The organism is Serratia sp. SA088, from assembly GCF_049065515.1.
In the GTDB taxonomy this organism is placed as follows: domain Bacteria; phylum Pseudomonadota; class Gammaproteobacteria; order Enterobacterales; family Enterobacteriaceae; genus Serratia; species Serratia nematodiphila.
Genome location: NZ_JBAKGW010000014.1, coordinates 1 through 85,922 on the forward strand (window position 1 = coordinate 1; position 85,922 = coordinate 85,922).

The 85,922-nt window shown below is 51.7% G+C and carries 88 protein-coding genes and 2 pseudogenes; 36 read left to right on the top strand and 54 right to left on the bottom strand.

Going from position 1 to position 85,922, the window contains the following annotated elements; translation table 11 throughout:
- Positions 1–239: 239 nt before the first annotated feature.
- The 3 genes from ACOWVD_RS23970 to ACOWVD_RS23980 all read left to right on the top strand — a co-directional run bounded on the left by ACOWVD_RS23970 (position 240) and on the right by ACOWVD_RS23980 (position 2,186).
- Positions 240–695 (top strand): hypothetical protein, encoded by a 456-nt coding sequence (locus ACOWVD_RS23970; RefSeq protein WP_421105848.1) that lies wholly within the window; start codon positions 240–242, stop codon positions 693–695.
- A 58-nt stretch (positions 696–753) separates the two neighbouring features.
- Positions 754–903: a hypothetical protein gene (locus ACOWVD_RS23975; RefSeq protein WP_285142704.1), complete on the top strand. Its 150-nt coding sequence runs from the start codon at positions 754–756 to the stop codon at positions 901–903.
- A 461-nt stretch (positions 904–1,364) separates the two neighbouring features.
- Positions 1,365–2,186 carry a DUF932 domain-containing protein gene (locus ACOWVD_RS23980; RefSeq protein ID WP_421105849.1) on the top strand — a complete coding sequence of 274 codons (822 nt, stop codon included), beginning with the start codon at positions 1,365–1,367 and terminating at the stop codon, positions 2,184–2,186.
- Between the two features lie 421 nt (positions 2,187–2,607).
- Here ACOWVD_RS23980 and ACOWVD_RS23985 read toward each other — a convergent pair whose 3' ends face one another.
- A complete protein-coding gene (locus ACOWVD_RS23985; protein ID WP_421105850.1) occupies positions 2,608–2,922 on the bottom strand; it encodes a mobilization protein MobC in 315 nt (104 codons plus the stop codon).
- 272 nt (positions 2,923–3,194) lie between these two features.
- On the opposite strand from ACOWVD_RS23985, the gene mobA reads away from it, so the two are divergent.
- A complete protein-coding gene (mobA, locus tag ACOWVD_RS23990; protein WP_129993786.1) occupies positions 3,195–3,536 on the top strand; it encodes a plasmid mobilization protein MobA in 342 nt (113 codons plus the stop codon).
- Positions 3,533–5,461: a TraI/MobA(P) family conjugative relaxase gene (gene traI / locus ACOWVD_RS23995; protein WP_421105851.1), complete on the top strand. Its 1,929-nt coding sequence runs from the start codon at positions 3,533–3,535 to the stop codon at positions 5,459–5,461. Before mobA ends, traI begins: the two co-directional genes overlap by 4 nt.
- A 53-nt stretch (positions 5,462–5,514) precedes the next feature.
- Here the strand turns inward: traI and ACOWVD_RS24000 are convergent, their stop codons facing one another.
- The 36 genes from ACOWVD_RS24000 to ACOWVD_RS24175 form a co-directional block, all read right to left on the bottom strand.
- A complete protein-coding gene (locus tag ACOWVD_RS24000) occupies positions 5,515–5,832 on the bottom strand; it encodes a hypothetical protein (RefSeq protein ID WP_421105852.1) in 318 nt (105 codons plus the stop codon).
- A gap of 9 nt (positions 5,833–5,841) precedes the next feature.
- Positions 5,842–6,018 carry a phospholipase D-like domain-containing protein gene (locus ACOWVD_RS24005; RefSeq protein ID WP_421105853.1) on the bottom strand — a complete coding sequence of 59 codons (177 nt, stop codon included), beginning with the start codon at positions 6,016–6,018 and terminating at the stop codon, positions 5,842–5,844.
- Positions 6,019–6,195: 177 nt separating this feature from the next.
- Positions 6,196–8,376 carry an F-type conjugative transfer protein TrbC gene (gene trbC, locus ACOWVD_RS24010; protein WP_421105854.1) on the bottom strand — a complete coding sequence of 727 codons (2,181 nt, stop codon included), beginning with the start codon at positions 8,374–8,376 and terminating at the stop codon, positions 6,196–6,198.
- Between the two features lie 56 nt (positions 8,377–8,432).
- Complete coding sequence (locus ACOWVD_RS24015; protein WP_421105855.1) at positions 8,433–9,371, bottom strand: hypothetical protein; 939 nt, start codon at positions 9,369–9,371, stop codon at positions 8,433–8,435.
- Positions 9,372–9,395: 24 nt separating this feature from the next.
- A complete protein-coding gene (locus ACOWVD_RS24020; RefSeq protein WP_421105856.1) occupies positions 9,396–10,721 on the bottom strand; it encodes a conjugal transfer protein TrbA in 1,326 nt (441 codons plus the stop codon).
- Between the two features lie 145 nt (positions 10,722–10,866).
- A complete protein-coding gene (locus ACOWVD_RS24025) occupies positions 10,867–11,445 on the bottom strand; it encodes a hypothetical protein (RefSeq protein WP_421105857.1) in 579 nt (192 codons plus the stop codon).
- Complete coding sequence (locus ACOWVD_RS24030; protein ID WP_421105858.1) at positions 11,442–13,586, bottom strand: DotA/TraY family protein; 2,145 nt, start codon at positions 13,584–13,586, stop codon at positions 11,442–11,444. Before ACOWVD_RS24030 ends, ACOWVD_RS24025 begins: the two co-directional genes overlap by 4 nt.
- Before the next feature lie 46 nt (positions 13,587–13,632).
- Positions 13,633–14,202, bottom strand: coding sequence for a conjugal transfer protein TraX (gene traX / locus ACOWVD_RS24035; protein ID WP_421105859.1), 570 nt, complete (start codon positions 14,200–14,202; stop codon positions 13,633–13,635).
- Complete coding sequence (gene traW / locus ACOWVD_RS24040; RefSeq protein ID WP_421105860.1) at positions 14,195–15,415, bottom strand: conjugal transfer protein TraW; 1,221 nt, start codon at positions 15,413–15,415, stop codon at positions 14,195–14,197. The genes traX and traW overlap by 8 nt, the downstream gene beginning before the upstream one ends.
- A 130-nt stretch (positions 15,416–15,545) precedes the next feature.
- The gene (locus tag ACOWVD_RS24045; RefSeq protein WP_421105861.1) at positions 15,546–18,620 is read right to left on the bottom strand and encodes an ATP-binding protein; all 3,075 of its coding nucleotides are present in this window, start codon (positions 18,618–18,620) and stop codon (positions 15,546–15,548) included.
- Between the two features lie 2 nt (positions 18,621–18,622).
- The gene (locus ACOWVD_RS24050) at positions 18,623–19,228 is read right to left on the bottom strand and encodes a hypothetical protein (RefSeq protein WP_421105862.1); all 606 of its coding nucleotides are present in this window, start codon (positions 19,226–19,228) and stop codon (positions 18,623–18,625) included.
- A gap of 60 nt (positions 19,229–19,288) precedes the next feature.
- On the bottom strand, positions 19,289–19,693 hold the full coding sequence (locus ACOWVD_RS24055) for a DUF6750 family protein (protein WP_421105863.1): 405 nt from the start codon (positions 19,691–19,693) through the stop codon (positions 19,289–19,291).
- A 15-nt stretch (positions 19,694–19,708) separates the two neighbouring features.
- On the bottom strand, positions 19,709–20,239 hold the full coding sequence (gene traQ / locus ACOWVD_RS24060; RefSeq protein ID WP_128884978.1) for a conjugal transfer protein TraQ: 531 nt from the start codon (positions 20,237–20,239) through the stop codon (positions 19,709–19,711).
- An 8-nt stretch (positions 20,240–20,247) separates the two neighbouring features.
- Positions 20,248–21,012 carry a hypothetical protein gene (locus ACOWVD_RS24065; RefSeq protein ID WP_421105864.1) on the bottom strand — a complete coding sequence of 255 codons (765 nt, stop codon included), beginning with the start codon at positions 21,010–21,012 and terminating at the stop codon, positions 20,248–20,250.
- Positions 21,012–22,226, bottom strand: coding sequence for a conjugal transfer protein TraO (gene traO, locus ACOWVD_RS24070; protein ID WP_421105865.1), 1,215 nt, complete (start codon positions 22,224–22,226; stop codon positions 21,012–21,014). Before traO ends, ACOWVD_RS24065 begins: the two co-directional genes overlap by 1 nt.
- 4 nt (positions 22,227–22,230) lie before the next feature.
- The gene (locus ACOWVD_RS24075) at positions 22,231–23,220 is read right to left on the bottom strand and encodes a DotH/IcmK family type IV secretion protein (protein WP_421105866.1); all 990 of its coding nucleotides are present in this window, start codon (positions 23,218–23,220) and stop codon (positions 22,231–22,233) included.
- Between the two features lies 1 nt (position 23,221).
- On the bottom strand, positions 23,222–23,893 hold the full coding sequence (locus ACOWVD_RS24080) for a DotI/IcmL/TraM family protein (protein ID WP_421105867.1): 672 nt from the start codon (positions 23,891–23,893) through the stop codon (positions 23,222–23,224).
- An 89-nt stretch (positions 23,894–23,982) separates the two neighbouring features.
- Positions 23,983–24,462, bottom strand: a complete 480-nt coding sequence (locus ACOWVD_RS24085) for a hypothetical protein (protein WP_334274168.1) — start codon at positions 24,460–24,462, stop codon at positions 23,983–23,985.
- A gap of 8 nt (positions 24,463–24,470) precedes the next feature.
- Entirely contained in the window at positions 24,471–27,701 is a 3,231-nt protein-coding gene (locus tag ACOWVD_RS24090) for an LPD7 domain-containing protein (protein ID WP_421105868.1), read from the bottom strand.
- A 13-nt stretch (positions 27,702–27,714) separates the two neighbouring features.
- Positions 27,715–28,014: an IcmT/TraK family protein gene (gene icmT / locus ACOWVD_RS24095; RefSeq protein WP_128884984.1), complete on the bottom strand. Its 300-nt coding sequence runs from the start codon at positions 28,012–28,014 to the stop codon at positions 27,715–27,717.
- On the bottom strand, positions 28,011–29,171 hold the full coding sequence (traJ, locus tag ACOWVD_RS24100) for a plasmid transfer ATPase TraJ (RefSeq protein WP_421105869.1): 1,161 nt from the start codon (positions 29,169–29,171) through the stop codon (positions 28,011–28,013). The genes icmT and traJ overlap by 4 nt, the downstream gene beginning before the upstream one ends.
- Before the next feature lie 11 nt (positions 29,172–29,182).
- Positions 29,183–29,971 carry a type IV secretory system conjugative DNA transfer family protein gene (locus ACOWVD_RS24105; protein WP_421105870.1) on the bottom strand — a complete coding sequence of 263 codons (789 nt, stop codon included), beginning with the start codon at positions 29,969–29,971 and terminating at the stop codon, positions 29,183–29,185.
- A complete protein-coding gene (locus tag ACOWVD_RS24110; RefSeq protein ID WP_421105871.1) occupies positions 29,968–30,534 on the bottom strand; it encodes a DotD/TraH family lipoprotein in 567 nt (188 codons plus the stop codon). Before ACOWVD_RS24110 ends, ACOWVD_RS24105 begins: the two co-directional genes overlap by 4 nt.
- A 24-nt stretch (positions 30,535–30,558) precedes the next feature.
- Positions 30,559–31,656: an acyltransferase family protein gene (locus ACOWVD_RS24115; protein ID WP_421105872.1), complete on the bottom strand. Its 1,098-nt coding sequence runs from the start codon at positions 31,654–31,656 to the stop codon at positions 30,559–30,561.
- Between the two features lie 77 nt (positions 31,657–31,733).
- On the bottom strand, positions 31,734–33,086 hold the full coding sequence (gene pilV / locus ACOWVD_RS24120) for a shufflon system plasmid conjugative transfer pilus tip adhesin PilV (protein WP_421105873.1): 1,353 nt from the start codon (positions 33,084–33,086) through the stop codon (positions 31,734–31,736).
- Positions 33,083–33,751, bottom strand: a complete 669-nt coding sequence (locus ACOWVD_RS24125; protein ID WP_421105874.1) for a prepilin peptidase — start codon at positions 33,749–33,751, stop codon at positions 33,083–33,085. The genes pilV and ACOWVD_RS24125 overlap by 4 nt, the downstream gene beginning before the upstream one ends.
- The gene (locus ACOWVD_RS24130; protein WP_060442023.1) at positions 33,751–34,236 is read right to left on the bottom strand and encodes a lytic transglycosylase domain-containing protein; all 486 of its coding nucleotides are present in this window, start codon (positions 34,234–34,236) and stop codon (positions 33,751–33,753) included. The genes ACOWVD_RS24125 and ACOWVD_RS24130 overlap by 1 nt, the downstream gene beginning before the upstream one ends.
- Positions 34,237–34,290: 54 nt before the next feature.
- On the bottom strand, positions 34,291–34,881 hold the full coding sequence (locus tag ACOWVD_RS24135) for a type 4 pilus major pilin (RefSeq protein ID WP_421105875.1): 591 nt from the start codon (positions 34,879–34,881) through the stop codon (positions 34,291–34,293).
- 36 nt (positions 34,882–34,917) lie between these two features.
- Positions 34,918–36,033 carry a type II secretion system F family protein gene (locus tag ACOWVD_RS24140; protein ID WP_421105876.1) on the bottom strand — a complete coding sequence of 372 codons (1,116 nt, stop codon included), beginning with the start codon at positions 36,031–36,033 and terminating at the stop codon, positions 34,918–34,920.
- Positions 36,030–37,520 (bottom strand): GspE/PulE family protein, encoded by a 1,491-nt coding sequence (locus tag ACOWVD_RS24145; RefSeq protein ID WP_421105877.1) that lies wholly within the window; start codon positions 37,518–37,520, stop codon positions 36,030–36,032. The genes ACOWVD_RS24140 and ACOWVD_RS24145 overlap by 4 nt, the downstream gene beginning before the upstream one ends.
- Positions 37,521–37,525: 5 nt before the next feature.
- On the bottom strand, positions 37,526–38,098 hold the full coding sequence (pilP, locus tag ACOWVD_RS24150; protein ID WP_421105878.1) for a type IV pilus biogenesis protein PilP: 573 nt from the start codon (positions 38,096–38,098) through the stop codon (positions 37,526–37,528).
- Positions 38,085–39,383 (bottom strand): type 4b pilus protein PilO2, encoded by a 1,299-nt coding sequence (gene pilO2, locus ACOWVD_RS24155; protein ID WP_421105879.1) that lies wholly within the window; start codon positions 39,381–39,383, stop codon positions 38,085–38,087. Before pilO2 ends, pilP begins: the two co-directional genes overlap by 14 nt.
- 3 nt (positions 39,384–39,386) lie before the next feature.
- A complete protein-coding gene (locus ACOWVD_RS24160) occupies positions 39,387–41,018 on the bottom strand; it encodes a PilN family type IVB pilus formation outer membrane protein (RefSeq protein ID WP_421105880.1) in 1,632 nt (543 codons plus the stop codon).
- Between the two features lie 21 nt (positions 41,019–41,039).
- A complete protein-coding gene (gene pilM, locus ACOWVD_RS24165) occupies positions 41,040–41,504 on the bottom strand; it encodes a type IV pilus biogenesis protein PilM (protein WP_421105881.1) in 465 nt (154 codons plus the stop codon).
- Between the two features lie 113 nt (positions 41,505–41,617).
- Entirely contained in the window at positions 41,618–42,598 is a 981-nt protein-coding gene (locus ACOWVD_RS24170; RefSeq protein WP_421105882.1) for a toxin co-regulated pilus biosynthesis Q family protein, read from the bottom strand.
- A 363-nt stretch (positions 42,599–42,961) separates the two neighbouring features.
- Positions 42,962–43,441: a transcription termination/antitermination NusG family protein gene (locus ACOWVD_RS24175; protein WP_421105883.1), complete on the bottom strand. Its 480-nt coding sequence runs from the start codon at positions 43,439–43,441 to the stop codon at positions 42,962–42,964.
- A 1,015-nt stretch (positions 43,442–44,456) separates the two neighbouring features.
- On the opposite strand from ACOWVD_RS24175, the gene repA reads away from it, so the two are divergent.
- Complete coding sequence (gene repA, locus ACOWVD_RS24180) at positions 44,457–45,320, top strand: incFII family plasmid replication initiator RepA (RefSeq protein WP_334274184.1); 864 nt, start codon at positions 44,457–44,459, stop codon at positions 45,318–45,320.
- A gap of 886 nt (positions 45,321–46,206) precedes the next feature.
- Complete coding sequence (locus ACOWVD_RS24185) at positions 46,207–47,076, top strand: hypothetical protein (RefSeq protein ID WP_334274185.1); 870 nt, start codon at positions 46,207–46,209, stop codon at positions 47,074–47,076.
- A gap of 123 nt (positions 47,077–47,199) precedes the next feature.
- On the opposite strand, the gene ACOWVD_RS24190 is transcribed toward ACOWVD_RS24185, so the two are convergent.
- The 5 genes from ACOWVD_RS24190 to ACOWVD_RS24210 all read right to left on the bottom strand — a co-directional run bounded on the left by ACOWVD_RS24190 (position 47,200) and on the right by ACOWVD_RS24210 (position 51,226).
- Positions 47,200–47,910, bottom strand: coding sequence for a replication initiation protein (locus tag ACOWVD_RS24190; protein WP_334274186.1), 711 nt, complete (start codon positions 47,908–47,910; stop codon positions 47,200–47,202).
- Between the two features lie 148 nt (positions 47,911–48,058).
- Complete coding sequence (locus ACOWVD_RS24195) at positions 48,059–48,259, bottom strand: hypothetical protein (protein ID WP_421105884.1); 201 nt, start codon at positions 48,257–48,259, stop codon at positions 48,059–48,061.
- A 402-nt stretch (positions 48,260–48,661) separates the two neighbouring features.
- The gene (gene umuC, locus ACOWVD_RS24200; RefSeq protein ID WP_421105885.1) at positions 48,662–49,924 is read right to left on the bottom strand and encodes a translesion error-prone DNA polymerase V subunit UmuC; all 1,263 of its coding nucleotides are present in this window, start codon (positions 49,922–49,924) and stop codon (positions 48,662–48,664) included.
- A gap of 2 nt (positions 49,925–49,926) precedes the next feature.
- Positions 49,927–50,343, bottom strand: a complete 417-nt coding sequence (gene umuD, locus ACOWVD_RS24205; RefSeq protein ID WP_421105920.1) for a translesion error-prone DNA polymerase V autoproteolytic subunit — start codon at positions 50,341–50,343, stop codon at positions 49,927–49,929.
- Between the two features lie 196 nt (positions 50,344–50,539).
- Positions 50,540–51,226, bottom strand: a complete 687-nt coding sequence (locus ACOWVD_RS24210) for an SOS response-associated peptidase family protein (protein ID WP_334274188.1) — start codon at positions 51,224–51,226, stop codon at positions 50,540–50,542.
- A gap of 508 nt (positions 51,227–51,734) precedes the next feature.
- Here ACOWVD_RS24210 and ACOWVD_RS24215 point away from each other — a divergent pair.
- Positions 51,735–52,448, top strand: coding sequence for a colicin Z family toxin (locus ACOWVD_RS24215; RefSeq protein ID WP_421105886.1), 714 nt, complete (start codon positions 51,735–51,737; stop codon positions 52,446–52,448).
- A gap of 149 nt (positions 52,449–52,597) precedes the next feature.
- Here the strand turns inward: ACOWVD_RS24215 and ACOWVD_RS24220 are convergent, their stop codons facing one another.
- Together ACOWVD_RS24220 and ACOWVD_RS24225 are read right to left on the bottom strand one after the other, a co-directional pair.
- Positions 52,598–52,993 carry a hypothetical protein gene (locus tag ACOWVD_RS24220; protein WP_421105887.1) on the bottom strand — a complete coding sequence of 132 codons (396 nt, stop codon included), beginning with the start codon at positions 52,991–52,993 and terminating at the stop codon, positions 52,598–52,600.
- A gap of 124 nt (positions 52,994–53,117) precedes the next feature.
- Positions 53,118–53,717, bottom strand: coding sequence for a recombinase family protein (locus tag ACOWVD_RS24225; RefSeq protein WP_421105888.1), 600 nt, complete (start codon positions 53,715–53,717; stop codon positions 53,118–53,120).
- A gap of 160 nt (positions 53,718–53,877) precedes the next feature.
- On the opposite strand from ACOWVD_RS24225, the gene ACOWVD_RS24230 reads away from it, so the two are divergent.
- Positions 53,878–56,889 (top strand): Tn3 family transposase, encoded by a 3,012-nt coding sequence (locus tag ACOWVD_RS24230; protein WP_421105889.1) that lies wholly within the window; start codon positions 53,878–53,880, stop codon positions 56,887–56,889.
- Positions 56,890–57,138: 249 nt separating this feature from the next.
- On the opposite strand, the gene ACOWVD_RS24235 is transcribed toward ACOWVD_RS24230, so the two are convergent.
- The 3 genes from ACOWVD_RS24235 to ACOWVD_RS24245 all read right to left on the bottom strand — a co-directional run bounded on the left by ACOWVD_RS24235 (position 57,139) and on the right by ACOWVD_RS24245 (position 59,227).
- On the bottom strand, positions 57,139–57,390 hold the full coding sequence (locus ACOWVD_RS24235) for a hypothetical protein (RefSeq protein ID WP_421105922.1): 252 nt from the start codon (positions 57,388–57,390) through the stop codon (positions 57,139–57,141).
- 630 nt (positions 57,391–58,020) lie between these two features.
- Positions 58,021–58,503, bottom strand: a complete 483-nt coding sequence (locus ACOWVD_RS24240) for a hypothetical protein (RefSeq protein WP_421105890.1) — start codon at positions 58,501–58,503, stop codon at positions 58,021–58,023.
- A 1-nt stretch (position 58,504) separates the two neighbouring features.
- Positions 58,505–59,227 (bottom strand): winged helix-turn-helix domain-containing protein, encoded by a 723-nt coding sequence (locus ACOWVD_RS24245; protein WP_421105891.1) that lies wholly within the window; start codon positions 59,225–59,227, stop codon positions 58,505–58,507.
- Positions 59,228–59,666: 439 nt separating this feature from the next.
- Between ACOWVD_RS24245 and ACOWVD_RS24250 the strand changes: the two genes are divergently transcribed.
- The 21 genes from ACOWVD_RS24250 to ACOWVD_RS24350 all read left to right on the top strand — a co-directional run bounded on the left by ACOWVD_RS24250 (position 59,667) and on the right by ACOWVD_RS24350 (position 75,912).
- Positions 59,667–60,191 (top strand): fimbrial protein, encoded by a 525-nt coding sequence (locus ACOWVD_RS24250; protein WP_421105892.1) that lies wholly within the window; start codon positions 59,667–59,669, stop codon positions 60,189–60,191.
- 124 nt (positions 60,192–60,315) lie between these two features.
- Positions 60,316–60,819 (top strand): fimbrial protein, encoded by a 504-nt coding sequence (locus ACOWVD_RS24255; RefSeq protein WP_421105893.1) that lies wholly within the window; start codon positions 60,316–60,318, stop codon positions 60,817–60,819.
- A 44-nt stretch (positions 60,820–60,863) separates the two neighbouring features.
- Positions 60,864–63,401 (top strand): outer membrane usher protein, encoded by a 2,538-nt coding sequence (locus ACOWVD_RS24260; RefSeq protein ID WP_421105894.1) that lies wholly within the window; start codon positions 60,864–60,866, stop codon positions 63,399–63,401.
- A gap of 19 nt (positions 63,402–63,420) precedes the next feature.
- Complete coding sequence (locus ACOWVD_RS24265) at positions 63,421–64,170, top strand: fimbria/pilus periplasmic chaperone (protein WP_421105921.1); 750 nt, start codon at positions 63,421–63,423, stop codon at positions 64,168–64,170.
- Positions 64,171–64,244: 74 nt separating this feature from the next.
- On the top strand, positions 64,245–64,901 hold the full coding sequence (locus tag ACOWVD_RS24270) for a fimbrial protein (protein WP_421105895.1): 657 nt from the start codon (positions 64,245–64,247) through the stop codon (positions 64,899–64,901).
- A gap of 11 nt (positions 64,902–64,912) precedes the next feature.
- Positions 64,913–65,419 carry a fimbrial protein gene (locus ACOWVD_RS24275; protein WP_421105896.1) on the top strand — a complete coding sequence of 169 codons (507 nt, stop codon included), beginning with the start codon at positions 64,913–64,915 and terminating at the stop codon, positions 65,417–65,419.
- Positions 65,420–65,430: 11 nt separating this feature from the next.
- A complete protein-coding gene (locus tag ACOWVD_RS24280; protein ID WP_421105897.1) occupies positions 65,431–65,922 on the top strand; it encodes a fimbrial protein in 492 nt (163 codons plus the stop codon).
- Positions 65,923–65,931: 9 nt separating this feature from the next.
- Positions 65,932–66,465 (top strand): fimbrial protein, encoded by a 534-nt coding sequence (locus tag ACOWVD_RS24285; RefSeq protein WP_421105898.1) that lies wholly within the window; start codon positions 65,932–65,934, stop codon positions 66,463–66,465.
- Positions 66,466–67,337: 872 nt separating this feature from the next.
- Positions 67,338–67,946: a helix-turn-helix transcriptional regulator gene (locus ACOWVD_RS24290; RefSeq protein WP_421105899.1), complete on the top strand. Its 609-nt coding sequence runs from the start codon at positions 67,338–67,340 to the stop codon at positions 67,944–67,946.
- A gap of 101 nt (positions 67,947–68,047) precedes the next feature.
- A complete protein-coding gene (locus ACOWVD_RS24295; protein ID WP_421105900.1) occupies positions 68,048–68,401 on the top strand; it encodes a hypothetical protein in 354 nt (117 codons plus the stop codon).
- On the top strand, positions 68,398–69,825 hold the full coding sequence (locus tag ACOWVD_RS24300; RefSeq protein ID WP_421105901.1) for an FKBP-type peptidyl-prolyl cis-trans isomerase N-terminal domain-containing protein: 1,428 nt from the start codon (positions 68,398–68,400) through the stop codon (positions 69,823–69,825). The genes ACOWVD_RS24295 and ACOWVD_RS24300 overlap by 4 nt, the downstream gene beginning before the upstream one ends.
- Before the next feature lie 93 nt (positions 69,826–69,918).
- Positions 69,919–70,782 carry an alpha/beta hydrolase gene (locus tag ACOWVD_RS24305; protein WP_421105902.1) on the top strand — a complete coding sequence of 288 codons (864 nt, stop codon included), beginning with the start codon at positions 69,919–69,921 and terminating at the stop codon, positions 70,780–70,782.
- 102 nt (positions 70,783–70,884) lie between these two features.
- Positions 70,885–71,193 (top strand): cytochrome P450, encoded by a 309-nt coding sequence (locus ACOWVD_RS24310; protein ID WP_421116422.1) that lies wholly within the window; start codon positions 70,885–70,887, stop codon positions 71,191–71,193.
- Positions 71,190–71,486 carry a hypothetical protein gene (locus ACOWVD_RS24315; protein WP_421105904.1) on the top strand — a complete coding sequence of 99 codons (297 nt, stop codon included), beginning with the start codon at positions 71,190–71,192 and terminating at the stop codon, positions 71,484–71,486. Before ACOWVD_RS24310 ends, ACOWVD_RS24315 begins: the two co-directional genes overlap by 4 nt.
- Positions 71,487–71,683: 197 nt before the next feature.
- Positions 71,684–72,040: a DMT family transporter gene (locus tag ACOWVD_RS24320; protein WP_421105905.1), complete on the top strand. Its 357-nt coding sequence runs from the start codon at positions 71,684–71,686 to the stop codon at positions 72,038–72,040.
- Between the two features lie 2 nt (positions 72,041–72,042).
- Positions 72,043–72,360, top strand: coding sequence for a DMT family transporter (locus tag ACOWVD_RS24325; RefSeq protein WP_421105906.1), 318 nt, complete (start codon positions 72,043–72,045; stop codon positions 72,358–72,360).
- Between the two features lie 50 nt (positions 72,361–72,410).
- Positions 72,411–72,755, top strand: a complete 345-nt coding sequence (tatB, locus tag ACOWVD_RS24330; RefSeq protein WP_421105907.1) for a Sec-independent protein translocase protein TatB — start codon at positions 72,411–72,413, stop codon at positions 72,753–72,755.
- A gap of 229 nt (positions 72,756–72,984) precedes the next feature.
- Positions 72,985–73,695, top strand: a complete 711-nt coding sequence (locus ACOWVD_RS24335) for a hypothetical protein (protein WP_421105908.1) — start codon at positions 72,985–72,987, stop codon at positions 73,693–73,695.
- 400 nt (positions 73,696–74,095) lie between these two features.
- Positions 74,096–74,932: a hypothetical protein gene (locus ACOWVD_RS24340; RefSeq protein ID WP_421105909.1), complete on the top strand. Its 837-nt coding sequence runs from the start codon at positions 74,096–74,098 to the stop codon at positions 74,930–74,932.
- Positions 74,933–75,127: 195 nt separating this feature from the next.
- On the top strand, positions 75,128–75,583 hold the full coding sequence (locus ACOWVD_RS24345; RefSeq protein WP_421105910.1) for an STM2901 family protein: 456 nt from the start codon (positions 75,128–75,130) through the stop codon (positions 75,581–75,583).
- On the top strand, positions 75,577–75,912 hold the full coding sequence (locus ACOWVD_RS24350; RefSeq protein ID WP_421105911.1) for a DUF1493 family protein: 336 nt from the start codon (positions 75,577–75,579) through the stop codon (positions 75,910–75,912). The genes ACOWVD_RS24345 and ACOWVD_RS24350 overlap by 7 nt, the downstream gene beginning before the upstream one ends.
- Before the next feature lie 181 nt (positions 75,913–76,093).
- Here ACOWVD_RS24350 and ACOWVD_RS24355 read toward each other — a convergent pair.
- The 5 genes and pseudogenes from ACOWVD_RS24355 to ACOWVD_RS24375 form a co-directional block, all read right to left on the bottom strand.
- Positions 76,094–76,320 (bottom strand): annotated as a pseudogene (locus ACOWVD_RS24355) (hypothetical protein); the annotation flags it as partial.
- A gap of 184 nt (positions 76,321–76,504) precedes the next feature.
- Positions 76,505–77,437 carry an Rpn family recombination-promoting nuclease/putative transposase gene (locus tag ACOWVD_RS24360; protein WP_421105912.1) on the bottom strand — a complete coding sequence of 311 codons (933 nt, stop codon included), beginning with the start codon at positions 77,435–77,437 and terminating at the stop codon, positions 76,505–76,507.
- Between the two features lie 163 nt (positions 77,438–77,600).
- Positions 77,601–77,690, bottom strand: a pseudogene (locus ACOWVD_RS24365) (AAA family ATPase); the annotation flags it as partial.
- Between the two features lie 203 nt (positions 77,691–77,893).
- On the bottom strand, positions 77,894–78,178 hold the full coding sequence (locus ACOWVD_RS24370; RefSeq protein WP_421105913.1) for a hypothetical protein: 285 nt from the start codon (positions 78,176–78,178) through the stop codon (positions 77,894–77,896).
- 712 nt (positions 78,179–78,890) lie between these two features.
- A complete protein-coding gene (locus ACOWVD_RS24375; RefSeq protein WP_421105914.1) occupies positions 78,891–79,961 on the bottom strand; it encodes a hypothetical protein in 1,071 nt (356 codons plus the stop codon).
- 573 nt (positions 79,962–80,534) lie between these two features.
- Between ACOWVD_RS24375 and ACOWVD_RS24380 the strand changes: the two genes are divergently transcribed.
- The 5 genes from ACOWVD_RS24380 (at position 80,535) to ACOWVD_RS24400 (ending at position 83,517) form a co-directional block, all read left to right on the top strand.
- On the top strand, positions 80,535–80,864 hold the full coding sequence (locus tag ACOWVD_RS24380; RefSeq protein ID WP_421105915.1) for a hypothetical protein: 330 nt from the start codon (positions 80,535–80,537) through the stop codon (positions 80,862–80,864).
- Between the two features lie 70 nt (positions 80,865–80,934).
- Positions 80,935–81,819: a hypothetical protein gene (locus ACOWVD_RS24385; protein ID WP_421105916.1), complete on the top strand. Its 885-nt coding sequence runs from the start codon at positions 80,935–80,937 to the stop codon at positions 81,817–81,819.
- Positions 81,820–81,881: 62 nt separating this feature from the next.
- Positions 81,882–82,265 (top strand): hypothetical protein, encoded by a 384-nt coding sequence (locus tag ACOWVD_RS24390; RefSeq protein ID WP_421105917.1) that lies wholly within the window; start codon positions 81,882–81,884, stop codon positions 82,263–82,265.
- Positions 82,266–82,298: 33 nt separating this feature from the next.
- Positions 82,299–83,093 (top strand): tyrosine-type recombinase/integrase, encoded by a 795-nt coding sequence (locus ACOWVD_RS24395; RefSeq protein ID WP_421105918.1) that lies wholly within the window; start codon positions 82,299–82,301, stop codon positions 83,091–83,093.
- A gap of 169 nt (positions 83,094–83,262) precedes the next feature.
- Positions 83,263–83,517 carry a helix-turn-helix transcriptional regulator gene (locus ACOWVD_RS24400; protein ID WP_421105919.1) on the top strand — a complete coding sequence of 85 codons (255 nt, stop codon included), beginning with the start codon at positions 83,263–83,265 and terminating at the stop codon, positions 83,515–83,517.
- A gap of 56 nt (positions 83,518–83,573) precedes the next feature.
- Here ACOWVD_RS24400 and ACOWVD_RS24405 read toward each other — a convergent pair whose 3' ends face one another.
- Together ACOWVD_RS24405 and parA are read right to left on the bottom strand one after the other, a co-directional pair.
- Positions 83,574–83,777 carry a plasmid partition protein ParG gene (locus ACOWVD_RS24405; RefSeq protein WP_129993716.1) on the bottom strand — a complete coding sequence of 68 codons (204 nt, stop codon included), beginning with the start codon at positions 83,775–83,777 and terminating at the stop codon, positions 83,574–83,576.
- Positions 83,774–84,400 (bottom strand): ParA family partition ATPase, encoded by a 627-nt coding sequence (parA, locus tag ACOWVD_RS24410; protein ID WP_285143094.1) that lies wholly within the window; start codon positions 84,398–84,400, stop codon positions 83,774–83,776. Before parA ends, ACOWVD_RS24405 begins: the two co-directional genes overlap by 4 nt.
- Before the next feature lie 524 nt (positions 84,401–84,924).
- On the opposite strand from parA, the gene ACOWVD_RS24415 reads away from it, so the two are divergent.
- Positions 84,925–85,695, top strand: coding sequence for an N-6 DNA methylase (locus ACOWVD_RS24415; protein WP_306686673.1), 771 nt, complete (start codon positions 84,925–84,927; stop codon positions 85,693–85,695).
- Positions 85,696–85,922 lie beyond the last annotated feature (227 nt).

Consider the following 85,922-nt stretch of genomic DNA (forward strand, 5'->3'; position numbering starts at 1 on the left):
CGCCGCCGGCACAAGGGTACGCGTTGCCGGCGTCCTCACCCGTTCGCACTCCCTTCCTCCCTGCGGTCGTCAGGTCGCTTGCGCTGCGGCCTGCGGCGCCGCCCTTGTACCGTCAGCTGATACCCCGTCTCGGTCTTGTTGTCACGGCGTCAGGCTCCCCGCGCCGGCAAAAGCCAAAAGGGGAATACACCAGAAAGAAGCCGTTGCGGCTTCTGAGTTACTGACTAACGGGAGTGGTTATGTCAACGATCGAGCAACAGCAACAGCAAATGGTTTTTTATATTCCGGGAACAACGTGCCCACTGGATGTCGCAATCTGGCTGGAAGATCGCTTTGTCACGTCGTCAGGCAAAACGCTTGAACAGCTACAGCAGCGTAATCCTGCATGTATTCTGGTGTCGTATGAAGAAGCGAAGCGCGGTATGTATGAGGCCGCAAGTCTGCCTGTCCGTCGTATCAGCAAAGATGAGTACATGGACAAGTTGGAGATGTTGCCGCCGCTCGATTGGAAGTATTTTGATGGCCAAGAATCTTTCAAGATGATGGAAATGTATTGCGGGAATATTACCGATATTTTCGCCCAGCTTGGCAATAGCTATTTTGCGATGCGCGATCATGTTTCGTTACCACATGCTGAGATCATGCAGCGTGTGCGTACATTTATCGATGCCGAGTCTGCGGCCGTAGCAGCCTGAATAGTTTCCCTCGGTGTTAAGCAACACCGGGGGATCCTCGATAAGAAGGAAATCGACAATGATTATTGATGACTATATCGCGGCGATCGGTCGTAAAATTTTGGAACAATGGCAAGAAAATAAACCAGTAATTATTCCAGCTCTTAAAGGTTTTGAGTGGACACAGTTGCTCCGCTACTTAGAACTAAAGCGGGGCTATGCGTGTTGATACATGATATGAACTGAGCCACCCAATTGGGTGGCTTTTTATTCCGGCTGTCGCCAGTCAGCGGCGTCGAGCCGCAGACTGGCGAACAAAACGCTTGCAGCGGGCTGAGCCCGCGCCGCTTTTGCAGTTTCCATCAAGATGAAAACTGTAAGGCTATCAGGCTCCGCCTGATGTTACGTTTTGGTGTTTCCATATCCTCTTCGGTGCTTAGCGGCATGTCTTGTGCTGTGACAGACCTTGTGCCGGGGCACCTACATCGCAAGGGTTCGCTATCGCCGGCCATCCTCGCCCGTTCGCACTCACTCAACGCAGTTTCGTTCGCTTGCGCATGCGGCCTGCGGTGTCGCCCATGCGTTGCAGGTTTATACCCCGTCACGGTCATTGCGTCACAGCACAAGACGCGCCGCTCCGGCAAAACCGGAATAAATGGCAACACCGAAAACAGACTGAAGGGGATGAATATGAAGCGATTGTATAGTGGATTTCGCCAGGCAAATGTGATCCGTAAAACTCGACCATTAACAAATGATGAGTTATTCCGTCACGTACCAAGTGTCTTCTCTGAAGAAAAACATGCATCACGTAGCGAGCGTTATACCTACATACCAACGATTTATTTGTTGGATAGACTCCGCGAAGAAGGTTTCCATCCATTTTATGCTTGCCAAACAAAAGTTCGCGATGATGATAAACGTGGTCACACGCGGCACATGCTAAGGCTTCGTAGAAATGGTTTCGGTCAAAATGATGAAGTTCCTGAGATTATTTTACTCAATAGTCACGATGGGAGTAGCAGCTATCAAATGATTCCTGGCATATTTAGATTTGTTTGTAACAACGGTTTAGTGTGCGGCGACACGTTCGGGGAAGTCCGTGTTCCCCACAAAGGAGATGTTGTTGGAAGAGTGATAGATGGTGCTTATGAAGTGCTAAGTTTCTTTGAAAAAGTAACGGATTCTCGTGATGAAATGAAGGGGATTTTTCTTGATAAAGATGAACAACATGTTTTTGCTGAAGCTGCATTAGGTTACAAATATTTTGGAGATCACCAACCAATTACCGCAGAACAGGTTCTGAGTCCGCGACGTTGGCAAGATAAGAAAGATGATTTGTGGACGACGTTTCAACGGGTTCAAGAAAACATTATAAAAGGCGAAATACCTGGAATCAGTGCCAACGGAAAACGAAACAGAACACGGGCAGTCAATAGCATAACTGGTGATGTAAAGCTCAATAATGCCTTGTGGAAAATGGCTGAAACCATGAAGAATTTGAAATCTTAGGGGTAGGGTTATGGTGGTGATAGTGCCGCCAGATATTAATAAATATGAAAAGACAAATTGAATTTAAACGATGCCTTGTTTGCAGTACAGATCACTTGACGTATGAAGATAATTTGATTTTAAGTAAGGCCAAAAGTGAGAGCTGGGTTCTTGGTTATGACTACGGATTTGTTATTGATTTATGGAAAAGGCATCATTTTATATTGCATGCAAAACGATTCGGATTATCTAAATATTTCAGAAAGCTAGTTCTTAATCTTATAAAAAGTATGATATAGAAATGATACAATTAGATTGCGACGCTGATGTATTAGAGGGTGTTAAACTGCATAAATCTGATTACTGATGACTCGGTTTTAGCCGGTATCGGCATCGAACCGATACCGGCTAATCTAACGACATTGTGCTAAATAAAATTAAATCACATTTGTTGTTGTTCTGTCGTGTTTTTGTCTTTCAATTGACCCTTTTTTTTTCTTCCTGATTTAATAGAGGTTGTGTTTTTTATAATTTCATTTATTGCTCTTTCACTGACTACGATTTCACAGCTTTCGAGTGCTGACTTGATATCCTTTGCTGTGTACCCTTTTTGAGTAGCTAGCAATATTATCTGTTCCTTGAGTTCATCTAAAACTTCCTTACCACTTAACCTCTCTTTGCTCAAGTCTGGCAAGTCTGCCAGTGATACTTTTGCCAACTCAACTTGTTCTTGACTGTATTGGTTCTTCGTAGCCATTTCTCTTTCCTGTTCTAGTCATCAATCAACTTGTGTATCAATGATATACGTCAGTGTCATCATGACACAACAGGCAAATTTGTTCTCTCATGGTGTAATGACAATCCAGGCAAAGTAGGCCATAATACGTAAATCCGATCTCGAACACGGGACAGGATATGTTTTGTAGCACCGCCTGCACGCAGTCGGTTCTACAAAACGTCCTGGTCAGGGCAGAGCCCCGACACCCCACGAGACTGTAAACTGACGAGACTGATAGGGATAACATCACCATGAGCAAAAGCGAGCGCCGGAACAGAACAGCCCTGCTGCCCAGCATTCGTTGCTTCCCAGAGGAAAAGTCAGTGATCCAGGAAAAGGCGACCGCGGCCGGTTTAAGTATCGGGGCGTACATGCTTAAGTGTGGCCTCGGTCGCCGAATAGACGCTCGTTGTGACGTTGAGCTCATCAATGAACTACGCCGTTTAGGCGGCCTTCAAAAACACCTCTTCAACGAGGGGAAGGGGAATGTAAGTGATGCTTTCAGCAAGCAGTATTCGGATGTGCTTATTGCGATAAAGAAGGCCATCATCGCAATCGATATGGACATGACCAATGAAGGTGATAAGGCATGATCCCTATTGTTCCTGAGAAGCGAAGAGATGGGCGCTCCAGCTTCATACAGTTGGTCAGTTATCTGACGCTGCGCGATGAAGATAAGCCTGAATTACCTATCTCTCCTGAGAATCCCTATGTTCGTCCATCGCGTTCAAAAGCTGCAATTTTTGACCGCCTCGTAGGGTATCTTGATCGTAATGCCGGGGGGGACCAGCAGACCCTTTTAGCTATGTTTGCAGACGGTACGCAGCAGGTAAAATCAGGTGAAGTGGTGTGTGAAACGAACTGCTTCAGTCTGGAAACAGCATCGGCGGAGATGAACGCCGTGGCTATGCAAAACACTCGCTGCGTCGACCCGGTATATCACTGCATTCTTTCGTGGCGTGAAGAAGATACTCCGACCGATCAGCAAATTTTCGAGAGTGCACGTTTTTGCATTAATCAGCTGGGAATGGCTGAGCATCAGTACGTATTTGCTGTCCACCGGGACACCGACAACGTCCATTGCCATATCGCGGTTAATCGCATTCATCCCGAGTCCTATCGTGCGGCCAACATGTATAAAGATGTCGACACTCTTCACAAGGCCTGTCGTCATCTTGAGTTGAAGCATGGGTTTACGCCTGATAACGGGGCATGGAAAGTGAATGATCTGCAGCAGGTTGTTCGTAGCCAAAATGATTTCAAATCTATCCCACGTAAGGCTCGTCAGCTGGAGTATTATGCAGATTCAGAAAGCCTCTTTAGTTATGCCGTAGGTGAATGCCGTCAAGTTATCGGCGACATCATGGCAGATCCTGAACGCCTATCCTGGCAGAACCTCCATAATGAATTGAATCGTGCAGGTCTTGTGATGAAACAAAAGGGAGAAGGATTAGCCATCCACTCGATTCAGGACTCGAGCTTGCCACCTATTAAGGCTAGCAGCTTGCACCCTGATCTAACACGTTCCTGCTTGGAACCGTATTTGGGCGAGTTCACTTCCACGCTTGATGTTGATGCTGTGGCATCTCCTAAGCAACCAGAATACGTATATGACTCGCGTTTCCACGCACGCGACCTGATGGCTCGGGTTGAACGTCGCCAGGCCAGGGCTGAAGCAAGAGAAGATCTCAAAGCCCGTTATCAGGCGTATAAATCGGCATGGGTTCGACCAAAATTGGATGCTGATGAAATCAAAGCTAGGTATAAAAACATGTCCAAACGTTTTGCCTGGCGTAAGACTAAAGCGCGCGTTGAATTACGCGATCCGCTTCTGCGTAAACTGACATATCACATTATCGAAGTTGAGCGAATGAAGGCTATGGCCGCATTGCGATTGGCCATCAAGGAAGAACGACAGGCGTTCAAAGCTGCTCCGGAAAACCGACGTCTGTCATATAGAGGATGGGTTGAAAAACAGGCGTTGATGCACGATCAGGCCGCAATTGCTCAGTTGCGTGGATGGTCCTATAGGTTGAAACGATCATCCCTGACTTCGAGTGTTTCTTTGAACGGGATCCGTTTCGCGGTATCGGATGACAGCAAACCATTAGCCATAGACGGTTACCAGACCCGAATCATGCGAGACGGTGTTGTTCAGTATGTTCAGAATGGGGTTGTTCAATTGCAGGATCGCGGTGAGCGTATTGAGGTTGCCGATCCACATGTTGAGGATGGACAGCACATTATTACCGGGCTGGTGATAGCGCAAAGTAAATCGGGTGAGGAGATGGTACTGGAGGGCGATCGTCAATATGTCCAACAATCTTGCGAGCTTGTCTCTTGGTTTAATGAAGTGTCAGGAACCTCTCTGCCGTTAACAGAAACCAGTCAAAAAACACTTGCAGGGTATGGCTCATTGCCAACGGAAAATTCTCATGGAATAACTGATGCAAGTGTTAACGATCGGCATGAACTGGATGGTTATATCCAGCGGCCAACTGGTCCTCGTTCTCACTAATTTTTTTGAAAAAAAAACCGACTGCAGGCCTGATAACCTGAGTCGGCTTTTCATTAATGGAGGCGTGTGTATAACGTCTTCAGCATGGGTTGGTAGGCTTGCCAACCGTCGTCATCGTTCCCTTCAAGCTCTGTGAACATATCGATAAGGCGGTGAAAAACGTTATCATGCTTTTCCTCTGTAAGGATATCGGGAGCTGGAAAATGGTTGAGTAGCCTGGCAGCTTCGTCATACAACGTTTCGATGTGAGTTTGTGATTTTTTATCTTCTGTATTCTTTAATTTCTTCTCTGCCAGGACAATCAACAGGGTGGCGCATAGTCGGACCATCTCAATGTACCCGCGTTGATAGTCCATGGTGTCTTCACTCATTTTAGTGCCTCAATATCCTGGGATTAACGGTTGGCTTTCTTGCCAAAGTCGTTCGAATTCTTTCTGGTATACGGCGACCAGATTGGGTTGCTTGTGAATGACCAAAACGTTCTCAGCATTATCGCGATCGGCGGCAGTTGAATAGTTATAGCTTCCCAACTGCACAGAATTATCGTCGATCAACATCTGCTTAATTATGCATCATTGCGTATTGGCCATTGCTACGTAAAGAGATACCTTTGTTGGTAAGGTAAGTGGCAACGGTATATTTTGCGTTAGCTTTGGCTTCTACCACAATGCGGATGTTTACGCCTCGGAGTTTTGCTTCAACGAGGCACAACTATTGCGGCAGCCGTTTGGTATTTACGAATAAGGCTCCTTGCGATGGAGTTCGGACGTGGCGAGAGCTTTAGCTATGTCCTTTGACACTCTTATCGGCTTTGGTGCCGTTGGTTGTTGCTTCCAACGTCGCTTGTGTTGCTGTAAAGCCGCCCTGGCGGCTTCAAACAGTAAAATACCGCGTTGTGCTGGCGTATAACTGACGTCTGCCCGGTGATTAAGATCCAGAGATAGCGTCACTACGCTTTGCAATACAGGGTCCATCAGGCCGTTGCAGGTTGTTTGAGATGGTGGCGACTCCAGGCGTGTTAGGATGGTTTCGACCTCTTGTGCGGAGGGCGGCAGCTTTTTCTTGAGCGTGGGGTTCGCATCCAATAGTTCAGCTTCTGTTGGCATATCGAGGTTCACAAACCGGTTAATACGCATTGGCAGTGCTGAAGTCATCTTATCGTCATCTTGGATGTAGATGGCATTACTCGGGATCAACGCGCTTTTGAAAGAGATCATACCTTCGCCAGGGTTCATATCTTTCAAATCGCCCAAATCGAGCCGGTCCTTTTCCCTAATGACGTTACTGCCAGCATCCTCGAAATGTGGCGTGATCAGCCCGCCTTGCTGCTCTACGGCTCCTAATTCAGAATAGTACCCTTTACCGCCTGTAATCCGTGCAAGTTCGAAGGTATCCTTCTCGTCCTGCAACGTCATGAACCACTTTGTCAGCAGGTTGGCGTTTACGGTCATGTACTCGCCCTTGTGCTCGGCGATGAAGCGTTGAATGTCCTGTGCAGATACGATGAGCATATAGCCCAGACTGCGCATCTGGCTTGCCAGATTATCCATGCCAGGACCGAAATAGGCGCCCAGCTCGTCCATGGCGATCGGGAACGGGAAATTTCCTTTGTATTTTTTGACGATCAACACATCGTTAATCATGCCCTCAAGCTCAAACCCCAAATCCCTGGCCATGGTCATGCGTATCGCCGAAATGTAGAGTTTGCCAATATTGGCAGCTTCGCCTTTAGATAACTCCAACGCAGGAATGGTGGTGCAGAGGATGCGGTCGTTATGCAGAACGTCCTCAATATCGACGTCGCCGGCGTCAGTAGAGAAAATATGGCCGTAGAGATCGTTAAACATGGTCAGCATGCGGTTGAATTGCTGAATGAGATAGCCATGCTGGTCGTAAACGCCTTGTTCCCACTCAGAGGGGCGGCTGATAAGTTCGATTCTAAAGCCTGCCAGCGTGTTGAAGTAGTTTTCCAGCGGGTTATAAGCCTCCTGATGCCAACCATCTCTTTTAGCTTCCAGATAGAGCTCCGCCAATTTTCTCAGGGGCAGGTATTCCTGAATGACCCGTTGGGAGATCCGCCGCTTTTCGCGTTTGCACTTGTAGTAAACCGCATAGACCAGCGCGGCTAGCATTGATTTGGCCTTGTCTTGCCAGCCTTGATCGCCGCTGCCGGCAGGCGGCAACATGGATTCCATCAACTGAATGATGAACGTGGTATTAGCAGTGCCGAACAAATTTATGGTGTTCGAAGGCTGGCGCTTTTTGTCATTCAGTAGCAGCTGCAGCAGCTTATCGGAACCGCCAGTCATGAAGTTGAGGACGTAGAAATCATCCTCACGCCCAAATCGGCGTGCGAGTGACCACATGGCGAATGCCAAGGTATTCTGTCCCTTACCATCAGAATAACAAATCCCCCGGCCCCAACAGATGGCATTGAGGAAGACTGATAACAGCGCTTCCGTTTTCCCGGAACCTGTAGTTGCCAATAGCAACATGTGCCTCAGTGCATCATCGAGCGTCAACCACAACTCGCGTGCAAGGGCTTTGCCTCTGGCAAAACCCAGGCACATTACACCTGCCGCGCGCTGGTACTTACGGGTTCGCACCACATAACGGAAAAATCCGCCGATACCGTTCCGATATTTTGGCATTTCACGTTCTGTGGTCAGATCCATGCCACCTATATCAGTAGGTAAACGGAGCGGCATGCGAAATGGCTGATCGCCGAATAGCATCAACTGAATTAGCGCAGCCGGCGTTGTGAGCAGCAATGAAGCAGGTGAATGTATAGCGAGTCCAATGGCGCCGGCGAGAGAAAGCTGAACGCCTATCGGTGAAAGTAATGCATCTTGAATGATGGTTTGGCCAAGGGGGCGCCGAACTCGACGGACATCGACTTCTACAGGCTTAGACATAGGTGTTCCTGGTGGTCTAACGGTGATGGGGCCCGGAGCTGAGTCCAGGCGAACAATTATGGGGTGACGATGGTTTGGCTGAGGAATGCATCTAGAGCTTCATCGCTTTTCAGGGATGACAGCGGGATATAGCGTCCATCATCTGCGATCAGTGAGGGGGTGCCCGGCAAATTGTAGATATCGAAGGCCTGATCGTTTTTGGCGATCGCCTGGTTACCTGCATCACAGATTTTATTTGATACAGTGTTTTCACCAGGTGAAATTCCTGCGTCGGCCTGGAAAAGTTGTTTCCATAATTGGCGCCGATATTGCGGTGCCTGGCAAAGCACAGGGCTCACTTGGTCGACGGTTTGCTGTTTTCCGACGAGAGTGACCGGGAAGATCTCAATATTAAATCTTTCGGAGAGCGCTTCCAGGGCCGGCTCAATAATTTGGCAGTTGTGACATAACGGATCGGCAAAAACGTAGAGAGTACGCTGATGCCCACTGGATAGGGGAATGGTGTACTGCCCTGCTTTTGCCGCATTACGTAGTGCCTTGGCAACGGCCTGGTACTGATCTGCTGTTACTTTCAATTCTGGCTGTGGGGTTGCGGCAACGGTATTCGAAAGCGTGTTTGGCGTAACTTGCTGCGTTAGTGGTGCTGACATATCCCCCGGTTGATTCGAATACCAGAAGCCTGCTAAAGCTAAGCTGAGGGCTATGGCGCTCATCATGCAACCTAATCGTTTCCAGCAACGGCGATATGCTTGGCGTCGGTGTAGTAACGCTGCATTAATCGCGAGAAGCATCTCAGCAGCATCCTTCGTTCCAGAACCCTGTAGGATTGCCGCTGGGCCAAGATCACGATTATCGTGCCAAATGGCGTCATCTTTTAGGTAGAAACGAGGATACGGACCGGGATCGAGTATGGCGACCACTTGGTCGTTTTCTTGTTTGTGATTAAATACGGACAAGGTTCTGCCCTGCAGTGAAGCAGTATAATTCGATTTCATTGTCATTGACTCTATGGTGTGGGCTTATCTCGCCCGAGGGATGAAGTGGGCGCGGCCTGGTTTTTGGGGGGAGGTATTCGCTCCAGGGATAGTGGCTTTCGTCTGTAGCGGTGCTGTTTCGCTGGCAGTCTTCTCCGTAGTGTCCGTTAGAGGCTGCAATATCACGATTGGAGCATCTTCATCTTCATCGAAGATCAGTTCACTGAGGACAGAGGTATTCGTCGTGCGATTATCGATGATCAACCCGACGCTGCGGAGTTCGTCCTCGAGGCCTTTAATGGCTTTATCCATCCTGTTTTCCGGCACGGGGATTGATGCATGAAGGCGTTCTCCCATTTGAGCTACCACGGTTTCCCAGTTAGCGGCTGCAATGACTCCTGCGCCTTCAATAAAGGCCTTCGGGCGTCCCGTTGAGGCCAGGGTGTACCAAAGCGGCCGATCGAGACCTTTGAGCCAACGAAACCGAGCGCATGGCAGGCGCATATCCCGGTTATGTAAGGCATAAAGTGCAGTACGTGTTGTTGAATGTTGGTGAAGCCAATCTTGAGCAGCTGGTGTCTGCGTTACTCTTTCGAATGCCTTGCTGGCGAGTTGGAGTACGGGATATCCCTTTTGTCCTTTGTCCCGCCTGCTTTTGATAAGGCATGAACGGTTCAGGCTATCGAGAAGAGCTTCAGCGGCTTTACGATCGTTCAGAAATGCGACTAGGCCAAATATGGCAACCAGAGCGCGCTCATGGGCGCTAAAGCTGGAAAAGTTTTCTAACGGAGTGCCAAGTTGACATTCGAACGCAGTTTGCGTTCTTTGGGTATCAAGGCGATCACCAATAATCAGCTTGTGTTCAACGGCAAATTCTTCCGGCCACTGGGCGCTGCGATGTTCTGGCGGATCAACGTTCAGCAACTGTGTCTTTTTATCGCCATAGCAGAGTGCTGGTATGATGCTTGGAGAAAAGCGCGCCATGATATGGGGCAGGGTATAGACATCAATATGGCGCCGGGTCTGGTTCCGCGGATGGTTGCGCACCATGAGCAGCCCACCCATAACAATCAGGACCATCGGCGCCAATAAGATCCCCGCAGTATGATTCATAACGTCGATAAACTGACTCCATGACAGTTGATTAACTTGACTGCCTGCCCAGGCAAGGAGGTTTAGCTTTTCTGCGACCTGGTTATGGACACGGGGAAAGTCGCATAATGACCACAGTTGGTAAAGTAGCCAACAGCATCCGTACATTACAGGGGGTTGATAGATCCAAAGCAGAAATGCTGCCAAAGCGGCAACGAGTAGCAACATAAGACCTTGCTCGTTACCGGCTCTGGGCTGCAGGTGACTTTTGGCATTCATGAATTACTCCAATATGTTTAAACCCAGTCATAAGGAAAATGACTGGGTTTAAACAAGAGGTTGCACCAAATAGGGATGTTGGAAAAGAAAGAGCGCCTAGAAAGGCGCTCGATAATATGAACTGAGTTAAAAAATTAAAAATGAGTTAATAAGCCAAAGATTTTTGTTTCACGAACTTGTTGAAAGTGTTGCCTGAGTCTTTTTCTGGTCGATAAGATGATGACAGTAAAGCATCCAATTTGCGACCAAAGTTCATGCATTTACTTTCCGTTCCTGCACTGATACGGAAGTAGGGGAAATAAACGTCATTAAACTTCAGCGTTAGCATATTTCCATTGCACTCATACCCTGAAAGTTCGAGTGTCGTCTTTCCTTGGTAAATGGACTCAGTAGTTGACACCAACAGTATGGTTCCGCTTCTTACATCAATACCTAAGTATTTACCTGCATCCAGGATTTTGAGTTCATACTCTTTGGTTGGAGAAAACTCATTGCACTTGAAGGCTTCGATTGCGTTACGTGTTTTTGATTTTGATTTTTCTTGCACTTTCGCAAATGCATAAATGAACGTTACGCCAATTGCCAGGAAGATGTAAGGCCACGATGGGTTGCTTCTTGCGTCGGATACGAGAAAAAGAACCATTGAAAAGAGTAGGCAGCCTACACCAGAGATTAATGTAAAAAGTAAAAAGAGTGTCCTTAAGTGATTTTGGTATTTCGTCATTTTATACCATCTCCATTTCCATTGTTGTTACTTCTCATATTAGATCTTACACCAGGAGATCTTTGTAGTCCATTTGAAAAGCCGGCAAAGATACTTTTTGTTGATTCAACCATACCACCAAGAATGCTTGCAGCTTCACGACCGCCGAGCCATGAGATGATGTAGTCAGGCATGGTCACTTGCAACCCGAATACACGGGTAACTGTAGTGGTACATATGCGAGCATAAAGAGTGAGAATACCAATTAAAGAGAATATTCCGGTAATAGAGTTTGCTTGAACGTTAGCAATGGCTGGCCCTAGCATGAGGTTGAGTAGTGTACCCATTACGATCAACGTTATGCTTGCAAAGATAAATCCGAAAACCATTAACATTGGCCTAATCATAACGTCAATGAGAAATATATAGCCATATGCAGAACGATGGCCCCTATCTCCTTCTGTTCCGATATGAGTTGCCGCCCATAAGGTACCACCAGTGACGCCAACAAACACACTGACTATCCAGTTAGCCGCCGCTGTTAGCCAATAGATGAATGGTATAAATGGCAGGTAGATTGACAAACTAAAACCAATGCCAAACAACATGAACAGAATAAAGTATACAATCGGAGAGAGGGCATCTAGCCCAGCCGCGATACCTTGAGTAGCATTACCAGAAAAGGCGCTGGCTAATTGACCCCAAAAACCTTCAGTGGAAACTGCAGCAAGAATTTTCGCACCAGTGAATATGCCGAGTGCAGCTTCGGCTCCGCCTAACGTGATATCACCAACATATTTCATTTTCAGCATTGGGTTCATTTGGTTTCCAGTACCAAAGTCACTGCCTAACTCAGATGTCGCGATAGCGTTCGCTAAATTCTGCATGGGGGAGTTCAAGAAACCGACAAAAACTGCACTGGCCTCAGATGCATCTAAGGATTGCTGGGTATCTTTAGCGCTTTCTGTCCCGAGTGGAGGTACAAAAGAAGTATTTTGCTTTTGAGTTCGATATACGGTGAATACATTATTAAATAGATCGCTTACGCCAACTTCTCCAATTCCAGAGCGACCAGTAATCACGGGTTTTAGCTGTACGGCATCGTTAATTTTATTATTTGCAGTGGCAAATGTTTGATACCACGACCCGAGGGCAAGCCACCCGCTTTTCTTCAACTGAGCGGCCAATACATCAGCCAGTTCGCTGGTTTGGCCTTGAGCGTTTAGGGTTTGATTGATGCGATTTTCGTAGGCCTGTGCGGCCCTTTGGATGTCAGTTTCGGCGTCCGGGAGCGCGCCAGTCCCACTGTTCTGCTTGTTGACTAATGCCGTTACAAACTGAGCGGCGGCTGTCGACAGATTGTTTTGCATTTCATTCATGGCGCTCCGTTGTGCGCTGATAATGCTTTCTGTGTTTACAGGGGCAGGGAACAACCAGCCAGTGGTTTTGTCGGCGAGGCTTTCCGGCAGCCGAGCTGCGCCGCACAATGCACTCCCGTTGCCGATCTCAAAACCATCGGTCAGGGCCTTGATGCCCATTAGTGGTGTGCCAGCTTGGCCGTATTGCTGATACATGTCACGCAGTTCGGTGTTGATACTGTACATGCACAGGTTCATTTCATAGATGGCTCGCGCGGCACTGACAGTTTGCGGTGCCACGGGCTGTACGACTAGGCTGTAGCCGTCCTTGAGAAGATCGACCGTGCGGTCGGTTACCACGTTCGCGCTGCCAATGCCCATAACGGATGCCGCCCACAAAAATATCAGTTGAGCGATAGACCAGCCTGACACGGTTGGCACCAAGGTCATGAACCCTGCTGCTGTGCTGACGGGACCGACCATTGAGCTCCCTTGGCTGAATACTTTGCCGCGCTGGCCGGCCTTGACCAGGTGCGTGAGGGTGACCACCAGGAACCACACCACGGCGATCGCCATGACGATACCGTTAAAAACAAAGAACAGTTCACCGACCATGCTGGTTTCGGTAGATAACGGATTGGTGACAACGTCACCAAAAATCATAACCAATGCCTGACGAGACAGATCATCGGTGCGTTTAGCTGCCTGCTCGATCGTGCTGAAGCTGACTGCGGAATCCGCGTGCGCGCAAAGGCAGAACAGGCCCAACAACAGGCCTGCTGCAAGTTTTCGAAGGGCATTCATAAGATTTCACCAGTCGGAGTGCCTGACGTAAACAGGCAAGAGGAAGTTATTGGATCGGGCGTTCGTACCGTAGAAGAACTTGCCACCAGGTGTTTTCCCGCAGAAAGTCGGTCAGGCTGCCGGCTTCCTCCTTGGAAAGGCGTTGATTGCGTAATTGCCATAGCCGCCAGGTGGAAATAAACGCTTGCAGTAATGGTATCGCTGCCAAAGCGAACAATGTAAAACACAGTGTTGCGGTCCGGATCAGCAGAGTTGGGGTAAATACCTTGCTGGCCAGAACCAGCAGAACGACCGACAAAGCGATCAGTATTGGTACTGCACCCAGAACGAGACACAGATGCTTGCGGCGCCTGAATCTGTTTATCAAGGTGATCACTGACTCGCCGCTGGCGGCCACTGCCTCCTCAAACTGTAGCGCGGGGAGTGTCTGTTGATGTTCAATCCGGTAGCCGTAAGCAAGCATCAGACTGCGCTTCAAGTTATTGGCGAGTGAAGGGCCAATTTTAGTCGCCGCGTAACGCAGTTCCGATAACGGTAGGAACAGATTTGCAGTGAAATACAGTCCCTTGCTGGCGCGCTTCCAAGACGTTTTAGATTTCGGGGATTGGTCAGTCATTACGAGCCCCTCCGGCGCTGAGTTCGTGCAGCTTGGCTTGCAGTTGTGGACGATAAACCTCGTTGGCATTTAGGCCCAGTTGTTGGCCTTGCAGGACGTTGCCTTTTTGCAGCTGCTGCTTTATCCCCAACAGCAACCAGTTTTGTTGCGCTTGCACACGGATAGATTCGCGCGCCAGGTTGTCGCCGTCCATCGCCTGCAGGTCGGTTTGATAGTCGGTGTTGGCATAGCGCCGACCTACGTCGAACTGCTCAAACTCCCGCTCCGACATCATCCCGGTACGCCGGGCTTCATCAGATGCTGTCTGGTTGAAGTAGGCGGCAGCTGATGGGGTCTGCATCACTTCTTTCAGCGCATCGCGTGTTGCTTCACTGGGTTGACTGGAGGCCACCATGGCCAACATGGGTTCGCGTGCCGCTGTGTTCACTGCTTCGTACTGCGTCATCAGGCCGATATATTGGCGGCCGGAGGCGCTTTTAACTTCGCCTTTACTGAGCTGTTTCCCGGCCGAGGCTGGAGCACTGTTAAGTGCGTAAGCCATTGCTGCGTCGGTCTGTTTCTGATCAAAGGTTAAATCAGGCGCTTTGCCTTCAGCGCCGGCACCATCGAGTAGAGACGTAAACCGCTTATCACCCCCCGGCAATTCAGATAGGCGGGTGCATACTCCCGTGCCGCCGTAAGCAGCCATATCGGTGGCATCGCAGTAATCGGCATGTACGCCTGCGGCCCGAAAGGCTGTCTGTTCTGGTGCTGGAGCCGGGGCGGTCCATCCTTGGCGGATCATGGCATTGTTGATTCCCTGGCCCCGCGACAGCGCACTTTGTCGCGCGCGAGCGCGATTTTGAACTTGTGTGACCATGCCGGAACCAGATTCAGTACACAGGCTATCCGGTATGGTATAGGTTCGGCGCGATCGCTCGAGGCGTTCGGTTTGACGAGCAAAAATATCTTGATCGCGTTGTGCTTGTGCTGCCTGTTCGATTTGCGTGGCGATCTTGCCGCCGTTTTGGTTGATGGCGGCACCGATCTGCTGCTGTGTAGCAGCCATCCCTGTCAATGTACCGCTCATCTGCCCAAGGACCGGAGCGACCTGTGTCTCAATGGGAACGCTAGAGGTTACGACAACGGAGACAGCGTGCGCTGGAGAAGCTAATGTGGAGAGTACCAGCACGACCAGAGGGGAAAGCCTCATGGCAGGAGGGTATGATTTCATTTCAAAGCGTCCTCAAGAAAATACCGGCAAATAGCGCGGCCCAAAAAATAGTGTTGTAAGCGAGGATGTGGAGGTTAGGTCTGCGGAGGAAAGCACGGATATACCAGTGATAAAGGCGCATGGTTGCTCCTTATGCTGCATCCCCCTGCACATAGCCGAGGCTTGCCAGCATGTCGTTGGCCAGTTGACGAATGGCGCCGCTTTCATCGTCATTGCCGGCGCGCTTTTTCATCATCGCAATATGTTTTTCTGCTGAACCGCCTGGGAAGGTTTTGGCCAACAAACGTCGGGCCGTTTGGCCATCCAACGCGTCATACAGCATGTTGCGTAGAGCGCGGTTTACCGGGGTCGAGTTTAATGCCCAGAGCCGCAGTGGCCCTGCGGTGTTTTTGAGCAGCTGAGCCACGTTGCCATTGGTGGTTTGGAAAACGGCCAGAAACGTGACGCCACTTCCATCCGGCGCGGCGCCGCGGGTTGTGTTGAGCAACCTATTTAGTGTGGTACGCGGCACCTTGAAAGTTTCCTGCAGAATAGGGAAGTCCTTAGTCCTTACCCGCATCAGGTACAGGGAGTTGGCGGATTCCAGGATTGCCTGCGGGTAATCATCCAAATATTGCGAAGCGAACACCGTGCGGATACCGAATTTTCTTTTCTCGCGATCTTCGGTTTCGAGTGCATCCCACAAAATGTCGATACCTCTGATGTTATGCAGCTCATCGATAAAGATGAGTTTGACCTCCTGATCCAGTTGTTCGATGCGTTTTCGATGCAGAGGTACATAACGTGGATCCAGATGATTGTAGAGTTCATCTTGGTACTGTGGCAGATAGAAGTCGTTAGCGCCGGCCAGATGGCGGGCGAACTGATACATGATACCTGTCTTGATTTTACCTTCCGGAGTTTGATTGCCGGCTACGTTGTTAACGTCGACGATACGAATGCGCGTATTTGGGTTGATGGAGTACCGCGTGCGCCCCGATATCAACGGGTAATCGAACAGTGCCTGTGTCAGACAGCGTGACACATAATGCAGTAATGACTCATCCGATCCGGGACGGTTGACGTTAGCGAAGACATTGCGCATTTCCTCGCTGTTTAGCGCCCCCTGCAGGTCGTTGAGCTCAGGTACAGCTTGAGCCTGTGCTAACGCAGCCTCGGCAACGCAGCCGGCAGTGAACAGCATATCGCGGACTTCGTACCAGGTAGCGATCTCCCACCAAGCGGCATCATAGCGATTCAAACAGCCGCTTGTTTCCAGCGCGGCATCAACCTCCGGAACCAATGATGCTCCATAACGTACCGGTTCAATGTCGCTGTTCTTGCGGTACACCATCTCAATAGCGCGTGTCAGGATCTGTCTGCATGATGGGGCATCAGGTGCAGTGCCCAGCTGTGGATCGATACACAGGCTGGTCAACAGGCCGAGCAAGTAGTCACGTTCAGTACTAATTGGGGCTTTAAGTCCAAGTTGGATATCGAACGGATTGCGGCAGAAATCTGCTGTATTACGCAGAATAATACTGGCAATTTTGTCCTTTTGTCCGTGGGGTAGGCTGTCATAGACCAGATCGTAAAAGCCCTGAGCGGTAAAGCCTTTGTCAATGAAAGCCATAAACGGCAGATCAGTATTACCGTTAGTGAGAGCATCGAGGTGAAGGCTGTTCGCTAACAGGGATTTGCCCGAACCTGGAGGCCCTGCGAGCAACTCGGTGTGCTTTTCCTGCAACGAACTGCCCAAGCCGATCGGATAAGGCTTGCCGTCGACGGTCTGGAAAATTGCGTTACCTTCGTTACCCCAGGGGCTCGCTGGCCGTTGCAGCGGCATCAGTTTTAACGCTTCAGACAAAGGGGGGTACATTAGCGTTGGCGCGCTGAAACTAGACACCATAGGTAGAGTGTTGACCCAGGCACGAATGGGATCGCCGAAAGTACGGGTCACTGTTGTAACACCCCAGCTCTGGATTGCTTTTTGCAGTAACGTCAGATTGCGTTTCAAACGGCTTTTGTCTGCGTCCCAGGTACTGGCGGTGATACTCATCATACAAACAGGCTCTTTCTTGTGCTGCGCCATCAACCATGAAATGGAGTCGTAAATATCTCGTAGTTTAGGGACGAAGGCGGCAAACGACAGTAGCTGCTGCTTTTTTTCCAAAGCCTCACCGCCGCCGGGCATCAAGTCCAGACGCAAGCGCCAGGGTAGCTGCCGTGGTACTTTGGTGAACAGCTGGGCAAAGGATTCGGGGCGCTGAGGTGCCAGCATCATGGCCAACTGACCGTGATAGAGCCCGTCGACCTCGATCAGACTACCGTGGGTGTCGACCTCGGTGTCGCAGAACTGGAAATTCAAGTGCGGCGCCAGGGCTGCGCTGATATCGTCGCCGCGCAATTTTCCTTGAGGGAGCACGCGATCGCCTGGCAGCAGGGGGCGCCACTCTTCATGGGTACTCAGCCGCTCTATTTCATCGCGGATCACATGGCCAGCTTCATGTGCGTCAAGCAATCGAACCATCACGCCGTCGTTGCCGTCGGCCAAATCAGTGGCCAGCTTATCGATAAATGCGTCGTGGCGCAGCTTAAGGCCTTCAAACTCGGCGTAAATTGGGTTTTGCCCGAAACGGGCTTCAGGCAGATCTTTGAATTGAGTATTTTGCCGCTGTATTTCTTCTCTACGCTCACTGAGCGGCAGGGCGCCAATGGCGGAATACACGGTAAGCCAGACTCGTTCGCGGGCGACATACGGCGTGAGTTTGACGATTTGCTCATCGACCAGGTCATCGAGAGCCAGACCAAGCTTTCGGTAGGCGCGTCGTTGAGGTTCGACGAGACGAGTGATTTCTTCGGCGCTGCGCGTTGGATCGCGTTCGAACACGATGCTGATTTTATGACCCAGGCTTTTGAAATCGCCCGTCAATGCATCGCGTAATTTCAGAACGAAGCGCAGGAAGCTGTCCGGCGCCGGTGTTTCATTTTCGTGCTGGGGTACTGTCTCACTGAACTCGCGAAAAGCTCCTAGGATCTCAAAAGTGCTGGCATAGTCGTTAGTTTTAGTGACGTGTATGTAGGGAGCATCAAGTGAGGGGTGTCGGATTTTGTCGTCTGGTGTCAGGCCTATGACGGTACGCAGATCACAATACTGAGCGAAATCGCGGCCTAGAACATAACGGGAGAAATAAGCAAAGAGATCTTCGATTTTATCGATAATCACAGTTAACTCCGGGACAGATAGTCGTGATAGAAAGCGCGCCACCAGGTTGTTCCAGCTTCAAGACCGTCAGTGGCCAGCCGGTCTTTTATACGTGCGGGATGTAACACCAACGCGAGATGTTGCCAGCGCCCCGCTGCAGTTTGTCGACCTTCCTCATCCAGTCTGCTCAGAGCCTGGGCGAACGCTTGCGGGTGTGTGGTGCCCCAAGCTTGTTTGACGGGACTGTCGTGGGTTGTCAGCCAGTCCAGTAACGCTTGTGCGTCGCTGCGATATTCATCGTCGGTGGAAGATAATGCCTGCACGATAGCTCGCTGCAGATGATTTACATCTTCCGGAGCCAAAGCCGGCAGATAAACCATCACACCCGCTTCGGCAGAAACAGAGTCGAGTTTTTGCCAGGCTTCGCAAATTGGGTCTGCTACCCCCAGATTGTCCTGGGCAGTATTCAATGGATTGGTGTCCCTAAACACGGCCCTGTTATGTGGGGATGAATAACCGCAATAGTCACAACTATGACCGCCACGGCGAGCCTGAACATCCAATATGCCGCGCTGCGCAGGTGTGAGAGCATGCCCGGTAACTCGCCGGGAGATGGAGAAAATAAGCATGAATTTTTCCAGAGATCCTGGTAGCAGGAAGGCCATCCCGAACGGGATGGCCTGGTACAATTAACCAGCAGTTACGGGCTGCATTCCCAGCTGTTTCTGACTGCGGTTTGCGACCTGGTCAAGTGCCAATAATGCAGCGCCGGCTACAATTGCAATCATGATATGAGAAACTTTAATCTGAGGACTATTCTTCTTAGAGATCATCATGATAATTCCTGCAGCTATACATAGCAGGCCGACCACACCGATAGATTTAACAAACGGGTCTTTCAGGGAGGTTACTCCGTTAAGCATGGCTTCGATTGACCCAGCAAGATCATCGTCAGCATGAGCTAGCGGGGCAACGACCATGCTAACCACAGCGGCCAGAATACTGGCGATATGTCGACGAAGGACATCGGTCACCATATAGATTTTGACTGCCGCGTGCAGGGGTGCATTTTTCAGGGATTTCAGAACGTTCATTTGTACCTCGTAGTTTTACCAATGGATATTAAGAGTGTTTTGCAGTGCATCGAGTACACGCGGATTGGCGGCGAGCATAGTGCCGATGATCAGGCGTTTTGCGCCGCTAACAACGTCATCACCGGCACTGAGCCCGGTGTGGCCGTCTTTCTGTGAACGCCGCAGGCGCAAAAGCCCCTGAAGCGCGTAAATCACGCCGACCAGTTGTAACAAGGTCAGGGTTGCGTTGATGGCCGTGGCGGCCGGGCCGTATTTTCCTTCGGAGACATAGGCGATGGCGCCAAAGGTCACGCTACCGAGCGCCATCTGGTTCGATGTAGCGTTCATCACTTGGTGAAGGGCGATAGTGGCTCCGCACATCACGACAACGGTGACAATTTTGCCGGCGCCGTCCTGTACCTGCCCGCGTCGGGCTTTGCCAGCGATGCTGCTCAAGTGCATGGCCATCATGACCAACCCGCCAACTAAACCGATCGCCAGCACCAGGCGAATACCGACGTCTGTCACATTGTTGACTGCGTTGGCCAGCATCTGGACCAAATCCATAGCGTTCCTTACCGAATGGTTCCGGCGGAGGTGATCACCTCACGTTTTTCAGTATCGATACGCAGTACTGTTGCGCGCCCCAGGGAATCGCCTGGTCGTAATGCCCAACTGCTCCCCTGATAAGTCACCCAAGCCAGGTCCGGATACAGACTGGTTATCGAGGCTCCCTTGAGGCTGTGGTTCGCGTTTGAGCGACGTGAAGCAGTATTTCCGATTGGCTTAGCGGCAGGCATAACCGCAGCAGGTTGGGGCTGTCTTACAGCTTGAGCAGCAACTTGCTGCTCAAGAGCGCGTAAGCGCTGATCCAGTGATTTGAGACCTTCTCGATTATCGCGAGCGTATACCCACACGTTGTCTAGAGCTTGTGCTGTTGCCTGCTGCGCATTGTTCTCGACGTTAGTTAGCGATGCGGTTTCACCGAGAGGTTCAAGTTCGCGATCTGCAGATTCGATATGCACTCCTGCTGGGGGGGGCTGGGGTGCTGCTGGCGCTGGAGCTGGCGTGGGCTGTATTGGTGTTTCTTGAGTCACGAATTGGGTGCTGCCGTTACTACCACTGGACTGTGGTGTGTTGCGTAGCACACTGTAGGAGACTATGGCTAACAGCACGATTATTATGGCGATCATCTGAAGACGTGTAACTTTTAAGCCCAAGGGCAATGTGATCAGCCGTGGTTCTGAAGGCTTACGAACGATCGGAGTCTCTGCCTCGATTGGTTCATCCAGTTGTTCGTCCGGGGGCGGGTTATTCAGGTCGAAATGAGACTTAGACATTAACGCTCTCCTGCGAGGGATGTGGTAATAGCATCCCGATTGATGCGATCGCTGGCGTATACGCCTTTCATGAAATGAATCGCGATGGTTTGGTTTTTGAAGACTTTCACCTGTTTGACCGGTAACCGTGCAGCGTCGGCCGCCATCACCTGTCCGGCTTGAGTACCGATACCGCCGGCGATGGTGCCCGCGAGGGCTGAACCTTTCACCTGTCCTGTACCGCCGCTGATGGTGCCGGCATTGGTGGCAAGGATTTGGGTATTTTGCTGTTCGTACAGCTGACCGGCTTTTCCTATGCCCATGGCCAATGCAGGCAGCAAGATACGACTGACGTAGCGATTATTGACGTCGCTGGAGACGGTAGATTGCAGGGTGTCGTCCTGCAGCGCGTAGGCATCAACCTGGTAGTCGACGCCATTAAGCGTCATTCGAGTGAAGTGGATCACGACACCATCCCCGGCCAACTGTATGCCCTTAGCGGTGAATTCTGCACCGGCCAACTGGCCGGCGGGTATGTGGGCCAGCACCAGTGAGTTGAGGTTGTCAGAATCGATGGCATTGTCGACTACCGCCGGGCGGCGAGTGTTTGGCGGCACAATGACGGCATCACCAGATGTACGAGCTGAGGGAGGGACTTCCGATGCTACAGTTGCCTCTCTTCCAGGCAGACTCTGCGACCACTGACTGAAAGCGTTATTGCCGACCCCGGCTTCGTTTTCCCCAGCAGCAGGTGTCTGCCCAAAGGTGCCAGCTAACTGCATGTTGCCCGGTCGCCAGCGATCGTTGAGCAGCTTCAGATAGCTTTTTAACGCTGCTTTTTGATCCTCTTGGATGGCTCCGCCAGACTGAGGAACTGAGGTGGTGTCGGTTTCCGCGGTTGTTTTAAGGACTACCGGCGGAGGCGGCTCATTTGGTGTTTCGATTTGCACATCACTCATGCGCAATGAAGCGATAAAACTACCATCGCTGGCAGCTGCCGCTTCTGAACCAATACGGTTACCCGTTTTGATCAACTGCTGATATTGCGCTGTTTCTTGAGAGGTAACCGGCGCGCTATTGGCTAGGTTGTTAATAGCGTATTGCGATGGGGTCGGTGCTGGCTGGTTCAAATAGCCCCAGCCCACAAATAACAACGCGAGCAGGCCGATGCCTCCGGATAACAGCAGGAGCAGGCTTTTTTTGCCGTCGCTCGCCGCATCTTTTTCGATGGCCATAGGGTTACTCCAGATTGATGGTCAGTGGTGTATTGCGGCCCTGTACAGAGAACACCACCTCCGGAGTGAGCGGCAGTTTCCACACATGGGTGCCGTCAGCCGCGGAAGAGGTTTCAACAAATGCATCGCGTAATTCGCTTCGTGAGCGGATATAGAGGTCGTCTCCAATCTGCCAAACGGCAGTCAACGGAACTCCGCCGCCAGTTTTGAGATGACGGGCGCCATCGGGCGGGACGCCGTCCAGAAACGCCTGCAGCGTAGGATTATCGAGGCTGATTTTCTCGCGTGCGATCGGCAGGGATTTTGCCGATGGTCCGCGAAGAGGGATCCTCAGGTTTAGGCTGCTGTCAGTGATCTGGGCCCTGCCGGCGTTGTCCGGTTCGCCACTGGTCAGTGCTATGACGACGGGAACCGGTAATCCCTTCAGATAGACCGTTACGCTGCCGGTGTCGTAAGCGCGCCGGGCCTGAACGGACATGGCTGGGCTGTCGGGAATGTAATTCACCTCAAAACCAGCGTTGTTGCCATTAAGAGGTGGTGCGGCAATCGGCCACGGCGCGCCGGTTTCGTCTGTAAACGAAACAGAGCTCGGGAAATTCGGCAGGGCGCGGAGCATCGGCAATGAGGCACCTGGCGACAGGTTGACGGTCAGAGAGCTAACCCGCGGCACCGCTGTTACCGGTGAACGGCTTTCGCTGCGTTGAAGTTGGTCAAAAGTATTACGCAGGCTGTCCACCTCGTGTGGTGAGAGCGGCGCCATTTGTTTTTGGGCATAATCCAGCGCAGGCAAAGGCAGCGGTGGCGAGCCATCCTCCGGTAAGGGCGTTGTTGGCTCTGGTGTTGTTGTTACAGGGGCATGTTGCGGGGCATTGACAGGTGCCACGCTCAACGTTTGTGCCGGTTTCCAGGCGGGGGCAGGCGCTACTTCGGTTGTAGCCGCGCCTGCAGCTTGCGCCAGGGTCAACAGAAGCAAACCGGTCAGGGGGGTTTTCATGTTATTTAGCCTCGAAAGTAATGAGCTGGGACACTTCCATGCCGGTGTGTTTAAGACGGGGGTCGGTACGCTGGATAAGTAGTGACATCACAAACGACTGTTCGGGCAACGATGTCACTTGGCCGGTGAGCTTGAGTTTTATCGGATATTGGATCTTCCAGGCATAAATGCCGTTCTCGAGCGTTCCTTTGCTAACCACTACGCCGGGGGAGGTCATAATCGACATGTTCATCTTCTTGTCTTTCACCGCTGTCAAAACGTTGGAGGTGGTCAGGGCGGTGTAATAACTGCGGAACCCATCGTCTGAGAAACGTGCCTGTAGCGCATTCATTTGGCTGCGGTAATGTACAAAATCGAGCGTGAAAGCCTCTCGCAATACCTGTGCGCCAAAGTCGGTCACGTTGATATCGCTGTAGGCCGGTTGATCAGTGGGATAAAGCGGCGTGATCTGCCCATCTTGTGTGGCGAAATACTTCACTGGAGGATGCAAGGCGACATACGCCAGTAAAGCGATAATAAGCGCGAATACGACGAGAGTGACGCTTTGCCACAAGTTAACCGCCAGAGAACGACGGGCAAAATCGGCATTGAGCTGACTGGCAATATGCTGCGCCACGGCAGCTGCGTAAGGCGTTTCACCTGCAGACGCAGGTGGAGTAACTGGCTTTTTCATGGTGACTGTCCACGGGGGAGCCCCGCCGCAGGGGAATACTGGGCGGGGGATCGCGTTTATGGCTGAACATCGCGCGAATGCGCGGTGGATTATCGGGAGAAAATGTACCCATCGGAATTGCCGCTGTTGCCGGCCGATGTTGGCGCGACGGTAGCAGGCTGGCTGTAGGCGGTTGGCGTGTAGGTTGGCGCCGCGTTCATCGAACGGGTTGTCACCAAACCGCCAGTTTGGGACGACAGGTCACCCCATGGGTCTATTTTACTGGGTATATAAGATTGGATCTTGTCACGTACCGCGCGGCAAACTTTGTCCTTGATGCCATTGAGGATCCCACTGAGATCACCAAATGTCGGTACTGTTATGGCCGTGCTGATACTACCCAGGCATTGCTGCAAGCCACCGGATACCTGGTTTTCACGCTGCGACCAGGCCTCGGCAGCTTTACGATCTCGTTCATAGCCCGCTTGCGCCCCCACCTGCGCGGCAGATACCGCCCGGCAGTTGGCGGCGTGCGCCGATAGAGAAACATTGCCAATTAATAATGCGACCAGGAAAAGTTGACGGATCATGAGAGCTCCTATGCCCCTGGGCGAGGGAATGCGGTTGCGGGTTTGACTGTATTCTCCGGCACGTCGTCCCGGCGCTGCGGGGTGTGCGCCGGAGGCGTGTACTCGCGCGTGAACCCCAGTTGTTTATGCAGCGCCGGCGGACACTTTGCCGGCTCAACGAGAGGGGCATACAACCGCTCTTTTTCGCCTTTGAGATTGAACACAAAAGCGTTGCTAGCACCTTCCTCATTGTTGATGGCATTACCATGACCGATCGGTGTTAGGCCTTCAGGAGTGATAATGTTGAGCGTCAAATAGCGATGGCCATTGGTATGAGTACAAAGTTTGCCGAGTACCGGGTGATATGCATCCTGATATTTCACCATTCCCTGTACATAGTCGCCGAGCCCTTTGATCAGAAGCAATTTGAGTTGTTTCTCCGTATCCAGTGTTTTAATTAGCGCGGTGCCTGCATCCTGGGTGTGGGCCGGTAGCGGTGTAACTGCAGGACGTGTTGACGGAGGTTCGGTACCTTCCCCATTAGGTTTTAACCAGACCAGCTCGTGTTGCAGTGTTGGCATTGGAGGAATAGGCAGTTTTGCCTCGGTTGCCATCTGGATCACCTGTTGCTGCAGTGCGTGATAATGCGTCATATCATAAGCATACAGCGCCGCCGGCGGCACCAGCTGCTGTTCGTTCCGAACTAATAATGAAGGGTCGATAGCCGGCTTTATTTCCCAATGGTTGCGGTGCGTGGTGATCTGCTCCGTTTGTTCTACGCCGTGTTTGTCTACCACTACCTTCCCTTGTGGGTCGCGCATTTTTGCCTCTACGGTGACCTCTTTGCGGCCGAGCCAGATTAGCTTGACGATATCGCCTTTGGCCAAGCCACTCTCCGGTACTACCCGAGACAGTTCTTTGCCCCAGACAAACTTCTCTCCGTCTGCTGTACGCAGTTTGATGTAGTAACTATTACTCTCAGAGTTATCGAAGTTGTACTTGGCCTGTCCATGATCGAGTAGTGTGCCGGTCAATCCCGCTTCGCCTTCAGCACGACTGGCATTTTGCGCCGCCTCTTGTGGCAGCGTCACCGGTTGAAGCTCTGGCGGCAAGGCGTTTGCTGATTGCATCGAAACGGAGGATTTATTGGGTTCCGCTGCATCAGGGACAATCGCGGATATCGGTGATCCCACCGGTGACGGTTTGTCAGCGGGGGCGGGTTCGTCGGTGAGGCGCTGCCTTGCCTCCTCAAGCATCACCTGCTGCTGGGCGTTCTTCATTTTGAGGTCGAGGTTGTATTCCGCAATTAATGTGATTGCTCGTTGTTTGAATTCGTCGCTGCCGGTGAGTTCAATACGACCACGGTACTGCTCTCGCGCAACCAACAGAGCACTCAGGATCATGGCGTCGTTCTGGCTGGCTTGGGCAGTCGCCATCAACAAGCGATCACCGTGGTCAACAAACGCCGCTTCGCCGGCAAAAAGATATTTCACTGAACGACCGTCTGCTGCCATTTCATGAGTGATCTGTTGCATTAAGGCATCCAGATCTAATGGTTTCGCCGCGCGCGTCTGGCTACCAATAGGCGTCTCAATGTGGATACCGTCGGCTTCTTCAGAGGATGAAGTTGGAGCCGCCTGTTCCTTTTCTACCGCAGGTCGCGGTGCCAGACGACTGGCAAAAGAAACGGGTTCCTCCGTTACGGAGTCTTCTGCCTCCGAGCTGGAGATTGTTGCAGTAGCCGCCTGTTTTACAGGTTCTTTGTGTTCTAGAGATGCGGACTGCTCATCTACAGAAGGAGGAGATGGAATAACGGTAGGGGCAATTTCTGCCGTTTTTGATAATTCTATAAGAGCCTCATTCTCCATGACGGCGTCTGCTATATGGCTGTAGTCGGTGAACTCGTTTTGCACATTGGCAGCTACGTGATTGGGCAATGCCTGATCTGATACTGATTCAGCGACGTTAGGCGTAGGTTCAGAAGGTTCATCGGTAAGCACTGGCGGAATAGCTACGGTTTCTGTGTCGTTAGCCACATGATCTGGTTCCGGGTTGGTCATCTCTGGTACGACCGGAGTATTTGGCATGGTTGCCTCTTGTTGATGAGTAGGTTTTAGCATTGCCTGCACCGGGGATAGCTGTTCGCTCAGTGCCGCCAGTCCGTGAGCGATATGCAGATCATTGAAGTCCGTTAGCTCCTGCTGGCGCTCCTCCGGGCTGAACGTTGGTAATAGAACCATGCCACCGGTTAGTGCCGCGGCTTCTTCTGCTTTTTCTTTACCTGGATTACCCGGACGTTTCGGCTTAGGCAAGTCGTCATCTGCTAAAAAAATCATGGGACTATCGGGGTATTTATTTTTCAGCGCGCCAGCGACTTTAACCAGATTGCCGGAGTCGACGGTCATTACCACTGGGTGATGCAGTGCCATTGCGCCGCTGGCTGCGGTGGCGTATCCCTCTGCCATTACAATGGGGGAGCCATTCTTAAGCGTACCCCCGACGACGAAGAAACATTCCTCTTTCTGACCGTTTTTGGTCAACATCTTGGCGCCGTCCGGCTTTATGGTTTGAAGAGAACGAATCTCACCGTCGACGTTGCTCAGGGGAATTTTCAGGTTACCTTGGCGATCGAGGCGCACTCCCGAAGATGCCTTGACCATTTTTCGTTGAAGATAAGGGTGATCATGGCTGGCTTGTGAGAGTTGTGCGTAAATGCGACTCTGGGTTTTAGCGACAATATTTTGTTCGTTTTTTATTTCTTCGTTACGTTTGTAGCGTTCTTGAGCTGCCAGCGCTTTTTGATGCGCCAGAACGGCCGGATCGGGTTTTTCCGTAGCCAATGACCAAGTGTGCCTCATTCCTCCGTCTCTGTGGTCGGCGAACCATCCGTTAATAAAACCGTTGAGGTGACCAACATATACACCGGATTTTTTTCCCGGCTTGTCATCCTGCATGGCAATTCGGTGTGTCTTGCCATCCATTTCCAGCATGTCTCGTCTATCAAAGACACCGCCTAGAGACTCAATAAAATCTTGGAACTCTCTTTTTGCATCACCTTGCTTTGCAGGTTTGGCCAGTGTGGGATCGATGCGCCACTTAGCGAGTTTGCTGAGGTCGGCCCCAGGGTTTGCATACCAGGATTTAGCTTCATCATCGAAGGTGAGGGCGTTGCCCCCATCCGGAAGTTTTCCCGCTGCGCGAAACGCTTCTTTGCGTTGTTCAACGGGGATCACCAAATAGGTGGGTTCGGTAGCTATCATGAGGTTTCCTTACTTATTCGAAAAACTTGCGATACCACCAGGGACGGCCGGTGACTGAGGTTCCGCGGAGTAGGTGGTGGAGACGCTGAAACAACACCGTTGGGGTTAATCCGAACAGGGACAAAATTTTGTAAATGCCGAGTGCGAGTAGGCAAAACATGAAAGTCATCATGGATGGCCAAATGGCGCAAAGCAGAAACAACAGGTACACCAGAACGGGAATGCCGAGGATCGTTGCCGGCCGACCGCTGTCGAGCCAGGGTGAATAGTCTTTCCCACCGCTGTCGATCCAGGGGGAATTGTTTTTGCTCATAAACCCTCCTTGTTTCTCGCAGTAAACAGCGGGTAGCCCATGACCTGTTTCGCGGTCTCTTCATCAACACGCCCGGCGGTAAACAGTCGCCATGTGTGGTCAACAATGCGATGTTCCCGCGCAGCAAGTTCACCGTTAATCATTTCTGGCCAGCGCGAGTAGTGAACTTCACCCAATTTTCGGCGCCATGCTTCATCAAGCAGAACGTATTCCCGAACCGCTTGGCGTTTACCGTCGGTGGTCGGCAGCAAACGCTGTACGATCAGGAAACGTAATGCATCGAGAAGGTCGAAGGCGACTTGCTCGCGAGCATCGGCCGGCGCCATGAGAATGCATCGAGAAAATGCATGGCCAGGAGAAAATGCGTGCAAAGTGCTGAGTGTCAGGTGACCGGACTGGGCGCACGCTACTGCAGCTTGCAAGGTCTCGAGGTCGCGAATTTCACCAACTCCGATAAGAGTCGGTGCCTGACGTAATGAGAGACGGAGCCCGTGGGCAAAACTTGGAACGTCGCGGCCGATTTCCGACTGCTGAGGTCGCAGCTGCCAGGAAGGCCCGCCGAAAAGGTATTCGACCGGATCCTCGTAGGTAACAAGCTTCCCGTGCGGATGCGTTTCTCCGTAGTGCTGATATATCGACGCCAACAGAGTGGATTTTCCGGAGCCGGTCACGCCACAAACCAAACCGAGGCCATCGAGGGGCAACAGGTTTTGGCGCAAGTCGTCTTCCAATCCCAGGCTGTCCAATGGTGGAATAGCGGTTGGAATGACACGCAGCGTTACGGCCATAGCGGTATTAAGCGCGCCGATCGTAGCCTGAATGAAGTTGCTGCGAAAACGGACTCGCTCCCCGCGCTCCAGTCCGTACCGGCCAGTATTGTCCCCTTCAAGTTGTAATGGCCGATCTGCGCCTTGGCCGCTTTGCACCATGGCCTTGATATCAGGTGTATAGATACTGTCGATCAGGTGTAAGAGTTTGGCGTGATCCAGAGGGAACTGACTGGCAGTAACCTTACGGCCATAATGATCCACGATGATTTTGCTGCCACTTTGCAGATGAATATCGGAAACTTTATGGCGGTAACAATGGATGAAAAATTCACGGAGTTTGTCGGGGGAGAGTCCTCCGCTGAAGTCGAAATCGGTGAGGGCTGTCATCGTTGCACCTGTTATTTCCCGATGTTAATCGTTGGCTTCCAGCGCTTTTTATCCAGCTCGAATCCAGCGTGTTGTTTGAGCACGCGGGTTCGATCGCCGATAGTCACCTTGTCGCGGGAACCCGTGACTGTCTGCAGCTGTTCACTGACGACCGGCGGGGTAATGATCCCTTGCTGCAGCAGTGTGGTGTAACGCAACATGCCTGTGTAATCGCGAGTCAGGCGGTTGAAATTGCTCTCGAGCGTGCGATCAGCGCTCTCGCGCCCGTCTTGCCAACCTTTTTCTACCGCCGCGTGCCACGCCGCTTCCTCATTTCTGTTCTTTGGGCGAATGTCAGTGGGAATATCAGTATTGATGGTTAACCCAGCCAGCAAATACTGCCGCCAGGTGGGCGGATTACTGACGAACCGTTCTGGTAGCAGGATGCTGTAAGTCTTATTTGCTGTGCGAATCTGCCTGTCAGTAATGTGTGCCAACGATTCTGAAGCAACTATGACCGGCGGTAACCAACCCTGACGGCTAATCAGTGGTGCGAAGGTGTACATTCTGTTCAGTGCGTCGTTTTGGGCGTTTAAAGCTTGCTGCAGCTCCCAGGCGCGCTGCGCTTTGCCGCCGCGGAACCCCACGGTCTGCCCAGCTTCGTTCATCAGCTGCCAGAGGGTGTCGTTCAATCCATGTTTATCCGGCGCCTTTGGCGACAAGTAAGCCCCGATATCTGGGGGCGGCCCCCCTTCCAGAACGGCCGCACCGGCCGCCGTGCTGAGCAACCCCAGCCCGAGGGCAAGAGCGATTTTTTTCATGCCAGCATTCCTTTTTTAAGGGGCAACATAAAGAACAGACGCAGCTCATGCGATTGCTGTTCAAGCTGTGCCCGCCAGTCTATTTGCGTTCGCACAAGGCGCAGTACTTGTTCGAAGGTGACGTCGCTGGCATGCAATGTAAGTGGCAACGGAAGTCGCACGCCGGTATAGGCGAATGATAAGCCGCGCATGTGAGCCAGTTGGCTGAGCAGTTCGATGGCATCTCCATCCCAATCGACAGTAATGCGTTGTGAATTGGCGGTGATCTTGGGGGTGAATAAAACTGGGCGCACTTGGTTCAGCGCCTCAGATTGATAGAGCGTCGCTGTGATGTTCTGGATTGACTGCGCCGCGGGAGTGACGGCCGCTGTTGGAGTAACAACAGAATGTGGCGCCGGCGTACAGACGCACCCGCTTAAACCGAACAAGGCGGCGAACATAGATAAACGCTTCATGAGAGGATGTCCTGCGAGATAAGAATTATTGATAGCTGAGAATGTTAAACTGTCCCGGCCTGCAGCTAGGAGTTGTTGCTGAAATACAAAATGCCCGATGAGAATCATCGGGCGTTATCCGGCTGAAAAGTGTCAGCCTATATCAGGACTAGTCAATGCCGCTTTATGGCTTACTGTTTTTTGTTTTCGTCTACTTACTGGCCTTTCAATAAAAAAATATGACAAGTAAGCTAATCCGATAGAAAAAACACATGACAACAAAAATCGTGGTATACCATCAACCACACCTATATCTTCAAAACGCTTACCTATCCCTCCGTTCATTAAAGTATGAATGAGATACAGAGAGAATGATATCTCTCCCAAAGTAACGAAGAACCTCGGCATGAATTTAGTTATCAGCTTGTCATTCAGAACCACAGCAATAAACAAAATGGAAAGATACCATCCAGACATCGTTATGCCATGATTTAACAATGGTGTATACAGAACGCAGTAAACTGCGATAGACATCGCCACAACTAAGAAAATAACTCTAACATGGTTATTTAAATTTTTTGTATAAGGATGGATAAGCCCAAAGGCTACCCCTACCAAAAACATCCATATTATTGGGTTGGTGATTAAGTTCATGTAAGCAGAGTTGAATTGATAGCCACTCACATCCAAGGTCGGAGAATGCCCTGCCAACATAGGGAAAACAACCAGGCTTAATGAAAATCCACCAAACAAAAGGAACCATCGATATCTTGATAGCAGACAAAATGCCATGACCACGTAGAATAACATCTCGTAATTCAGTGTCCACCGAATACCATAGAAACCACTATCATCTATATAGAATGGAGCATGATTCGGATTAATTGGGGAGAAGGTGATTGCACTTATCAAGTTACTTACTTTTTCTGGGTAATGAAAGGTACTCATAGCCCCAGATAAAAGGAAGGAGATTAGCAGGATAATGAAATAAGCTGGAAATATTCTCCTTACGCGGTGTTTCATAAACACTCCCGCAGCCGACAGCCCTGGAGTTAACTTCTTAGCTGAAAGCGTGATAACAAACCCACTAATCAAGAAGAAAACATCAACACCAACAGCCCCCCACCCGAACAATTTATCTCCTAAACCAGGATGGGAAAGATTAATATTCCAACGAAAGTGAAATAGCATTACAGCAAGAGCCGCAAGCCCTCTCAGAGCTTGAACACTAGCCAGTTTATCTTTTTCCATAAAGACTCATTAAATTAAAAATCAAAAGCCCATTATATTACACCGAACCGTGAAATTCCACTTTGCAAACCCTTATTTCATTTCGTGCAAATAGCAATAGACTGAAAACATGTTGTACGCCATTCATTATTAGGCGTAACTACAATCCAGCTATTTGAAAAGACGTCAGGATAAGCAGCATCAGGGGAGTTATGTGCTGAATCATTAGATGTCCAACGAGACAGTCGATATCCTCCAGAGACTAATTTTGTTCCCGCAGGGCAATAGGCTCTTGCTTCTTTTAGGTTTTGGCATTGCTCATCGCTCGTCACATTAAATGTATCTAACGCCCCCAAGGACTTCCATATGCCATTTTGGCAAGAGAGCAGTACGCCTTCCGGTGTCCTACCTACAAGTCCATTTGGGCCGCATCCCCAACCAGCATTTGCCGTGCCATCAAGCTGCAGATATTCACCGACAGATGCCCGGCCGTCTGCACGAACGCTCCCACCTTTCAGTTGGCCACCGGTATAAATACCTTTGTTATTCACCGAACGAATCCAGTCGTTGTCATCCATATAAAACCCGCCGCCGTGGTCTTCGTTGAGCCAACCCTTACCATGTTTTGTTACCAACCAGCCGTAATTACTACGAACATCCCCTGCAGCGGCAATTCCACCTCCCGCAACCACACCATCCCGTGATACAACGTTTTGAGCATTTACATTCTGCTGGTAATTACCTGTTTGTGCATTGATATCATTAGCGGCATTCAGGTTGTTCCCCCCCATATCAATCGCAGTATGCATCTTATTAAGATCGGGACGACCATTAACCTGGAAGCGATACAAGCGATCGCTCTCTTCAGCCCCACCTGCCAATACATCGGACGTCAGGTAAGCGGCCAGGTGTCCACTCTGTCCACTTAGCCCCATATTCGTCAGGTTGACTTGCCAGCCACCGCCGGCGCCGTTGGCAACATTGACGGGGTCGATATACCCACCCAAGCCAGACGTGTTCTGAGCGATATAGCGTTGGCCCTTGAACGTAATATTTTGACCGCCGGCAGTCAGTACAAAGGCGACCAGCTTGTCGGTTTGCGAAGGATTGCGTGTCACGGCAAGAATATAGGTTTGGCCGTTATTGTTGGTAAGGGAAAACCCCGCCGGCAAATACCCTTTATCGCGGAGGGTCTGGCCGGTTACCGTGACGTTGCCGCCCCCTTTAACCTGATTCAGCAACGTATCGTAGTTATCTTTAACGTATCGACGGGCCCCCCCGCTTACTGTGCTCAGGTGCGTCGCGGTCACGACCCAGCTCTGTTCTTCTATGTAATTGGAATATCTTTCAAGCCCGATAGGGGCGGCAATCAATACGATCGCCAGAACGATGGCCATAGAAACCAGCGCACCCCCACGGTTGATACGATGAGTGGCAATTTCAGCAGTCATAGGGCACCTGAAGAGAGCAATTGAGGGGAGCTACCGGCTACAACTGCCAGTAACATGAATAGCCAGGGAGCATAAGGTTGAGTCTTTTTGTTCATCAGTAATGCCCCTGCGATAAACAGCAATAATGCACATCCGCTCAGCACGCTGGCGAGCTGCCAGGGAAACCAGGCGCTCAGCGCGGCGATCAAATGCACATCGCCCATGCCGAACCCTTCTTCACCCCGCAGATGCTTGGCGCCGTAGTGAAAGGCATAGAGGAACAAAAACATGCCGATACTGCCTGTAAGTGCCTCAGTCAGGGTAAGTGCACTTCCTGGCATCACGGTAAACAGCAGGCCTGTCAGCCAAAAACCCGAGGTATATCGCAGCGGTAGCCAGTAATTGCGTAAATCGAGCAGTACCATGGGAATGCCCCAGGCCAGCAGCCCCAGAATTTTGACGGTACCTAACCAGGGATGGCCCACAAGGGCCGTTGTTGCGATCAGTGCAGTACCGGTGCCGACGAAAACTATTGTGACGCCTCTGATCTGCAGCCGAGTGAGGGGCGGGCCATCATGTTCAAGCAAGAATTGTTTCGCTCGATGAACCAACGGCAGGGCGCCAATAAACAGAGTGGCGCCGGCGCATGCCATCAACAAAGAGAACTTCAGGAGATACAAAGCCATCAGGCAGCACCTCCTTTCAGTTTCATGTACATCGCATACACTTTCCGCGCGTAAATCATACGCCGCGGACCGTTGTTATCTGCGAATCCGGCATTATAGGAGCCGAGGCATTGCCAATTTACCCCGCATTGTTTGAGGTGCTTTGCCAATATCCAGGCCCCGATCTGCACGTTGAGACAGCTGTTGGTCAGCAAATCCTGCTCACTGCGGATGAGGCCCAGCGCACGCAGCTGGGGAATATGCCGGTCATTGATTTGCATCAGCCCGAAGTCACGGCTGGTAACTCGCCCTGCTTTATCGCGATTTTTTCCAATGGCTTGAGGATTTAGGCTGCTTTCGACAGTCGCCATTGAGCGAAGTAATAACGGGTCAACTTTATAGCGCGCACCCGCCTCATTAAAACAGAACGCCTGTGCCGGCAACGAGAACAATAATGCCCAGCCCAGCACCAGACAGGCCAGGGCCCGTTGAAAGGAAGACAACATGAGAATGCACTCCAGATGGAGGCCGGCAACAGAACGTTGCCGGCAGGATGGGCATCAGGTGTTGCTTGTAAAGGTGAGGCTGTTCTGACCAACAGAGCCTTTATCGGCAGTGCACTGCGCCCCCACGGCGCTGGCAGCGATCGGGCCATTCGTCGATGTGCCGTTGACCATGGTGGTAACAACACTCGGCGCCGCACTCAGTTTGGTGGCCAGAGTAATACACGCCTCTTGAGGAACGGCTGCGTAAGTCAGAGAGAAGGAGGATTTCTGCCCACCGGCCGTTGCCACGGGTTGCACGGTGACAGCGCCCCCCCACAGGTTTTGCAACTTGGCGCTACCCGAGGATTTGGTACCGACAACCGACATGTTGGCCGGCGCCCCCCCGAACTGGATCAGCGCACCGGTCATGGCGTCGGCGGCGGCAAAATTATAGATGCCGGATGTTTTCAACATGGTGCGGGTATTGGTCATTAGCTCCGCAGCATTACTGTACTCTGTGTTGCCATCGTTACGATTAAACAGACCGCCACCTTGTGTGATAGCGACAGCCAATACAGCAAGGACAAGAACAAACCAGATCATTGCTTCAATCATAGTTATTGCCCCACGGTTGACAGCCGAGCGAGTGTTTTGTGTGAGTTCCATTACTATTTCCTTTAGGTATCGTAGAGAGTGGGCGGTCTAGCGTGTGCCCACGAGGTCGTTGAGGTTTTGTGTGGCCAGAAGGATCAGGATCATGTAGCCAGCATTGGTGCCCAATGCGATGTAAGAAAGCAAAGACGCCGTCCGCTTGATCCGGGCTACAGTTTGCACAAGCCAGGCCCGTGCAAAATTTTCAATAATGATTTCAGCGTTATCGCCGTCGGTCAGCAGGACCAGTTTGTCGATAGCACGCGGGGAGGGGAATCCGTAGCCGGCATTGCGCAACGCCAACCCGAGGTGATCACCTTGCCTAACCTGACGCTGGGTAGCGGCCAATCGCTCATACAACCAGGGGGGTGCATAACGGCTCAGCATTTCGATGGCGTCCTCCGTCTTCACCTGAGCACGCATCAACGCACTGAAATTAAGTAAAAAACCCACTCCCAGCACGTCGCGATACACGCTCCAGGGCAATAGACGGTCCAAAACATGCTGCCGCACCGTTCCAGTCAAGTTCGGCATTGACCAGACGACAAAGCCAATCAGCAGGAGTATCAACCCACCGAGAATAATTGCATGATTGACAAAGAATTCTGAGATGGCGCTGAGCCACCACAGCGCCCCTGTCCAATTATCTCGGGCAGACAAAGTCTCCAGGCGGGGAAGGAAATAAACAGTGACCATCTTCATCATGGCAAACGAGATTGCCAGCAACAGCATCGGGTAAGCCAATGTGGACACCAATGCTGACTTCATATTCGCCATGCCCTGTACCACGGTGATCGCCCGGTATAAGGCAGCAGCCAGGTTGCCGTCCTGAACGCCGGAACTGAGGATGGCGGCCTCCTGCCTGGGTATCCAGGACGCCAATCCCTGGTCGACTGACCGACCCTGACGCAGGGCACTGAGCATATCCTCCAGGCAATAGACCACCGGCGGGCGTTTCTTGTCGAAGCTCCCTATCATTGAGTTGATGGCTTTCTCAACTTTGAGGTTGTTGTCGAGCAGGAAAGCCAGGTCCTCGTAGAGCGTCAGGCGGTCAGCGGTGGAGAACGTCTTTTGTGCCAACCAGCGCCCGACCACTTCATTCATTCTTTCCGATGACGGCATGCAGCCCCGTAGCGCCGTCAACAGTTTGCGCAAACGGGAAATCATGATGCAGCCTCCGGGGGTAACAATGTCAGGCTGTCCTCGTCCAGCGGGCTGATATAGTCCGCATCAATCGGGTCGACCAGTCCGTCATTGAGATAACGCATCAGGTGCTGGCCGCGAGTGATACCGCCCAGCGCGTTCACCCAATAACTGCGCGCAGCCAGTTTGCCCTCATGGCGAAACAACTCCATGAATCTGGCATCGGGACGGATGACTTCCGCAATGACCCGCCGGCCGGTTACGCCTTTGTAGCAGTGCTCACATCCCTCAGGATGACGAAAAGCCAGCTTCTCGACCTGACAAAAGCGTTCAAGCAGCGCTCTTTTCTCCTCTCCCAGATTTGCTCTGACCGCCTCCCAGCGTTTCTTGCAGTGAGGGCACAACAGCTGCACCAGCCGCTGCGCGATTAAGCCAATCATAACTTGAGGATCGGCCACCTGGCCCATGGGGATACCCAGAGTATCGGTCAGGCGATCAAGAATGCCGACCGCATCATTCGCATGCAGCGTGGTTTCCACCAGGTGGCCTGACTTGGCCGCCGTCAACGCAGACTTAACCGAGTTGGCATCACGAATTTCGCCGACAACCATGGCATCAGGGTCCAGCCGTAATGCGGCAGAAATAGACCTGACCCAGGCACGGCTAACAGCGTCCGGATCGTTTTTATCGGCAATGATGGGGGTTTGTACCGCGCCTAAAATCAATCCTTCTGGAGGGTCTTCCAGCGTCATCAGTCGTTTTCGATGCCCGGTAAAGGACAGATACATTTCGCTGAATGTGCGCAGGGAGGTACTTTTCCCAGAACCGGTAGGGCCGGACAGGGTGATGACGCCTTCAGGGCGCGCCAGCATACGGCGAATAAGCGTTTGCTGTTCCGGTAGAAAACCCAATTCGTCCAACGTAGGCGGCGTTTTACCCTCATCGGGCAAAATGCGCATGACCACATACAGACCGAATTCTGCCGGCGTATGCGCATAACGCGCGCCGAAGAGCTGAAGCCCTTGCAGAAACTCTTTACGAAGCCGCCCATCCTGAGCGCGATTGGGGTTAAAACTCTTCTCGGCCACATCGCACATCGACATCACTATCGTTGACGCCAGCGTCATCCCTTCCGCGCAATCCAGCGTTGTCACCGTTTCAAGATCGCCATGAACACGAAACTGCACCACCGTCACATCATTCATCCCGATCAGCAGATGAATATCACTGGCGCCTTTCATCTTGGCATCCTTGAAGAAGCTAATAATCTTCGCCTGTTGATCGGAATATTCGTTAGCGTTGGGGTTCTCAGTGAGCTGGCTTTGCTGCATCTCTTTCAGCTTATCAAGCTGAACCCGCTTAACCTGCAGCCTGGGGTGTTTTTTAAACGCGCCGGCAATCTCTGACGTGACGGCCAGACTGTTATTGTGTGCGTCAGACACATACAGCGTCGGGGCATCAGTATTGGCCAGATCTAAATGGATATAGGTTGAACCACGTTTCTCATACATATGGGTTACCCCGCAAAGGAAAGAGAGACCAGTGTTTGGTTCTTCCCGGAGACCACGACTTCATTGATGTTGATCCGTTTAACAACGAACTCCGTACCCGGGATACGATTCCCAACCTGCACAGTAACCTGATTGCCGTTGCTGAGTGCCAGCACGGCCGTGAAGCCTTTACCCGCGCCGGTGATCTCCACAATCTGCGGTGGAGCAGCATCTTGCACCGCGCCCTTGACCTCGGATTTGTTGTCCTGAGAAGGTGGCGCCGGGTTGAAAGGCTGATCCAGTGCACGGTCATACCCGTTCTTTTGCAGTTCATTCAGCGCCTTGGCCCTGGCCAGCTGGGCCTCGTACAGCACTGTCTCTGCCTGGATGGCTTCCAGTTGCCCAAGATTTAACGCACGCCCAGCCTCCGCGCGCGCGAACGTGGTCGGCAGAGGAAGATCCGCTGTCGTGGGTGGCTTCACCGTCGGTGAAGCGGGCGGGGCCGCCGGTATGTCAGCGACCGGCGCGGCGAAGACACCAGGTGAAATCAGAACCAGGCACAACGCCCAGGGCGTTACTCTGGATTTAGCGGTTGGCATACAGAAGTCCCTCAATGGTGTATTCCAGACGGTTATTTTTTAACGTGGTCGTGATGCTGGACGCCCTTATTCCACTGCTGTTGAAGCGCGTTGGCGCAAACAACCGATCGGGCGGAATATCGGTAATGAACGTGAAGCTGTAGGTACGCCACGGCAGATTTTGTACGTCGCCCTGTGTTAACTGCGTGCTTACGTCTATTTCGCTTAGGCGCAAGCGCGCATTGATACGCTGGGCATAACTGGTTAGGTGCTGAATTTGCTGGCTGCCCGGGAGAAGATCTTCGGGATGTTCTGGAGGAGAAAGTGGCACCGGTAATGCGAAAGAGGCGTCGTCGGCGCTACCGGGAATATTAAAAACGGGTTGAATATCTGAACCATAGAGCACGGGTAACCGCAAGGCAAAATCCCCTACGGTGCCACCGTTCGGCAAGGTGTAGTGCAGTATGATTTTTCCCTGCGCATCACACGTTGCCGTATTGAAAACCCAGCCTGCAATAGAGATCTGCGCGTCTTTCCATACGCGACTGCAGGCACTAAGCATCGGTGGAAACCGCGGTTGTGTAGCCCAGGGTTTCAGGGTGTCGACCGGCGCCTGTTGTGCCATCTGTTGCCTGGCCATCAGCGCGGCCTGAGCTGCTGCTATGCGCGCATCTTCCTGGTGTTTCTCCCAGACTGAATAACCCACATACCCGGCCCCCAGGGCCACCACTGCCATGCCCCAAAGCCACAGCACCTTCGGATCATGAGTCTGACTCAGCCGGGCCCGGCGCAAACCGACCTTGCTATCGACCAACTCGGTGAGCGATTTATCTTCCGTGTCTTCCCTGGGAAAGAAGCCGCCAGGAGCATATATCATCCACCCCGCAGCAGGCGCTGAGGTGATCGCCAGAAAATTGGAAACCGCAGTGCGTATAGCCGTTTCATCCCCGACGATATCACCGAACGGGGAAAGCATGCCGTCACTGACAGCGACGAACCAGTATTGCCCATTGGATAACGGGAAAACGCCATAGCAAGCCTCTGGCAATGCCGGCAGAACCGCCAACGCCATCGATGCCAGCCCGCCTCCTTTTCGAACAGCCTTGCCGGCGAGATTGACAGTGCCTAATAAGGTGCCTTGTGCCTGGCCGTCACCGGTTGGCAATGCTGCCCAATGCGTAGCCTTGGCCTCCTTCGCACGCAAACGCATGCTGCGGCGCCCACGCAGCGGCAAATACTGCCAGTGCAACCCGGCCACAAGCCAGGCGTTCCCATTCTGCAGCGTGTAGGTAGTCTGTTGTTTCATGGCTTATCCCAAAATGACAGGCGTGATAAGAATGACCAGCATGGTTTTGTTATTTTCACCGTTTGCGCCGCCGCCGAGTCCAAAGAAGCGGAAACTGCCGACGCCCTGGCGATTTGCGGTGTTGTTGAGAGATTGGTAACCACTGAGCACCAACGTTTGTCCGGATTGCATAATGACGCGCTGGGTAAAGGTTTTGAGCCGTGTTTTCATCAACTCAACTGACGTTTTTTCGCTGGTGAACGTGCGCATGGTCGGGTCATCTGACATATTGATCGCAAACTGCAGCTGCATTTTTGGCGACTGGGGCATCAGGAACGGCAGCACGGTCATGTTGAAACCGGTTGTGATCGTGGATTTGGTGATACTGCTCGATGAACCGACGTTGGCCGTGTTCTCCGTAGTGACGTTGGACGCATAGTCCTGCTGCAGTGCAACCTGGATCGGCACCGCTGACAGGTTAGTGGTCATGCTCGAGGCCTCTGTCATCACGCTGACGTTCGCCTGTTCCGACAGGGCTTTGATAAAGGCTTTGGTGCCCGCCCCTTTGCCATCAAGGATAGAAACCCCACCGTTCAACGCATCTGAAGCCGCGCCGGTAAACGCGTTGGTCAGTGACAAGCCGACGCTGCCACTGTTGAATACGGCGTTCCAGTCGATGCCGTACTGATCCTGAGTGCGTTTTTCGACGCTGTAGACCTGCACGTTGAGTACGACCTGGCGGTTGAGTTCTTTATTGCGGTCTTCCAGATAACGGCCTATCTGCTCAAGAACGCGCGGTGTATCCGTCACCGTCAGGACGCCGGCGGACAAATTCATGCGCCCGGTACCAGGCGTTAACATCGACTTAATGGTATTGGTGACGTCCTCGTACAGGCTTGATTTTATTTCCATCTCAGTCGCCTGAGAGGTATTGGAGTCACCGCTGAGCCCACCGCCACTGCTGTCACCCGTCGCCCCCATCGATGAAGTGGTGCCGCTCACGGTTTTGGAGCCAAAACTCGCTTTGCTGTCCATGAACATGACCGGGAAAGTCCGGGTGTCGAGATAGAAAATGGCGATCCGGCCCTGCTCATAGCGCCATGACAACCCAAGACGCGTAGTGACATTATCAAGCAATCCCCCCAACTCGCCCTGCCAGAACACGCCCCTGAGAGTAGTGCCACCACTGACGACCGGCGCAGCACGGGCAGATGAACCACCCAACGCGGCTAACGGCACCAGCCCATTCGGGTCTGGCGCCGGAACTGGACCACTTATCTGCTCAGTTTTGCCACCAGTCGGTGTCAAGATAGCCTGCGCATCAGGCGTCACCACCACCGGCAAGCGACAACGCTTGCTGATGAAAGCACTGACTTCCGCCAGCGTGATGCTCCCCGGGCGATTGATGGCCACAGCGCAAGGAGGCAGTAAACTATTGCCCCCAGTTTGAGCATTTAACGGGTAGGGGTTGATCCACTGAGAGGTCAAATCCCGCACCACAGAGCCCTGTTTGAGGGCATGCAGATGTTTATCAGCCTGATTTTCGTCCCGTGATACTTGATTATCGATCTTATCGATGCGCTCAAGCGGCGCACAGCCGGAAAGCAGCAAACACAATATCGCCGCCAACCCGGTCAAGGGGAGGTGTTTTTTCATTGTTAACCTTATTAGGGGAGATTAGTTGAGGTACACCAGGCTGCCGTCAGTAATGCTCACCGGCACATTGACCTGCATGTCATTACCAAAGCTGTCGATAAGGCGTCTTTCGACGACTTTACCAACCAGCGCGGAATGCCGGCTCTGCGCCAACAATGCCGCCATCAACCCAGGTTGATCTGGCTGATACACATACACACGATCAGCCTGCAGAACATTGCGCAACCCTCCAACGGATGACCAGCCGAAGGCGCTGTCGGGGATCACACCGTCTTTTTGTGCAGGGTGGTTATAGCGCCAGTCATTGATGTCATTGATGTAACGGATGGTTTGAATAGCGCGCTGACTCAGCGTGCTATCCTTCAGCTGAGTCCCAGCCTGGTCATGGGGAGAAATGTTGACCCATACCAGGAACCCCAGAAATACAGATAAAATCCAGTAAAACATCAGATGCCCCTCCAAAGCACTATCCAGAATATGGTGCATAGGACGATCACGCCGACGTTCACTTTTCCGCGATAACTCATGCAAACCTCCAGGAGATAAGGCTGCGGATGCAACCTCTGATCAGAAGGGGAAGGGATGTTACTGAATGCCCATCAATGGATTTCCTTGTCATCAACCGAAATGACACATTGGGCTTGGCGAATACCAGCATACAACGGCACTTTCGCCGTACCGTATAAGGTGAATAGGCTATTCAGCATATCCCGGAAACTGCCTTCAAACTGGAGTGGGGCGTCGATGCGGTAATTCACGGATGTCAGCCATGCAACCGTCCAGTGTGCGATCCCTGGTTGGTTGCATGTTTCGCTTGCTGCCCAGTTGAACAGGGTATCTTTGAGCGTGTTGCCGGCATCTATTCGCCAATGTTGCTTTTGTTGTACGACAGTCGCTTTCTTGGATGTTATGGCTGTTGGTGCTGGTGTAACCGCTTGCTTTAAGTCTGCTGATTTACCGCCATTGAAGGGGTTGCGGCCGCGGGTTACAGATTGCGGTGATGCGCTTGGGGTTACTGCTTTTGACTCGATCTTGGTTGCAACTTTAAATGCTGCTGTTTTGTTTGCAATGGATACTCGGCGCACGGCCGAATCGATCAACCCCACTTTTCCTTGCTTTTCTAACAACTGATTCAATGCATCAACCCAGATGACGCCGCCACGCCATTCCTGAGGTATTTGCTCATCAGGATGAAGATCCTGGGAAAAGCTCAGCGCCCAACCAGCCGGTACAATTTTACGTAATGCATCGCGCAATGACGACGCACTCCCGGCCCCCGCCAGGGTCGAAGGTGGTGGTGCATTGCCTACGAAACGCAGTGATGTCATCGACGCGCTCAACTTCTGGCCCGCCAGCGCAGAAGGGCTCGCTGATATGCTTTGCTTACCAGGTGCTTTTGTTTGTTTTACGCGAGTCACCGCAGCCAGCTCATTTTGGGCCTGTTTAAGAGGCGACACTTGCGCTTCAATTAGCGTAGTTACTAGCTGCTGGGCAGTGCCCGCAGACCTTTCTGGATGGTTGTTAATAGAGCATCCGCCCAATACTGCGGGTGCTAAAACGACGGGTAGCCATTTTTTCACGTTTATACCTCGCTATGAATCGCTTCCACGCTTGTTATCTGGTTGCGGACGGCGGCCACGACGAGGTTGCTTAACCTTGTCGAGTACGCACTGAGCCAGCCGTTGGCTATCTATTTGAGGGGCCAACTCAAGAATGGCGTGAAGGACGTCTCTGCAGGCTACCGGGCGTTCAAGGATCGCGGTGAGGTTTACAGCCTGCTCGTTCAACATGTTGTTATGTTTTGGCACGATGGAATAGGTCTGGCGCGTAGCCATGGCGCGTTGTGTCATCAGAGACCTCAGTTTGAGATGCAAGAAGCATAAAAAAGCCCCTTCAGATATCTGAAGGGGCAAGGAGCTATCTATGGAGTTGTAACAGAGGGACTATTTTAGAGCGTCGATAAATGCATGGAGCATTGCGCTACGTGTCTCACCATCATGCTCATTCGCGAGTGCTTGAATTTGTTGTCGCTGATGATGTGATAGATGTGCACGCGCAGCGTGTTTCTTTCTTTGTCTGCGTTCCGATGAAAAAGCTTGGACGCAGACTGGGAGCTCCATTACTTCTTCAATCGCAGCCTCTCGAATCGGGGTGATGGCTCCGGAAAACCGTACAAGGTGGCTGATACCGGGACAAGACTCCACTTTAGACGAGTGGAAAATTTCTGGGTCAAAGCAAACAAACATATAGCCAGGAAAAAGAGGCTCGATCACCTTTTTCCGCTGGCCAGGGCGGTCAGCTCGAGGACGAAAAGAAAACATCAACGGGCTGAAAGCCATGATGTTGCGACGTTCGAGCATCATCTGTGCTTTGAATATATTGTCTTTGCCTGGTTTTAGCGCGGCGAGATACCAGCCTTCCATGAAAGTCTCCCGTAGTACACGGTTAAGCTACAGATGATTGAATTGAACGTTATGTGTTTGGCAGGCTCCGCCAAAATCGATCCCAAGTGGGTTCAATTGGCAGTCGCTTATATTAGAGGGATTGAGCATTTGCTGTATTCCCTTATGGCTCTTTAGCCTGGACTGCACCCGACACCAATGGCAGGGAGGTGCCGATAAGATGCTATCAGATGCAGTCCAGGCTGAAGAAAACTTGTACGAGGGACCGAAAAGCTAGTTGGCGGACTGGCTGTTCTACATGAACCGTACTAAAGTATGCGAAGAAGTGTATTTGCAAATTTTAATTGTGTAAATAATTTTATATGCGATCTGAAATGCTGTAAAAGTACATCAGGACAGAGTAAAAACTCTGTTTAACTCAACTTTTTGAACCATTGATCTGGAAATGATCCTTTTTTCAGATCATTAGATCGATATGACAATTAAAACAGAATAATTAACTACCCTAACTATTCTAACGAGTGGTTGTTTTTTGCTCCGCTTTTGAGTGAATTTTATCTTTTGCAGCTTCTCTTTGGGGGTAATCCTATTGACTGTGACTGTTGTTTGCTGTTTTTGGTGGTTGTTTGCACAGTTTGTGGGGAGGGGGGCTGTTTACCAGGTATACTTAGCCATCAAAATTCGAGGTGTGCGCCCAAAAAATGATCTTCAGAGATCCTTTTGTTGCACCAGAGAAAAAATAGAGTAGTATTTGCGGATGTTTATGCTGTTTTCAGGGGCATAATTGCATTGCCTGAACAGACAAGCTTATATCCAATGTGTAGCTGAGGCTTCAGGTTGGGAAGGATCGAGCATATCCAAAATGCTCAGGGAAGAGGGTTTATCGAAACCCTGAATGCAAAAACCCCCCGAAATCTGTCATCAACTTGGCGGAAGAGTCAGATATCAGGGGGTCAAAAGCAGGCGCTGGCCTGTGAGAGATTATAACTCATGCAATTTAGAAAACAACACCTGTCCGCCATAAGTTCGGGACAGGGTGGCTGAACAGTCTAACATCCAATTTACTCATTATCGGCAGGTCAAGAACCCGAATCCGGAATTTACACCGCGTGAAGGGAAGAATACGCTGCCGTTCTGTCGTAAGCTGATGGCGAAAGCCGAAGGCTTCACATCCCGTTTTGATTTCTCTATGCACGTGGCCTTTGCGCGATCGCTTGGTAAACGGCGCCGTATGCCTCCGCTTCTTCGCCGGCGGGCGATTGATGCGTTGTTGCAGGGGATGTGTTTCCACTATGACCCATTAGCTAATCGGGTACAGCGATCTATCACAAATTTGGCCATCGAATGTGGATTAGCCACGGAGTCCCATAAAGGCAACTTGTCTATCACTCGGGCGACACGAGCCTTGTTCTTCATGTCCGAACTCGGGCTGATCACATATCATACGGAATATGATCCGCAGATAGGTTGTAACATCCCAACCGATATTACTTTCACGCCAGCGTTGTTTTCTGCTCTAGACGTTTCCGACGTAGCTGTTGTAGCTGCACGGCGTAGCCGCGTGGAATGGGAAAATAAGCAGCGCGAAAAACAGCACCTGCCGCGCCTCGAGATGGACGAATTGATCGCAAAAGCCTGGCGGTTCGTGCGCGAACGGTTCCGCAGCTATCAGTCCGAACGTAAGGAACACGGACTACGTCGCGCTCGAGCTCGCCGCGATGCCGAACGCACTCGCCGTGATATTGAAACTATAGTAAAGCGACAGCTGACGCGTGAGATCGCTGAAGGGCGTTTCATGGGCAACCAGGCTGCAGTCTTCACTGAGGTGAAACGACGAGTTAAAGAGCGCATGCTCATGTCTAGGGGAAACTACACCCGCCTGGTACCTGATCCCACCTGAACCACATTTTTATGATCCGGTTGACGCCGGAGGAATTGTCACGCCTGCCATACACAGCTGCCTCAAATTTGTACAAAACGGCTTCTCGCGGTCGTGTTATTCACCGCTAGGTAGGCGTGTAAATATAGAAAAAACCATCACCGACAATCAATTGACTCAATCAGAACAGTTATACACAGATAACTGCAAGGGAAAGTTCCACAAGGCTACAACCGATAGATACATAAAGTGCGAAACGAGTACGTTCTAAGGTGCGCGGTTCCTTTTAAAGAACTAATTAATACTTCTTTTAAAGAACTTTCTTTTCTTCATATAAAGAAAAAACCTATTCATCGTCTGCCCTCTGGACAGACTCATAAAATGCCCGCCCTTGCAGCGGGCATAGCCCGCGCCGGTTCGGTATCAAAGTACCTCCCATTGCTTCGCAACGGGCCCCATGAAGAAACACGAGCAGATACCCTACATAGCTGTCATGGCTATAAGATCAAAATACACGCCCGTAACCAGCCCTAAAGGGCTGCTAACGCGGAGATACGCTCCAGCTGCGGCCAAGGCCTTGCTGGACCCACTCCGACGGCGCAAAGATACTCCTGAAGCGCTGTAAGTTTGATTGGTCTAGCAGGACGAGGGGAGGATTGAGGCTCTATAAGAGTATCGAACCGGCTTCGCCGGGCTACCGGCGACCCTAACCTCTAGTTGTTATCTGTTAAGCTCACTTGTCGCCTATCTGTTTCCCTCTTAATCTGATCGATTAGTGATCAATCAAATTTAGAGCTTGCTCAAAGTCAGAGTATGTTGGCGATTGATTAAAGGGGTTTGGGATGCGGTCAGGATAAATCTTAAGTATATTAGGATTTTAGCAGCTAACTTAACCAGACAGGCATTTATGGCGACGTTGTTCATCGATCTACTTATCAAACCACGCAAAAGATTTCGAGTTAAAACAACGTCTCAGGATGAACTGACGCAGCGACTGGTGTTGTATGTGCAACGTCACTATCTGCGTGTGCCTGGCTGGGAGCTCTACAAGTATGGCCGTAGCTGGGGTTGTTTGTGCCAGGTAGTACCGCTTCCGTTCCTAGACTGGTTATCTTCGAACGAGAACTGCGCAAAGGCTAAAGAGATCGCTGAAACCTGCCGGCCGTTCTTTGAAGATGGCCACCGTACTGTCGTTCCACCGATCGCTGTATACATTCCGTTAAGCTGGTTATGTATCATAATCCCTCCCCTGGAGCTCATGCTTCGAGAACATTGGCAAACTCAACTCGGAACAACGCAGACAGTGCCGGATGTTGATTACGATACTTCCCTCAAACCATCTGATTACTATCTGTTATGTGAAGGGCGGGCAATTCCAGACGTTTGGCAGCAGCATTTTGAAGAGTGTATGAAAAGAAGTATGCCATTCATCGTTTTGTGGCATTTCCCACCAAAGCAGGCGCGATTCACTTCTCGCTACGATATTCTTTTTTCATGGGAAACTTTAGCCAAAAGTCATGGCCATATATTCGATAACCCAGAATTTCCTGATATCACAACTATCGTGACTAAACGCGTTATGCAACTATTGAGAGAACGACGTGATGAAGAAGGCTTTCAGAAAGTATCTTTTCAGAATGTGCTTGGAGAAGGTCAAATTAATATTTTGAAGCTAAGTTTTGAAGCTGCGGAACAGCTTACTTTGGACTTGGTACGGCTGATCACGTTGTTGATTAATGAAGCGGAAGCAAGTTTGAAGAATAACTTGTTAGGATAAAAATAAATTGGGGTTGTAGGCGGGACTTACCGAGTTCTGGCGTACAACACCCTGTTAGGTGTGGGAAACACCTAAAGTATGGGAAACAGCAAATGTTTTTTTTCTTTAGCATATGGGAAAAGCCTAAAGTGGAAGAGAAGGTTCTGGATTCTTGGTTACGATCGTGAAGATTAGCTTGCCGTCACCGGTTTCAGCCATAGTTGCCATCAAAGGAGTTTCTTTGCTGATCTTTTCCAGGGCCGGCTTGATAAACGTTCGCTTCATCTCGGCGAAGTTATCGCGCTGAGACTGAGGGAGTTGATACCGTTCTGCTAGCCAATCCGCTGTGGTGATCCAGATCCCGGACTTTCGATACTGGCACAGGCTTTCGTACAAACGGATAGCCCTTACACTGTTGATGCGGCCGCAATCATAAAGGTTGTAAGTCGTAAATTGGCTGCTTAGATCTAGTAAATACGGCATTACCTTGTTGTTAAACTCAATGTTCCATGACCCCCTGCCACGCTTCAAGCCTGCCTCTGCAAGCCAGGGCCGTTTACGTTCTTCATATTCGCCATCCGAAGGGAAAAAGGTAACTGAACTATTGGAAAGCGCGTCAATCCCCTTCCTAACATCAGTGCTAGCTGTTGCCTGGCTAACCTTAAACAGACGCTGATAATCTGCGACCCTAACAGTGAAAGTGCCAGGATGATCGTCTTGTCTGTAAGTCTCCATAAGGCACAACCATAGAACTCTCTTAGCCTGTAATGACAGATAATAGGCAGCTTCCGTTAGCTCGTTTGATTGAGCTATGGCAGGTCTACTAGTTTTTACAATCCCTTTATTTTCAGTCATATATAATTCTATGGGTGGTTTTTATTTCTCCCATAGTTACATTCGTTTTATGTCATGGTCAAGGCAAACCTTTGGTGATTCCCACACCTGAATTAACTTTAGGTGTTTCCCATACAAACTTTAGCTATTTCCCACACCAACTTAAGGTTTAACCCATAATAACTTTGGCCGTTTCCCATGTTTGCTTTACCTGTTTCCCATATTGACAGGCCTGAGAGGCAAGTGTGACAAGGCTTTGGAGCATGCCTAAAAAGCATTTAAAATCTAAAAAAACAAAAAAAGCTTTAAAAAACATTGCTGTGGATATGTGTATATCTAAACTATGGGAAATACCTAAAGTTTCCTTCATAGAACTGCAGTACCTCCCACCGGTTACCCGGCGGGCCCCAAATCTCTACCTCAACAACGCAGATCGTGCCTCAAAACCCCATGGTAGCTCTTTTTCTGTAAGCCCAGCATCGCAACGGCTCGTTGCGATCTAAGCTCTTATGGTGCGTCCGGCTTCGAAAAAAGACTGGTCTTAGCAGGAGGGGGGGGGAGGATCCTTTAAGATCCTCTATAAGCCCCGATTTGTGTGCTGACGGTGAAGTAGAGAGTTATTTCTGGCATACGACAGGTTGGTTGTTCAGTCCGGCGACTGTCTCTGCCGTTTCATCTTCCAGCCGTTGACTCGAGTGGGAATACCCTGCCAGGCTAACTACACCGGCGCCCGGCCGTCCTTCCCTTGAGCTTAGCTGTCGCCTTCATGCGATTATGCCAGTTTGGCAACAGGGATATCCTGGAGTCGCGTTGTGTAGCGTGGTGACAGCATTTCTCGGCGCATTGCCCAGGCTGTATTTGTACCCTGGCCGGCAAACCAGACTTTCCCCAACCCAGAGTGATTTATGCCATCGACCGCTTTCATCAATTGTTCGCTACCGGCGCGCGGTGGATGTTCGTCGAACAGATCGATCTGCCCGGGTTTGTCACAGAAATCGTTAAGCATTATGCCCGCTTTTTGATAGCGAAAACCGTCACGCCAGATCACATTGAGGGCTTTCACAGCCGTCGCAACAATGTCGCGGGTGTCTTGCGTGGCCAACATAAGCTGAACGCTGTGGCTGTTGGCGTAATAAGGCTCATGAGGTGCAAATGGGCTGGTTCGTGCAAACACCGAAATGTGTCGGCAATATTGCTTCTCTCGGCGAAGTTTTTCGGCGGCCCGCTCGGCGTACTGACACACCGCCTGGTGCATGTCCTGCAGCTGCGTGACGCGCTGGCCAAATGACCGGCTGACGATGATCTGCTGCTTTGCCGGCAGCGCATCGATCGAAATACACGGCACACAGTTCAGTTCACGCACGGTGCGCTCGAGCACAACCCCGAACGTCCTGCGCATCAACGCCTGGTTGCTGTCGGCAAGCTGCAGTGCAGTCGTGATCCCCATCGCCGCCAGCTTTTTTGTCAGCTGGCGCCCACATCCCCACACGTCGCTGACCGACACCAGTGCCATTAACCGTCGTTGCCGATCGCGGTTTGTCAGATCAACGACGCCGCCGGTAGCCGGCCAGGTTTTTGCGGCGTGATTGGCAAGTTTGGCAAGGGTCATTGTCTGGGCAATACCGATCCCGCTGGTGAGCCCGGTTTGCTGAAGCACTGTATCACGCACTCGACGTCCGTATTCTTCGAATGACTCTGTGGCATCGATGCCGGCAACGTGAAGAAATGCCTCGTCGATGCTATAGATCGTCATCGCCGGCGCGAGGGATTCTAAAATCGTCATGCAGCGTGCCGACATGTCGCCGTACAAGGCATAATTGCTTGAAAATACAGTTACATTTTGATTTTTAATGATTTCTCTGGCCTGAAAAAACGGCATGCCGCGTTTCAGACCGAGCTTTTTTCCCTCGCGGTTGATTGCCACCAGGGCGCCGTTGTTGTTCGAAAGAACGGCCACTGGACGCCCTTTCAGATCCGGACGGAAAACCTGTTCGCAGGCGCAGTACATCGAATTGACATCGGCCAAGAGAAACATGATCACCCTCCGAATGAGTGCAGGGCGTGGATCACCACTCCGAAAATTTCCAGTTCTTCGGGGTAAATTGGGCTATAGGCTGGATTCATCGGCGCCAGACAAACCCTAGGGGTCAGCAGCAGCCGCTTGACGGTAAACTCACCGTCGACCGCGGCGATCACGATGCTGCCATGCACGGGTTTTTCAGCCCGATCGACGATCAGCAAATCCCCTGAGAGTATGCCACCATCGCTCATTGACTCGCCCGTTGCGCGGATGAAATATGTGGCGGCCGGGTGTCGAATAAAATCATTTAAATCAATTGATTGTTCAATATAATCGTCGGCAGGGCTGGGGAAGCCTGCCGGGCATGGTGTCCCGTAGAGTGGGAGTTTTACAGGTTGGACTGGTGAAAAAAAATACAATTCTCGCGTGTTCATAATAGGCATAATTTATCTGTATATATATACAGTAAATCATAAACGAAACGTGCAGCCATGCAAGCCTGAAACCGGGTCTCGTAGCGCGATCCGACGTAATATAATAATTTTCTGAGTGATTTTCTCTGCAGCTTTTGACGTTCTTCATGTGTGTTTGCACACATGATATCCACCAAAACTGTGGATAACGCGCCGCTCAGACCGTTGGTGCCTCGATGGCCTGGATGAGTGAGGGATTGTCATTGCGAACGGCGCCCACAGCCGGCGAGACCGGTTGCCAGGTGAAATCCTCCGCCTGCAGGCTGTACACGTCAGCCTGCATATGGCCAGAGGGCGGAACTAAGCTGGTATTGAGCCAGTCGCGCGCGGCGGCCGGTGGCAGCGCCAAAGGGCGCCTGTCATGAATATCCGCCAGACCGGCATGACTGGCGGCCGTGATAATGACAAAGCTGCTGCAGCCGTCGCTATCTGCTGCGTACAGCGCCGCAAAGAACAGCGGCTGGCGATCGGCGCCACGGATAAAATAGGGCTGCTTCAGCCGCGGATTCTCCGTCGACTTTTTCCATTCGTACCAGCCCGACGCCGGCACCAGCGCGCGGCCATGCTTCCAAAGCGGGGCGAACATCCGGCTGTTATCCGCGGTTTCAACGCGGGCATTGATGAGCGGCGGTTTTCCCTGTTCGCGCCACCATGCCGGTGCATAGCCCCAGTTAACTGGTGTTAGCTGCAGCAGGCCGTCGTGGTGATGAAACACTGACACTGGCGTGCCTGGGGCGACGTTATACCGTGCATGCCAGTCACCGGCGGTACTAACCGGTGTATCAGGCGCCAGGGCGGCGAGAAATTCGTCGCGGCTATGGAATTGTGCGAAACGGCCACACATAGGCAGGTGCTCTTGTTGTCGACATGGCCAAAGTATAGCTTCAGCGGCGTGGCAGGAGTTTATGCAAAGAGTTAATGTTGTAAGCTTTTGAAAATGTTAAATAAGTACAAATAATGCGCATTATGTTAAATATGCTGGGTTTGTAGCTCAACTATACGGTATCTCAGTGACTCCCGGTCACTTCATTATATCCTTAGCTCATATAAGTCCGGTAGCTACTTGTCGATCGGACGTGCGATCCAATAACTCGAAGAACATGGTGTTGGGGTTTGACGGTCAATGATGTAAAAAACCACGTTAAGATTGTAATTTATTGTTTATAAATAAATTTAATTATCCTATCCACCCCTTTTGAATCTTTCTCTGTACTGTGATTAATGACACAAATGCGAGTAATTCTCATCTATTGACTGGCTTTTCTGATTGCTTTAGTATGCTCATGCTGTATATATAAACATTGTTATATATACAGTACTTTGTTGCCTAAAAAACTGAAAGGAGATCATCAATGGTAAATCATCCGGATAGTGTCACTTATGATGCATTTAACTGTAACAGCGGTAAACCGCACGAACCCAATACTCACTGGGATGCCAGTACCAATGCTTGGGAATGGAATGACCTTAAAGTTAATACAGGAAGCACACCGGGGATATTTTCTGACGATGTGAAGGAAGCTCTGGAGAATAATATCTGCCTTATCTGCGGGAAAAAAAACTGTCCATATATTAAAAATAACAAAGATTACCAGAAACTCACTGATGCTATCAAAAGAGGTGATACAGCTCAGGCGAAAAAAATTTATGTCACGAGATTCGCGCAGCTGAAGGGACAGAGTGCTGGGGCGGTCAACCTCGGTTTGCAGAAAGCCCGTGAAGCACGTAAAAATGGATCTTGCTCAGGTACTTATAATGGAGCTTTTGATTCAAAGCGGGTTATTGCTGCTCCAGGGGTGTGGAGCGAATGGACTGAGCTTGAAGGGTTTAATGGAAGTTTAGAACATCCACAACCATCCACAATAAACTTTTCCCCCTCATCAAATATGGAGTCATCTTTCGACGTAGAGATTAAATATCCTGAGCATGATAAGATGAAAACAGTAACAACTATGGGGCCGGGTTCTTATTCATTTACAGCTACAGGAGCAGGAGTTTCTTATGTCAGGGTGAAATCTCATTCTGCTCCTGTAACCGTAACGGTAGATTTCCCTAAAAGAAATTAATATTCCATATTAACAATAGGTAGAAAATCCATCATAGCTCTAGAGGCTGTGCACCATATGCTCATGATCCTAACCGCTCACTAACTTTTTGATTATCCTAACAGGACTGAGAGACCATCAATTGGCCTTTCAGTCCTTTTATATTTGGTTTACCTATAAAAGGAAAGTATATCTTCAGCAAGCTCCTTATTGCTTACAGACATCCTAAAACCATTCTCAGTTTTTAATTCACTAGCAATATAAGCATCGATTAATAAATTTCCATTTAAATAAGTAAACAATCTTTTTCCAATATTTTCTTTTATTATATTATTTAATTTTTGCGAGCAATCTTCAGTGTTTTTCAATCTTAAACTCACAGAGTATATTTCTTTAGAGTTAAACACATAAGGATCCACTCTTACTCCCGCAACACACTTTTTACTTAAGATAAATTCATCACCACTACTCATATATACAATTTTGTTTTTTTTACTATCTGCGCATCCTGCCATGATAACTGATAACATAGTTATTATTATCATCCTGACCACTTGTCGATTCATTCCCCCTCCTGTCCATTGGCTATATTATCGAAAATTTATCCACACTCACTTAAACACTCCCCACAATAAAGCCAAATTCAATCGCAGGCAATCAATTTAAACCGGCTGAGTATCTGAATTGCAGTCATCTTTCGTCACTCATCGCAGCCTGAAAGCCCGGAGCAACGGGGTAGGTCTGCAATGTTTTTTTCAGCCTGAAATAGGTGGCTCTTGATATGCCTGTCTTTTCCATGACTGCCTTAAATGTATGTCCTTCGCGGATCATCGTCTGCGCAGAAGACGTTGCTGAATGTGGTTTTCTGCCAAAACGGACGCCGGAGGCCATTGCGGCAGCCCGACCGTCATTGGTCCGCTCCAGGATGCGTTCGCGTTCCGCTTCTGCCACAGCGGCCAGGATCTGGATCACCATCTTTCCCATCGTACCTTCAGTACTCAGACCGTTTTCCAGAAAACGAATGGCGATGTTCTTTTTATAGCAGGCGTCGACGATGCGGATCATGTCAGCCGTGTTACGCCCGAGGCGATCCATCTTCGTGCAGATGATGATGTCATCTTTTTCGGCCCGGGCAAGCAGCCGTTGTAACCCTTCCCGTTCGTCGGTGGCTCCTGTCATCATGTCGGTAAAGATACGATCTTCTCGCACACCGGCATTTTTCAGTTCAGTCACCTGGCGCGTCAGCTTCTGGTGACTGGTTGATACCCTAGCATAGCCCAGTAATGCCATTTTTAGTCTCACTTATCGTTTTTGATACCCATGGTATCATAAGGCACGAAATACGATTTTTGACACCTATTTCCGCGCCGGTTTTGACGGGTATCAAATATCATAATATATGATACCTTCATAAGGATTATGGAACAATGAATCGCGAAGGAATGTACCGATGAACGCTGATTTTCTCACCGACAGCCAGGTTCAGAATTATGGGCGTTATGCCGCCGAGCCAAATGAAGTCCAGCTTGCGAGATATTTCCATCTTGATGAACGTGATCTGGATTTTGTTAATCAGCGCCGGGGCAGGCATAACCGGCTTGGAATTGCTCTTCAGCTCACCACAGCCCGGTTTCTGGGAACATTCATCAATGATGCCATGCAGATCCCCGATGGCGTCCGGCATTATGTGGCGGCACAAATGGGTATTCCCCGCCCGGAGATATTGTCCCGTTATGCACAGAGAGAGAACACGCGCTGGGAGCATCAGGCGCTCATCAGGCAGCACTATGAATATCATGATTTTGGCGACCAGCCCTGGTCATTCCGGCTTAAGCGCCTGCTGTATGTCCGTGCCTGGCTCAGTAATGAACGTCCCGGCCTGATGTTTGATTTTGCCACAGCATGGCTGCTTCAGCACAAGGTGCTGTTGCCCGCCGCGTCCACCCTGACCAGGATCATTGGTGAAATCCGTGAGCGGGCAAATCGCCGCCTGTGGCGAAAGCTGGCATCTCTGCCTGACAGCTGGCAGACCGCACAACTGGCAGGGTTACTTGAGATCCCCGAAGGGCAGCGGGTGTCGGTTATGGAGCAGCTACGCAAAGGTCCTGTAACGGTCAGTGGGCCGTCTTTTACTGAAGCGCTGGAACGTTATACCCGACTGAGAAACCTGGAATTTTCCCGGCTGAATTTTAGCGGGCTGCCGGCCATACAACTGCGTAATCTGGCCCGCTACGCCGGCATGGCATCAGCAAGGTATATCGCCAGAATGCCGGAAGCACGGCGGCTGGCGGTGCTGACCGCATTTGTTAAAGCGCAGGAAATATCAGCCCTGGATGAAGCCGTTGATGTGCTTGATATGCTGATCCTGGACATCGCCCCTGAGGCAAAGAAAACGGGGCAGAAAAAGCGGCTCAGGACGCTGAAAGATCTCGATCGGGCAGCACTGCTGCTGGCGCGGGCCTGTGCGCTTCTGCTTGACGAAAATACTGATGAGAGTGCGTTGCGAAAGACCATATTCAAAAGCGTGCCGGTCGCCAGGATTGCGGAGTCTGTTGATAAAGTTAATGAGCTGGCCCGCCCGCATAACACAAATTTTCAGGATGAAATGGTGGAGCAGTACGGCCGGGTGAAGCGCTTCCTTCCCGCGCTTCTGCGCGACCTGCACTTTTGTGCTGCTCCTGACGGTGAGCATACCCTGGCTGCTGTCCATTACCTTACTGAACTGAATGGTTCGAAAAAACGCATACTGGACGATGCGCCTGAACACATCATCACCGGCCCCTGGAAACGTCTGGTCTATGATACTGATGGCCGGATACAACGCGCCGGTTACTCACTGTGCCTGCTGGAACGTCTTCAGGATGCACTGCGTCGTCGTGATATCTGGCTGGAAAACAGTGACCGCTGGGGCGATCCGCGCCGGAAGCTGCTTCAGGGCAGGGAATGGCAGGCTCAGCGTGTGGCCGTCTGTCGTGCGCTGGGACACCCCACTGACGGCAGAAAAGCGGTACAACAGCTGGCAGCGCAACTGGATGAGACCTGGGAAACGGTATCGCGTCGCTTTGACTGTAACGATGCCGTGAGCATCTGTCATGACGGTAAGTATCCTTCCCTGACCGTCAGCAGCCTGGAAAAACTCGATGAGCCGCCTGCGCTGATACAGCTGAGCAGCCGGGTGAAACAGCTTCTCCCGCCCGTGGATTTAACCGAACTGCTGCTCGAAATCGACGCCAGAACCGGTTTTACCCGTGAGTTTACGCACGTCAGTGAATCAGAGGCCAGAGCAAAGGATCTTCACGTCAGCCTGTGTGCTGTTCTGCTGGCTGAGGCCTGTAATATCGGACATGAACCACTGATAAAACACAATATACCGGCACTGACCCGCCACCGGCTCAGCTGGGTGAAACAGAATTACCTCCGGGCAGAAACACTGGTCAGCGCCAATGCCCGGCTGGTTGATTTTCAGTCGACGCTGAAGCTTGCCGGCCACTGGGGCGGTGGTGAGGTGGCTTCAGCTGATGGCATGCGCTTTGTCACGCCGGTGAAAACGCTCAACGCCGGACCGAACAAAAAATATTTTGGTTCAGGACGTGGCATCACCTGGTACAACTTCATTTCAGATCAGTACACCGGGTTCCACGGTATTGTCATTCCCGGCACATTACGCGACTCCATTTTTGTGCTGGAAGGCCTTCTGGAGCAGCAGACAGGGCTGAATCCGGTCGAGATTATGACGGACACGGCCGGGGCCAGTGACATTATTTTTGGCCTGTTCTGGCTGCTGGGATATCAGTTTTCTCCGCGGCTGGCTGATGCCGGCGAAGCCGTATTCTGGCGGATCGACAAAAACGCCCATTACGGCGCACTGGATGAACTGGCAAGAGGATGCGTGGAGTTACCCAGGATTGAAAACCACTGGGATGAAATGATGCAGGCATCCGGTTCCCTGAAACTGGGCACCATCCACGCATCGGAGCTTATCCGTTCTCTGCTCAGAAGTACCCGCCCGTCAGGGCTGGCGCAGGCGATCATGGAGGTCGGGCGGGTCAACAAGACATTGTACCTGCTTAATTATATCGATGATGAGGATTATCGCCGCCGTATTCTGACGCAACTGAACCGGGGAGAAGGCCGTCATGCTGTGGCCAGGGCCATCTGTTACGGTCAGCGCGGCGAAATCAGAAAGCGCTATCGTGAAGGGCAGGAAGACCAGCTGGGCGCGCTGGGACTGGTCACTAACGCTGTGGTGCTGTGGAACTCACTCTACATGCAGGAAGCACTTTCGCATATAAGAACAACCACGGGCGAAACACCGGATGATGAACATATTGCCCGGCTGTCACCGCTGATGCACGGGCATATCAATATGCTGGGGCATTACACATTCACGCTGCCGGAGGATATTCTGAAGGGAGAGCTTCGCCCTTTAAATGTTAATATAAACAATGAAGTATCTTCTTAACGTGGTTTTTTACATCATTGGCCGTCAAACCTCTTAACCGAAGCGTTCGACGCGGCGCAGGCGTTGATGTTGAAACGACTCGAAAGCGTCACCCTGGCAGAGTTAGCCAGTGATTTTGAATGCCGCTATCTGACGCGTTGAGTGTGTCTGTGGGAGCGGGCTGAGGGCCTATCGATGTCTGCTCCTGACCTAAACCGGTCAGAACTCCTGTTTCCCCGGGCGCTTGCCGTTTTAACTGAACCCCGTGAATCAGGATCGATGGCCTTGGACAGCATCTGGCTGTACGGACAGACCGGATCGCCAATCCGGCGAAAAAACCACCCGCCGAGCAGGGCGGCATGGCTGCCAGCGGCTGATGACGTTCTTCTGACGCGCATGTGCTTTTTGAGTGAACATGATCTCGCGCTTATTAATAAACACCGCTGACCCGAAAACCGCTTTGGCTTTGCTGTTGACGGTAAACTTGCCATCGACCGCGGCGAGCACGATGCTGCCATGCACGGGTTTTTCAGCCCGGGGTTCTACGCCGGAACCGCCGAAATTTCCGCCCTGGGGTTCTACGCCGGAACCCCAGAAAATTCCGTCACCAAAGCTAAAGACCTACTGATTTGCATGACTTTGAATAAATTACAGGTTGTGTGACATGATTTGGCGTCAAATTAGTTGTTTTAGTGATCGTCACTCAACCGGTCGTTTATGTGACAACCCCGCCAACCCTGGTCGCGGAAAAATCTAGGTTTCCGGCGTAGAACCCCGAGATGAGAAGATCGAAAGACCGGCGGCAGCTGACGCCCGTCGAACCGCCGTCGGTGGCCAAAACACTGTATGTTGTGTTAAAAGACAGAATCACTATACCATATCTGGTATACTCACAGGAGTGGGAGCTACGTCTGTGGCGGCTCGGCTTTCCTCGCGGAAAGCCGAGCCGGAACAAAACAGCAAGAAGATGGACAACAAGCGAAAATCCTTAGGGAATATAAGATGTATCGGTAAGCGATTACTTTACCCGTTTCGTTGCTGGCGGTGAGGGAAAAACGCAAGGAATGTGGTAGAGCCAGGCCTTGTGCCATCCTGCTCTCACAAGGGTATTAATACCGGGGATGGAATGCTAAGAATTATTATTAAATGTACTCAAAACTTGTCACATAAAAAATAAGGCATGGACAGTTCATTGAACAAGTAGGCTTGTCCATTAATGGATGTGATACTCACATAGCTTATATTGGATACTTCACCAAGGATAGCGAACCTCTTGCTTAATGACGTGGGGAGGCTATCATCATTCCTTTTATTTGTTTTTAGACGTGTAACGGCATGCACGTCTTTTTTATCCAGTTTTTTGTAAGAGATATTAATTTCACGGTCAACGATGTAAGTTTTATCATCTGCCGATAATTCACCTTGTAGTACACTAATCCCATAACCATTCTTCTTTATAAATGTGGTTATTTTTATTTTTAATTCCGAATTTCTTCCATCTTCTGTCATTTTCCGTGCTGTGTACTCCCCGCTGCACCTGAGCTCAATCACGGGTTTATGATAATAAATATGATAGGTTGCGGTAGCCGCAAAGCCTATGACTAAACAAGAAAATATAAATAGGTTTTTTTTCATCTTATATATCTCCGATATTATTTATCGAACGGCAGTTTTTATAATCTCCGTTTTTATCCAACATGCAGGAACCTATAAAATCGGTTTTAAACACTTTGTTTTTTTCACCACGTGCTTTGAAAAATACATCAGTTTCTTTTTCACAATCAAAATTTTCACTGGATAAAATTGGAGCGAGCTCGTCCTTTGTTATACTGTAGTTACTTAATGTATATGCGTTGCATTTTTTAAATCTATAAACGAAGGTTTTGCTTTCTTCTTTTACAATTGATTTTTTTATGTCGAACGTCGCCTCATAAATAATGTACGCGATAAGCAGTAAGGCTAAAACAGAAAAAGCTAATTTTTTTAATGGAGGTATTCCCCAATTCTTTTTCTTCAGGAGGTTATTACCGACAGGGCTGTGATGATTAATGTAGGGATCAGGTTCTTTATTGGACTGATTACCATCCGGGATGACGGCAACGTTACCATTAAACCGAAACCCGACTTTGTGAATGGTGGTAATGATCTTTGGATCAAGACCCATGTTCGCGAAGGATTTTCTTAGTTCGCTGATAGTGACATTCAGGCTATTGTTAGAGCCAGAAAATCCATAATCTTCCCACACTCTCTTTAATAATTCCTCTCTGTGCAGGATCACATCTCTGTTTGATACCATCTCTAATAGTAATCTAGCGGCTTGGTTTGAAAGCGTTAGTTCTGTATTGAGATCGCTAATCATTACCAATGCGTTGTCCGAGGGGGAAAATATAATAGTTGTTTCTATCGAGTATCTCAATGCCTTAATCTCCTACTATTACAGTAGTTATTACTGCAAAAAACGGTAAGATATTTATATATAATATTGGAAAATAGCATGTACCAATAGCTATGTCACTTTTTAATAAAAATCAAATCTCTGTTTTTTTTGCTGTTTTGGTTGAAATTTGGTTGTTTTTTATTATAAATAAATTTTTTGTGGTATAAAAATCTTTATTTTTTGCAAAAACAGAATAATGTTTTGTTTAGATTTCTGTGCTGATACTATGTTTCTCGTTATCAAGGCGTGTCTCTTCCTATGCGTTGTAAGCCGTCTATGATGGCACACCTGCTTAACTAGGGTCTTAAATCGGGCGGGCTTTTCTTTTGTTATTAATATTACGTTAAAAGGAACTTTTAACATGAAACTGAATAAAATCATGATGGCGGCTGTAATGGCTTTCGGTATGTCTTCTGTGGCTGCGCATGCAGCAAATCAGGGGCAGGGTACTGTGAACTTTTCTGGTTCCATCATTGATGCACCTTGCTCCATTTCTCCTGAGTCTGTGGACCAAACAGTAGAACTGGGCCAGGTTTCTAACGCCTTGCTGAAAAAAGGTGGTAAGTCGACACCTAAAGCTTTCACTATCAATCTTGAGCATTGCGAATTGGAAAAGGGAAAAAATAATGTCTCTGTAACTTTCAGTGGCGTTGAGTCTACTGACGGTATGCTGAGTATTTCCGGTGAGGCGTCTGGCGCCAGCGTCGCGATTGCTGATGCCGGTGGTAAGTTGATCAAGTTGGGTGAGGCGAGCCCGCTGGTTGGTGTTAACGAAGGTAACACCGCACTGCGCTTTACTGCTTATCTGCAGGGTGATGGTGCTTCTGCCGCAGTGGTTCCGGGCGACTTCACTGCCGTAGCCGATTTCACCTTGGCCTACCAGTAATAATGTAGCCGTTATTTTGTAACGTAATTTGGCATGTGGGGATTTCCTGCATGCCATCCTGAAATACGTGGAAAATGAGGCATGGATAATGCGCGTGTGTTTTTTTATCAGAGTGTTTGCTTGCATGTTTATCACTACTGTAACGCCTTCCATTGCGGGGAATACCTATTTGGGGTGGGGGGCGGTAAATATGCAAGGAGCCATTGTTGATACGGCTTGCGCTATCGCTATTGAAAGTCAGGATCAATCCATTGATATGGATATTGTTCCTGTTTCCGATATTAACCGCGACGGCCAGGGGCGTGCTAAACCTTTTTCCATCGAACTGGTTAACTGTGTGGTTGAGCGTCAGGAAGGTAGAAAGGCGGACTGGAAGCAGTTCCAGATAACTTTTGACGGTGATGCGGAAGGGGATTTATTTGGCGTGCGCGGCGAGGCATCAGGCGTTGCCCTGCAAATTACAGATAAGGGTGGAAATATTGTCGCGCCGGGTCGGCCACTGCCGCGTGAAGATATCACATCAGAAAATATGCGACTGAATTATTACATTAGTCTGGTTGCCAATCAGCATACGTTGAAAGTCGGCGAGTATTTTTCGGCGGTTCGTTTCAAACTGGATTATTTCTGACTGGGGCCGTTACAGCCCTGCGGTATAAAAATAGGTTTAGGGATATGAAAGAGTCACATGCTGGGAAGCTGACGCGTTTTCAGGTCTTGAGTTTGTGTATTTCTCTGGCATTGGGAACGCCGTCCACGGCTGTGTATGCTACCGGAGACATTCAGTTCAATACCGACATTTTGGATGTGCATGACCGAGATAATATCGACCTGAGTCAATTTTCCCGCGGTGGCTACATTATGCCGGGTACTTACGGCATGGTGATTCATGTCAACAAAAATGAACTGCCTGAGAACAAGGTGCCGTTTTATGTGCCAGAGGACGATCCCAATGGCAGCCGGGCCTGTGTCAGTAAAGTGCTGACAGCCCAGCTGGGGCTAAAAGAGGCGGTGATGAAAGACCTGACCTGGTGGCACCAGGGCGAGTGTCTGGATGAGGCCAGCATTCCGGGGATGGAGGTGCGGGGCGACCTGGCTACCTCCGCACTGTACCTGAGCATTCCGCAGGCGTTTCTGGAATACACCGCGGATAACTGGGATCCGCCGTCGCGCTGGGACGAAGGTATCCCGGGGTTGCTGTTTGACTACAACGTCAACGCCCGGACGCAAAAACAGCTCAAGACCGGCTCCAATAGCTACAACCTGAGCGGCAACGGCACCGCAGGCGCCAACCTCGGCGCTTGGCGCCTGCGTGCCGACTGGCAGGGGAATATCGACCACCAAACAGGATCGGGGCGGGCGACTAGCAAAAAGCTGGACTGGAGCCGGTACTACGCCTATCGCGCCATCCCGGCCCTGCGCTCGAAGCTGACGTTGGGAGAGGACTACCTCGATTCGGGGATGTTCGACAGCTTCCGCTTCACCGGGGCCAGCCTGGTGTCGGACGACAACATGCTGCCGCCGAACCTGCGCGGCTACGCGCCGGAAGTGGTCGGCGTGGCGAAGACCAACGCCAAAGTGGTCATCAGCCAGCAGGGGCGGGTGCTGTATGAGACCACGGTGGCGGCCGGGCCGTTCCGCATTCAGGACATCAACGACGCGGTCAGCGGCGAGCTGAACGTGCGGGTGGAAGAGCAGGACGGCAGCGTGCAGGAGTTCGTGATGAACACCGCCAATATCCCGTACCTGACGCGGCCGGGCTCGGTGCGCTTCAAGGTGGCGGCGGGTAAGCCGTCGGACTGGCAGCACCATTCGCGCGGGCCGCTGTTCGGCACTGGCGAGTTCTCCTGGGGCATCAGCAACGGCTGGTCGCTGTACGGTGGCGGTCTGGTGGGCGGCGATTATAACGCCCTGTCGCTGGGCCTGGGGCGTGATCTGATGGCGCTGGGCGCCCTGTCGTTCGATGCCACCCAATCGCAGGCGCGATTGCCGCAGGAAGACGGCGCGCTGGGCGGCGGTTCGTACCGTCTGAGCTACTCGAAGAACTTTGACGAGTACGACAGCCAGGTGACCTTCGCCGGCTATCGCTTCTCGGAGCGGAACTTTATGAGCATGAGCGAGTTTCTGGATGCCAAGTACTACGGTAGCCGGACCGGCGGCGGCAAGGAGATGTACACCATTACCTTCAACAAGCACTTCCGTGACTGGGGGTTGAGCACCTACCTCAACTACAGCCACGAGACGTACTGGGACCGGCCGGCGAATAACCGTTACAACCTGACGCTGTCGCGTTATTTCGATGCCGGCTCATTCCGTAACGTAAGCCTGTCGCTGTCGGCGTACCGCAACCAGTATAACGGCACCAACGATGACGGCGGATACCTGTCGCTGTCACTGCCGTGGGGCAACAGCGCCTCGGTGAGCTACAATGCTACCGTGAAAGGCAGTGAGGTGACGCACGGGGCGAGCTACTACGACCGGGTTGACGAACACAGCAACTACCAGCTGAGTGCGGGTCATTCACGCAGCGGGGCCAACCTGAGCGGCTATTACAACCATGAAGGCGATAAGGCACGGATGAGCGCCAACGCCAGCTACCAGGAAGGGCGTTACAGCGCGGCGGGGATGAGCCTGCAGGGTGGGATGACGCTGACGCCGGAGGGAGGAGCGCTGCATCGCGCCGGCATGCCTGGCGGCACGCGGATGCTGGTAGACACCAAGGGCGTGGCCGGGGTGCCGGTGCGCGGCTACGGCAGCACCAGCGACACCAATGCCTGGGGCAAGGCGGTGATTGGCGATGTGAACAGCTATTACCGCAACAAGGCGAGCATTGATTTGAACAAGCTGGGCGACAACGCCGAGGCCACCAAATCGGTGGTGCAGGCCACGCTGACCGAAGGCGCTATCGGCTACCGCCAGTTTGACGTGATTGCCGGCGAGAAGGCGATGGCAGTGATCAAGCTGGCGGACGGCAGCCAGCCGCCGTTCGGCGCCACGGTGCTGAACGCCCGCAAGCAGGAAACCGGCATCGTCAACGACGGCGGCAACGTCTTCCTGAGCGGCATCAACGCCGGCGAATCCATGGCGGTGCACTGGAACGGCGCGGCGCAGTGTGAAGTGCGGATGCCGAGTCCACTGCCGGCCGACATGTTAATGAACAATTTACTGTTGCCGTGCCACCCGCTGAGCGTGAGCGGCGACAAGCAACCCTGAATTGAGGAGTTTTACCATGATGAAATTTCATAACACGGTCGGCCTGCTGGTCACTACCGCGCTGTTGACCGGCGCACTGGCCCCGGTGGCACAGGCGGCGATTGCCCTGGACCGCACGCGGGTGATTTTTGACGGTAGCCAGAAGTCGGTGAGCCTGAACATCAGCAACCACAACAAGCAGCTGCCGTACCTGGCGCAGGGCTGGATTGAGGACGAGCAGGGCAACAAAATTCAGAGCCCGTTGATGGTGCTGCCGCCGGTGCAGCGCATCGAGCCGGGCAAACCGAGCCAGGTGAAAATCCAGGCGTTGCCGGTGGTGAAGACGCTGCCGCAGGACCGCGAGACGGTGTACTACTTCAACCTGCGGGAGATCCCGCCGAAGAGCGACAAGCCAAACACCCTGCAGATCGCGTTGCAGACGCGCATCAAGCTGTTCTTCCGCCCGGCGGCGATTGCCATGGCGAAAAACGCCCCGGCACCGCAGGAGCAGCTGACGTTGACCAAACAGGGCGATAAGTACGTGGTGAACAACCCGACGCCCTATTACGTCACTCTGGTGGATGCCAGTACCAAGAAAGATGGCCCGGGGGTGAAAGAATTTGAGCCGATGATGGTGCCGCCGAAGGGCAAGCTGCCGCTGACGGTGAACGCGGCCCGCGTGGGCAATAGCCCGGTGCTGACCTACATCAATGACTACGGCGGCCGTCCGCAGCTGAGCTTTAGCTGCAATGGCAGCACGTGTGCGGTGGTGCCGGATAAGAAGGCGTAATCCCTTCGGCAACCCTGACTGCCCGGTTGATACCGGTTAACAGCACGGCCATGAAGTGAGAGCGCGGAGGACATATGGCAAAGAAATACACCAACACCGTGGAGTGCGCCTACTGGCTTGGTGAACTGCGCTACTACGGTACCTTGGGGGCGTTGGCGCTGATGACGCCGCTGAGTCTGGGAGCGATCATCCTGTTGCTACCACCATCGCACGCGGCGGATAACTGGGCGGTGGACGGCGCCAGCGGCACGTTGTATGTGCACGGCGCGTTGACGGAAAGCGCCTGCCGGTTGGAGATGACCAGCGCACGACAGGATATCGCGCTGGGTGATATCGGCACTGGTCGTTTGGCGGGAGTGGGCGCACGGGGCAAGCCCGTCGGGTTCGAGCTGCGGCTGACCGACTGCCTGCGCAGCCCGGCGGGGCGTCGGGATGTGCGCACCGGTGGCATGGCCTGGGCGGATAACCAGCCGGCGGTGACGGTCAGCTTCCGGGCAATACGAGATGCGGACAACCCGCAGCTGGTGAAGGCGCAGGGGGTCTCCGGCCTCGGGCTGCGGCTGGAAGATGGCCAGGGTCAGGACGTGCGGCTCGGCAGCAGGGGCAAGCCGCTGCTGCTGACGCCGGGGCAAAACACCCTGCGTTATACCGTGACGCCGGAGCGCACCCCGGCAGACCTGGCGGCCGGCTACTACCAGGCTGCGGTGGATTTCCACCTGAGCTATGAATGAGGTGGGCAAGGATGAAAGAAAATCTGATTAGGCAAGGGTATGTGCGCTGTGGCCTAGTTACCTTGTGCGCAGCCATGCTGGGCGCGCCGACGGTTACGCTGGCGGAGAGAAGGGTGACGGTCAAGGTAACGGTAGTGACGGCACCGCCATGCACTATCAACGGCGACAGGGTGATAGAGGTGGATTTTGGCGATGTGATCGTGCCGCGTGTTGATGGCAATCAGTATCTGAAAACGGTCGACTATAGTTTGGAATGTAAGGGGCAACTGGCGAATGCCATGAAACTGGCCGTTCAGGGGATCCCTACCGCCTTTGATAACACGGCGCTGCAAACCAATGTGATGGACTTTGGCATTGCATTGCGGGCCAATGGCCAGCCGCTGGCGATAAACAGCTGGATGAATTTCACCTATCCGAACAAGCCCACGCTGCAGGCGGTACCGGTAAAACGGGCTGGGGCTGATTTGCCGGGCGGTGAGTTCAGCGCCGGTGCCACCTTGATGGTGCTTTACCAGTGAGGGGAATGACAATGAAGGTAATGTACTTATTCACATTGGTTGCTGCCGGAGTGAGTGGTTCCTCGGCGCTGGCGGCGGAGAATATGAGCTTCCGGGGTACGCTTTTGGAGCATCCCCCGTGTGAAATCAACGGCGGTCAGCCGGTGGAGATTGATTTTGGTGAAGTCGGGGTGAACAAAATCGATGGTGAAAACTACGCCCAGACCTTCACGCTTACCTATGACTGCGAAGGCACCAGTACCGACAAGGTTCTGCGTTACCTCGGCAATGCCACCGCTTTTGACACGGCGGCGGTACAGAGCAATATCCCGGATTTTGGTATCCGACTTATGCATCGAACCCGTGAAGGCGTGACGAATGCTTTCGAGGTGGGAAGCACTTTGCCGATTGCGTCGAGTGTGGGGAGCTCGACGTTTGTTGCCACTCCAGTGAAAAAGGCGGGGGCCGAGCTGCAGAAAGGTGCATTTACCGCCGGCGCGACGTTGCAACTGGATTATCCGTAGAGAGGCATTATGCATATCAAAAATGTGGCATGTGGCGTACTGCTGATGGGGGTCGGAGGCATGAGTACGGCGCTGGCGGTGAGTTCTCCCCCAGAGATCAGCCTGAAGTATACCGGTAGCCTGGTGGCGGAACCTTGTGTTATTGAGCCGGGCGATGAAGAGATTCGGCTGGATTTTGGTGCCATCATCGACAAGTACCTGTACCTCAATACCCGCACGCAGAGCAAGTCGTTTGAAATCCGCCTCTCGGAGTGTGATCTGAGTATCGGCAAAACGGTGAAGGTGATGTTCCAAGGGACGGAAAGTATTGAGCTCCCCGGCCTGCTGGCGGTAGACAGGAAAGGCATCGCGATAGGGCTGGAAACGCTGGAAGCCAAACCGTTGCCAATTAACAAAGAAAGTGATGAGTACCCGCTGCACGCGGGCAACAGCCTGATTGCACTGAAGGCCTATGTGCAGGGGGAACCGAGGGCAATTACGGATAAAACCATTGCGCGCGGACCGTTCAGCGCAGTAGCGACATTCAGCCTGGAGTATGAGTAACCAGACAACATTTCGCGTAGGTCATATCATTCAGAGGCAGGAAACTCATGATTTTAACGACCGGGGAAATATTGGATCTCGTTAATGAACTAACGATGTTTGCGCACAAACACTAAATGGAGTTTAGCATGTTAATAAAAATTATGTTTCATATTAAATGTAACGATCGTGCTGGCTTATAGTAAAGTATCTTATGCTGGAGAATATCCTTTTATTAAAGAAATAAAAACCTATGTTGGAATACTTGGGGTGGCTAGCTATACAATAAAACAAGGCATTGTATTGTTGGATGATGCAGGATAGCGTATGTCGCGATCTTTGCCGGCAAAGGTTGTATTACAGCGTTGATGCCGATTCGCTAAGTCTACGTATTAGGTCACGCTTAACTACCGTGAATGCCGAGGGGGGGGTTACCATGCAAACCGGATTATTACCGTGTCTCCGTGGTAGGCGGTTCAGTGAAAATAGTACCTCTCGGAGGAAATTGTATTCTGGAATTCTATTGTCATAGGCAGAGCCGTATTCTGTGATAAAAAATACGCTTGTACCGTGGATTGAGTCTCATTCATAATTTGGATTTGCGATAACAATGGCATTATATTTTCTTGGGGGTTAGCGTCTATTTTTATATTTTATTGTCAGTGATGATTTTAAACCTAATTAGGTATCGCTCTTCATTGTTGCTATTGCTTTGGCATTTAAGCGTTCCACGTAGAGCTATGGGTCATCAATATACACTAATAGTGTTATGGGTTTATGGCGTCTGACGCCCCTATTTTCTAATTAAATCCGTGTGTTTATTTCCCGACGATGCGTTCGAAATAAGTTGGGGACAGCAGCGGCCATGAGGCTCGATGATGAGGAGCAGAATGATGCCCGAGATGACCGTCGCCATTTATGACAGCAACCGATTTTTTGCCCTGGGCGTTCAGCATATTTTACGGGCCTCTTTTGCTGCTCGTGGCTGGATGGTGAATTTCGTTGCTGCGGAACGGAGCGTCGCCGCTGATTTTGTGATGCGAGACGAGTCCCATTTGGAGGGAGTCTATCCCTGCCGTGTTTCTGCGAACTATTCTCAGGCGCGCACCACGATGATTGTGGTCAGAGAGGCGACTCTTAACCGGCGGCGACCACAGATATATTGCAACGGCGTGCAGGGAGCATTGACCCGTCGTGATGCGCCTGCGGCGCTGGATAAGCTTGTTGAAAGGCTGATAAGCGCACAGGGGCAGATGCCGGCCATGGCGGTGGCATGCCGACATTGCCGGCCGCCTTTCACGGCGCGTGAACGCTCGGTGTTGAGGGGATTTGCCTTGGGAGTGGACCCTGCCCACATCGCTGGTCTGTTGAATATGCATGTCAAAACCGTCAGCACCCATAAACGCAGCGCTATGCGCAAGCTAGGCTTCCAGCTCAATACCGAATTGTACCACTGGCTCCGGCAGGGTGGGTTGAATGATGAAAGGGGAGAGCCATTGTGATGTTACCTAAATTATCTGGCAGATCATTCACCGTGGCCATATTGGCCGGTTGCATTATGTTGCTGAGTGGTTGCGGGGGGGCAAAGCGCGCCGATGTGACGGTGAAAAAGAACGTTGTCGGGATGCCTGCGGATACCCCGCGTGCAACAGAAGCAACCAACGTCGTTCAGTCAACGCCGGAAGCGGCCAGCCAGGAGTCTGCGCGCTTAACGGCCTGCCAGCGGGAGCTGGGTATCCTGAAAGGGGTCAGCCCGGAAAAGTACGCGATTTACAAACGGAAGTTCGACAGCCTGATGGGCGGGGCGGCGCAGTATGCCGGGCTGCGTAATCAGGTCAATCCGGGCATTCAGGAAACGGTGGATGCGCTGTACCGCTACAAGGTTAACCGCCTGTGTGCGGAGGTCGGGCAGGTGGCGCTGACGGCATTGGTGAAACGGGGGGAGCAGCTTGAATGACCAGGATGGCACGTTCCCGCTGTCTGCTGCCGCTGCTGCCGTTTTTCTGGCTGGCGGAGCCGGTAAGGGCCGATGACGGAGTGCCGGCGTTGTTGCGCTTCGCCGAGCAGTACCACAGTCAGGCGCTGTCGGGCGATAAAGCGCCTTTGTCGGAGAAGACGAGCGCGAACGTTGCCCCGGTCACTTCGGGGGAACTGGCGTTGCGGCAGGCGTTAACGGCTCACGAGGCGCAGCTGGCGCGGCAGCGGGCAACACTCCAGGCGCAGGAAAGGCAGTTGGGATTGTTGAATAAAGCGTTAAATCAGGCGCAGGCACAGCTGCGGGAACAGTCAGTTCTGAAACCTGCCGAGAAAAACGCCGATGCTCGGCACACTAAGCCGGCAGACTTTACGCCGTTGATGCAGCTGGTCGCCCGCTTGCGGCAGGCGGCAGGTGGTACACCGGATGAAGCGCGAGCGGCGGCTCTGATAAAGGAAGCGCGTGTGGAAACGGCCCAGGCGCAGGCTGCACTGAGCAACAGTCAGGCGCAGGTGCGAGCACTGGAAGCGCACATGGTGGTGCTGAAGCAGCGCCTGGGTGTGAAAGAAAGGCAGGTGGAAAAAATGCGTGATGAAGAAAAAGGCATTCATGAAAAAAACGTGAGTGATCTGAAAGCGCAGCTCGATGCGTTGCAACGGTTGCGGGGTGAGAGTGATGCACGTGTGGCGACGTTAGAGCAGGAACGCTTGCATCTGCAGGAAGCCACCAAACAGTTGCGCGAGCGGGCGAAATTTCTGGCCAGACCGGAGGCGCTGAAGCAGCTCTCAGGGCAACAGAACTACGCGGCAGGCGCCGCGCTGGGGCGGGAAATTATCGAGATGCTGGATGAGCGAAAAGGGTGGGGGGTTGATGCTGATCGTCAAACCATTCTAGCGGGCGTTATCGATGCTTTTATCGGGCAGTACCAGTTGACCCCTGACGTGCTGGACAAAGCGTTGGCAGAATCGGAGGTGCTGGTCAACAAGGCACGGGTAAAAGCCGGTGCGACGCAGAAGAAAAAGGGGCAGGACTTTGTCGCCGGTTTCAAAAAGCTAAAGGATACCCAGCAGTCGCCGTCGGGCTTTTGGTACCGGGTGGGATATGTCGGTGACAGCACGATCGCAGCGGATGCGATTGTTGACGTGGTGGTCAAAGAATCGCTGACGGATGGCACGGTGATCCAAGATATGGATTTGAGCGGCAAGGTGCTGTCGCAGCCTCTTGAGGCCTATCCGCCGTTATTCCGGGAGGCTATTGGCTACCTGCGCAATCATGGCTCGGTGACCCTGGTTGTGCCGCCGGAACTGGCATATGGCGAGGCAGGCTATCCTCCTAAAATTCCGCCACACGCCACCATGATTTATGAGCTGCGTGTAGAGGATGCAAAAGCGTCGGCGGGTAAATAGGGCGCGACATGAGCGAATGTCGCGCTGCAGGTGAAATAACATCACCCATAACCCATAACCCATAACCCATAACCCATAACCCGGGATACAGGCATGTGGAAGGATTCGTTTTTAATCGGCAATGAACGGGTGTCACTCAGGCTGTATCACCCAGGTGGATGCCGGGCGCCGGTGATTATTCTGTGCCATGACCTGTGTGGTGTGCAGGCGTGGATGCTGCCGGAGGTGGCCTGTTATTTCGTGGGCGCGGGCTTTGCCGTGGTGACCTTCGATTACAGAGGGTTTGGCGCCAGCGAGGGTGAGCGTGGGCGGCTGAGTATGGCGCAGCAGGAGGAAGACTTGTGCGGCGTTATCGATTGGTTACAAGAACTGAAGCACATCGACAGTAGTCGTATCGGCTTATGGGGCGTGGGGTTGGGGTGCAAGAGCCTGATAACGGCGGCATTGAAACGACCGACGGTCAGAGCGCTGACCTGTCTGCAGCCCTGGGGTAGCGGGCAGGCCTGGTTTGCCGAAAGCGAACGTGCCTGGCGTGATCTGCTGCATTTGCAGACTTACATGGAGAGAGAGCGAAAAACGACGGGCTCGGAGCTATGGCTGACACTGCCGCAGTTATTGAAAAAGCGTGAGGCGAGGCAGTTCTACCAGTTGTGTCAAAAACGTTTTCCGGACATGCCGGGGCGTCTCCCCATCGCGATTATTCAGGATATAGCGCAGTGCGATATTACCGTGCTGGCGCCGGAGGTTAAGCAGCCGACCTTTGTGGTTTTGCCGGGAGTGCAAAGCCTGTCTGAAAGAGAGGAAAGCCGGTTGTTTTATCAGGCATTGGGCGGCAGCAAAGCCCTGAGCGTGGTCGAAGGTGCCGGCTATTATGACCTTTATGCGCAGCCCCGCTTGGGGGAGGTGTTGAGAAGCCAGTTGGTCTGGTTTGAGTTCCGGTTGAAAAACGCCCGCTAAGCCATCGGCGTGCGCCGCGTCTAATGGCCCGTATCGCGAAGAGGAATGCGAGATGAGAAAATTGAGTGATTTTCCCTACCCACCCATGGGTTGCTGGGGCACGTGAGTTATTTAAAGAAAGACAATGTGCATCAGCAGATGCTGGCTTGGAGTCAGGAATGCGGCCCCCTGTACCGGCTGCGCGTCGGTGCCACATCCGCGCTGGCGGTGACGGACGTCGATATCCTCAAGGCGATATTGAAAGCCCGCCCGGACGAGTTTCGGCGCATCTGCAACATCGATTCGGTGTTTGACGAGGTGGGGATGAACGGCGTCTTCTCCTCGGAGGGGGAGCGCTGGCGATACCAGCGGGCAATGCTGCCACATCACCTGAAGAGGTTCCATGCCAACATGCAGGCCATTACCGGATGATTGCAGCGGCGCTTCGACGCGCTGGCAGAGAGCGGCGAGCCGGTTTTCTGGTGGATGAGTTCAAGCGCTATACCGTCGATATCACCACCTTCCTGGCCTTCGGCGAGGACGTGAACGTCATCGAGCGGGGCGAGAACGCCCTGTCTGCGGGTTTACGGGAGATATTCCCCGTTATCCATCAGCGTTGCCGTTCCCCCTTTCGCCGTTTGGCGGCGGTGCTAGGTTGTGTCCGGGGCGCGCTGGCGATAGTGGAAATAAAGATGGCGCTGCATGCGGTTTATGGCCGCTACTAGGTCATGGCCTTACAGCATCCTGCAGTAGTGCGTGAGTGCTTTGCCTTCACGATGTTTAAAACTTCAAGGTCAAAATCAGCAATCGTTAGCTTTCCAAGCATGGGAATGATCATGCGCTATAGTGAAGAGGAATCCGCCTGTAGGGGAGGTAATCTTTTCAGACGGTTACATCGGTTTTAATGTAGAGGGGAGATAGCATGAGTGAGCGAATAGTTCACGGCAATACGCGCCTGCTGGCGTGGTTCTGTTTAATGGTGGCGATCGTGGCGGAAGTGGTGGGAACTTCATTTATGGCCTCGGCAGCACGCGAAGGCGGATATATGGGATATGTGGTCATGGCAGTGGCTTTGGCAATTTCCTATTACTTTCTCGCTTTGTCGATTCGCAAGATAGGCGTAGGGGTCGCCTATGCCATCTGGGAAGGGCTGGGATTGATGTTATTAACTCTGGTCGGCGTTTTTATTTTCAAAGATGATATGTCCATTCAGGAACTCATCGGGCTAGGTATCGCGGTCGTGGGCATTGTCTGTGTTGCGTTGGGCGAGGAGCATTGAACATGACGGCACTCTCTATTTTTTACGTTATTATTTCCGCATTTATAGATATTTTTGCCAATGTGATGATTGCCAAATCACAGGGGTTTCGCCGCTTGGGCTGGGGTATTGGCGCTATTATCTTGGTGTGGATCGCCTTTGCTCTGCTAGGGCAGGCGGTAAAAACCATGGATCTGGCTGTCGCTTATGCTATGTGGGGTGCCATCGGCGTGACTGGCACAGCTGCATTTGGGCGAATCTTGTTTGGCCATCGACTGCGTCCTATCGGCTGGTTTGGTATTGCGGCAATCACGCTGGCGGTAATTGTGTTAACCGAGTAGCCCCTCTGCACAGCTTGCATGAGTTGCGATATGGAAGAAAGGTAAGGAGCATGTTTGATATTAGTGGTGGTAAGTTTTTACTAGTAATGATTATAGGCCTGGTTGTGTTAGGGCCCAAACGGTTGCCAGTTGTAGTTAGAACCTTTTACTGCTGGATTCGAATGTTACGGTTGATGGCCAAATCAGTGCAAACAGAACTTGCGCGTGATTTTAATCTTCATGAAATACAAGGTAGTTTAAAAAACATTGAGCATATTGACTTGGTGGATTTATGTCCTGATTTGAAAGAACCATATAATAAGTTGAAAAAAAAAGAAAAAAATATTGTTGTGGATAATAGTTATGCTGAAGACGACAGTAACCAGTTTACGGATAATGCGGTACGATCGAGATGAATAAGGTTGGCCCTAACTACTCAGGGCGCGCTGCTCTTCTATCTGGATACCAAGGCGACAAAAATATGGATGCCTTGATTTTTTCGATTGATAACTTTGAGGCTAAAATATTATGATTTTGAAATGTAAGTTCAAGATGATATTGGCATGTTTTATCTTTTGTTATAGTAGCATTGCAATTGCGCTAAATCCGATGGTTAGGTTTGGTGATTGGCGTGAAGAGCAGGGGGTGTATCGTATTGATGTAAATATATATCATTGGAGCTTAGGCGATGGATTTATTCATGATGTTATGTGCTATATAGATGATTGCTGGGTTGGGGTAGGTGCTTTTGATAGGAGAGTAAACCCCACTTCATCTCTTGGTGAAGTAATGTTTCGAGTTACTGAACGCTCGAGAACTGAGAGTTCAGCAAATATTCTTGAAAGAGATGTGGTAAATAGTAAAATATTTCCCGCTCGAGGTGTAATATCTTTAGATAAACGAGCTAATATCGAAAGAGTTTGCTTGGGAGTTGGTTTTGGCACTGCATATACAAAGTTGAATTTTGTTAGTGAATTGCAGTGCGATGTTATTCCACAACCACCACCGATCAATCCTGTTCCTGTATGTGAGATTGTCGGAAACATGACACTTGAACACGGTTCGGTAGCTAATGAAGAAATAAATGGAAATAGTGTTAAAAAAACTGTCGCATTAAATTGCAGTTCTAAAGCTAATGTTTTTATTTATATTCAAGGTGGTAATAAAATAGAACTATCTCAGGATGGGAAGCTTTTTTCATTGTTGAGTGTAAATGATCAAAATGGGGGTGTAAATATTACTGTTCCTGCAGGTAGTATGGATTTGAAATTAAAATCCACACTCAATTCAAAAGAGGCCTTCATTGAAGGAGGGGATTATAGTTCTGCGGGGATCCTTATAATGGAAGTAAGATAAAATTTTTTGACGGTAGCTCGCTACGTGATCATAATGGCAATGCAGGGAGTTTGGGACTGGATTATCGGTCGCAGATAGGGGCTATGACGATCACGCTCGGTAGCAAGGCGCGATTTGTGATGAATTACTCTGGTGCAGCATTGCCACCAGAGGCATCAGGTGATTTTCTGTCAAAGGTGCCAGTAATACCGATTGCGTGCTATTATAAAGAACCAGAATGCATCCATAACATGATGACTGCTACAGATTTAGATGTAGCATTATGGAACAGCAATGAAATTCTTTCATCTAGAATAATTATTGTGATAACTTCCTGTTAACAAATAGCCAAAACACTTTAATGATGCTATTCATAAGATTGACTAGCTCTTTCTATTAAATTAAAAAGCCGGGAGTTATCATGCTACACACAAGAGTCTGTTTTTCTATGATTTCTTGCGCCATCACTATTTTTTTTACCTCCTTACCTGCCGCAGCTTATACAGGCTGGACCTCCCCGCACAAAACCACCAAATCACAGGTGTCATGGAGCTGGACTATCTCTGATAATCCCTCCACCCCGGGAGTTGTTGATTGCAACGGCAACTCACCATATTGTGCCTTCGGGCCATACGTGCGAACCGGCCTTGGCCCCTCCGGTTCGATGTGTGATTCTGGCGGTGTTTGCTCCGTATTTGCAGAACGCTACAATGGAATAACATCGGTAAAGGTTCCTCGCGGGACAAGTTATGATGAGGCTTTCGAGGCATATGTAAAAAGGTGGGGGTGGTCGGGGACGAGCTATGCATCTTTGAGCGCATCGGATCCAAATATCGCATGGGGAAAATTATGCACAGGATTTGCTACGCTTCCCTGGGGACAGACGAGTGTTTCTAAACTGATCCCCGGGGCATCATGCGCCATGGTTACACCACCTGACATAAATTGTGAAACCAGCATCCCCGCAGAAATTGACCTGGGTACTGTTGCTGTAGGTTATATTGAAGCTGAAACAACCGTTGATGGCATCACTCAATGCAGTGCAGATAATACAGTATCAGTAAGTCTTGCCGTTCCCCCCAGCCTGGGAGGTGTTCCTGTGGAGCTTTTTATCAATGGTAAACAACTCAGCACTGCCGTTACTGCCGTTGGCAAGGGGATGAGCATTCCCCTGAAACTCCGGGCCAGCCTTCGCGGTACCATCTGGGAAGCAGGGGAATATACGAGTAATGCCGTCCTGAATATCTCATATCTTTAGATATTAACCTGTCATCGTAAGCGTCACATTTAGACCGTCTGTGCAGGCGGCTCCGGTTTCGGGAAAATAGTGTCCATCATTTTTAATGGACACTATTGCGTGAAACACAGGACATGGCTTCTCGAGGTACTTTTGAACGTTGATAACCTTTCTCCCATTGGCTATGTTACGAACATATTAGCCAAGGAAACGGGTATGGATACTGTTGAAGAGTTAGGTGGCTCATATTTCTACGCTGGAATGGAGCGCCTTAGCGCTGGTGAGCTGTTCTTCTGGGTTTTTGTGGATAAAACCATGCAGCAGCTGGGCGTCGGTGATGTGGGAGCTGTAGCGGCCATCGTCTCAGGCATGGCTATTTTACCGACCAGGCAGAAACCTGCCGGAGCCAAAAAAGGAACATCGCTCGCCAGTGTGGCTTCACGCAAGGTCTTTGGGAACGCCAAATTCCCGTATGGGATTCAGCTACCGACATTTATCGGTAATCCCGTGGAAGGCGTGAGGCGAAAGATGATCTCGAACATCGGCACCTTCGTTGGCCGGACAGTGCCGGTCGTTGGCTGGCTCATTCTTGCCTATGATGTCTCACGGATCGGCGTTGAGAGCGTTGTAGCCTATAACAAAATCGCCCGTGCTGAGGATCGCTTATGGTAACCGAGACGCTTGAAGAGCAGGTAATCGCCCTCGTCAGAAAGCATTATGGTACGGTCATCACTGGCCGCTCACCAGAGATAACGCCAGACTCTGATATTGATGCTGACATTGGCATGGAATGGGCTGAAGCAGAAGAACTGATGGAGGCGTTTTTTGAAAAGTTCTCAGTCGATAAGGCTGACTTCAATATTAAAACCTATTACCCCGATCCGCCAATGGGGATATTGATCAAAAATTTGTTCCGGCGTGAAAAGGAGCTTCCCGAAGTACCTCAATTTACCGTCAATATGCTGATCGAGTCCGCCAAGGCAGGACGTTGGTTGTACTGACATCAGCTATGCTGTGTTCAGTCAGGGAGTTGCATAATCCTTCCTCTCATTCTTCTGAAAATTTAGGAACTAAGACTTTCCCGAACACGGCCTTCGTTCACCTAGATCTGCACCGGCAGCCCGGCATCATACGCAGCCTGATACCCGTCGGTGATCTGCAGCGCATCCCCCTCCAGCCGCACGGCCGTGCCATCCGCGCGCCACAGTTGCAGACAGGTAGCTGCATGTTCGGGGCGCGCAGGGTGCGCAGCCAGCCCGTGGCTTCCATGCGCCGGCAGGAGGCGCGCAGGTTCGGTCCGTACACGGGGCGTCCCCGCCCTGCTCCAGCACCCGCCGCTGCAGCGGCGACGGCCGGCGAACCCGCCTAGTTAAAGAGGATGGGAAAGATGGCGTTCTTGAGTTTCTCAAGAGAGCCGCGAATGATGAAGCTGGATCGGATCCGAATGCAAGCTAAATAATCATGGGCGGGCCTTATTTAGGCCCGCCCTTTACTTATTGATTTTTTTCCCTTTTTGGGGTCGAAAATTACGGGTGTTTCCCTGCCGGGCTTGTCTCGGTTGACTAACCGGCTGAGGGATGTCAAGGGTGGGAATCAGTGGCGGAGCTGCGCCAAATCGTCGGTAGTTAGCCCGGTCATTTTCATTACCGAATCTCGATCAAGCCCGCTGGCCAGCATGGCGCGGGCGATTTTTAACGCCGCTTCGCGTTCGCCTTCTTGGCGCCCTTCTTGCCAACCTTCTAAGCGACCCTTTTCCAGCCCGCGTTTTTCGCCCTCAAGGCGCAGTTTCTCTGCAATTGTCATCAGCGTGTCCTCGTGTTCCGGCACTCGTGAGGCTAGGGTTGATAGTAATTCGCCCGGATTGCGGGTTTCACCAACCTGCAGCATGTAATGCATCAGCGATGTCAGCTGCTCCTGAGTAGTGTAACCGGCCAGCAGCAACGTGACCAGCTGTTCCATCAGATCGGCGAGATCGCGCTGGCGAACGTGTTTTTGCAGCAGTTCCAGAATGGCGACGCGGCGATGCTGCATGATTTGGTTGTCCGGAATGACCGTGACATCGACCAGTGGAAAATTGCCGCCGTACAGATGGCGGGCCAGAGCCGTATCGCTGAAACCCTGCAACCAGTTCATCGGATACGGGTAGGGGGTTACCTGACCATGATAAAACAGGATCGGGATCACCAGTGGCAGCTGTTCGTGGCCAGCGGTCAGATGGCGTTGCATGGCGGCAATCGCATAGCGCATCAACCGGAAAGCCATGTTTTTGTCCGGCGTCGATTGGTGCTCGATGAGGGCGTAGATGTAGCCGTCGCCCTGCCCGGTCTTCAGCGAATAGAGCACGTCGGAGTAGTAGGCGCGCAGATCGTCCTCGACGAACGAACCGGACTCCAGACGCAGGGTGCTCAGGTCGCATGCCTGGCGTAACGCCGGCGGCAGGTGTACGTCCAGAAAGTCGCGGGCGGTTTCCGGGTGCGTCAAAAACTGTTTGAACAGCGCGTCGTGCGCGGTGGGTGTCGTTTTCATCGTGGTATCCTAGCACGATCCCCTATCTTGCCCTACCCTCAGTGAAACGGTTGATAATTTCACTGTTCCTGGACTGATACCGATCCAGTGACTATGTTGGCATTGATGTCAACGCCAAGATTATTGGCAATTCTTCGCCATTTTTAATGTCTGTGATTGGTCATTAATATTGTCCGCTTTCCGCCATTTCATCGTCACTGATTGACCTGGCGTTTTTTACCAGTAATCCGGTTTTGCGTTTTTCCTTTATCCTTATGAGCATTGGATTTATAAAAACACTTAAGTGACTGGCATAATGCAGCGATGCGGGATTTTTATTTTAGTAGTTAACGGAAAATGGTCATGGCACCATGGTTGTTACAAAATTCGGCGCACCAATTAGGATGACGAACAGAAGTATGCTTCCAATGGTAATTGCTGTTGCGAGTTCATTCTTCATAGTGACATTCCCCCCTGTTATTTTGAAAGCGTACCTACAAACTCCAATGTGTCGCGATATAACTGGAATTCATCGTTATCAGAAGCTTTTTCCATTTCTGCGACTATTTGAGAAAGAATATTATCGGTGTTGACCATTTTTTTGCGAACAAGAAGACCTATGACGCATTTTCCCAGAACCATGCTCACCTGTTCTAAGTTATGCGTTTCACTATCGGTAAGGTAATGAATACTCATAAGCCCTCCAATCAATGATTTTTCGGATGTAGCCGCTAGTCCAGATGTCGTCTTTAGAGCAGGCATTCCCATCCTTAGTTTGGTTGAAAAAGCCCACCGAAGCGGGCAAAGATTCGTCTCTGGTGTATCAAGTGTTACAAAGGTTGTTATAAGGGATTGCGAACCCTGAATAACGTTTTCAGGTTAGGAATGTTCCGAAATCATGGCAAGTGATTACGCACGGTAAGGAACGAATTTAGGATTAATGCTAAAAAAAATGCCCGACAGCGGGGCGAAATTTCGTGATGATAGCTACATGAACTATTTGCATGTGACGATGAGAGGCGTGTGTCGTCTATTGGCGACACTATACCACTTTGGAGGGGGAAACAAGAAAAAAGTGCTGAAGTGAGAAATCTTAGGAGAAGTGCCATTCGAAAGCCTATGCTTTCGAAGTGATGCCGTTAGCACCATGAAAAAGCCTGCAGTGATGCGAAATACCCGTCACTTAAGCATTTTTATGAATAAAAATTCATGCCAATGCTCTAATGATAACGAAGGCATCAGGCTTACAGTTCTGTTTTGTTCTTCCGAGGCCTGAATTTTCAAGCCTCGATTCCTTAAGTGAACGGCATTTTCGCCTTACGCGGCCTTTTTATTTCTGAGGAGCAGAGCGGCAAACCTAGATTTTATCATGTCTTGATCCATGGGTTAAAAATGAGCGGTTGCTACAAGACCGCGCCACGGCGATCGCCCCTAACTATAGGACAAATCTGACAATATTGCGTTTCTGCGGCGATCACAGATCCCCGTACAGTGCGGCGAGCTCGGCCAGCGCCGCGGCGGCCGCCGGGTGCTCCAGCTGCGTCAGCAGCTCGGTCTCGAGCGCGGTGAAGGTGTCCGGCGCCAGCCGCAGCCGTAAATTCGGCAGCACCAGACCGATGTCGCCGCTCTCCGGCACATGCAGAGAGACATGCCGCCCCTGATAGCTGCGGGTGCGATCGCCGTGCTGGCGCGCGCGCAGCATGCGGCGCAGCTCGGCGAACACCGGCCAGCCGAAGGTCGACTGGAAGAGCGCGCCGCTGAGGTGCAGGGACAGGTACGGCGGCAGGCTGTCGTCGGAGCCCGGATAGGCGCCCTGCCCGGCGACGATCTCCACCGTGGCGCGGAGCTCGCCGGCGGCGGCGGTAAGCTGCAGGCGCTCCACGAAGGGCGCGGTCAGCGCCAGGTACTCGGCCAGCGCCGGATCGTCGGCGCGCTGCGCGGCGACCGCCAGCGGGAAGATCGCCCGCAGCCGCACCGGGGTGCAGGCGCGGGTCAGCGCCTCGTCGCTGAAGTCGTCGAGGTTCAGCACGCCGCTGGCCAGCGGCCGGGCGAAGAACTCGGCGCTGCCGGCCGGCGGGGTGCGTGTCGCCGTAAAGCGGTCACGCATCGCCTGCAGCCAGTCCTCGCCGCGCAGGCCGAAGGTGCGCCGGTAATAGTGGGGATCGACATCGAGCCCGCCGCCCACCGCCGCCTCCAGCAGCGCGTCGGTGATCAGCAGCAGCGCGGACAGCGGCGCCCGGTTGACCGGCCCGCGGCCCTCGCGGTAGGCGATCTGCGCCTGGGTGAACAGCCAGCGCAGTTCGGCGCGGCTCAGCGCCTGACCGTCGACGGTTTCCGCGCGCACGATCTTGTGGTACAGCTGGCTCAGGGTGGTGTACGGCGCCGCGCAGAGCGCGCGGTATTCGTCGCCGGCGACCGAGGTGGCCAGCGTTTGCTGCAGCAGACGTTCGGCCAGGGTGTTGACCGGCACCGCTTCGGCGGCGGCCCGGTTTTTCAGGGCGGCGATCAGGGATTTCGGAAAGCGTAGGTTCATCTGGCTTAGCATGGTGGCATCCTGCTGTTATAGGGATATATTGTGATGATAGCAAAATACTATAAAGCAGAAATGAAAATTACACTGCTATGCTAAATGTAGATAGCTTCATTTTAATTCGATAGCAACAATGACCATTGCTAACCATTTGGCTGGCCTGCTAGTGAAACTCCGGTCGGCGTTTTTGCGTCGCAGATCCGAAAACTCCCATTCTCGGATCTGCGGATCGTCACCCTGCCCCGCGGCGCTGGCTGGCACAACATGTGGTGACTTAGTCAGCTGCTATTGCTACCAGATGTTGTGTTTTCGGGGGCAGATCGTCAGCGCGCGCGGCAGGCGAAAAACGGGGATGCCGGCGCCCTGCCCCTGTGCTACCCTACCGAAAACCCCCTGTCAGGAAAAAGTCGGATCAGGACGGGCGGGCGTGTAGTAATTGCGGTGAGTGGTTATTATTACAGTTATTATTTTATAAGATATTTTTGCGATAGGTGATTTTTCCTGTCGGTATTATCGTGCAGTGCATCATCCGTGAGTTTACCGGGTGACGATTTCAATATGTGATAGTCACTAAAAGGAATATTACGCATGACATCCAAACCGTCGCAGGAATTTGGCACGTCCTGGGCCGTGCTCGCGGAACTGGAAAACAGTGGGCACACTCAGGACTGTCTGTGGATCAAGGCGGGATTCGGCAATGGCAATACTGGAGAGTGGGATTTATCCGAACCGGTGGCGGTCATCAGCGGCGACAGTCGTACACTGGCGGTCAAGGGCAGTGACGGTGCCTGGCATACCACGTCGGGGTACGACATACCGAATGCGCCCGGTGCACCGACACCTACCGTCACTCCGGGTAACGGTGTGTACTACCTGCCGGACTGCGTGCCACAACTCGAACTATTTCAGCCCCGATAAACAGGACGTTAAATGAACCGCGTAGCGGTTGGCAGGCACGTCCGGCACCGACGGAATTGAAGGAAAGATAATGAGCAAGGTACAACAGCATTTTATTGACGAGACGGAGGCGCTGGCCATGTTTGATCCGCAGGAAGGGCCCGACCAGGAATCTCCGATGGTCGAGTGGATTTTGGCGACCTATCCCGGTATCGAGGAAGGGACAGAGGAATGGGAACAAGCCGAACAGGAATATTGCGACTGGAGCGATTTGAGATCCGCTATTCTTGAACAGGTCTGGTTTGAGGACTCGCTGAATGACATCGGCGATCGCTATGCGCATGCGCTTGCTGAACTGGATAATCTGCAGCCATTACAGGCTGACGAACAGCCGGGTATCGTGCGGCGCCTGGCGTATGCACATTGCGTAACGGTCATGGAGGCCTTCCTGATGTATGCCGCGTGCGCATTGCTGAATTACCCTGCTCTCCTGGCGCGGTTCCACGAAAAAAAATCGGCATTTTTACGCGAGGATATCGTTAAGTCCCTGGATGCTGCATATCGACGTGAGAGGGATAATCACGAGCCGTGTATATGGCACGGGCGTGAAGTGCCAGATCAAAACGAACTGGAATGGACCGGTGAGACCTTGGCAGACCGTCAGATTTACAAAAGCAGGGCACAGGCAGCAATCGGCGCGCTGGCATTTCATAACCTCAAACGGATTAAAAGCTATTTCACCGCCATGCTGACCACCCCGCCCGACTGGCCATTGGACGAAATACTGGAGGATCTGATCACTACCCGCCAGGATCTGGTGCACCGTAACGGCGTGACGCGGTTCAATCAACCCATCACCATCGCGCCGGGTGATGTGGCCCGTGCCGTGGATACGGTGCGCCGCGTCATTACGCTGGCGCATGACGACTTACAGGCTGAAGTGGCGCGCTACCTCAAAACCGAAGAGGGATTCTGACCGGCATGCGGTGGCAGAATTGAAAGGGCAACTTTTGCCGGTTATTGAAGGAGTAGTAGGAGATGGACAAGGCATTACGTATCACGTTGGGGCAGCGCACCTTTACCAGCAAGAAAGCGGGCGTGGCATATTTTATGGATCAGCGCGACGCGGTCAGGGCGGGCGGCACGCTGACCGCCGGCGAACTGTTTGAGGAGCTCCGGGAGCTGTACACGCGCTATTGCGACAGCAGCCCGGAGTGGGCGCTCAATGGCCGGGAGATCACCGGTTTCGTCGTGGATCTTGAACGCCGCAGAAACGGCGCCACCTGGGCACAACACCTGTGCTACAAGGTCTGTTTCTCCAACCGGGAAGTGCGGCCGTTCTCGATCGACAAGGCGCTGTCGGCCCTGTCCCGGAGCGGCGTACCATCCCAGCCAACACAGACAGTAACCGATGAACGCTAAGCGGCTTGCCGGCCGGCCGCGCCAGGAGGTCACATGACGTTTCCGAGCCTTCCCGGTCACCCGTTCGCGCCGTTGCCGCTCGCCGGCGCCCCGGCGATGCCGGTGGCCATCGATTATCCGGCGGCGTTGGCGCTGCGCCAGATGGCGCTCGAGCACGGCGACTACCCGCAGTACCTGCTTGCCGTCGAAGTGATCGCCCTGCTCCACTATATTCCCGATCTGTATCAGCACAGCCTGATCGCCACGTTGTGGAACAGCGGCGCGCGCATCAACGAGGCGCTGGCGCTGACGCGGGCGCATTTTTCGTTGCAGGGCCCCTACCCTTATGTGTCGCTGGCGACGCTGAAGCAACGACAGGCGAGCGCCCAGCGCGGCGCCGGCGCGCCGCCGAAGAAGGAGCCGGTGCGCCGTCTGGTGCCCCTGTCCGATCCGCAGTATGTCAACCTGCTGCACAGCCTGTTCGCCACCTTCAAGATCCCGCTGGCGCCGCGCGACAAATCCGGTCGCGCATTGCCGGCCGAGCCCATCTGGCGCGTGACCGATCGCACCGTGCGCAGCTGGCTGAATGAGGCGGTGGCGCGCGCCGCGGCCGACGGGGTGCAGTTCTCGCTGCAGGTCTCGCCGAAAACGCTGCGTCACAGCTATGCGATGCACCTTCTGTACGGCGGCGTGCCGCTCAAGGTGCTGCAGGGGCTCATGGGGCACAAGAGTCTCAAGTCGACCGAGGTGTATACCAAGGTGTTCGCCCTGGATGTGGCGGCGCAGCAGCGCGTACAGTTCTCGATGCCGGGGGCGGAGGCGGTGGCGATCCTTAAAGGTCGGCGCTGAATGGCCGATAGGTGAAAACAGGCAGGCCGGTCAAATGACCGGCCTATTTTTTTCCCTGGTGTTTTCTGGCGTACTGCATGGTTGGTGTCTCAGATGTTTAGTAACTCTAAACAAGTTTGATGTTAAGTGATGCTAAACATGTCGTCAATCCCTTATCTGACGACAGCCTATGGTTCCTCAACGACTGAAAGCCGCGCGCCGGCGAGCCGGACTCACCCAGGAAAAACTGGGGGTGCTGGCCGGTATCGATGAGTCCACCGCACGCTCGCGGATCTCCCAGTACGAAAGCGGCACCTACACGCCGGCGTTCACGACGATGTGCGCCCTGGCACGTGTGCTGAACGTGCCGGAGTGCTATTTTTATATTCTTGATGATGAATTTGCAGATAAGGTACTGGGATTATATGATTCCGGGAGTATATGATTTCATGCTCACATGATTCCATAATCACATGATTATAGAATCATGTGATTATTTGATTATTCATTATCTTTCAGCCAGTTACTGATTAGTTCTATAGTGATTTCGGTCATTTCTTTATCTTGCTTCATACAAGCCAGCTTAAACCTTTTATGCAGGTCTTCATCGATGTTCATCTGCAGCTTCTTTGTCAGTCCTTTTGGTGTCTGTATTGCATGCAAAGCAGTGTCCAGCTGCTTATGTTTTCCCAGTTTCATCTTCATTGGATCAGCTCCAGGATTTCTTTGGTCATTACATCAATTTCTCCTTTCGCCTGGCTGTCTGTCGTGTCGTAGACGGTGCCGCCATCCAGCATGGTTCTGATGTATGCTTGCCGCTGGCCAGTCCCTGTTTTCAATGCCGGAATGCCAGTATCGGCAATGGACTCTTTGAGGACTTCAAGCATTTTTGCAGACGACACTTTTTTGGTTATCAGGAACCGGGCAGTTATAGGTTGTAGATTCTGTCTCGCTTCAATAACAGCAATAATTGCGCTGCAGGCTGCAAAGTCTAACGGTGAAGGCGTTACCGGGATTAAAACGAGGTCGCTAACCATCACAGCAGCAGATGAGATTGCCGAAATTGCAGCGGCCCCATCAATGATGATGAAGTCATAACCTGTGAGCTGTTTCCGAACTGTGTAAACTTCCTTCTCGGAAGACGCTTCCGCCAGGTCGAACCTGCATTTATCTTCCTCATACCAGTTGCCAATACTTGCCTGTGGGTCAGTATCGACTACAACTACGCGGAATCCTTGCCTCGCCAGGCAGGTTGCAACGTTGATAGACGTCGTTGTCTTCCCGACCCCCCCTTTACCATTCAAAAATGAAATAACGTTAGTTTTCATACATAACCTCACTGTAGAATAATCCTGTAATCCTGTAATCCTGTAATCCTGTAATCCTGTAATCCTGTAATCCTTGGCGGATCTCCGATTAGAATCACATAGTTATTTGATTATGTAAATATGTGATTACATGATTATGTAATCTTGTGATTATGTAATTCTTCCCTCCTGCCCTCCTGCCCTCCGCAATATTGCAATCACGTAATCATGTAATCATGTAATCATGTAATCCTGTGATTTTATGATTCTGTAATTTTTTAAGGCTATGGCCAAGAACCTCTGTGTTGCCGTTGTTTCCATTGCAGCGTCACCCATTAACTCGCCGCGCCTAACATAGCCTCGCCTTGGTCTGCGGCAAGTATTCGCTACCGCCGGCTGCTTTACCCGTTCGCACTCCCTCCACGTTGTTCCAGTCGCTTGCGCATGCGGCTTCAGCAGCCGTACCTGCCTCATCCCTTGCCGGCGTGGCTAGTTCTTGCGCTATGGCGAGAAATGGGTTCTCGCCTCCATAGGGAGACAACACCGTGAACAACCAACTTTCCTTCGATGCTTTGCTGACTACTGAAGCGCCTGTGAAAAATGAATCAAGAACCACGCCCAGTGAAGCCAGGAAACTATTTATCAAAACATTCTCGTGCGTTGCTACTTACCACCGGCGCCTCGATGTTTTCCGCGACTTTATTCGGCTGGCTGCTAATGAACTTGACCTGGCACGCGTGCGATCGGAGGAGGGGAGGGAAGAGGCAATGCAGATTTGTAAACGGTATGAGGCTGCTGATTTAGAAAAGATGCAGCATTTGTTCTGTTTCTTGGTCGATGCGTTGGAAGCCGGAATGCATGACCTTTTGGGCGGTGTATTCATGGAACTGGAATTCGGCGCCGCATCAATGGGGCAGTTTTTCACGCCGCTTGAACTTTCGCGCTTGATGGCAAGGCTGACAATCGGAGAACACATTAACGAGCTGAAGCAGCGACCGTTTATTACGTTGGATGAGCCGGCCAGCGGATCGGGAGGAATGGTGATTGCTGCGGCTGAGCACTTGTTAACGCAAGGCTATAATCCTCAGCAGCAGTTGTATATTCGTTGTACGGATATCGATCCGATGGCAGCAGATATGTGTTTTGTACAGCTCGCATTATTGGGGTTACCTGCAACTGTTTATACCGGCAATACCTTATCCATGAGTATGACAAAGGTCCGTCATACGCCGATTTATTACATCAATGGATGGGGTGAGAAACTTCGTCTGGTTGATATCGCAATGAGATTCCGAAAGGTGCTGCAGGCGGTTTAGTTTTAGGGAAGGGGGGCAATCCCCCTTTTTGGCTTTTGGTTTCCGGCGACATTGGGTCGCCAAAAACCAACGTTCAGTCGCTTGCAGCCGGCGATGCCGGCGCCGCTCTCACTGCCCGGCCGCTTATGCGGCCGTTCGCTAAGGCAGCCAGGCTAAAGGCCTGGCACTTTCTGGTGTATCCCCTCAGGCCCGGCATCCGCGCAGAGAGACTGTCCCCGTGACAGACG

Coding starts and splice junctions, on each gene's coding strand:
- ACOWVD_RS24050 (WP_421105862.1), bottom strand. CDS start 19,228: ATGCTTATTTTCTCCATCTCCCGGCGAGTTACCGGGCATGCTCTCACA.
- ACOWVD_RS24030 (WP_421105858.1), bottom strand. CDS start 13,586: ATGAATGCCCTTCGAAAACTTGCAGCAGGCCTGTTGTTGGGCCTGTTC.
- ACOWVD_RS23975 (WP_285142704.1), top strand. CDS start 754: ATGATTATTGATGACTATATCGCGGCGATCGGTCGTAAAATTTTGGAA.
- ACOWVD_RS24065 (WP_421105864.1), bottom strand. CDS start 21,012: ATGTCTAAGTCTCATTTCGACCTGAATAACCCGCCCCCGGACGAACAA.
- ACOWVD_RS24000 (WP_421105852.1), bottom strand. CDS start 5,832: ATGAGTGAAGACACCATGGACTATCAACGCGGGTACATTGAGATGGTC.
- ACOWVD_RS24190 (WP_334274186.1), bottom strand. CDS start 47,910: ATGACTGAAAATAAAGGGATTGTAAAAACTAGTAGACCTGCCATAGCT.
- ACOWVD_RS24225 (WP_421105888.1), bottom strand. CDS start 53,717: ATGGCATTACTGGGCTATGCTAGGGTATCAACCAGTCACCAGAAGCTG.
- pilV (WP_421105873.1), bottom strand. CDS start 33,086: ATGACTGCTGAAATTGCCACTCATCGTATCAACCGTGGGGGTGCGCTG.
- ACOWVD_RS24285 (WP_421105898.1), top strand. CDS start 65,932: ATGCATATCAAAAATGTGGCATGTGGCGTACTGCTGATGGGGGTCGGA.
- traO (WP_421105865.1), bottom strand. CDS start 22,226: ATGGCCATCGAAAAAGATGCGGCGAGCGACGGCAAAAAAAGCCTGCTC.
- ACOWVD_RS24140 (WP_421105876.1), bottom strand. CDS start 36,033: ATGATTTCCCGTTTGCGCAAACTGTTGACGGCGCTACGGGGCTGCATG.
- traQ (WP_128884978.1), bottom strand. CDS start 20,239: ATGGATTTGGTCCAGATGCTGGCCAACGCAGTCAACAATGTGACAGAC.
- mobA (WP_129993786.1), top strand. CDS start 3,195: ATGAGCAAAAGCGAGCGCCGGAACAGAACAGCCCTGCTGCCCAGCATT.
- ACOWVD_RS24195 (WP_421105884.1), bottom strand. CDS start 48,259: ATGAAGGAAACTTTAGGTATTTCCCATAGTTTAGATATACACATATCC.
- pilM (WP_421105881.1), bottom strand. CDS start 41,504: ATGCACCATATTCTGGATAGTGCTTTGGAGGGGCATCTGATGTTTTAC.
- ACOWVD_RS24055 (WP_421105863.1), bottom strand. CDS start 19,693: ATGAACGTTCTGAAATCCCTGAAAAATGCACCCCTGCACGCGGCAGTC.
- ACOWVD_RS24385 (WP_421105916.1), top strand. CDS start 80,935: ATGAGCAAGGTACAACAGCATTTTATTGACGAGACGGAGGCGCTGGCC.
- tatB (WP_421105907.1), top strand. CDS start 72,411: ATGTTTGATATTAGTGGTGGTAAGTTTTTACTAGTAATGATTATAGGC.
- ACOWVD_RS24255 (WP_421105893.1), top strand. CDS start 60,316: ATGTTTATCACTACTGTAACGCCTTCCATTGCGGGGAATACCTATTTG.
- ACOWVD_RS24080 (WP_421105867.1), bottom strand. CDS start 23,893: ATGAAAAAGCCAGTTACTCCACCTGCGTCTGCAGGTGAAACGCCTTAC.
- pilP (WP_421105878.1), bottom strand. CDS start 38,098: ATGCCAACCGCTAAATCCAGAGTAACGCCCTGGGCGTTGTGCCTGGTT.
- ACOWVD_RS24020 (WP_421105856.1), bottom strand. CDS start 10,721: ATGAATGCCAAAAGTCACCTGCAGCCCAGAGCCGGTAACGAGCAAGGT.
- traJ (WP_421105869.1), bottom strand. CDS start 29,171: ATGACAGCCCTCACCGATTTCGACTTCAGCGGAGGACTCTCCCCCGAC.
- ACOWVD_RS24270 (WP_421105895.1), top strand. CDS start 64,245: ATGGCAAAGAAATACACCAACACCGTGGAGTGCGCCTACTGGCTTGGT.
- ACOWVD_RS24110 (WP_421105871.1), bottom strand. CDS start 30,534: ATGATTCTCATCGGGCATTTTGTATTTCAGCAACAACTCCTAGCTGCA.
- ACOWVD_RS24025 (WP_421105857.1), bottom strand. CDS start 11,445: ATGACGAAATACCAAAATCACTTAAGGACACTCTTTTTACTTTTTACA.
- ACOWVD_RS24315 (WP_421105904.1), top strand. CDS start 71,190: ATGATTGCAGCGGCGCTTCGACGCGCTGGCAGAGAGCGGCGAGCCGGT.
- ACOWVD_RS24085 (WP_334274168.1), bottom strand. CDS start 24,462: ATGATCCGTCAACTTTTCCTGGTCGCATTATTAATTGGCAATGTTTCT.
- ACOWVD_RS24275 (WP_421105896.1), top strand. CDS start 64,913: ATGAAAGAAAATCTGATTAGGCAAGGGTATGTGCGCTGTGGCCTAGTT.
- ACOWVD_RS24160 (WP_421105880.1), bottom strand. CDS start 41,018: ATGAAAAAACACCTCCCCTTGACCGGGTTGGCGGCGATATTGTGTTTG.
- ACOWVD_RS24300 (WP_421105901.1), top strand. CDS start 68,398: ATGACCAGGATGGCACGTTCCCGCTGTCTGCTGCCGCTGCTGCCGTTT.
- ACOWVD_RS24215 (WP_421105886.1), top strand. CDS start 51,735: ATGGTAAATCATCCGGATAGTGTCACTTATGATGCATTTAACTGTAAC.
- ACOWVD_RS24015 (WP_421105855.1), bottom strand. CDS start 9,371: ATGAAATCGAATTATACTGCTTCACTGCAGGGCAGAACCTTGTCCGTA.
- ACOWVD_RS24360 (WP_421105912.1), bottom strand. CDS start 77,437: ATGAAAACGACACCCACCGCGCACGACGCGCTGTTCAAACAGTTTTTG.
- ACOWVD_RS24230 (WP_421105889.1), top strand. CDS start 53,878: ATGAACGCTGATTTTCTCACCGACAGCCAGGTTCAGAATTATGGGCGT.
- ACOWVD_RS24135 (WP_421105875.1), bottom strand. CDS start 34,881: ATGGAACTCACACAAAACACTCGCTCGGCTGTCAACCGTGGGGCAATA.
- ACOWVD_RS24290 (WP_421105899.1), top strand. CDS start 67,338: ATGCCCGAGATGACCGTCGCCATTTATGACAGCAACCGATTTTTTGCC.
- ACOWVD_RS23970 (WP_421105848.1), top strand. CDS start 240: ATGTCAACGATCGAGCAACAGCAACAGCAAATGGTTTTTTATATTCCG.
- icmT (WP_128884984.1), bottom strand. CDS start 28,014: ATGAGCAAAAACAATTCCCCCTGGATCGACAGCGGTGGGAAAGACTAT.
- ACOWVD_RS24400 (WP_421105919.1), top strand. CDS start 83,263: ATGGTTCCTCAACGACTGAAAGCCGCGCGCCGGCGAGCCGGACTCACC.
- ACOWVD_RS24325 (WP_421105906.1), top strand. CDS start 72,043: ATGACGGCACTCTCTATTTTTTACGTTATTATTTCCGCATTTATAGAT.
- ACOWVD_RS24145 (WP_421105877.1), bottom strand. CDS start 37,520: ATGTATGAGAAACGTGGTTCAACCTATATCCATTTAGATCTGGCCAAT.
- ACOWVD_RS24245 (WP_421105891.1), bottom strand. CDS start 59,227: ATGATTAGCGATCTCAATACAGAACTAACGCTTTCAAACCAAGCCGCT.
- ACOWVD_RS24395 (WP_421105918.1), top strand. CDS start 82,299: ATGACGTTTCCGAGCCTTCCCGGTCACCCGTTCGCGCCGTTGCCGCTC.
- ACOWVD_RS24130 (WP_060442023.1), bottom strand. CDS start 34,236: ATGTTGTCTTCCTTTCAACGGGCCCTGGCCTGTCTGGTGCTGGGCTGG.
- ACOWVD_RS24320 (WP_421105905.1), top strand. CDS start 71,684: ATGAGTGAGCGAATAGTTCACGGCAATACGCGCCTGCTGGCGTGGTTC.
- ACOWVD_RS24115 (WP_421105872.1), bottom strand. CDS start 31,656: ATGGAAAAAGATAAACTGGCTAGTGTTCAAGCTCTGAGAGGGCTTGCG.
- traI (WP_421105851.1), top strand. CDS start 3,533: ATGATCCCTATTGTTCCTGAGAAGCGAAGAGATGGGCGCTCCAGCTTC.
- ACOWVD_RS24350 (WP_421105911.1), top strand. CDS start 75,577: ATGGTAACCGAGACGCTTGAAGAGCAGGTAATCGCCCTCGTCAGAAAG.
- ACOWVD_RS24305 (WP_421105902.1), top strand. CDS start 69,919: ATGTGGAAGGATTCGTTTTTAATCGGCAATGAACGGGTGTCACTCAGG.
- ACOWVD_RS24280 (WP_421105897.1), top strand. CDS start 65,431: ATGAAGGTAATGTACTTATTCACATTGGTTGCTGCCGGAGTGAGTGGT.
- traX (WP_421105859.1), bottom strand. CDS start 14,202: ATGACTGACCAATCCCCGAAATCTAAAACGTCTTGGAAGCGCGCCAGC.
- umuC (WP_421105885.1), bottom strand. CDS start 49,924: ATGTTTCTCTTGGCCGATGTCAATTCGATGTACTGCGCCTGCGAACAG.
- ACOWVD_RS24075 (WP_421105866.1), bottom strand. CDS start 23,220: ATGAAAACCCCCCTGACCGGTTTGCTTCTGTTGACCCTGGCGCAAGCT.
- ACOWVD_RS24345 (WP_421105910.1), top strand. CDS start 75,128: ATGGATACTGTTGAAGAGTTAGGTGGCTCATATTTCTACGCTGGAATG.
- ACOWVD_RS24240 (WP_421105890.1), bottom strand. CDS start 58,503: ATGAAAAAAAACCTATTTATATTTTCTTGTTTAGTCATAGGCTTTGCG.
- ACOWVD_RS24090 (WP_421105868.1), bottom strand. CDS start 27,701: ATGATAGCTACCGAACCCACCTATTTGGTGATCCCCGTTGAACAACGC.
- parA (WP_285143094.1), bottom strand. CDS start 84,400: ATGAAAACTAACGTTATTTCATTTTTGAATGGTAAAGGGGGGGTCGGG.
- ACOWVD_RS24265 (WP_421105921.1), top strand. CDS start 63,421: ATGAAATTTCATAACACGGTCGGCCTGCTGGTCACTACCGCGCTGTTG.
- ACOWVD_RS24210 (WP_334274188.1), bottom strand. CDS start 51,226: ATGTGTGGCCGTTTCGCACAATTCCATAGCCGCGACGAATTTCTCGCC.
- trbC (WP_421105854.1), bottom strand. CDS start 8,376: ATGTCTAAGCCTGTAGAAGTCGATGTCCGTCGAGTTCGGCGCCCCCTT.
- ACOWVD_RS24370 (WP_421105913.1), bottom strand. CDS start 78,178: ATGCCTGCTCTAAAGACGACATCTGGACTAGCGGCTACATCCGAAAAA.
- ACOWVD_RS24005 (WP_421105853.1), bottom strand. CDS start 6,018: ATGTTGATCGACGATAATTCTGTGCAGTTGGGAAGCTATAACTATTCA.
- ACOWVD_RS24340 (WP_421105909.1), top strand. CDS start 74,096: ATGCTACACACAAGAGTCTGTTTTTCTATGATTTCTTGCGCCATCACT.
- ACOWVD_RS24175 (WP_421105883.1), bottom strand. CDS start 43,441: ATGGAAGGCTGGTATCTCGCCGCGCTAAAACCAGGCAAAGACAATATA.
- ACOWVD_RS24405 (WP_129993716.1), bottom strand. CDS start 83,777: ATGAAGATGAAACTGGGAAAACATAAGCAGCTGGACACTGCTTTGCAT.
- ACOWVD_RS24250 (WP_421105892.1), top strand. CDS start 59,667: ATGAAACTGAATAAAATCATGATGGCGGCTGTAATGGCTTTCGGTATG.
- ACOWVD_RS24105 (WP_421105870.1), bottom strand. CDS start 29,971: ATGAAAAAAATCGCTCTTGCCCTCGGGCTGGGGTTGCTCAGCACGGCG.
- ACOWVD_RS24125 (WP_421105874.1), bottom strand. CDS start 33,751: ATGGCTTTGTATCTCCTGAAGTTCTCTTTGTTGATGGCATGCGCCGGC.
- ACOWVD_RS24380 (WP_421105915.1), top strand. CDS start 80,535: ATGACATCCAAACCGTCGCAGGAATTTGGCACGTCCTGGGCCGTGCTC.
- ACOWVD_RS24185 (WP_334274185.1), top strand. CDS start 46,207: ATGGCGACGTTGTTCATCGATCTACTTATCAAACCACGCAAAAGATTT.
- pilO2 (WP_421105879.1), bottom strand. CDS start 39,383: ATGAAACAACAGACTACCTACACGCTGCAGAATGGGAACGCCTGGCTT.
- ACOWVD_RS23985 (WP_421105850.1), bottom strand. CDS start 2,922: ATGGCTACGAAGAACCAATACAGTCAAGAACAAGTTGAGTTGGCAAAA.
- ACOWVD_RS24375 (WP_421105914.1), bottom strand. CDS start 79,961: ATGCTAAGCCAGATGAACCTACGCTTTCCGAAATCCCTGATCGCCGCC.
- ACOWVD_RS24390 (WP_421105917.1), top strand. CDS start 81,882: ATGGACAAGGCATTACGTATCACGTTGGGGCAGCGCACCTTTACCAGC.
- traW (WP_421105860.1), bottom strand. CDS start 15,415: ATGAAATCATACCCTCCTGCCATGAGGCTTTCCCCTCTGGTCGTGCTG.
- ACOWVD_RS24220 (WP_421105887.1), bottom strand. CDS start 52,993: ATGAATCGACAAGTGGTCAGGATGATAATAATAACTATGTTATCAGTT.
- ACOWVD_RS23980 (WP_421105849.1), top strand. CDS start 1,365: ATGAAGCGATTGTATAGTGGATTTCGCCAGGCAAATGTGATCCGTAAA.
- umuD (WP_421105920.1), bottom strand. CDS start 50,343: ATGAACACGCGAGAATTGTATTTTTTTTCACCAGTCCAACCTGTAAAA.
- ACOWVD_RS24260 (WP_421105894.1), top strand. CDS start 60,864: ATGAAAGAGTCACATGCTGGGAAGCTGACGCGTTTTCAGGTCTTGAGT.